The organism is Pseudoalteromonas sp. J2K-J031 (assembly GCF_058197095.2).
Window position 1 is genome coordinate 3,522,501 of sequence record NZ_CM200279.1, and the last position, 102,500, is coordinate 3,625,000.

Consider the following 102,500-nt stretch of genomic DNA (forward strand, 5'->3'; position numbering starts at 1 on the left):
TGCGGTATTAGCAGTCGTTTCCAACTGTTGTCCCCCACCTAAAGGCATGTTCCCAAGCATTACTCACCCGTCCGCCGCTCGCCACCTCAGGAGTAAACTCCCTTGTGCTGCCGCTCGACTTGCATGTGTTAGGCCTGCCGCCAGCGTTCAATCTGAGCCATGATCAAACTCTTCAATTAAAAGTTTTTTTGAACCTTGCGGTTCAGCTCAATGAATTCTGATTTTTGTTTCCACAATTCTTAATAAAAAGAGAAAGTGAAATCAAATTGACTGTATAGTCACTCAGTTACATTTGAGACTCTAAATTTTTTGCTTTATTCAAAACCTAAGTTTCGAACTAAGCTGTTAGAACTCAACCTGTACGAGTGCCCACACAGATGATTGCTTAAATTGTTAAAGAACGTTGCAGCGCCAACTCTAGGAGCTTGCTGCGAAGTGGAGCGCCATAATAAACGTTTCACTTTTCAAGTCAACACTTAATTTTAAATTTCTTTCAAAACCAAACTAAGTTTTATTTAACTCTCTGATTCGACTCTTGCCTCGCTAAGCGTTGCTGTCTGCCGTCTCAGTGGGGTCGCATTATAGGGCGGCGAACTTTTTTGGCAAGCGTTTTTTTGAGAAAAATGTAAAAATAGACATTATTGATTAATATTCACACCAAGCGGGCAATAAACGAACAAAAATAACGATTTCTTTATAAACCATTACTTTTAAGTAACTTTACTCAGGGTAATTCATCATTGTTTTTACGCTATATTTAACAACCAACTTATAAAAAAGCACTTAAAATACTGATTATAGTCTTAAACCCCTATAAAAATAAAAAAGGCCGCTTGCGCGACCTTTTATCGTAATTCGTTAGTATTCTAACTTATTACTTGATGATTTGTGCTACTACACCAGCACCTACTGTACGGCCACCCTCACGGATTGCGAAACGTAAGCCTTCGTTCATCGCGATTGGGCAGATTAATTCTACTGTCATCTTGATGTTGTCGCCTGGCATTACCATCTCTACGCCTTCTGGTAACTCTACGTTACCTGTTACGTCTGTTGTACGGAAGTAGAACTGTGGACGGTAACCTTTGAAGAATGGAGTGTGACGACCACCTTCGTTTTTGCTTAATACGTATACTTCTGATACGAATGTTGTGTGTGGTGTGATTGAACCTGGTTTTGCTAATACTTGACCACGTTCTACGTCTTCACGTTTAGTACCACGTAATAATGCACCAATGTTCTCACCAGCACGACCTTCGTCAAGCAACTTACGGAACATTTCTACACCAGTACAAGTAGTAATTACTGTATCTTTGATACCGATGATTGCTACTTCGTTACCTACGTTTACGATACCCGCTTCTACACGACCTGTTACTACTGTACCACGGCCTTGGATTGAGAATACGTCTTCGATAGGCATGATGAATGGCTTATCAATTGCACGCTCTGGCTCTGGAATGTACGAATCTAAAGCTGCTGCCAACTCAAGAATTTTCTCTTCCCATGCAGCATCGCCTTCTAACGCTCTTAATGCTGAACCTTGGATTAGTGGTAAATCATCACCTGGGAAATCGTACTCAGACAATAACTCACGTACTTCCATCTCTACTAATTCTAGTAACTCTTCATCATCAACCATGTCACATTTGTTCATGAATACGATGATGTAAGGTACGCCTACTTGGCGAGATAAAAGGATGTGCTCACGTGTTTGTGGCATTGGGCCGTCTGTCGCCGCTACTACTAAAATAGCGCCGTCCATTTGTGCAGCACCAGTGATCATGTTTTTAACATAGTCAGCATGGCCTGGGCAATCTACGTGTGCGTAGTGACGTGACGGTGTATCATACTCAACGTGTGAAGTATTGATTGTGATACCGCGCTCGCGCTCTTCTGGAGCGTTATCGATTGACGCGAAATCTTTTGCTTGACCACCGTAATGCTTCGCTAATACGTTTGTGATTGCTGCAGTTAGAGTTGTTTTACCGTGGTCAACGTGGCCGATTGTACCTACGTTTACGTGCGGTTTTGTACGTTGAAACTTTTCTTTTGCCATTTTTAAAAATTCCTATAAAGAAATTAAAGTCCGATCCAAACAGATCGGACCGAACTAAAATTGCTTAACAGCGCGAGCTGTAATTATTGCATCTGCGACATTTTTGCCGGCTTCGCTATATTTCAAAAATTCCATAGCGTATGAAGCTCGACCTTGTGTTGCTGAGCGGAGATCAGTTGCATAACCAAACATTTCAGATAATGGCACAAGTGCATTGATTTGTCTCAATCCACCAGGCGCATTTTCCATACCTTCGATTAAACCACGGCGACGATTTAGATCACCGACAACATCACCCATGTTGTCTTCAGGTGTAATTACTTCAACTTGCATAATTGGTTCAAGTAATACAGGGTTTGCATCAAGCGCTCCCTTCCTAAAGCCCATAGAACCTGCGATTTTGAATGCCAATTCATTTGAATCTACGTCATGGAATGAACCATCAAATAGCGTCACTTTGACACCCAACAAAGGGAACCCGGCCAATACGCCATTGCGCATTTGCTCTTGAATACCTTTATCTACCGCCGGTATATATTCTTTTGGTATAACGCCACCTACGACTGCGTTAACAAATTCGTAGGTTGGGGCTTCATCATCTTCAATTGAAAGTGGTTCGATTTTTAGCCATACATGACCAAATTGACCTCTGCCACCAGATTGGCGAATGAACTTGCCTTCAACTTCTACCGTGCCGCGGATAGTCTCACGGTATGCAACCTGAGGTTTACCAACATTACACGAGACGCTAAACTCACGTTTCATTCTATCTACAATGATATCTAAATGAAGCTCACCCATACCAGAGATGATGGTCTGACCCGATTCTGGATCAGTGCTAACCTTAAACGATGGATCTTCTGCAGCTAGTTTTCCTAGTGCAATAGCCATTTTTTCTTGGTCTGCAATTGTTCTTGGCTCTACAGCGACCGATATTACTGGCTCAGGGAAATCCATGCGCTCTAATGTAATAATGGCATCTGGTGAGCAAAGAGTATCACCTGTGGTCACGTCTTTAAGACCGATAGCAGCCGCGATGTCACCAGCGCGAACTTCTTTGATTTCTTCACGTGCATTGGCATGCATTTGAACGATACGACCCAGACGTTCACGTTTACCCTTAATAGGGTTATAAACAGCATCGCCTTGATTTACTACGCCCGAATACACTCGGAAGAAAGTCAGCGTACCAACAAATGGATCTGTGGCAATTTTAAAAGCAAGTGCAGAAAATGGAGCATCGTCTTGAGCCGGTCGGATCGCTTCAGTAACGTCATCTTCAAGAACACCTTGAATTTCTTTTACTTCAGTCGGCGATGGCATATAGTCGATAACTGCATCTAAAACTGCTTGAACACCTTTATTTTTGAACGCAGAACCACAAGTCATTGGTACTATTTCGCCCGCAAGCGTACGCTTACGAATAGCTAACTTGATTTCTTCTTCGCTTAACTCTTCACCTTCAAGGTATTTATCCATCAGTTCTTCAGTCGCTTCGGCAGCACTTTCAACTAAATGAGAGCGCCACTCTTCAGCTAAGTCCTGAAGTTCTGTGGGAATATCTTCATAAGTGAAGGTCATACCCTGGTCCTCTGGGTTCCAGTTTATGGCCTTCATCTTAATAAGATCGACAACCCCTTTGAAGTCTTCCTCTGCACCAATTGCAATTTGAATTGGCACAGGGTTAGCCCCTAGGCGAGATTTTATCTGCTCAACAACCATGAAGAAGTCGGCACCTGCGCGGTCCATCTTGTTTACGAAGATCATTCGAGGAACTTCGTATTTATCAGCTTGACGCCAAACCGTTTCGGTTTGCGGCTGAACACCAGATGAAGCACACAAAACAACGACAGCACCATCAAGCACGCGCAATGAACGCTCTACTTCAATTGTAAAGTCTACGTGTCCTGGAGTATCAATAATATTAATGCGATGATCCGGATATTGACCGTCCATCCCTTTCCAGAAACACGTGGTTGCAGCAGAAGTGATCGTGATACCACGCTCTTGCTCCTGCTCCATCCAGTCCATTGTCGCCGTACCGTTATGTACTTCACCAATCTTATGAGAAAGACCGGTATAGAATAGTACACGTTCAGTGGTAGTTGTTTTACCCGCGTCAACGTGGGCGCAAATACCAATATTACGGTAACGCTCAATTGGAGTTATACGTGCCATAATACCCTCTTAAAGACTAAAGGCAGATTACCAACGGTAGTGAGCGAATGCTTTATTCGCTTCAGCCATACGGTGAACGTCTTCACGTTTCTTAACCGCAGTGCCTTTGTTGTCTGACGCATCAAGCATTTCTTGAGCAAGACGAAGACCCATAGATTTTTCACCACGCTTACGCGCAGCATCTACGATCCAACGCATGCCTAATGCATTGCGACGAACTGGACGAACTTCAACTGGTACTTGGTATGTAGAACCACCAACACGGCGAGATTTAACTTCTACCGTTGGGCGTACATTATCAAGAGCAGCTTCAAAGATTTCTAGGTGCGACTTGCCTGATTTCTCAGCAGCCACGTCTAGCGCACCATATACGATTTTTTCAGCAGTTGATTTCTTGCCGTCTAACATTAAAACGTTAACGAATTTAGCAAGAAGTTCTGATCCGAACTTAGGATCAGGAAGAATTTTACGTTGACCTATAACGCGTCTTCTAGGCATTTTGAATCTCCGGTTTCTTCAGGTTCGCTTTTTTGAGCGACTCCCAAAACAATTATTTACAACTTTAAGTGCTTGGCCTTACTAAGAGATATCATTATTTCTTAGGACGTTTAGCACCGTATTTCGAGCGAGCTTGGCGACGAGCACTTACGCCAGCACAGTCTAATGCGCCGCGGATAGTGTGGAAGCGTACACCTGGTAAGTCTTTAACACGACCACCACGGATTAAGATAACGCTATGCTCTTGAAGATTGTGGCCTTCACCGCCGATATATGATGTTACTTCGAAACCATTCGTTAAACGAACACGAGCTACTTTACGTAATGCTGAGTTTGGTTTCTTTGGTGTAGTTGTATATACACGAGTACATACTCCACGCTTTTGCGGACAAGCTTTTAGCGCGGCAGAGTTGCTTTTTACAACCTTACTGCGACGTGGCTTGCGCACTAGCTGGTTGATAGTTGCCATTAAATAGCTCCTAGTTAATTAAAATCTACTGAAAAAAAAATCCGCCCTAAGTTTCTTTAGCGAAATATAGGGTGGCGGAATTTTAATGAGCAAAGTTTAACCTGTCAACCATAACAACACATATAGCAGTATTTAACTGCTATATGTGACCTTAATGTTAATTAAGTATCTTAATTGTTACCTGACAGGTCTGCGTTTAATGCGTCAGTTAATGCTTGAGTTGCCTCTTCTGCACTAACTGTTTGCTCTTCAACATTTGAAGCATTATCACGCTGTTTACGACGTTTGATACGCTCTTGATGATACGCAAAGCCGGTACCGGCTGGGATCAAACGACCCACGATTACGTTCTCTTTCAAGCCACGTAGCTCATCGCTCTTACCATTTACAGCAGCGTCAGTCAGGACTCGAGTTGTTTCCTGGAATGATGCAGCAGAAATGAAAGATTCTGTTGCTAGTGATGCTTTAGTGATACCCATTAGCTGAATTTCAAATTTCGCTGGGATTTTTCCTTCGGCTTCTAAGTGACGATTTGCAATGTTTACACGTGCAACCTCAACTTGTTCACCCGCTAAGAACTCACTATGACCACCATCAATGATTAAACATTTACGTAACATCTGACGAATAATCGTTTCGATGTGTTTATCATTGATTTTTACACCTTGTAAGCGGTAAACATCTTGTACTTCATTAACAATGTAATTTGCAACATCGGTTACGCCACGAAGACGTAAGATGTCATGTGGTGACTCAGGACCATCGGCAATAACTTCACCTTTAGACACTTGCTCACCTTCAAACACATTAAGAGTACGCCATTTAGGGATCATCTCTTCGTATGCATCACCTTCAGCAGGTGTAATTACTAGACGCTTTTTACCTTTGGTTTCTTTACCAAAACTAATGGCACCTGTAATTTCCGCAAGAATAGCTGGCTCTTTTGGACGACGAGCTTCAAACAAGTCGGCTACGCGAGGTAGACCACCCGTGATATCACGTGTTTTTGAACCTTCTTGAGGAATACGAGCTAATACATAACCAGCACTAACCGTTGCACCATCTGTTACTTCAATTGTAGTAAACGATGGTAAACGAGTTTCTTGTAAGCCTGTTTCTTCACTTTCGATAATTAACTTTGGCTCTTTAGCATTTACTTTAGAGAGGTCTTTAACAACAACACGTGTTAGACCAGTTAATTCATCAGTTTGCGCTTCAGTATTTGAGTCATCAATGTCGCTGAACGTCACTTTAGATACACGCTCAACCACGATTGGGTGACTGTGCGGATCCCAAGTTGCTACAACATCGCTACCCGCAACTGATGCACCATCTTGTACTGATAACACGGCACCATAAGGTACTTTATAACGCTCTTTTTCACGACCGTGATCATCAATAATAGTGATCTCAGTAGAACGTGAAGTGATAACAATTTTGCCATCAGAGTTTAATACGTATTTCGCATTATGAAGCTTTAATGTACCTTGATTCTTAACTTGTACGCTGTTTTCTGCAGACGCTCGAGATGCCGCACCACCGATGTGGAATGTACGCATCGTAAGCTGTGTACCTGGCTCACCGATTGATTGAGCTGCGATAACACCGACTGATTCACCCGCGTTAATTAAGTGACCACGTGCAAGGTCACGACCGTAACACTTAGCACATACACCAAAGTCGTTATCACATGTGATAACTGAACGTACACGTACTTCGTCAACTGAATTATCTTCTAACAGATCACACAGTTTTTCGTTAAGCATCACGTTACGCTCAACAAGTACTTCATTAGTACCTGGTTTTAAAATGTCTTCTGCAACTACACGACCTAATACACGCTCGCGTAATGGTTCAACAACATCACCACCTTCAATAAGTGGTTTCATTGTTAAGCCATCTTCAGTGCCACAATCGTCTTCGTTGATTACTAAATCTTGTGCAACGTCTACTAAACGACGAGTTAGGTAACCCGAGTTAGCTGTTTTAAGTGCTGTATCGGCAAGACCTTTACGCGCACCATGCGTTGAGATGAAGTACTGAAGTACGCTTAGACCTTCACGGAAGTTAGCTGTGATTGGTGTCTCGATGATTGAACCATCTGGACGCGCCATTAGACCACGCATACCAGCTAGCTGACGGATCTGAGCCGCACTACCACGTGCGCCTGAGTCAGCCATCATGAATACTGAGTTAAATGAATCTTGTAACTCTTCTTCGCCTTTAGCATTGATCACTGTATCTTTCGATAAGTTTTCCATCATCGCACGTGATAAATTTTCGTTTACACGTGACCAGATATCGATGACTTTATTGTATTTTTCACCAGCCGTAACAAGACCTGATTGGAATTGTTGGTTAATTTCAGATACTTCATCTTCTGCTGCTTTGATGATCTCAGCTTTCACTGGCGGGATAACCAAATCGTTAATACCGATTGATACACCTGACTTCATCGCATAATGGAAACCTGTGTACATCACTTGGTCAGCAAAGATAACTGTATCTTTAAGACCTAAACGACGATAACACTCATTTAATAAGCCAGAAATTTGCTTTTTACCCATGGCGCGGTTGATTAACTCAAACGGCATACCTTTTGGTAAAATCAACGATAAAATTGCACGGCCGACAGTCGTATCATAAATAGAGATACGGTCTTCAACATTACCATCTACATCTTTAATCGTTTCTGTAATACGGACTTTTACTTTTGCATGTAAAGCAGCATTATTTGTTCTGTATGCTTTTTCAGCTTCTTTAGGATCTTTAAATACTGTGCCTTCGCCTAAACCGTTTACACAGTCGCGAGTCATGTAATATAGACCTAAAACAACGTCTTGTGACGGAACAATAATCGGCTCACCATTTGCAGGTGATAGGATGTTATTGGTCGACATCATAAGAGCGCGAGCTTCAAGCTGTGCTTCTAACGTTAACGGTACGTGTACCGCCATTTGGTCACCGTCGAAGTCGGCATTATATGCCGCACATACTAATGGATGAAGGTGAATTGCTTTACCTTCGATTAGTACTGGTTCGAACGCTTGGATACCCAAACGGTGAAGTGTTGGAGCACGGTTAAGAAGTACTGGATGTTCACGGATAACTTCATCTAAGATATCCCACACTTCAGGTACTTCACGCTCAACCATTTTTTTAGCAGCTTTAATTGTCGTAGCCATGCCACGTAATTCTAACTTGCCATAGATAAATGGTTTAAATAACTCAAGTGCCATCTTCTTAGGAAGACCACACTGATGCAATTTAAGTGTTGGACCTACAGTGATTACCGAACGACCAGAATAATCTACACGCTTACCAAGTAAGTTCTGACGGAAACGACCTTGCTTACCTTTAATCATATCGGCAAGTGATTTTAATGGACGTTTGTTTGAACCTGTAATCGCGCGACCACGACGACCATTATCAAGAAGAGCATCAACCGCTTCTTGTAACATACGCTTTTCGTTACGTACAATAATGTCTGGTGCCGCTAAATCTAATAAACGCTTAAGACGGTTATTACGGTTAATTACACGACGGTAAAGATCATTTAGATCTGAAGTCGCGAAACGGCCGCCGTCTAATGGCACTAATGGACGTAAATCAGGTGGTAGTACCGGAAGTACAGTCATGATCATCCACTCAGGGTTATTACCTGATTGGTGGAAAGATTCCATTAATTTTAAACGCTTAGTGATCTTCTTACGTTTGGTTTCAGAGTTAATTGTTGGTAACTCTTCACGCATTTCAGCAATAAGTTGTGCTAAATCTAAGTCTGCAAGCAAATCTAAAACTGCTTCAGCACCCATTTTGGCTTCAAACTCGTCACCGTGCTCTTCAAGCGCATCTAGATATTCTTCTTCATTAAGAAGTTGACCACGCTCTAATGTTGTCATACCTGGCTCGGTCACAACAAAAGATTCGAAATAAAGCACACGTTCGATATCACGTAACGTCATATCAAGCATTAAACCAATACGAGACGGTAATGATTTAAGGAACCAAATATGCGCAACTGGGCTAGCCAATTCGATATGACCCATACGGTCACGACGCACTTTAGTCAGCGTAACTTCAACACCACACTTTTCACAAATCACACCACGGTGTTTAAGGCGTTTGTATTTGCCACATAAACACTCGTAATCTTTTACTGGGCCGAAAATACGGGCACAGAATAAGCCGTCACGCTCAGGCTTGAATGTACGGTAGTTGATTGTCTCAGGTTTCTTTACTTCACCGTATGACCATGAACGAACCATATCTGGCGAAGCAAGACCAATTCGAATCGCATCGAACTCTTCGGTCTTATTTTGCTGCTTCAGAAACTTAAGTAAGTCTTTCACCTTAGCTCTCCTGTCGGAGTTTAATCTTGGGGGCGAATTCGCCCCCCCATTCATTTAGTCCGCTAATTATGCAAAGTGCACACTAGTTCGACTTATATCTCTTCCAACTCGATGTTGATACCAAGTGAACGGATTTCTTTCAACAATACGTTGAATGATTCCGGCATACCTGGTTCCATCTGATGGTTACCGTCGACGATGTTTTTATACATCTTAGTACGACCGTTCACGTCATCAGACTTAACAGTTAGCATTTCTTGTAATGTGTAGGCTGCACCGTATGCTTCTAGGGCCCATACCTCCATCTCACCAAAACGTTGACCACCGAACTGAGCTTTACCACCCAACGGCTGTTGAGTTACTAAGCTGTAAGAACCAGTAGAACGCGCATGCATCTTGTCATCAACTAAGTGGTTAAGTTTTAACATGTACATGTAACCTACGGTTACTTGACGTTCAAACTTATCACCAGTACGGCCGTCGTATAACGTAACCTGACCACTGGTAGGGTAACCACCTAACTCAAGCATTTCTTTGATTTCGCTTTCTTTCGCGCCATCGAATGCAGGAGTAGCAATTGGAAGACCACCACGTAAATGGTGTGCTAAACGACGTACTTCATCATCACTGAACGTTGAGATATCAACTTTTTGACGACAATCACCTAAAGAGTATGCTTTTTGAATGAAGTCACGTAATTCGTGTAATTCACGCTGCTCTTTGATCATCTCTTCAATACGCTCACCGATACCACGTGCAGCAAGACCCATATGTGTTTCAAGGATCTGACCGATGTTCATACGTGATGGTACACCTAGTGGGTTAAGAACGATGTCTACCGTACGACCTTTGTCATCATATGGCATATCTTCTACTGGCACGATTGTCGAGATAACACCTTTGTTACCATGACGACCCGCCATTTTATCACCAGGTTGAATACGACGTTTAACGGCTAAATAAACTTTAACGATTTTTAATACACCAGGTGCTAAATCATCACCTTGGGTAATTTTACGACGTTTAACTTCAAACTTTTTATCGTATTCAGCTTTAAGTTCATCGTATTGCGCTGCAAGTTGCTCAAGTTCAGCTTGTTTTTCTTCATCGGCTAAGCTTTGCGTTAATACTTTTTCTGAAGATAAACCTAATAATTTTTCTTCATCAAAGCCTGCACCAACTAATAGCTGGCGAGCACGTGCAACTACACCCGCTTCTAGGATACGGAATTCTTCATTGAAGTCTTTTTTCGCTTCACGAAGTTGCATATCTTCGATTTCAAGTGCACGTTTGTCTTTTTCTACACCATCACGAGTAAAGACTTGAACATCGATAACCGTACCGGTTACAGAGTTTGGCACACGAAGTGAACTGTCTTTAACGTCTGATGCTTTTTCACCGAAAATAGCACGAAGTAATTTCTCTTCTGGCGTAAGCTGTGTTTCACCTTTAGGTGTCACTTTACCTACTAATATATCGCCGCCTTTTACTTCAGCACCGATATAAACAACACCAGATTCGTCCAACTTACCTAACGCAGATTCACCTACGTTTGGAATATCAGCTGTGATTTCTTCTGAACCTAATTTAGTGTCACGAGCAATACACTGAAGCTCTTGAATATGGATCGTTGTTAAACGATCTTCTTGAACAACACGCTCAGATAACAAGATAGAATCTTCGAAGTTATAACCATTCCATGGCATGAATGCCACGCGTAAATTTTGGCCTAACGCAAGATCACCTAAATCAGTTGATGGACCATCAGCTAATACATCGCCACGAGTAATCGGTTCACCTACCATGACGGTTGGTTTTTGATTAATACAGGTGTTTTGGTTAGAACGGGTGTATTTTGTTAAGTTATAAATGTCGATACCGGCTTCACCAGCAACACGCTCATTTTCATTAACGTTAACAACGATACGACTCGCATCCGCGTAAGTCACTTGACCACCACGTTTTGCAACAATCGTTACACCTGAATCTTTAGCTAAAGTCATTTCAATACCAGTACCTACTAACGGCTTATCAGCACGTAATGTTGGTACAGCTTGACGTTGCATGTTTGAACCCATTAATGCACGGTTAGCATCATCGTGTTCAAGGAATGGAATAAGTGCCGCCGCAACAGAAATTACCTGCTGTGGAGAAACGTCCATATATTGCATATCAGCTTTGCCCATAAAGGTAGATTCACCTTTAAAACGGCATGGGATCAATTCTTCTAAGAATTCATTTTGTTCATTTAAGTTTGCATTCGCCTGAGCGATTACAAAGCGACCTTCTTCGATTGCTGATAGATAATCAACATCGTCAGTCACTACACCATCAACAACTTTACGATATGGTGTCTCAAGGAAACCAAATTCGTTAGTACGTGCATAACACGATAAAGAGTTGATAAGACCGATGTTTGGCCCCTCAGGTGTTTCAATTGGACATACGCGACCATAGTGAGTTACGTGAACGTCACGTACTTCGAAGCCTGCACGCTCACGCGTTAAACCGCCCGGTCCTAATGCAGAAATACGACGCTTGTGCGTCACTTCTGATAACGGGTTGTTTTGGTCCATGAACTGAGATAACTGTGAAGAACCAAAGAATTCTTTTACAGCAGCAGAAATAGGTTTAGCATTGATTAAATCTTGTGGCATGATTGCATCAAGATCACCTAAGCTTAAACGCTCACGTACAGCACGTTCAACACGAACTAAGCCTACACGGAATTGGTTCTCAGCCATTTCACCAACAGAACGAATACGACGATTACCTAAGTGATCGATATCATCCACATCACCTTTACCGTTACGAATGTCGATTAACACTTTCATAACTGCAACGATGTCTTCTTTACTTAGTGTGCCGTCACCCGTACCTTCAGGGTTATCAACACGGCTATTAAACTTCATACGACCTACAGTCGATAAGTCATAACGCTCTTCAGTAAAGAATAAGTTTTGGAATAACGCTTCTGCAGCATCACGCGTTGGTGGCTCACCTGGGCGCATCATACGGTATACTTCAACTAACGCTTCTAAACGATTCGTTGTTGAGTCGATACGTAATGTATCAGACATGTATGCACCGCTATCTACGTCATTAATATAAAGCGTATCAATACGAGTGAATCCAGCTTTAACAAGCTCAGCCATTAACTCTAACGTTAATTCACCATTTGCTTCAGCTACAACTTCACCGCTATCTTCGCTAATATAATTGCGCGCAACAACACGACCAATAATATATTCGTGAGGCACTTCCAAGCTATTAACTTGCTGCTTCTCTAGCTGTTTAATATGGCGCGCAGTAATACGGCGACCCTTTTCAACAACTACTTCGCCCTCGTTGTCTTTGATTTCGAATTGTGCAACTTCACCACGTAAACGTGACGGCACTAATTCCATCATGACTTTACCATTAGCGATTTCAAATGCGGTTGTTTCAAAGAAGATTTTTAAAATTTCTTCATTTGAAAAATCTAACGCACGTAAAATGATACTCGCTGGTAATTTACGACGACGGTCAATACGTACGTATAAATTATCTTTCGCATCAAACTCAAAATCTAACCATGAACCACGGTAAGGAATAACGCGTGCATTATATAGCACCTTCCCAGATGAGTGAGTTTTACCGCGGTCGTTATCAAAGAATACACCAGGGCTACGGTGTAGCTGAGAAACGATTACACGCTCAGTACCATTGATTACAAAAGTACCGGTATCTGTCATGAGCGGAATTTCGCCCATGTAGACTTCTTGCTCTTTAATGTCTTTAACTGTGCCTGGTGCTTCTTTATCCATTAATACTAAGCGTAATTTAACGCGTAGTGGTGCTGAATAAGTGACACCGCGAATTTGACATTCCTTTACATCGAATACTGGCTCGCCAATACGATAGCTAACGTATTGCAGCTCAGAATTACCCGAGTAACTTTTAATAGGAAAAACGGAACGGAAAGCAGCTTCCAAGCCGTGATTGCCTTCAGCGTCCGGACTCAAGAATTTCTTGAACGATTCCAACTGTGTCGACAGTAGAAAAGGTATATCTAACACCTGTGGGCGTTTACCAAAATCCTTACGGATACGTTTCTTTTCAGAATAAGAGTAAGCCATGGGGTTCCTCAGCTTGCTGATCTTTGACCCTACCTGCTCCGTATTAGAGCAGACTAACTGGCAACTATGCCAAGAATTTGTACAACATTGTGAACTACAAAACACAAGAATATTTTATTAACTACACATAAAATATTTACTTTTATTCAGTAGTTTTTCTGCGCTATAGAATACAACACTCTACAGCGCAAAAAGGCCGGTGATTAAATAATCACCAGCCCTTACCTGAAAAAATCAGGCAGGTAACCTAGCAAATGCTAGATTACTTGATCTCAACTTTAGCACCAGCTTCTTCAAGCTCTTTCTTAAGTGCTTCAGCGTCAGCTTTAGAAACGCCTTCTTTAATTGGAGTTGGAGCAGCTTCAACTAAAGCTTTAGCTTCTTTAAGGCCTAAGCCTGTAGCAGCACGAACAGCTTTGATAGCACCAACTTTGTTAGCGCCAGCTTCAGCTAGGATAACGTCAAATTCAGTTTTCTCTTCAACAGCTTCAGCTGCAGCAGCAACAACAACACCAGCTGCTGCAGTAACACCGAATTTTTCTTCCATTGCTTGAACTAGTTCAACAACTTCCATTACAGACATAGCTGCAATCGCGTCAAGGATTTGGTCTTTAGTTACAGACATTTCAAATTTCCTAATTTATATGAATCTTATTTAAATAAGACTCTAAAAAATATATTACACCAATAAAAAACAATTGCTTATAAAATTAAGCAGCTTGCTCTTCTTTTTGTACACGTACTGCTTCAATTGTTTTACACAATTTGCCAGCAGACGCTTCTTTCATAGCGCTCATTAAGCGTGCAACTGCTTCGTCGTAAGTAGGTAGCTTAGCAAGCATCTCTACGTTAACAACTTGGCCATCAAAAGCGGCAACTTTAAGCTCAAATAATTTGTTTTTCTTTGCGAATTCAGAAAAAATACGCGCTGCAGCACCTGGGTGCTCAGAAGAAAATGCAATTAAGCTTGGACCAACTAATGACTCACTTAAACACTCAAAAGGAGTTCCTTCAACCGCACGCTTAGCAAGAGTGTTACGAACAACTCTCATCCAAACGCCAGCTTCACGAGCTTCTTTACGAAGTGCAGTGATTGCGCCAACAGTTACACCACGAGAATCTGCAACAACTGCAGATAGAGCACCTTTGGCAGCTTCTTGAACTTCAGCAACAATTGCTTTTTTGTCTTGAAGATTAATGGCCATGGGTGTTACTCCTGGTTCAAATTAGGGGTTACCCCCTGTTTACTCTACTTCAACTGAAAAAGTTGAAGATGCTTTTTACGGCGAGAGCCAGAAGATTAGGAAAAATCTATCTGGGGATTCACACCGTCTACGTAGGAAATTAAGTTTTCAATTAATTGAAAGCTCCTACGGTCTTGGACGGAAATCCAATTTATCGCATCAGCCAAAAGACCTATCGAAATTATGGATTTCAACCCGAATTTTTTATTTATTGAAGGTTCAAGTTCAACAAAAATGGTGCGAAATTATAGATTAATTTTTGCACCATGTAAACACTTTAAGCTACGTTTGCAGTTAAAGTTGCTTGATCAACAGCAACACCAGCGCCCATAGTCGTAGAAATGGTTACTTTCTTGATGAAAACACCTTTTGCTTGAGAAGGCTTTGCTTTCTTAAGCGCTACGAGTAATGCTTCAAGATTTTCTTGAATTTGGTTTGCTTCGAACGTCACTTTACCCAATGTAGTGTGGATAATGCCGTTCTTGTCATTACGGTAACGTACTTGACCTGCTTTCGCATTTTTAACTGCTTCAGCAACGTTAGGTGTTACAGTACCAGTTTTTGGATTTGGCATTAAACCACGTGGGCCTAAGATTTGACCTAGTTGACCAACAACACGCATAGCGTCTGGTGATGCAATTACTACGTCAAAGTTCATCTCGCCTTTTTTAACTAAATCAGCAAGATCTTCCATACCAACTAATTCTGCACCAGCAGCTTTAGCAGCTTCAGCGTTTGCACCTTGAGTGAAAACAGCTACGCGTACGTCACGACCTGTACCGTGTGGTAATACTGTAGCACCACGAACGTTTTGGTCTGATTTACGAGCATCGATACCAAGGTTAACAGCAACGTCAACACTTTCTACGAATTTAGCAGTTGCTAATTCTTTTAATAACGCTACAGCGTCATTAATTTCATATTCTTTAGTGCTATCAACTTTGTCACGGATAACACGCATACGTTTAGTAAGTTTAGCCATCTCTATTAACCCTCTACCACTAAGCCGATTGAACGCGCAGAACCTGCGATTGTACGAACACCCGCTTCAAGATCAGCAGCTGTTAAATCAGCTTGCTTAGCTTTAACGATGTCTTCAAGTTGAGCACGAGTTACTGTACCAACTTTAACTGTGTTTGCACGAGCAGAACCAGACTTGATACCAGCAGCCTTCTTAAGAAGGTAAGTTGCTGGAGGAGTTTTCATTTCGAAAGTGAATGAACGGTCGCCGTAAACAGAAATAACTACAGGAACTGGTGCACCTTTTTCCATAGACTCTGTACGTGCGTTAAACGCTTTACAGAATTCCATGATGTTAACACCACGTTGACCTAGAGCTGGACCTACTGGTGGGCTTGGGTTAGCCATACCAGCTGCTACTTGTAGCTTGATTAGAGCTTCAACTTTTTTAGCCATGATAAATACCTCATTAAGTGGGTCTTAGCCTTGTGCGCGCGAGGACGCGTACTCTAACGGCTTCCCATGTTTAAAATACAATTTACATTCAGTTGAACGTAAAAAGGCCGCTGATTATAAGTTAACCAGCGGCCTTTTTCAACTCTTTACAACGGAAAATTATTTTTCAGCTTCAACTTGGCCGAATTCTAATTCTACAGGTGTCGAGCGACCAAAAATAAGTACCGATACTTTTACGCGGCTTTTCTCATAATCCACTTCTTCAACAACACCTGTGAAGTCTACAAACGGACCATCAGTAACACGAACAACTTCGCCCGGCTCAAATAAGGTTGCTGGTTTTGGAGAATCAGCATTTTCTTGTAAGCGATTAAGAATACGATCCGCTTCTTTTGAGCTAATAGGTGCGGGGCGTTCTTTAGTACCACCAATAAACCCCATTACACGAGGAATGCTGTTCACTAAATGCCAGCTCGCGTCATTCATGTCCATTTGAACTAAAACATAACCTGGGAAGAATTTACGCTCTGATTTACGCTTTTGACCCGCGCGCATCTCAACAACTTCTTCAGTTGGCACTAAGATTTCACCAAAGAAATGCTCTAGGTTTTGAATTCTTATATGTTCAATAATGGTTTGCTGTACTCGCTTTTCAAAACCAGAAAATGCTTGAATTACATACCAGCGTAATTTTACTTCTTTATTCTCATCCGTCATGGGATTAGATCTCCAAGCCAGTTAAAAAGCCAACAATACGGAACAGTGCGCCATCTAATCCCCACAGGATTAATGCCATTACCACAGTTGCAATCATTACTATAAATGTTGTGTGCATGGTTTCTTGACGAGTTGGCCAAACAACCTTGCGGACTTCAATGCGAGCTTCTTTAGCAAAAGCAATAAAAGTGCGACCTTTTTCGGTTTGAGCTGCGGTAGCAAGTGCTACGCCAATGGCAGCTACTATTCCTACTGCACGTATCAATACAGATAACTCTTCAAACACAAAATTACCAACTACTGCTCCGCTTAATAATGCAAAGGTAACCAGCCATTTTAACGCATCCATCGAACTTGATGGTGTTTCAACATTGGTGCTCATAATTTTTTCACCTTAACTACAGACACAACAACCCCGTCTGTGACAGGGTTAATCCTTTCAATCTAAACTTAAGAACATGCTAACCGATAACACACTGTTAGCTTTAGACTGGTCTAAAATTGGCAGGGGCGGAGAGATTCGAACTCCCAACCGTCGGTTTTGGAGACCGCTGTTCTACCAATTGGAACTACGCCCCTGCAAAGTGGTTGTCATTATACTGACCATGACAACGAAAACAAGAGTAAATGCGGTTCAATCCACTATTTCTAGCCAAAGATAAGAATATAACTGAGGCAAAATCTGTTTTCTAAAAAACAAAAACCCAGAGCATGCTCTGGGTTTTTTACAACATTTAAGCTAAGTAAACTTAAGCTTTAGCTGCTTTAAGTGCTTTAACGTCAGCAATAACTTTCTCAGCAACGTTCGCAGGACATGGTAAGTAATGCGAGAATTCCATTGAGAACTGGCCACGGCCAGAAGTCATTGTACGTAAAGTACCGATGTAACCAAACATTTCTGATAATGGTACGTCAGCTTTGATACGGATACCTGTAGGTCCTGGCTCTTGATCTTTGATCATGCCACGACGACGGTTAAGGTCACCGATTACATCACCTACGTGATCTTCAGGTGTGAACACATCCACTTTCATGATTGGTTCAATTAACTGAGGAGCCGCTTTAGGGATTGATTGACGGAATGCGCCTTTAGCTGCGATTTCGAATGCGATTGCAGACGAGTCAACTGCGTGGAATCCACCGTCTGTTAGTTCAACTTCAACGTCAAGTACTGGGAAGCCGGCAAGTACACCAGTGCTCATCATTAACTTGAAGCCTTTCTCAACTGCTGGGAAGTATTCTTTCGGAACGTTACCACCAACAACAGAAGATTTGAATACATAACCCGTGCCAGGTGCGCCTGGACGAATGAAGTAATCAATCTTACCGAATTGACCTGAACCACCAGATTGTTTCTTATGCGTGTAGCTATCTTCGATTTCACGAGTGATAGTTTCACGGTAAGCAACTTGTGGCTGACCAACAATTAGCTCTACGCCATAAGTACGCTTAAGGATATCTACTTTGATATCTAAGTGTAACTCACCCATACCTTTAAGGATTGTTTCGCCTGAATCTTCATCAGTTTCAACACGGAAAGATGGATCTTCTGCAATCATTTTACCAATTGCGATACCCATTTTTTCTGAACCGTTTTTATCTTTCGGCTTAACAGCGATTGAAATTACAGGATCTGGGAAAACCATCGCCTCTAATGTACATTCGTGTTTCGGATCACATAATGTGTGACCTGTCTGAACGTTTTTCATGCCAACGATTGCAATGATATCACCCGCTTGCGCGCTTTCAATTTCATTACGGTCGTTCGCTTGCATTTCAACCATGCGGCCGATACGCTCAGTTTTACCTGTAGCAGAGTTAAGTACTGTATCGCCTTTGTTTAATTTACCAGCATAGATACGTACGAATGTTAATGCACCAAAACGGTCATCCATGATTTTGAATGCTAACGCTTTTAATGGAGCATTCGCATCTACGATAGCAAACTCACCTGTTGGCGCGCCTTCAGCATCAGTTAACGGTTGTGGCTCAACTTCTGTAGGGCTTGGTAAATAATCAACAACAGCATCAAGTAATATTTGCATGCCCTTGTTTTTAAATGCTGAACCACAGTAAGTTGGGAAGAATGCTAACTTACGAGTACCTGTACGGATACAACGCTTAAGGTCGTCAATCGAAGGTTCTTCACCTTCCATATATGCTTCTAATAAGTCGTCATCTTGCTCAACAGCAGTTTCAACTAGCATTTCACGATATTCTTCTACTAAGTCAACCATGTCCGCAGGAACATCTTCAACTTTGTAGTTTTCTGGAAGACCTGAGTCATCCCAAACGTATGCTTTACGTGTTAATAAATCTACAACACCTGTAAATTGATCTTCAATACCAATTGGTAATGTCATCACAAGTGCGTTAGCTGCAAGTACTTTCTTAACTTGACCAACTACGCGTAAAAAATCAGCACCCATACGGTCTAATTTATTTACGAAAATGATACGTGCTACTTCAGATTCATTCGCATAACGCCAGTTAGTTTCTGATTGAGGCTCTACACCGCCCGAACCACAGAATACACCGATACCACCGTCAAGTACTTTTAATGAACGGTAAACTTCAACTGTGAAGTCAACGTGTCCAGGTGTATCGATAACGTTAAAACGGTGATTATTCCAGAAGCAACTTACAGCAGCAGACTGAATTGTAATACCACGCTCAGCTTCCTGTACCATGAAGTCAGTTGTTGACTCACCGTCATGTACTTCACCGATCTTATGAATCATACCAGTAAGCTTCAAAATTCGTTCTGTCGTCGTTGTTTTACCAGCGTCAACGTGAGCGAAGATACCAATATTTCTATATTTTGATAAATCTGCCATTGTTTTACTCTATAAAAAAAATATATTCTGTGCCAGTATATCACACTGACGTTGAACATCATCAGATGTTTGTCGCAAAAAACAGCGGCATTATAAAGGTTATGTGATAAAAAATCACCAGTAATGATGATTTAGTAAATATATTTATTTACTTGCACAACCCAAGCCTCTGAATTTCCCCATACTCTTTTGTTTTAAAAATCTCAAATATTACGTTCTCAAGGTTCCTAAACTGTGCTTTATATTACGCACGACAAAAAGATAATATTAACTCTTAGCAATTGAAAAAGGCCGCTTGCGCGACCTTTTATCGTAATTCGTTAGTATTCTAACTTATTACTTGATGATTTGTGCTACTACACCAGCACCTACTGTACGGCCACCCTCACGGATTGCGAAACGTAAGCCTTCGTTCATCGCGATTGGGCAGATTAATTCTACTGTCATCTTGATGTTGTCGCCTGGCATTACCATCTCTACGCCTTCTGGTAACTCTACGTTACCTGTTACGTCTGTTGTACGGAAGTAGAACTGTGGACGGTAACCTTTGAAGAATGGAGTGTGACGACCACCTTCGTTTTTGCTTAATACGTATACTTCTGATACGAATGTTGTGTGTGGTGTGATTGAACCTGGTTTTGCTAATACTTGACCACGTTCTACGTCTTCACGTTTAGTACCACGTAATAATGCACCAATGTTCTCACCAGCACGACCTTCGTCAAGCAACTTACGGAACATTTCTACACCAGTACAAGTAGTAATTACTGTATCTTTGATACCGATGATTGCTACTTCGTTACCTACGTTTACGATACCCGCTTCTACACGACCTGTTACTACTGTACCACGGCCTTGGATTGAGAATACGTCTTCGATAGGCATGATGAATGGCTTATCAATTGCACGCTCTGGCTCTGGAATGTACGAATCTAAAGCTGCTGCCAACTCAAGAATTTTCTCTTCCCATGCAGCATCGCCTTCTAACGCTCTTAATGCTGAACCTTGGATTAGTGGTAAATCATCACCTGGGAAATCGTACTCAGACAATAACTCACGTACTTCCATCTCTACTAATTCTAGTAACTCTTCATCATCAACCATGTCACATTTGTTCATGAATACGATGATATAAGGTACGCCTACTTGGCGAGATAAAAGGATGTGCTCACGTGTTTGTGGCATTGGGCCGTCTGTCGCCGCTACTACTAAAATAGCGCCGTCCATTTGTGCAGCACCAGTGATCATGTTTTTAACATAGTCAGCATGGCCTGGGCAATCTACGTGTGCGTAGTGACGTGATGGTGTATCATACTCAACGTGTGAAGTATTGATTGTGATACCGCGCTCGCGCTCTTCTGGAGCGTTATCGATTGACGCGAAATCTTTTGCTTGACCACCGTAATGCTTCGCTAATACGTTTGTGATTGCTGCAGTTAGAGTTGTTTTACCGTGGTCAACGTGGCCGATTGTACCTACGTTTACGTGCGGTTTTGTACGTTGAAACTTTTCTTTTGCCATGACGGAACCTATAAGTTTTATTTCAGATTACGGATTAACGCTTACGGTGGTAAGCATATTCTTTCAATGAATATTTTTTATGACAACAAATAGGAAAGTATGAACGAAGGTGAAGAACTGGTGCTGATAGGCAGAGTCGAACTGCCGACCTCACCCTTACCAAGGGTGCGCTCTACCGACTGAGCTATATCAGCAAACACCAGAAACTGGAGCGGGCAGCGGGAATCGAACCCGCATCATCAGCTTGGAAGGCTGAGGTAATAGCCATTATACGATGCCCGCTTTAGGAACCTGTTCTTAACTACCTCAAGCCGTCAAGATAATAAGTGGTGGAGGGAGCTGGATTCGAACCAGCGAAGGCTGAGCCGTCAGATTTACAGTCTGATCCCTTTGGCCGCTCGGGAACCCCTCCACACAAATTCTTCTAAAGCGTACTTCTTATTTAAGCCCAAGAAGTATGGTGCCGACTATCCGAGTCGAACGGATGACCTACTGATTACAAGTCAGTTGCTCTACCAGCTGAGCTAAGTCGGCGTCGCTTATTACGGGGCGAGATATTAGAACAAGGACCTAAGCGATGCAACCATTAAATTAAAAAAAATGCATTTTTTTCATTTAACCGCACAAGTTTTACTCAAACCCCAACCTAAAGCCATCAAATTGATTGATTTTCATACCAAAACAGCAAGCCGATGAATAATAATTGTTTATTAAAATCACCAGAGTTAGATTCATTTTTTAACAGCTGACCATTGCCACCGGTAAATAAAACGCGACTAGTGTCATTAAATTTTGTTTTAGCTAATTCAACCGCACCTAAAGTACTTATAAAACAGCCATTTTTTAACGCTTGCGGGGTATTTGTGCCTAACTCGGTGGTATAAGGCGTGTTCAAATCAGTAAATACTTTTTCGGTGCGAGAAGTCACAGCATCAACCATTAAGTCTAACCCTGGTAAAATCCACCCACCAAGGTGGTGCTTGTCTTTTGACAATAAATCGATAGTAGTGGCTGTGCCAGAATCAACAATAATGACATTTTCATTTGGATGAAGCGACGCTGCGGCCAATACAGCAAGCCAACGGTCTATTCCTAGATTTTTCACTAGTGGATACGCACAGGTTATGCCTGCTATCGCACTGTCTACGCAAGCGCAAACGCACTTAACTTGATGATTATTTGCTTGAGCAAGTAAATCAATCAGTACTGGCGATTGTCGTACAGCGCTATATACAACAGCCGTGATTGTACTCCAATCGAGTTGGTTTAATTGCGATTGACTTAAAGGCAATAATTGCTGCTGATGGCTTAACATCGCTTTTAACGCAGTATTACCAACATCAATAAGTAGGATCATCGCTTACTTTCCTTAAAGATATTTCACCACCAAAGTAACTTTTTACCTCACCATTTTGGCGGATTTTAATGCCACCTTGCTGATCGATACCTTCACAAACCCCTTGCCAGCTGCGTTGACCAGTCATTAAGTTAACTCTTTGCCCCTGAAACGCATGCACTTGATTCCATTGCTGATGCATTTTATCTAATCCCGATTGTCTATACTGCGCTAAGCGCTTCTCTAAACAATCAGTTAGTAGTGCTACTAATTTGTTTTTATCCACATCACAACCGAGCAAGGTTAAATCTGTCCAAGCTTGGTCAATATTTGCTGAAGCTAACGCAGGCATTTTCAAATTTAAGCCAATGCCAATCACTAAATGACACGGCCCCTCAGGCTGACCGTCAAGCTCAACCAAGACTCCTGCCAATTTTTGCTCTTGCACTAAAATATCGTTTGGCCACTTTAGCTGCACATCAATTTTATATAAGGCCTTTAGTGCATCATATACCGCAAGACCAACCGCAATACTAACCCCCATTGCAGCCTGCAAACCATCATCAAGCAACCAGTAATAACTAAAATATAAGTTAGTTCCAAAAGGCGATTGCCATTGGCGACCACGCCGCCCTCGTCCAGCAGTTTGGCTTTCCGATACCACCACAGTACCAGATTTTGGAAACTGCCCACTTTGAATGCGCCGCATTAACTCTGAATTAGTTGAATCGATTACGGGAAATATTTCAAACTGAGCACTCCCGTTACTTTGGTCTTGGTAATGCTGCTTAATCCGCTTTTGATTGAGTAATTCAAAGGCGGTATTCAACTGGTAGCCTTTTCCCGTTACTTTAAAAATATCTAAACCCAACTCTTGCAGTGATTGAATGTGTTTCGCCACAGCAGCCCTACTGATCCCAAGCTGCATACCTAACCACTCACCAGATACGAATTCACCTTGCTGTAAATAATTCAAAATCGCGAGTTTATTACCTTTAAGTACTAACATGTTCAACCTCTATGGTGATTTCATGGCTATCGCCCATTAACCTCACTTCGTGTTGTAACTCAATTTTAAACTGCTGATACACTTTAGTTTGAATAGCTTTAATCATCGCTAGCACATCCTGACCTGTACTTTTACCATGATTAAGCAACACCAAAGCCTGTAAAGGGTTTACTTCAATTCCTGCAATCCGAAACCCTTTTAAATCACACTGTTCGATTAGCCAACCGGCAGCCACTTTAACGGTTTCACTATCTACGGGATAATAAACAAGTTCCGGAAACTGCGGTAAAAGGGTATTTAACTGACAACGCTCAATCACTGGATTTTTAAAAAAACTGCCAGCATTAGGAATTTTTTGAGGGTCTGGTAATTTACTACTTCGAGCGCTTATCACCTGCTCGCATATTTGCATAGCACTGGCATCACGTAGGTCTTTTAAAGGGCCGTAAGCACAATTTGGTTGCCACGCTTTTGTGAGTGCCAATCCAATTGCGGTGATAATAAATTTATCTTTTAAAGCATGTTTAAAAATCGAGTCTCGATACGCTAGTTGGCATTCGTTTGCGCTTAAACGCTCAAACTGCTTCGTTTCAAGATTAAATCCATCAACATACTGTAAAAAATCTTTTAACTCGACGCCATACGCGCCAATATTTTGCACAGGAGCCGCACCGCAGAGCCCGGGGATCAACGCCAGATTTTCAAGACCTGGCATGCTATTTTCTAGGGTAAAAAGAACGAGTTGATGCCAGTTTTCACCCGCTGATACATGAAGATGAAACGCTTCACTTGTTTCGTCAATTTCAATGCCTAAATTTGCAATCTGAAGTACCACACCTGAAAAATCCGAAAGAAACAATGTATTGCTGCCACCACCGATCACCACAAAAGGTTGAGTAAAATCAAAGTGCTGTAATTGCAGCGGATCAACAATTTTTATTAGGTTAGAAGCATATGCAGGCAGTGCAAATGTATGAAGAGATTGTAACGAAAGCAAAGGGGAGTTCTCTAAAGCAATAATTTGAATATCTTACCGCAAAGCCCAAGCTGTGGTATATAGTAGCGCCATTGTTCATTTCAACTCGTTCAAGGAACCCATGAAACTTAACGCTATTTTTGCTGCACTTTTACTAAGCCAATCGGCTGCGGTTGTTGCTCAAGACCAACACAGCTACGCCAACTTAGATCACGTTCATTCAACACATGTTTATCTCGATGTCGCCATTAACTTTGATAAAAAAGAACTTGAAGGTTTTATTGAGCACACCTTAAGCTGGCATAATAAACAAGCTAAAGAGCTTATATTAGATACTCGCGATCTTGAAATTGACAAAGTAATCTACAAAGGGGCTGATAATCTTTGGCATCCTGCAAAATTTACACTAGCCGCTCGAAATGATGTTAAAGGCAGCAAACTAACGATTAACTTAAAAGAACAAGCCAAGTTAGTGCGTGTGTATTACAACTCTTTACCACAAGCATCTGGCTTACAATGGCTAACACCAGAACAAACAGCCAGCAAAACCCAGCCTTTTGTGTACAGCCAATCACAAGCTATTCACGCTCGTAGCTGGATGCCGATTCAAGATACACCAGCAATGCGTGTTACCTATAATGCTCGCATTCAAACACCACTCGATGTGCGTGCGGTAATGAGTGCTGACAACAAAGATGCACAATTTAAAGATGGTGATTTCCACTTTGATATGCCACAAGCTATTCCACCTTATTTAATTGCATTTGGCGCTGGTAACCTTGATTACCAACAAATGTCGCATCAAACCGCCATTTATGCCGAACCAACAATTTTAGCGGCTGCCGTTGCTGAATTTGATGATACGCAAGCGATGATCGATAAAACCAATAAAATGTATGGCGAATACGCATGGGGCCGTTACGATTTACTGATGTTGCCACCGAGCTTCCCATTTGGCGGCATGGAAAACCCACGCTTATCATTTATCACCCCTACCGTTGTTGCGGGTGATAAAAGCTTAGTGAGCTTAATTGCACACGAGCTCGCTCATTCTTGGTCAGGTAATTTAGTCACCAATGCGACATGGGAAGATCTTTGGTTAAACGAAGGTTTTACCTCGTATGTTGAAAACCGCATTATGGAAGAAGTATTTGGCCGCGACCGCGCACTCATGGAGCAAGCATTAGAATCAGCGGGTTTGAAAAAACTACTGCCAACCTTGCCTAAAGGCGACACCATTTTAAATCTTAAATTAAATGGCCGCGATCCTGATGATGCGTTCAGCAGCGTGCCTTACATCAAAGGTCAACTGTTCTTAATTTACCTAGAACAACACTTTGGTCGTGAAAAATTTGATATTTTTGTTAAGCAATACTTTCATGATTTCTCATTTAAATCGTTAACAACAAAAGAATTTGTTACCTATTTAGAAAATAACTTAATCAATAAATACCCACATATCGTCAGCATGAATAAAGTAAACGAGTGGATTTATCAACCGGGTTTACCGGCTGATGCGCCTAATCCAGTTTCTGATACCTTCGATAAAGTAAATGCCAGTAGCCAAGCTTGGTTAGCAGGCAAAGCAACTCTTAGCAGCTTACCAACTAACCAATGGACTGTGCATGAGTGGCTACATTTTATCAATACTTTGCCACGCGACTTATCACTTGCACAAATGAGCGAACTTGATGGCGCATTTAAGCTCACTCAATCGGGCAATGCTGAAATCGCCTTTGCATGGTTTATGCTTGCAGTTGGCAATGGCTACAATGAAATTTACCCTGCTCTTGATAAGCATTTATCAGGCATTGGACGTCGTAAGCTCATTGTACCTTTGTATAAAACATTGATTGCACATGATAAAAAACAGTGGGCGAATGCGGTATATCAAAAAGCACGCAATACTTACCACCCATTAGCTCAAGGCACTATTGATGCATTATTTCAATAAGTGGTGCGAGTAACATAAAAAAGGCCGCTTGCGGCCTTTTTTATTACGATGTTAATTCACTGCTATTGAGGTTCAACGAGTATCACTGCTGGCTAATTTGTTTTAAAAATAATTTTTGCTGTTCAATGCTTGCTTGTTGCCACCAAAACTCCAACATATTTAAGGCGTTGGGCCCATTACTTTGCTGAGTATTTAACTTAGCCGCCAAAGGAAGGGGCTGACTAACGGCTTTAGAAGCTGCTGTCGAAACAGCATGTTCGACGTTATTCATAGCATGACTAGGTTTCATATCAAAAACAGCCAATGGCTGGTTCACGCCTTCTAATGTAAATTGCTTGGCACTAGAACTGACAAACGCTTTTGCCGCCGCCACAGAATCAGGTTTAGTGAACGTTAATTGAAGCGTCTTATCTGTATCGACTACTTCAATTGCTAACCAAAAAGGTTCTGACTCTACAATTTCGTGCTGATCGTAACCCACCTCAAATAAATCAAGGTATTTTAGTTTCACCCAGTTATTGCCTAAAGATAATGTCGCTTCATTTGCTGAGCCAAACCATGATTGCTCAATCTGCTGATCATTTACAGCCAATACAACCAGCTCATCTGGCGCTTTTAATATCGCAGCAAAAACGCTAATAGGCAAAAGGAGTGCACACATCAGTAACTTAATCATTTTATCTCCCGACTATTTTTTAAATACCTGCTATAACTTAGCTAATTTTTGCGCAAAACACCTTAATTGATTTTTAAACTACGACCAAAGTCTGGTAAAAGCGCTAAAGATGACTTATAAAATCACTTTTTTGTTTAACCTTAATGACTTATGATTTTGCTTCCCAATTTAATGGAGCGACCCTTGTGACAACAGAAACCATTTTTACGAAAATCATTAACCGAGAAATTCCAGCGACGATCGTTTACGAAGATGATGATACATTGGCGTTTAAAGACATAAACCCACAAGCGCCTTTTCACGTTCTGATTATTCCGAAAAAAGCAATTGCCACTATTAATGATATTATCGAGCAAGACCAACATATAATCGGTAAATTATATTGTGTTGCGGCCCACCTAGCCAAAGAGCACGGCTTTGATCAATCAGGTTATCGCGTCGTAATGAATTGCAATGACGACGGTGGCCAAACGGTTTATCACATTCATTTACATATGCTTGCTGGAAAAGCTATGGGTTGGCCACCATATACAGATAAAATGAAATGATCATACCCGCAGTATTAAAGTATGAAGTGAAAATTAAAAAGTAATACAAAATAATCACTTCATGTGTTAGGATTCTGCAACAATTGGCCTAATCAATGAGTTAGGTACAAATAGAATGACTTCGGCTAGGGCAATACCACAATGAAAAGTTCAGCATTTATTTTATTAGAGCAAAATCCAATCAATAATATTGGGCTTGATGTCTTATCACCTCTTTTAAAAACCCAAGGTATTGAAGTAACACATGGTGATGATCCCGCTGCGATCGCAGAACACACTAAACTGCTGTTTATAGAAGCCAGTGCCGAAAACGCATGGGAACAACTGCAAAATCATTTGCGTGCCATTACCGTTGATTGCGATATTATTTTATTTAATATTAACGAAAATACTGAGCTAGCTAATCGCGCATTATTAAGTGGGATCCGCGGTGTTTTTTATGCCACTGATAACGCCGATGTTGTAATGAAAGGCATTCGCTTATTACTCGATAATCAGCTTTGGTATCGCCGTAATATTATGTGTAATGCGCTCAGCCGTTTATTGCATTTTAATAAAGACAATATTTTACAACTCACCGATACTCTTGCTGAGCCTATCAGCCTCACCAAGCGTGAAAAAGCGATTATTGTTTTAATGAGTAAAGGCTGTAAAAACAAAGAAATAGCTGATGAATTAAGCATCAGCCCACATACTGTAAAAACGCATTTATACAGCGCATTTCGTAAAACTAAATGCCGCAACCGTATTGAGTTACTTTCTTGGGCACAGCAAAATATCCCAACAGAGCTTCGCTAAACTCAACATTGCATTCAAAACTAAAAAAGCCCTGAAGTGTCATCACTTCAGGGCTTTTTCTTTTAAAACTAGCAGCTAATATGCTTGTTAATACGTTGACCGAAAACGGCTATTGTATCGTTGGTTCAATCGTAATTTGATATAAACGCTCACTAGGTAATAAAGGCGTATTAGCACCATTTACATAATCATCAAATCCAATTCGATAAAAAGGCGAGAGTGGATGGCCAGATTGCCCCCCTGGCAAGGTTAAAATTGCATTTTCCTCAAGCCCCGGCTGAACAAACAAACGCTGCGACGCACCAAAACTTGTTTTTTGCACCGCAGGCATAAAACTATCACCAAACCCTGGGTGTAGCGGCATATCGAGTAAGTTGCTCAGCAACGGTATTTGCTTGCTAAAAGGATGCTGAATTTTAAGTTGATTTACATCGCCCCACTTGAGCACTTTTAAAGAGGCTTGTTTACTTTGACCATATTGCACTAACAACTCATCACGCATGTCATCATAAGCACTCAGCATAAACTCTTCCCACGCACTATATTTTTCAGGTAACCAACTGCTAGGCTGCGCTGCAATAAGTTGCCAAATAGAGGTCTCTAAGTTGTTTTTAATCGCGCTGAGCGACAGCTTTTCGTCGGTCAATTTATTTTCCAGCACAGCAAAAACGGTATCAATTAATCGACTGCGATAATAACGCACCAAGGTATAACCAACAGATTCAGGGCATGCACACGCTTGCCAGTTTTCAAGCTCAGCAATATCGAGTGCATAACGTTCTGGTTGTCGCTTTAGCGTTGTTAATAACAGTTCGTGCCAAGGTGTTAAAAAGCGCGCCTCGTTATCCAATTGAATGTTATAAAAATCACTTTCATTAAATTGTTGTTTCTCGTTCAACCGATCTCTAATTTGTACTGCCCGTGCACCGATGGCATAGCCGCCATCACCAAAACGCGCTAATTGGGAAGCCGAAATCACCCGAGAATTGCCCGTCCATAAACGTTGATTGTCAGGATTTAAAACAAAAGGAAGATCCTCTGCATCGTGCTGCCATAAATTTGAATACTCTTGCAAATCAATAGCCACATCACTTGGGTTAGTTCGCGCAGGAACAGCGCCGGTAGGCTGCCAAGCAGCATTGCCTTTACTATCAACCACGAGCATATTTTGCACCGGGATCCCCATCGTTTTAGCAACATCAATTGCTTGCGCTACAGTATGTACTTGCTCTAACTGCAATAACTCCATATCAACCGCATAATGTTGATGTGCAACCCAACTAAGGGCGTACCGCTCGCCATCAATTGTTTTAACTGGGCCAAACTCACTCATCTCAAGTTCGTAGATCTGCTTTGTACCATCAACAACATTCAATTGCTCAATTTCAATATGAGTTTGGTAATCTGAAGGGAGCTTGATCCAATCTGCTGTATCTAAATAACCATTGGTAAATCCCCATGCCACATGGCCGTTACTGCCGACAACAATCGCAGGCGCGCCCGGCAAACTGACGCCTGTAATTTGGTGTGACTGATTGTTTTCTTGATAATTTAATTGAGCACGATACCAAATCACCGGCACAGCAATAGATAAATGCATATCATCAGCCAGCATAGCATTGCCAGATTCTGTTAACTGTCCAGTCACCGCCCAATTATTACTCCCAATACCCAAAGGCTCGGCAATCGGCTGATAGGCTACGGTTTCATTTTGTTTTTTTATTAGCTGAGGTATTGGCGCTTCAGCTTGCACAATTTCACTGCCATCCAGCGCCGCTTGATAGCGGCTCGGCTGCGAAATAAACGCGAGCATTTCTTTACCAAACTGTCGCTCGATTTGGGTGAGCACTAAATCACGCTCAAAGTTACCGGCTTGTAAATCAAGATACATAGTGTAAATCACTAATAAACTATCAGCCGCCTGCCACGGCATACGCTCAGCACCAGTAAGAATATACTCAAAACTTGGATAACTCTGTGCCTGTGCTTCATTCACGCCAGCACTATAAGCGTTTAATATTTTTTGTTCTCGCGCCGGTAAAGTACTCAAAATTGCAGTAGCACGTTTGCGTAACTGGTGAAAACGCATGCTTTTATCCAAATTAATTGCCGCTGCACCAAATAACTCACTGAGTTCTCCCGCAGCATTACGGCGCAATAAATCCATTTGAAAAAAGCGATCTTGGCCATGTGCAAAGCCAAGTGCATAGGCTGCATCAACGCGATTTTTTGCTGTGATAACGGCGCTTCCGAGCGCATCCCGTTCAATTGAGACAGGCTCACTCACGGCCGCACTCTGCCCTTTGCCCGATAAACTCGGTAAACTCAGCGTTAAAACGCCATACACAACCGCAGTTGTGAGCAAGGCCAATAAAATTAAGCCAAATGTTAACCATTTAAAAAACCGCAGCATCACCACTCCCTTCCTGTTGTATATTTAATAATTTACGTAGCAATAACAGATACATAATTAACATTATCGCTTCATAAAACCAAACTAACACACTTTTACCTGATGTTAATACCAACAATTGATGATATTAAGATGACGAAAATTTAGGCCCTCAATAAAAGTTCGTCATACCACTCTTTCACATAAACAAAAAAGCATTCGCTTTTTAACAATTGGATTTCGCTATTAATTGCATCCCGTAATCGCCTCGTTTAGAGTGTAGATTCAACGCATTAAGAGGTAAAAAAGATGGAATTAATACTCACCCCTTTGCAGGCCCGCATTCTAGGTTGCATGCTCGAAAAAGAAGTCACCACGCCTGAGCAATATCCCATGTCAGTTAATAGCCTAACCAATGCTTGCAATCAAAAATCCAATCGAGAGCCAGTACTGTCATTAACTGAATATGAAGTACAAAACACCTTAGACGAACTCGCAACAAGTCGCTTAGTAACCAAAGAGGAAGGGTTTTCTGGACGGGTTGATAAATACACACACCGCTTTTGCAATACCGAATTTGGCAGCTTAAAATTCACTGCCCAGCAAAAAGCCATTGTGTGCGTCCTGTTATTACGTGGCCCCCAAACCCCTGGTGAATTAAGAACCAGAACGAATCGATTAGCTGAATTTTCCAACGTACAAGAAGTTGAAGAAACTCTGAATCACATGATAGAAGCTGGCTTTGTAGCAAAACACCCCCGCGAACCTGGCAAGCGAGAATCGCGATACAGTCAGCTATTTAGCGAACAAGCTCCAGCCATTGAATCAAATACACCTCAAGCATCAGCGCAAAGCGATGACATTTGCGCATTAAACTTAGAAATCGATGAACTTAAACAAGAAATAGCCGATTTAAAGCACCAAGTTGCAGAAATTAAACTCAGTTTGGGGCTTTAAATTTCACTCTCGAAACCAGATAATGCGCACTTAAATCGCGTTTAACACTATTAATAACCCGCTTAGGAGAGCCCATGCGAGCGCACATTTTAGCACAAATGAAAGTACTCCCTTCCATCGATCCTGTTTTTGAAATAAAACGCCGAGTTGACTTTATTAAAGCTAAATTGCTTGGCTCACACAGCCGTTCATTAGTGCTTGGCATTAGTGGTGGCGTTGACTCTTCAACCTGTGGTCGTTTGTGTCAATTGGCCGTTGATGAGCTCAACCAACAACATTCAACCGATAAATACCAATTTATTGCGATGCGCTTACCTTATGGCGTTCAAGCAGATGAAGCCGAAGCGCAATTAGCGGTTGATTTTATCCAACCGAGCCAACGCATCACCGTCAATATTAAAGCAGGCGCTGATGGCATTCACGCCCAAGCACTTGACGCAATGGCAAATGCAGGGCTTGCTCTGCCTGCACCAAGTAGCGTTGATTTTATTAAAGGAAATGTCAAAGCACGCCAGCGCATGGTAGCCCAATACGAAATCGCAGGCTTAACCGCAGGATTAGTTGTCGGTACCGACCATAGCGCAGAAAATCTCACTGGTTTCTATACCAAGTTTGGTGATGGTGCGTGTGATTTAGCGCCTTTATTTGGTTTATCAAAACGCCAAGTGCGCTTGTTAGCTAAAACTTTAGGCGCACCTGATTTATTAGTTAACAAAGTCCCGACGGCTGATCTTGAATGTGACAAACCGGGCCTTGCCGATGAAGACGCATTAGGAGTAAGTTATGAACAAATTGATGATTTTCTTGAAGGGAAACCGGTTGATGATGCAATTGCAGATAAGCTAATTAACATTTATCAGCGCACCGAGCATAAACGCCAACCTATCCCTACAATTTACGATTAAACAATCGGTTATCTCATTCATTTAACAACGCTTCATTCTGAAGCGTTGTTAAAGTCAAAAAACACACAAAAATTGCTCCAACCGAATATTCTTTAACTACACTCAGAATTAATGAGGGATTTAGCGATAGGGATTTTATTCGATGTTTTCCGATGACTCCGCGTGGAATATGAGCAATAAACTCAACAATACAATGAATCACTCTGCTGAGTGCTTACGTAAAGCAGTTCCTTTAATGGTGAAGTACAACATTGCCGTAACTCCACCTAATTACGCTTTATGGTACACCTTCGTGTCAGGTAAATTACCTGCACTCAACGAAAAATTAAACAACGCATTAAAAGCATATGGTACCTGCCCTCCAGCACTGTCCCGTGAACTATTTGAAGAATTTCTCTCAGAAAAAGATCTTGAACTTTACGATAATATTGCAAATGAACTTTCGAACTTAATCGGTAATGTGAATAACGATATTCATTATACTTTAGAGCAAACAATGGGGTTTTCTGAAGTGTTAACGTGCTGCAACTCAAGTCTCAGCGAAGTGCAACAAACTGACACCCTAACCGATTTGGTACTCGAAATGGTCGCCAAGTTAAGTGATGAAGCCAAAGCCATGCAACACACTACGTCACTATTTCAAACCAAACTGGCTTTAGCCCATACCGAAATATCTCGGTTACAAGCTGAACTTAAACAAACTAAACAAGATGCTACGCACGATGCATTAACTGGATTACTCAATCGAGGTTCGTTTGATGATGACATTACTCAGCTTTGTAGCAATACAAAAAGCAATACGTCACTGTATTTAACCTTTGTTGATATTGATAACTTCAAACAATTTAACGACGATTTTGGCCATCAAAAAGGCGATCAAGTGCTAAAAATCGTTGCCAAAATACTCAACAATAAATGTGATCAGTTAAATATTGCTTATCGATTTGGAGGCGAAGAGTTTTGTATTATCAGCCAAAATTGCCCTGAGAAAACCTGTATTGATTTTATAGAATCACTGCGCGTTGCAATTGAACGTTTAAGTGTGAAAGACAGCAAAACGGGTGCAAATCTGCGCAAAATTAGTGCATCGTTTGGTGTGGCACGTCACCAGCTACACGACTCACCGGCAGATTTAATTGAAAAAGCCGATCAGGCACTTTATTTAGCAAAACAATCAGGGCGTAATCGAGTCGAGATTTTTTTATCTGAGCCGAGAAAACATTAAAACACGCTGCAACATGGCCAAAAAATAAGATTAAATAATACGACTTAGTAATTCAAAAGCGGTAAAGCCGACTTCGAGTACAATTAAAAAGAGTAAAAAACTAAGTAACACTCCAGCTCTTACTTTTGCGCATACAAACGCCCCCAACGGCGCTCCAATGACTACAACAGGCACTGCCGCCCACAAAAATGCATTAATTTGCGGCGTAAAACTATCAAGTAAAAAAAGGTTGCACCCAGAACCCACTATTGATGTAACAGCCATAATAATGACCGATGTTGCAGTAGCTGCTTTTAATTCTTTTTTATAAAACAGCACTAATAACGCAAACACCATAATATCAGCGCCAGACCCAACGATCCCACTTGCGACGCCACCAATAAAGCCAACCAAAGTGATTAGGTATGGGCTGTGTAAATCAGGCTGCTCTTGAAAGTGTTTATGCGTAAAATGCAACCGTAATAAAGTAAACGAGAAAACGAGCAGAAATACGCTAAACACTGTTTTCGTTGCCAAACGAGGTAAATTTTCAGCGATAAAAAGTAAACTGATAATCACCCCTGGGATGGCTCCAAGCAGAGCAAACAAGGCCACTTGCTTAAAATAACGGATACCACAAAAAATAATGGTTAAGCTTGCAGCCGTCATACCAAAACTTTGGATTGCTAAGGAGAATACTTTGGCAGTGGCAGGTTCAACCCCTAATAATTTAGTCATCACAGGAAAGGCAACCGCTCCCCCCCCTAACGCCGTACCACCCGCAACAAACGATCCAAACATCATGGTAATTGCAATACTAAGTTGTGCGACAAAATTCGCCACTGCTGATTGCGGCCCTTGACCAATTATCCACACCAAATACACCAACAGAGTAAAGGCAAAAGGGATGATTTTAGGATTCGTTTTGGGATTGATAATTTTAAACACGTGAGCGCTACTACAAAAAGGTCAACGCTGTCATTATGCTTATTTTTAAAACAAATTCACCTACTTTTTATCAGCTTGCAACTAAACTGATCGCTTCCTTATTACAAAACGTAATGTTAGAACTTTGGGCATATACCTAATGAATTTCAAAGTGCTCGTAGGCGGCAAGCACCTGAATCCTCATGAGCATGATGTACTACGTGATTGAGGTGAAGGCGCGCAGCCAACACGCGAGTATCTTGAAAGACGACGGGTATAAACTAATTATTCATTTTGGTTTATAGTAATCAAATCGACGACAAAGAACTCTTATAAAACAATGCAATCACCCATTTTAATTACTGGTGCAGGTCAACGAATTGGCCTAGCCATTGCGCAACACTTTATAAAGCAAGCGCAGCCTTTAATCATCACCTATCGCACACGCCATGCGAGCATTGATGCACTTCAAAGCGCGGGGGTAGTTTGTATCCATGCTGATTTTTCTACTGATGAAGCCATCGCACACTTTGTTGAACAGTTAAAAAATACCACGCCGTCACTGCGTGCCATTATTCATAATGCATCAAGCTGGGACTGCGAAGCCAATAATCCAGATTACTCACAACTATTTGATAATATGATGCGCATTCACTGCAAAGTGCCTTATTTAATCAATTTGGCCTGTGAGTCGTTGTTACTTAATACCAACAGCCTTCACGGTGACATTATTCACTTAACCGATTATGTCGTTGAAAAAGGCAGCCCAAAACACATTGCGTATGCCGCAAGCAAAGCCGCGCTTGATAATTTATCAAAGTCATTTGCCGCCAAACTTGCACCGAAAGTAAAAGTAAATTCAATAGCGCCTTCATTGATTATTTTTAATGAACATGACAGCGCCGAATACCGCGAAAAAACCTTACAAAAATCAATTTTAGGCTTAGAGCCAGGTAGCCAAGAAATTGTAAATACGATTGAGCTACTCCTAAATAGCAACTACATCACAGGGCGAACCTTACCTGTTGATGGCGGCCGCCACCTTAAATAAAAAGAGCACATTATGCACGACGATCTAAAGAAAAGTTACCTACAAATTATTGAAAGCATTGGTGAAGACCCAACTCGTGAAGGCTTGCTCGACACCCCAAAACGCGCCGCTAAAGCGATGGAATATTTAACTAAAGGTTACAAAGAAACCTTAGAGCAAATTACCAACAACGCCGTATTTACCTCAGATGCTGATGACATGGTACTAGTGCAAGACATTGAGTTATATTCAATGTGTGAACACCACTTATTACCATTTGTAGGGCGCTGTCATATTGCTTACATTCCAAATGGCAAAGTATTAGGCTTGTCTAAATTTGCCCGCATTGTTGATATGTACGCACGCCGTTTTCAAATTCAAGAGCAGCTTACTCATCAAATCGCCAAAGCGGTTGAGGAAGTAACAGGTGCCAAAGGTGTCGGCGTGATTGTTGAAGCGAAACACATGTGCATGATGATGCGTGGTGTTGAAAAGCAAAACTCAAGTATGCGCACTTCTGTGATGCTTGGTAACTTCAGGCAAGATCCAAAAACACGTAATGAGTTTTTACAACTGGTGAAAAACTAAGGCCCGCCATGCAAAATGCCATTATTAATATCACCAACTTACGATTACGAACCTTTATTGGCTTTAATCAAGAGGAGCGTGACAAAAAGCAAGATGTAGTGATTAACATTGAAATTCACTATCCAGCCGATGTGGCTTGCCAATACGATGAAGTTGACCAAGCCCTAAACTATAAAGTAGTGACCAAAGCAGTGATTGAACTCGTCGAACATGGTCATTTTTTACTGTTAGAAAAGTTGGTTGCTGAAATTCTAGAAATTTGCCACCAGCACAGCAGTGTAACGTATGCCAAAGTCAGGGTTGATAAACCTCACGCGCTGCGTTTCGCAGATTCTGTGTCACTGACCTTATCGTGGCAAAAATAGTCCTATTACAACATAAAAGGAGCAGTTAACTGATTAACTGCTCAACCCCTATCACAGCCCCAATCACCACGGCATAGCGCAACGCTTTACCGATTGTTACCAAAAGCAAAAAGAGTTTAAAACGCACTTTCATCACTCCGGCCACAATGGTTAACGGATCGCCCACTATCGGTAGCCATGCCAGTAACAAACTATATGCGCCATATCGCTCAAATCGTAGCTGGGCTTTTTCGAGAGTAGGCTCATTGATTGGAAACCATTTTTTATCTTTAAAACGCAAACATTCTCGGCCAAGCCACCAATTCACACAACTACCCAATACGTTACCCACCGTTGCCGCGATAAAAAGTAGCCAAACGTTATAACCTTGAGTAACTAAGCCGCTTAGCAATACTTCTGACGCACTCGGTAATAGAGTGGCTGCAACAAAGGCAGTTAAAAATAACGAAAGATAGGCCATACAGACTTAAGCAAATAAAAAAATGAGTATACCAAATTGGCTTTTTATAAATGAAGATAATCATGATTTATTCACTCACCTAGCTGATATGCACTTAACGATTCGTTAAAACGTGCATAAAATGAATCAACTATACCCAATGTATTTCAAGATGCTCGAGGCGCCAAGCACCTGAATCCTCATGAGCATAGAGGTACTATGTGATTGAGGTGAAGGCGTGCGGCCAACACCCGAGCATCTTGAAAGGCGACGAGTATAGACAGCAATACAAAAAGCGCTGTAAGCTCTAAGTACTTATAAAAACAATAACAACAAGTGATATACGATGAAATCAATACTAATGCTTGTGGCAAGTTTAACCTTATTTGCTTGTAGCCAAACACCCAAAATACAACCCACCAGCAACCCAAAATATGAAACGTATATCGCAACTGGTGATGCATTTTACCAGCTTAACTTTACCAGTATTGCAGGCGAAGATATTAATCTTAGTACCATCCCTAAGCGTAAACTCATTGTCTATTTTGCTACTTGGTGTCACGACTCGCAGCGGGCCATGCACCAAATCATGGCATCGCCTTTAGCAAGCGACACCACCTTGCAAATTATCGGTATTGGCCGAGAAGAAAACGCAGCGAACCTTGCTAAATTTCAACAAGAATACCAACTGAATTTTCCACTGATCAGTGATGAAAACCGCAGTTATTACAATCAAGTCGCCAACTCTGGCATTCCTCGCTTAATTTTACTTGATAACAACAACAACGTGGTTAAAACCGTGATTGGCGAAGTACCCGACGTGATTAATCACCTTGTGTGGTAAGAGCTTAGAACCAAACCATTGAGGATGCGGCAGAGGCAACTGAAACCCAAAAAAGCGTGCAACCTCTGTGCCTGAAGCAAGCTAAGAAAACCCCAGATCCTCAAGATTGACGGGTAAGCACACCTTCAGGCATTACCCATAATAAGTCACATTGCTAAGCATTGTGATTAAATCAGTGTCAAATTGTGATACAAACGTGATAACTCCGTGAGCCTTTCTTGATAGTTGTTTTGCATACTTCGATGCATACCCACTTAAAAGGAAAACAACATGAAGGTCGCACCATTTTTAGCCCTAGGTTTTGCCGCACTAGCCAGCCAACAAGTACACGCAGCATCTCTCGATATCAAAATTACCAACCTAACCCAAGGAATATATTTCACCCCGCTACTGATTGCAGCTCACAGCGCTGATACGCATTTATTTATGCCGGGCATGACAGCATCAACCGAATTACAAGCAATGGCTGAGGGCGGCAACATTGCGGGTCTTGCCGGCATTATCGATACAATATCAGGTAATAAAGTAGAAAACCCTGCTGGTGGTTTACTCGCTCCAGCTCAATCAACCATGAGCATGCTTGAAACGAGCGATGCAAACCAATACCTTTCTATTACTGCAATGATGCTACCCACTAACGATGGTTTTGTTGGGCTCGATAGCTGGATGATCCCAACCATGCCCGGTAGTTACGAGATTTATTTAAATGCTTACGATGCAGGAACCGAAGCCAACAACGAGTTAATTATTGAAGGCTCTGGTGCACCAGGCATGCCCGGAATTCCAGCGGCACCAGGAATGGGCGCAGGCATGAATGGCACAGGCGTCACCAACAGTGAAAATAATCAGCATATTCACATTCATCGGGGCAATTTAGGCGATGATGATATGCAAGGTGGTAAAAGTGATTTAAGTAATACAGTGCACAGATGGCTAAACCCTGTTGCCAAAGTGACCATTACGGTTAAATAGGAGCTTACAAATGAATACGCTCAAAAAGTTATGCTTACCCATTTTGCTGATTGGCCTTTATGGCTGTGGTAGTGACGATAAAATGATGATGCCTGAAATGGTCACGCCACCACCTCCTCCAGCTATGACATATAGTTTTGCAGTATCAATAACAAACCTGACTCATGCTCAACCTTTATCGCCAATCGGCATTGCTCTGCACCAAACAGGGCAATTTTGGCAAGTTGGGGAAAGTGCCTCCACGGCGCTTGAACAAATGGCTGAAGCAGGTGACAACTCTGCGCTACTTATGCAAGAGATAGTGATGGGGTCAATCAGCGACTCAGCCCCCTTACTACCGGGTAATTTGGTCGAATTAGTAGTACAAAGCCAACAACTTGAAAACATAAAACTCAGTTTAGTTTCCATGATGGTGAATACGAATGATGGTTTCTCCGGTCTTAATGCCATAGATGTATCTCAGTTAGCAGTTGGTGATACGTTAAGCTTTAACTCAATGGCTTACGATGCAGGCACTGAAACCAATAGTGAAATGGCGGGTACCATACCCGGCCCAGCTGATGGTGGCGAAGGTTTTAACAGTGCACGTGATGGCAACTCAGTGGTCACACTCCACCCAGGTATTGTCGGCCAAGAGGATGGTTTAACACTCTCAGTCCTTAATAATGATCATAAATTTGATAATCCATTAATGGCTATCACCATAACTCGGATGCAATAAACGAGGAAAACGACTGTAAGTTATTGCTTGCAGTCGCTCACATTGGGTGACTTCCTCAGCGCATGTAAGGTGAGGAAGATGAGAGATCAGGTGTTAGTAGTAGAAGATGACCGCGATATCGCAAGGCTGGTACAAGTGCATTTAAATGAGTTATCCCTCGATAGTCATCATGTGGGCTGTGCAGAATCTGCCTTGCTTTATCTACAAAACCACTCTTGCGCCCTGATTTTGCTTGATATTATGCTGCCCAAAATGGACGGCTTAACCTTATGTCGCAAAATCAAAGATCAATCTCCCGAAACCAGCATTGTATTGCTCACATCGCGCTCATCCGATATGGATAGAGTGATTGGCCTTGAAATGGGAGCCGACGATTATATTTGTAAACCTTTTAATACTCGCGAGTTACAAGCCAGAGTCAAAGCACAACTGCGACACGTGCACTTGTTACGCAATAAACACCTTGCATCCGATATCGCTAAAATTTTAGAACTTGGCCCGTTAATAATAAATCAACAATCTCACGACGTATTCATCCATCAAGAGACACTCAACCTCACATCAACCGAATTTGATTTGCTCAACTTTTTTGCCTCTCACCCCAATCAAGTCTTTAGTCGCACTCAACTGCTCGACTCGGTTTGGGGTTATCAGCACAGTGGTTATGAACACACAGTTAACTCTCACATTAACCGACTGCGCACTAAATTAGAGCCTTTTCAGCTTGATAACCTAATCGAAACCGTATGGGGTGTCGGTTACAAACTCAATCCTAATACCTTCACCTGCATGAGTTAATATGATGTTTAATCGTTTTTCACTGTATCAAAAACTCGCCGCATCACTGTTTGTGATTTTTAGCGCCCTGATTGTACTTATCCTCAGCTGGAGCCAAACTCTTGAGCAAGTCTCACAGCATCAAGCACAGCAAAAACTTCACTTACAACTAGCAGAACACTTAGTCGCAGATAACCCCCTACTTAAAGAGGGTGTTTACGACTACAGCGCTCTTGAAAACCTATTTCACACCTTAATGTTATTAGGGCCGGCCTTTGAGTTTTATTTTGTTGATCCCAGTGGTGAAATTCTCACCTACTCAGCCCCTAAGGGCAAAGTGAAACGAAAAAACATTGACCTCGCTCCCTTGCTTTCTTTAATCGAGCACAATAATAAACTACCTATTTATGGCCAAGATCCTCGCAATTTAGATAGGCAAAAGATTTTTTCTGTCGCCCCTGTTTATAGCCATGAGCAACAACAGCAAAAGCACCTCCAAGGCTACCTCTATATTATTATTGGTGGTGAAGCCTACGACACCATTTTTAGCCGAATTAAAGCCAGCGGCTCCTTGACGCTGACCGCAATATGGTTTGCTGCGGGACTGGTATTGCTACTGCTATTATTGTTGGCACTATTTCGCACCTTTACCCAGCCAATTCAAACACTGGCTCATCAGTTAAAACAAATTGAAGCCGCCCAATTTGATTTAAGTGCGATTACACTCACGCCATGGCCAACTCACACCCACAACGAAATTCACCAGCTTGGTGGCAGCGTTAATCAAATGCTTGAACGAATTGATAACCAATTAAAACAATTAAAACAAAACGATGCCCAGCGCCGTGAACTATTAGCACATCTATCACATGATTTGCGAACTCCACTGTCGTCATTGCAAGGCTATTTAGAACTTTTAAATCAGGCCATGCCCAGTGATGCCTGCGCGCAACAAGCCGAATATTTGGCTGTCAGCCTTAATAACGCCAAACAACTTAAAAATTTAATTGATCAAATTTTTGAGCTTGCACACCTTGAATCAGGGCAAGTTGCCATCAATATCGAACGCTTTAACTTAGGTGAACTTATTTACGACTGCCTTGCCAAATTTGCCTTAAAAGCAGAACAAGCAGGCGTGATACTCACGGTTGAACCCCAGATTTGTGATTTTATGATATTAAGCGATATTGCCAAGCTTGAACGCGTACTGAGTAATTTAATCGACAATGCCCTGCGCCACACCCCATCGGGGGGCACCATCACTCTCAAAGTGGTCGCACAAGGCAAAAAAGTAAAACTACAAGTCTGTGATACCGGCAGCGGCATCAAAGCCGAAGAAATCGACTATATTTTTGACGCCCGCTATCGCGCTAGCAACGCACAAGGGTGCAAAAAGACCCATGGCGGCCTTGGTCTTGCAATTTGCAAACAATTAATGCAGTTATTGCATAGTGATATTCAGGTATATAGCCAATTAGGCGAAGGCACACGGTTTGAAATGATCTTAATAAAGAGCTAAAAACGAGCCTCACTAACGCTAGTGTTGCTCGTAATAGTCAAATTATTTATTTGTATTAATAATTACAATATTGTGATGGATCTGGCACTGGAAACTCGGGCAAATCACACCCTTCTAACATCAACGGTGCAGTTTCTAAAAATTCAAAACTATTATATTTTGAACTTATGGTAAATTTACTTGGATTTTGAATCTGTCTTGCAACGGTAGTTAAATTAAGCTTAAATCCATCCGCTATATTTTCATATGGCTTGGCCCATAAGCTAAACGTATTTGGCGCACTAAGTTTATAACTTGATCCCGCTTTAAACACTGCAAAGGTGCTGTTATAAGATTTTGCCCATTACTAGCCAAGGTCATACTCAGTATATTATTCTGAATTTCAGTTACATTGTAGATATTATTTATCTCAAACTCTCAAGCAGAAGCATCCATATTCGATAGCTGCAGCACCCATCCTTTAAAGAGTTCAGGCGCAAATAAGCCAAATAAATCAGATTGATTTTCAATTTCAACAGCGGCCCTCGCTTCTACCTCAACGTTACCTTTTTGTCCTTTAGCCGAAATCCAGAAGCTGTCGCTAAAATCAAAGGTAAAAGTACCAGTGTGACTCTATTTAAATTCATAAATTTTCATTAATTTAATTGAAATAACAACCAAGCAGTAGTTTAATTGGGTACGAGGTTCACTCACCACAATAACAATGCCAATAAAAAATATTACAATTTACCTTTCTATTGCTGTAATTCTGCAAGGGTGTGCATCCCTAGAAAAAGGGATAACTAAAAAGTTAACCAGCTCATATGTTGCAGTTCACTTATCGGGAAAGGGAGCCAAGTTTTTCGAAAAGAAAACAACCTGCATCGATAAGCAATGCATTAACTATTTGTATATAAAAGCAAATAGTGACCAAACAAGTTTAGATAAAATCGAAAGTCATCAGACTTCTATCACTATCGATATCGATAATGAAACATATCCTATTAGCTATAATGGGCTTGATGAATACCAAGCTTTTGGTGGAAAATATCAAGGAGCTGTATTCATTTTCCCTGGATTTGGCGCTGCGCATTCAACCATGTGGCTCTACGGACTTTGGCTGTCTGATAGCGGGTTTGATGTCATTATATTGCCTAGCGCCAGTCAAGTGAGTCCATTTAACTTTGGCTTAAATACCCTTCCTTTTGCCCAAGAGCTAGCTTTAGAATACAAACCTGTTTTAACAATTGGCGCCTCTTTAGGATTTATTGCAGCATTGGAGTTTTCACAGCAGTACACATCAAAAAAGCTTGTTGGACTTGTGCCAGTTCTTGATGCCGCACCAGAGCAACTCGCTGGGTATTTTTTGCAAACCAATTGGTTGCCTTGGTATTTAACTTGGTTAAACCAATCAAACTTAGCCAATCAAATAAATCAAATTGCGAGAGAGACACAGACTCTGAATATCTTAAATAACCATCAATCCAATGTTATGAAGAATTTAAATACCACACTATACATTAATTCTAGTAATGACACTGTATTAGACCAAATAAACACACTTCCCTCAGTGACAATTGATCACTCTCATCAATTAGTAAGTAGCTTACCATTTGAACCTGCACGCCATGCAATTAAAGACTACTTTGTTACGCACACCACCCAAATTAACGCGCTCATCAATAAATGATAACAAAAAGCCAACCTCATTTTCATCAGGTTGGCTTTTTAAAATCTAAATTTATAACGAATTTTACAGCTTATTTTGGCCTGCTAAATCAAGAAAGAACGCATACTCCAACGCGCGGTCTTTCAAGCCTTTAAAACGACCCGAGACCCCCCTTGACCCACTCCATATCTATTGAAAGTAGGTAACTTACAATCAAAGCAAATTATTTAAGGTCAACCAATCTATTAATCTAAGTGACATGTACTACATATTGGCAATGGGGCTGGCCCGAGACTCCAACCTCCAATGGTATTGGTATATCGGTAAAATTCGGACACCTGAACAGTATCGTTATTATCAACAAAATCGACAACAAACTTTTCTAACTGCCCAATACCAGCACCCGCAGCTATATTTGCAACCGTTATTCCAATAATAATATTATTTGAAAGATTAGTACCACAAGCGTCTTTACATGTAACTGTTATTCTAGTCATCTTTTCACCTATATCTTTATCCGCTTGGATAGAGTGGTGTGAAGATAATTTTTTGGCATTAATTATCGAACCATCTGCGATTCTTTCGGCCATGACATTTTCAAATTCTCTTAACACTTCTACAGGTAAGCCATAAAAGTTGGCTAAGCCTATTTTTTGTCCATTGATTAGTTCTGTTAGCTCTAATTCTGTCATATGTTCATAAGCATATTGACTTAAAGGAAGTAGATTAGGCTCTTTATCACCATAATACATAGACAAAAATTGATCGACGGCAAACTTCATCTTATTGGGTGTTACCTTGATTAACTGAGCACCTGTTGCAATATTTTCTTGGATTTGTGTTTCATTATGTGGGATATCTTCAGCTTGACTAAACGGCACTACAGAACAAAAAATCATAAAACTCAATATTTTTATACTATTTTTCACTTTAAATAACTCCTTGTAATTGGTTGCAAAAATGTAACAAAAAAAACCCATAACAGCGACAAAATAAAGTTAAAAATGAGATTTTTAAACAAGAATTCGACTGCAGCTATCAACAATAGTGTAACCCCAATACTGGATAATAAATCTACTATTCAGATCAAGGTTAATGCCTATTATTTCACTGCAATTAAAAAGTAACTTTTATTAAAGGTTTAAAGCTTATTTTGGCCAGCTAAATCAAGAAAAAAGGCATACTCTAACGCGCGGTCTTTCAAGCCTTTAAAACGACCTGATGCACCACCATGACCCGCTTCCATATCCACTTTAAACAACAGCTTGTTATCATTGGTTTTATAATCACGCAGTTTGGCAACCCATTTTGCCGGTTCAAAATATTGTACTTGCGAATCGTGTAAGCCGGTTGTCACCAGTAAGTTTGGATACGCTTGCGCTTTTACTTGGTCGTAAGGCGAGTATGACAGCATGTAATCGTAATACGTTTTATCATTCGGGTTACCCCATTCGTCGTATTCATTGGTGGTTAGTGGGATACTTTCGTCGAGCATAGTGGTGACCACATCCACAAATGGTACATGGGCTGCAACCCCTTTATACAACTCAGGCGCTTGGTTGATCACCGCCCCCATTAACAAACCACCCGCACTGCCGCCCGCTGCAAAAACATTCTCTTTATTACCATAGCCCTGAGCTGTCAGCGCTTTAGTGACATCAATAAAGTCATTAAAGGTGTTTTTCTTTGTTAGTTTTTTACCATCATCATACCAAGGGCGACCTAGCATTTGTGAGCCACGAATATGTGCAATGGCGTATACAAAACCACGGTCGAGTAAGCTTAAACGTGTGCTTGAAAAGCTCGGATCCATGGTAGAACCATATGAGCCATAACCATATTGATACAGTGGGTTGGTACCATCTTGTTTGAATTGATCTTTACGATAAACCAATGAAACGGGCACTTCTGCACCATCACGAGCTTTAATAAAAATACGCTCAGAGGCATAGTTATCAGCATTAAAATCACCCAGCACTGCTTGTTGTTTCAGCTGTACTTTTTTGCCAGAGGCTAAATCGATATCATAATGGGTGCCGGGTGTGGTCATGCTGGTGTAATACACTCGCAACGCGCTACTATCAAGCTCGCCGTTACCATACATGTAGACCGAAAATGCCGGATCATTAAATGAGAGAGTATGTTCTTGCTTGGTGCTTAAATCACGCACCTTAATGCTCGTTTGACCTTTTTCACGTTCTTGATACACCATGTGCTGATTAAATAGTTGCACACCTTCAAATTTCACATTAGCACGATGCGCAATCACCTCTTGCCACTTTGCTTTGTCACCTAACTCATCTTGATGCACTTTCATTAAGCGAAAATTCACCGCATCAAGGTTCGTGGTGATGTAATAATATTCACCTAGTTTTGATGCATCGTATTCTAGCCCTTTTTCACGCGGCACTAAGCGTTGTGGCATAGCTTTAGGGTTATTAGCATCAATGACCGACACACCTGATGACTCTGTGCTGCCATGATTAATAAAAATCACACTGCCATCTTTGCTTTTACCAATACCGGTATAATAGGTATTATCTGTTTCTTCATACACGAGCTGATCATCACTTTGTGGTGTGCCAAGCGTATGGCGATAGACTTGATAACCGAGCAACGTTTGCAAATCTTTTTTGATGTAATACACGGTTTTATTATCATTCGCCCACACAACATCCCCTTCAGTACCTTCAAGTACATCTGGTAACATCGTCTTTGAGGCTAAATCTTGAAATTTTACGCTGTAAACACGGCGGCTCACTTTATCTTCACCAAATGCCATTAACAGACCATTTGGACTGACATCTAAACCTGAGACTTGATAATAAGCATGATCTTTTGCCAATGCATTAACATCTAACAGTATCTCTTTATTGGCACCACTCATATCAGTACTGCGAACATAAATTGGGTATTCGTTATCTCCGCGCATTTCCGTTGAGTAAAAATACTGGCCTTTTTTCACAGGTACTGAGTCATCATTTTTTTCAATACGCGCTTTAAGCTCTTCAAATAATTCGGCTTGTAGTTTTTCGGTATGAGCTAATTGAACGTTGGTATAATCATTTTCTGCGGCTAGGTGAGCAAGGATCTCAGGGTTTTCACGGTTATCGTCACGCATCCAATAGTAGTTATCGATACGTTTATCACCATGAATTTCCATTTCATACGGTACTTTTTTAGCTACTGGCGCAAGAGAGACGGATGTTGCTACTGAGACAACCTCTGTAGTAGGAGAGGCTACTTGTAAGTTAGCCGGTTGCTCTGTGCAAGCACTCAGCACTCCAAGGGAAATTACACTGAGTAAAAAAGAGTATTTTTGAGCCATGATGATCATTATTCCTGTTATTTTTCATCTGAACAAACATCATAGAGCAGCAGTAAAAATCATACTATAGGCTGATGTAAATGGTTGTAAATTTTCTTTTAATTTTCCAATACGCAATAAAAAAGGCTCTGTATAAAACAGAGCCTTAAAATCAATAACATTTAACTATAAGCTAATTATTTTTGCTTTCTACGACGTAAGAATGCAAATGGTGCTGCAAGTAATACTAACCAACCCATAGAACCCGCTGATTTTTTATGAACAACTGGCGGCGGAGTAACCACTGGCTGCTCAGATGCTTCATCTAACTCATTTTTAAGCATAACAACAACTGTAGCCGCTTTAGAGGCATTACCTTGTTTATCAATCGCAATAACCTTCAGCGTAATTTCTTTATCACCTTTATCGTAATCCAAGAAATCAGTATCGGTTACTACAACTTGACCCATGTTATTAACACCCACGCCCTGAGTTGTTTGTGAATGCACATAGTACTCAACCACATCCAAATCAAGAGCAGCATCGGTAATAACTAACTGGCCAATCACTGTGCCATTTGCAGCAGTTTCTGATACTGTGAAACTTGCATCTTCAAGCATAGGCGCTGCAACACTTGGTAACGCAGCCAACTCGTCAGCCGTCACCATTTGAACAACATCTTGCAATGAGTCAGTGTTAAGGGCAAATGCACCGTCTGCTGAAATAATTGCTTTTTCACCAGGCGCTAAAGTATCAACCATGGTTGTGCCATCTGTTGTACTTAATAATTTTACCGTTGTTGGTGATGAGAATGGCGCTGTACCAGCTAAACTATCAGTCTCAGAATACACACCTAATTGGTAACTTGGATAACCTACTGACGCCATGATATTAATTGGGCTACCTAGTTGATCAGCCGTTAAACCAATTAAATCACTACATGCAGAGAATGTAACCGTATCAGAACCTGCTGAATGGTACATAGGGGTAACAAAAGACCAACGAATAGCACCATTAACAATTGGACCTGATACCGTACGGCTACGACCTGGGATCTCTGCGCTTCGGCCTACATCATTGTAATTAGCAAATGCATAGTCAAAGGTACCGTCGTTATCAATATCAAACAACATTTGAGTGCCCACTTGGCGTAAATGTGTTACAGCATCGCGCATTTTGATTGAAGCTGTAACGAGTACACCAGTTCTACACGCATTTAATGCAAGCGCATTAAACGTTGTTGCTAGAATATTGAAATCTTTATCGGCATCAACAACCCCTTTAGCAACAAGGTTCTCAGCAAGCGGTGTGACATCGTTAAAGCCTGTATTTTCGACTACCCACTGCACTTTATCATTGATGATTTCAGCACTTACACCCAGCGCGGTCGCGGCTTTTGGTAACACATGGTAAACAACATGTAAGTCATGGTCGCCATCTGTAGATGGGTCATCAAATACGATCGCACCATCAAACTCTGAACTGGTTAACGCAGGGCTACGAGCAGCTAGATCAGCAGCTGAGAATGGATTCTCTAATTCCCAAGCTGGTAATTTGGCAGGATCGATTGTTAATGTCACATCAAAATTCACAGACTTACCAGCAGGAATTGTTACTGATGATGGCATATCCCACATTAACGCACCGCTTTGTTCATCATTATTATAACGAGCCTCTGTACGTAAATTATACGTTTTCTCCATCTTAGAGAAGTTTTTAACAGTGACCGTTTTAGTCATTGAAGTAGTGCTAGTTAATACTTCTAAACCAAACGATAAAGCAGCTTGATTAGTATCGAATTCAGCATTATATACCCACGCAGCAACAGGTAGCTTAACTGCTTTTTCAACATCAACTAAACCAGCACCGATCATACTAATTGGCGCAAGCTCTGTTTGCGGATTGGCATCAATAGGATCATTAGTCACATTTAAGTTTGCAGCATTCATGATTGTTGCTTTTATTTCGAACGCATTACGCTCTGGTAACGCTTCGCGAACAAGTGCAACTGCACCAGCAGTCATTGGGCCTGAGAAAGAAGTCCCTGTTGCTGGAGCTAACTTATCTTGTGTGCCAGTATCGGCCACCATAATATCAGTACCAGGCGCTGTAATTTCAGGCTTCAACAAACCATCCATTGATGGGCCACGTGAAGAGAAACCAGCAACAGCACCAGCTGTTTTCTTAACTGCTGCTTCAAAGCTAAACATTGCTTTTTCACCAGCGCTAAGCTGTGCTTTTAGTAAGTTCGCATCATCTTGAGATAACGATACTGTGCGAATCGTCACGGCTTCAGCGCCAGGGCTTGCAGCCATACCCGGTGCAGCACCAGCACGATTATTAGCGATGATTACAAATGCAGCACCACGCTCTTGTGCATTGAGTGCCTTAACAGAGAAACCACACGTACCACGGTCAATCATCACCGCTTTACCTGTAAAGTCGGTATCAGCTGAAAAATCAACACACCCTTCTTGATTTTCACTCGGGTAAACAAGCTCAGCATCTTCATTAGTAAACTTAAAAGCACCTTCTGCACCAAAACTTGCAGTACCAAAACCTGTTTCAACGCCTGCAATCATTGCAGTACCAACAGTTGCTTCACCTGTTGGATGCGTCATTGCACCAACAGAAAGTGCATTAGGAGTTGTGCTTGGGCCGCCGATACGGAATGGATTATCACCATCATTACCAGCCGAAATAACCATGTTGACACCTAGGTCAACAGCACGTTGGATTAAATACTGAGTACCACCACCAGTATAAGTACCACCAAACTCTCCACCTAATGACATGTTGATCACATCAACGCGATCTGAGATATCACCATCACCATTAGGATCCATTGCAGCTTCTAATGCAGCAGCTTGCGCTGCACCAGGACAACCACCCCCACACACAGAATAAACGTACAATTCAACTTCAGGAGCAATACCGGTTACAGAATGTGATACTGACGTACCATGACTCGTAGGCGCGCTTGTAGGATCAGCAAATGCAGGATCGTTTTCAATTGGATCGGCATCATCGCGCATAAAGTCGTAACCGCCTTTCACTTGACCTTGTGGCCAAGCAACGCTTGTTGGGTCAGATTGAGCGCTTTCATAGGCTTCAACCGTACCCGCACCAGGAGCGCCAAATACTGCATGGGTATAATCAATACCGGTATCTAGTACCGCAACTTTTTGCGTTGCACCGGTGGCAATTGCACTACTAACAACAGGTGTTGCTTTGATATAGTCAGCCGACGCTGCAATATGTAATTCACTATCAAACATAGGCAGAACGCGCTCAACACGCGCATCTTTAGCGATTTCTTCTAGCGCTTTAGGTGTTGCTTCAACAATTAATGATGACGCTAACACTTTAGTACGACCAATCACCTTGGCATTAAAATCTAAATTCGATAATTCAAACGCCACTTCACGTTGAGCCATTTCAATGGCTGCTAAACTAGCAGAACCCTTTGAAGCGGTATAAGTGCCTTGAGTAAACATATCGACAGATGTCGTCGCTTTTAGCACGATCATGTGTGCTGAAGGAGCTTTAGTTTGTAAATCATTTAATGAAATTGCAGCTTCTGAGTACTGTTGAGTGGCAACAGTTGATTTTGCAACTTGCGTTTCTGCTGATACGTGTTGTGCCGTGATTAACACACCACTTACCGCTAATGCGATTGCAGATTTTTTGATAATTCCCTGAGACATAGTTACTCCGAACATTATTGTTAATTAGATGTTTTAGTTTGTAAACCGAAGGCCACTATATCGCTATTAGAAACATAAAAGCAACTAAATTAGCCCAGCGGGGCCGCCTAACAACATCGTTTTAACATTAAAATCAAGAGGGTGATTTGGCTGTGATTATTCGAGGATGTATCTAATCTGATAACTAATTGATTATAAAAATAAAGCTATCGTTATAAGGCATTACCCAGTTTGCACACTCAAGTTTAGAGTGATACATAAATACACTCATTTTTCACTGCACTTGTGGGCCCATTAACCAGATTCACCATAAAGCATGTAAGGTATTGAGCTAGCGTTGAAGTGGATTTAACCAATAAAAACGGTGATACTTTCTAAGCAATAAAAAAGCCCAAAGGCAATCAAACTACCTTTGAGCTTTATTTTAATAATAAAACAACGTTAGAAAGCTTGGTTTAAGTTCTCTAAACGCTCTAACTTGGCTGTTTTTACTAAACCTGAAGAAAGGATTTTTGCTTCAAGCTTTGTCAAATCAACTTGCTTTGCTGATTTTACAATCACAATGTCCACACCTAACTCTTTTACTATTGTGAGGTCTAACAGGTCTGCAAGTTCATTTAACTTTTCAGTTGTTTCTATCTGAACGGCAATATTACCCGTTACAACAGCTAAACCACCTGAAATGTTATTTCTTAATACATCACCGGCAAACAAACCACTGCGAGTTTCGGCGTTACCTGAAGCACTCACTAAAGCATATTCACCTTGGCTACCCAATACTTCTGATGGTGTCGCTAAAAATTCAGGAACTGCTTTCATTCCTTGCACTTTCTTATAACCATCAACCACAATGTCATCACTGCGCTTAAGGTCACTTGCTTTAAAACTAGGTAACGCAACCTGCGGTAATGGCTGTGCTTTTTGAGTTGGTAGCGCTAATTCTTCATGTGCTACTGCTTGAAAAGCAACGACATTCAATGCCAATGCACCCGTCAGTGTCATTATATGTTTAAACTTCATCATTTTATTCCTTACTCTACACGGCCAGTCACACGAACACCCCAACCTTCAAGTACTGAAGGCGCTTCATTAGGGAACACTACACTTAACTTACGCTCGTCATTTAGATAAACAACTTGAGCGGGATCAGCAGCATCAACAACTTTAACGGTCCATTCGCCTTTACTGTTTTCACCATAAAATGCATGAGATAAAAAGCTTACACTTGGGGTGTGTACAAAACCATTTAAAAAATAACGAGAACTTGCTACTGCAGGAGTTAAATTTGCTTGCCCTGAAGAAAGAAGTATCGCTTTAGTACCTGATGGAGAAGTCACTTCAATTGCTAAATCAGTCGCTGCTGATGATTGCATATCACCTGGAATTTGCTCGTGACTGTAATCAAAACGAGTTTCAGGGTTTGCAATGGTAAAGCTAAATTGCATCGCTTCAACCACCAATTCTGAATCAACCACCATGCTATGACTTGCACCTACAGCTGAATTATTAGGTACCGTTAATGCTAAAGGCTCACCTTGAGCTACAAATGCAGGTCCAGCTTCACCAATAACTACGTCAACCGCTTGGCCTGTAAAATACCAGTCACTTTGAACTTGTGGTGTAAGTGAAGTAAAACCTTTTGCCATTTTTACAGCCTCGCCCGCATTTACGCGACCTAAACCATAAAAGTTATTAAATTTATAACCAGCGGCATTTTCAACCCAACCTAAATGGGCAGTAAAATCACCATCTGATGTTGTACGCACAATCGGCGCATTATCTGGATCGGTTTGAGTGGCAGTTGATGCAAGTACATGTTTTATGTCACGCGCCGTAAGTGACGGATTAGCTTCCATAACAAGCGCTATCACACCTGAAGTATTTGGTGCGGCCGAAGAAGTACCATTCATACTATTAGTGTAATTACAGCTGGCATTAAGCGGATGGCCTGGGTAATCAAAAAAGTGATAACCAGCGACAAACCCTGAAGGTTGGCGATATAAACTTTCTAGATAGTTTAAGAGTGGAAAACCAGACGAACCATTAAGACACGTCATATTGTCTGTGGTAATCATTGCAGGTTCCCATTTGCCATCTTCACCTGCTGGAGCACTTAAAAACAAACCACTACCTGATGTCGAGTAACTTGTACGCTTACCATTAGCTTTTAATGCGCCCACTGTAATATGGTTTAAACTGCGATTAGCGGCTGATACATTCATATCAATACAGCCTAAACCTAACTCGTTAGTGCCAGAGTATTGACAAAAATCACCATCGTTATGGCGCCCTGACTCAAAATCATTACCAGACGCATTCACACTAATAGCGCCTTTGCCATTACGCAATACTGTAGTTGCATAACTCGTTAACTGATTGTCAATCTGATCATCAGGCAAAAATAACGCTGGGTTGTAACCATAACTACGGTTAAATAGCACTTCTTCACTTGATAAAATACCGCTACCCGGTAGGCCATTAATAATACTTTGTACTGTAAAACTATTTGGCACTTTTCCACTAATATAATTAATGCCTAACAACTGAGCATCGGGCGCAACGCCACGACCACCAATCCCATTCCAGCCTTCGGCGGCAATTAAACCAGCAACTGCTGTACCGTGGTCGCTAAAGTCACCAAATGACTTATAAATACCATCCGCAGGAACTGGTTTTGTTGGATCTGTTTGATCAAATGCACCAGGGTTTAAATTTAGTGAACGATATGGCAATACGTTATCATCTAAATCTTCATGACGAACCTCTAAACCAGAATCAACAACAACGGCAATGACCCCTTTACCTGTTACACCTTGCTGATAAGCTTGCGCAATATTCATATCAGCCCCAACACGCGTCAAGTTAGCATTAAAATACTCTAAACGAGTTTGCTTATATTGAGCGATTTCATCTTGCGTCGTTAAACCGTTTAGCTGAGCCATCACAGTTAAAAACTCATCACTACGAGCAAATGCACGCTGACCTGTATTACGTAAATGCCACTGCTCATTTGCTAATGGATCCGTTTCAACACCTGAAATATTAATTTGAGCTGAAGCTGACTTTCCATTTGCGGTAACGGTATAGTCAATCACTGCATCTTGGCCAGTTAATGATATGTAGGTGAAATCACGACCATCAAGCGTTAACGTTCCATGGCTAAAATGGAAAACACCATCAACGGCTGTTACTGCTTGGCCATTTTCAGCAAAGCTAAAACTTAACGCATCGCCATTTGAGTCAATTGCTTTTAATGAGTCAGTAACCGGCACCCAATGCTTTAATCGAGTTAATTCAACATTATTTGCACGCGGAGCAACATCTTTTACTACTGCTTTTTTATCATTATCGCTGCCACAACCTGACAGCGTTATTAGTATTGCTGCTGAAAGAGCAGACATTTTAAATAACGTGTGTTTCATAAATCCCCTAAGATTTTATTTTTGAACCTTAGCAAGGTACACAAGCGGACACTGACTTACAACACGCTATTTACAATCATTATCAATATACAATCTCTAGGATATTCATGAACTTTAACGATAATATTGCGACACTTTGATAAACTCGGCATAGTAGTCATTATTAACAGCGATGAAGACAATTAACACACATGAATAGCGAAGCTCTTAACATCCTCACTATGGCAAAATTAATCCAAACTGCCGTTGCACCTGTTTTTTTAATAACAGGGGTTGCTGCAATGCTTGGGGTATTATCAAATCGATTAGCACGCATTACCGATCGCGCTCGACAATTAGAAAAAAAAGTTCGCACCACCGATGATGAATCACTCAAAAAGTTACTCACTACCGAATTACGAGCCCTTTGGAAACGCGCACGCTGCATCCACATTTCATTTAGCTTAAGCGTGTTAAGCGCATTATTAGTGTGCACAGTCGTTATGGCGTTATTTGTGAGTCATTTAGTGGAAATAAACCTAAATATTACGATTGGTGTTAGCTTTGTGGGCGCCATGTTATTTCTGATTTTGGCAATGCTATCATTATTAGCTGAAGTATTTTTAGCGACACGCTCTATGCGCCGCGGCATGATTTTCACACATATAGATCTAGATAATTAACCATCCAATGCTTTACATGGTGATTTAAGCGTATTTAATTGCGCTCCAAGGCTGCATCAGGTAAAACTATTTTTATAAATAATTAGTTCAGGGGTGAACATGATGAAAAAAACACTTTTATTACTCAGCACATTATTAGCAACACCAGTAATGGCTAACACCGTTTTTGAAAAACCGGCCGATGCAATTGAATATCGCCAAGCTGCTTTTTCGATGATCCGTGTACAAATTAGCGACATGGGCGACATGCTCAAAGGCGCAGTGCCTTTTGAAGCTGAACGTTTTAAAATGCGTGCACGCAATGCAGCCGCTTTATCTAAAATGCCATGGGAAGCTTTTGCACCAGGAACAGATCAAGGCGAAACCAGTGCACTTGCTACTGTGTGGTCGCAAAACGATGAATTCATGAAAAAAGCGGTAGCGTTTCAAGACTACGCCGACAAACTTGCCGTTGCTGCTCAATCTGGCGATCAAGCCGTTATTGGCAAAGCATTTGGCGATTGGGCCAAAGGCTGTAAAGATTGTCACAAAACCTTTAAAGACTAAGCATTTCTCGCTTACCTCTTTGAATAAAAAAAGCGCTCAGCGCTTTTTTTATTCATTCTTCATTATCAAAAACTTAAACCTAAGTGCGACCTTGTCTTGTATGAATACCAAACCAACCGCTGTCAAACATACAAAATCAGCACGCCTAGTTAACCTGAGCTTTGGTTAGTTAAATAAAGAGATTAGCGACTCACGCCCCCACGTACTGAAAATAATGACTTGCAATACCAGCCAAATACCAAACGCAACCCAACCTGATTTAATTTGAGGTTGAACGCTTGCGCTTGCTTGAGTACGCCCTGTAAACATCGCTTTAACCAAAGGCTTACCACGCAACCGATAGATAATAATGGCTGAAATATGCAGCCCAATTGCAATCAATAACCCATCAAAAATTAGTCGGTGCAGGCTACTTGCAAGTTCAACCCACGCCGAGTCAACGGCTGCCACTAGCGGCCCCTCAACTAAAATATCATCAGTAGTCATTAAGCCAGACAAAGCTTGCGCTAAAATCAAACCAAAGAAGAGCACTACCATATAACTGCCAGCCGGATTATGACCCACCGTTTCTAATGGCCTCACTATTGATTGCCACACCGCTTTTGGCCCATGAAATAAACGACTTAGTTTTGCGGTATCACTGCCAAATACCCCCCAAATTAAGCGCGTTAACACCAAAGTTAACACACTAAACCCAGCCACAAAGTGCACCGACATCCACCCTTCTTCGCCACTAAAATAAAGCAGTGCAATTAAGCCTACTAGCGCCCAATGAAAAAAACGAATAAAGCCATCCCATACCTTAATCGGTTGTTTATTTTCTGTAATCATCTTTCAAATCTTCTAATTAAAACACTGTACTATGATGCCATGTATCATCGCGATGAACTAATCGAACACGATTAAACAGCTTATATTTTCGTCGTAATGAGTTATTTTATAGAAGCTTTGTTTGATAGCTTCGATATACTCGATACCTTTGCTCAAATAACCAAACCAGCTTCATTCAACCCTAAACATAAACAATAAAAGGAACTAAACATGAACAAAGCCCTGCAGAAAGGCTTTTGGGATATGTTACCCCTCAACTTGGCCGTGATCCCATGGGGAATTTTATGTGGATCTTTAGCGGTACAAAATGGCTTTACCCCATTAGAAACACAACTGATGTCATTGCTGGTGTTTGCAGGATCTGCCCAACTGGTTGCCATTGAGTTAATCAGCCAAAATACACCGCTTATCACCATATTGTTTACTACGTTTATTATCAGCTCGCGCCATTTTTTATATGGCTTAAGTATTCGTCATAAAATCATTGCCCAACCACTACGCTGGCGATTACCTATCAGTTTTGTATTAACCGATGAACTATTTGCTTTTTCACACCACCCCAAAGCGTATCAATCTAAAATCAGGCTAATTTATGCCCTCAGTGCCGGCTTTAGTTTTTATATCTGTTGGAATATCTGGACACTACTGGGCATTATTGCGGGCTCACTATTACCCGACCTAACAAATATGGGACTTGATTTTGCCATTGCGACAACATTTATTGCGTTAGTGATCCCAGGTATAAAAAACTGGCCTATTTTTATTACTGTCTGTACCGCTGGGGTGTTTGCGACTTGGTTTAAAGCGATTGGCTTTGAGTTGTGGCTAGTGGGCGCAGCACTACTTGCAATGAGTGCCGGTTATGCCAGTGAAAAATTAATACGCAAACGAAAGGAAATATAATGCTAACCACAATTATTTTAATGGCCTGCGTAACCTTCAGTAGCCGCTATTTATTTTTACACCATAAACTCCCTTTTTCTGTTGGGCCGAAGCTACAGCAATTTTTAAGTTATAGCGCACCCGCTGTGCTTACCGCGATTTGGGTGCCAATCGTGCTGCTAGAAAAAGGAGAATTGAAACTTGACTGGCATAACCCGTATATTCCCGCAGCACTTGTGGCTATCGCAGTTGCGGCTCGCACCAAGAATATTTATTTCACATCACTGGCAGGCTTGAGCATTTTTTACTTATTACGCTAATAAAAAGCCCACCACTGAATCGTGTTGGGCTTATAAAAAACTAACTTTCAGGATAACTTCGGATCACACCCTCTTGCATCGTAGAAGCGATAAGCTGACCTTGCTGATTAAAAAATTGCCCGCGCACTAAACCACGACCACCACTGGCTGATGGGCTATCAACAGCATACAAAATCCAATCATCCATTCGAAATTCACGATGAAACCACATCGCATGGTCAATTGTAGCGACTTGCATATTAGGCTGTAAAAATGACAAGCCATGAGGCTGCAATGCGGTAGGTAAAAACTCAAAATCAGAGGCATACGCCAATAAATATTTATGAACTCGCAAGTCATCAGGCATTTCACCATTGGCTTTAAACCACACATAACGCTCAGGATGAGTTACCTCTGGTTTAAATGGATTTTGAAAATTCACCGGACGCATCTCTATCGGTTTTTCACAAATAATTTTATTTCGAATACTTTCAGGGATTAAATGCGCATTTTCACGATAAAAATCCAATGATGACCGCAGCTGTTCTGGACCCGGTACATTAGGCATCGGCGCTTGATGAGTGACTCCCGGTTCATCACAATGAAAAGATGCGGTCATATAAAAGATAGGTTTACCGTATTGAATAGCGCTGACACGTCGAGTACTAAAGCTTTTGCCATCACGAATGGTTTCGACATCATATACGATAGGTTTAGTAACATCGCCTGGGCGTAAAAAATACGAATGAAGTGAATGCACCTTTCGCTCTTCAGGCACTGTTTCTTTAGCAGCAGATAAAGCCTGCCCCATAACTTGGCCACCAAACACAGCTTTAAATCCGAGGTCTTGGCTCGGTCCTCGATAAATACCTTGCTCAATGGTTTCTAATTTCAATAACGCGAGCAGATCATCTAATACTTGGCTCATTGCACATTCTTTCATAGGCTGACTCATGATAAAGTCACTATATCAACTTGCAGTAACATGCTGCCACTAAATTTAGTGAAAATACTCTATTTAAGGATCTCTTGTGGCTTATTGGCTGTTTAAAACCGAACCCGATGTTTTTTCTATTAATGACTTAGAGACCAAAAATATCGCCGATTGGGAAGGCGTGCGCAATTACCAAGCCCGCAACTTTTTACGTGATGGTGTTAAATTAGGTGATTTAGTGTTTATTTATCATTCAAGCTGCAAACAACCTGCAATTGTAGGCGTTGCCACTATCGTAAAAACAGCCCATACTGATCCAAGCCAATTTGACCTAAACAGCGAGTATTTTGATAAAAAATCCTCACCCGACTCTCCACGTTGGTTACAAGTGAGCGTTAAATTTGTTGAACAATTTAAACGCCCAATTTCGTTAACACAGTTAAAAGCTGACTCGAATCTCACTGATTTTGTCCTCACGCAAAAAGGCTGTCGTCTATCTGTTATGCCGGTGACTGACTCGCAATGGCTGCACATTATCAATACTTATAGCCAAACCGCTAATGTTAACTAAACTAACGAGAACAGCTTTTAAAAAATGATGAATTATGACAATAGAGCGGCGCATGAAGGAGCTAACAGATAACGAAAACTGGCCGTTGCTTTCAATGGCACAACAAGCATCAATTACCGAACTTTATCGTTATGGCTATAATCTGGCCTTTATTCGCATTACCATAAGCAATTCTCTGGCCTATTTAGTACTGGATGAACACTATATTACCGTTGATGCAGAAGGCGATATTAATACCAATCCACCTTGTGCTATAAGAAAATAAACTAGACAGCGCTGGTAGATAAAAATAAAATTAACCTTGAGTAACTAATTTGGGAAGAACATGTCTGTACTTTTAAAATCAGAAAATCAACAGTTTGATGATGAGCGTCGCTTAACTAACCCCGATCTTGAGGCTTTTTGGCACTTATTAACGTTAGCGCAAAAGCTAGCATTAAATAAACTCAATCAATATGGTTATCAACTTGCGTTTACACGCGCGTCAGATGGCACTCATTTAGCCATCGCTATTTGTGACAATGTAGTAGCAACCATTGATTACGAAGGCGAGGTGAACCTAAACCCAACATTAAAGATCCGTTAAGTTAGGTTCAATTATATTTAATTTTTACTTTGCTAATACCAACCACTCAACTTCAGTTGTTAATACGCGCTCAGCAGCAATGTAATGCAATACATCTCCTGCTTTTACACAATAATCCAGTGGTGGATTTAGTTCTAACTCATCACCAATCCTTGAGCGTGCAACACCCAATACGATTGCATTGTGACGATCTTTAAACACGTGGAATATTTTTGAGAAAACCAATTCAGCCACACCTTGAGGCACAACCAAACTAAATTGAGTATCCCCATATAGCGTTGAAAGTAACTCTTCATGCACACGACTTGAGCCAGGATCTTGCATTGCCCGCACCAGCATTTCAGCTGATTTAGAGCTGCTGCATTCAACATTGCCACAATGATCTCGCAGCATCTCAATTTTACTATCGTCATTAAAATACGCACTAATATGACAGTCCGCTTTTACTAACTTGCTAATACGTAACGAAGTTGTAAAAGTTTGGTCATCATCTTTACCGTCAACAATAATTTTATCGGCTTGCGCAATCGCAACGCGCTGCAATTGCTCAAGGTCGGTATAACTAATTAACTTAACAAAATCGACATGTGGGTTTGTGGCAAAAGGATGCTGAATATCATCTGTTACTGCAAGTAAAATTCGTCGTGCAACACGTTTATTATCAGCCAAAATATGCTCAATAATTTTACTTGTCCGTTTTTCATGCCATCCAAAAATAATGATATGGCCTATATAATGATTAAAACTATTTTCACCTGTCATAGAACGTTTTATTTTATCCGTAATTGTTTGACCTGTTTTACCCAGTAACACACCAAAAAGTGCCAAGCCAAAAGGTATCTGAACGATTGCCACAAACCACTTACCCAAATCAGTGCTTGGGCTTAAGTCACCATAACCGACTGTTGAAGTGGTGACAATGTAGTAATACAAATAATGATGAAGATCGACTAATTTTGCCTCTCCAGCCAAAAAAAGTACGCACCAAGTAAGTAACAAATGCGTAAACACTGCTGCAATAACAAAGGCCCAACTTACTTTTTCAATATGAACTCGAAATTCGAGTAATAACTTTTTAACTAATAAATTCATTTAACATTCCGACGACATCCATTTAATCATTTTACTTAATAGCTGCACCGAATTATGCCGCACAGATAAATGTACAACAAACTAAAAAACTCTTTAGCCACCTTAATGACAGGTATCAATTATGCAGCTAAACTCAAAAATGAACTGTCATAGTTCGTAAAGGGCAAACTTAGTGAAAACTAAGGACGCAAAGCTGTTGGTCTAAGGGATAATCCTATGATTGCAAAGCTGCCAACGATAACAGTATCGGGGGCCCTAGGCTGCTTCGTATGTACCTCCGAGTTCAAACACTTTATTTAAAAAATGATTGAGCAAGGCGAAGCAGCCTGATTTCTTACCTAATTCTCTACCCGCATTTTTGTTTCGTTAATATATTGTTCTATTTGCTGCTCTAATACAAACAAAGGAACAGAACCATTTTTTAATATTTGATTGTGAAATTCACGTACATCAAAATGCTCACCAAGCGCTAACTCAACCTGTTGACGCAACCGTTTTATGGTTAATTCACCCACCTTATAAGAGAGCGCCTGACCTGGCCAAGAAATATAACGATCCGTTTCTGTTTTAACGTTATGAAGCGACAAGGCGGTATTATCTTGCATATACGCCATCGCTTTCTCACGACTCCAACCATACATATGCATCCCGGTATCAACCACTAAGCGAGCTGCACGCCACATTTCATAAGTTAAGCGGCCAAAATTACTGTATGGATCTTGATAGAAACCAGCTTCAAGTCCTAGCCACTCTGAGTACAAGCCCCAGCCTTCACCAAACGCAGAAATATACGAGTCGCGACGGTAATCAGGTAAATGCGTTAACTCGCTGTTTAAAGATATTTGTAAATGATGGCCTGGCACAGCCTCATGTAAGGTCAACGCCTCCAATACATATAGCGGACGCTTATCCAAACCATAGGTATTAACCCAATAATAACCCGGCTGATCATCTCGATTTGGCCCAACATAACGCCCTGTAGTATATTTAGGAGCAATACTGTGTGGCACAGGCGCGACGCCATATGGAATACGCGGTAAATGATTAAATAATTTAGGTAATTGCGCATCCATTTTTTTCGCAATAAATGACGCTTCTTTTAATAACTCCTCAGGTGTTGTGGCATAAAACTGCGGATCCGTACGTAAAAAGTGAATAAAATCTGCGAACGAGCCATTAAAATTCACACTTTTGATTATCTCTTCCATTTCGTTGCGAATACGCGCCACCTCACTTAAACCTAATTGATGGATTTGCTCTACCGTCATATCGGTTGTCGTATAATATTTAGCCCGATTTGCATAAAAAGAAGCACCATTGGGCGTAGTTGAAATACCAATCTGCTCTCGAGCTGCTGGGTAATATTCATTGATAAAAAACTGATAGTATTGTTCTAAAGCAGGATTCACCTTCTCATGAATCACTTTTTTAGCTTGTAAACGAAATTCTGCAAACTCGTCAGCCGTTAAAACTAACGGTTGGTTTTTAAAAGGGCCATAAAATTCAGAAGCTTCAATATCATTATTAATAAGTGCAGCTATTGAACTTTCGTATCCTTGTAGCACCACTTTGGGTTGGGTTAAACCAGTCTTAATTCCCTCTCTCATCCAGTGCACATTCTCACTAAAATAGCGTGGAACATCTGCCAATCTTTTTAAATACAATTCAAAACCGGCTTTGGTTGAAAAATCAGAACGGGCAACCATAAAAGAGAGCTCGGAATGAAAACCAAATTCAGATGTGAGCGGCACATAATGAGCATTAAACTTGTATTCATCGATATTATTTTGAATTTGTGCTTTTAAAATAGCTAAGTTAATACGATTTTCAGAACTTAACGCCGCACTATCAAGCTGATCTAACTGCTGCATAAATGCTTCTCGTTGGGCATTTGTTTGAGCTAAAAACGCAGGTGATAAATCTGCCAGGTAATGACCATTAACTGCACCATTTTGCGCTAAAGGATCAATGCTTTTACGATAGGCAACAACTTGCTCTGCAAGCGTAGAAAATTGAGTATCGACAGATAGTTTTTGTGTGGTCACACAAGCGCTCAGAGCAACGGTGCATCCTAGAGCAATAAGTGACTGTTTTATTGTTTTTATCATAAATAAACCCTTCTTTAGTTACAAAGAGGCTACCTTAGCAGGCTCATCTTGCCAACCAATATACGGTTAACTGATTAACAATCCCATCATTACAATGCACATCATTTAATCACTTAATTACAGCTTGTAACAAAGTGAGTCAATATTTACCCACTTAAGTATGAATTTTAATGATTCTCGTTTAAAAGAGTTTCAAATCTTAGCAATTTGTTTTTTAATGCCTACAGACTCATAGATGGGGTCTGCATTTTCACGATAAGGACATTGCTATTTTTTAATATACCTCTATTTTTTCGCTCGGTGTTGATTATGAAGTACCATGATTCCATGGCCACAGCCCAAGACAAAATGACACAAGTTTGTCTCTTTTTAGAACAACATAAATTGGTGCCGATCCCAATCAATTATCATGTAGCCTATGCGTACATTTCTGAAAACCACCCTGCATTAAATCAAGCAATTAATAACTGTATTTCTCAAAAAACATCGCTTGATAATTTTTTAATTGAATCTTGGTATAACGAATACTTGTCATTCGACAGTAAAAGCCAAGACACCTTAATCACAGGTGTTGATAAAGTGGTGAAACAAATTAGCCACTCAACTTCAGACAGCCACCAAGCGGTCAATCAGTATCTGGCCCATTTAGACTCGAGCTTGGTCGGAATTAATGAAAACAACTTGCCAAAATCACGACAAATTATTTCATCGCTGATCGATGCAACGTATGAGTTAAAAAACCAACAACAAAAATTACAAGAAACGCTCTTACAAGCACAAGCTGAAACGGAGAAAACTCGGGGCGAATTAGATAAAATCAAAAAAATACGCTATACCGACCCTCTTACAGGTTTATATCATCAGGCCTATCTCAACCAACAAGTTACCGTGTGGCAAGAGCAACACCACTCACTGTGTGCAATTACCATTGATTTAGACCATTTTAATGAATTCAATCAAAAATATGGCCATTTAATTGGTGATATAGTCCTGAGTAAAGTAGCAAAAAAAGTTCAGTCATACGTTTTAGAAAGTGGGATCCCTGTACGTAACAAGGGTGAAGAGTTTTTAATTGTGTTACCCGATATAACGCAAGCAACAGCAAATGAAATTGCAGAAAAGATTCGTAATGGTATTGAAAAACTGAGATTTATTAGCTCCCGCAGTGGCAAACGCCTTCCTTCAATAACGGTTTCTGTCGGCATCGCACATTTATCAGCACAAAGTGACTTATCTGTACTCACATCGAATGCACATCACGCCATGCTAATTGCTAAAAAAAGAGGCCGCAATACCGTGGCTAATTTTTTAAATTAAAATTACTCATTGGGTGTGCAATTTGAAAGCCTTGCAACCCATCAACCCCCAATTGCCTAGCCCAATTTGATTCTTGTTCTGATTCAACTTGCTCACATACAACAATAATTCCCAAACTATGAGCGAGTTGAATAATGGTTTCTAAAAAAGACCAATTGGCTCGATCAGTACCCAAATCATGAATAAAACTACCATCAATTTTAATGATATCGACGTGCCATAACCGCAACATTTTTAGCGTATTTTCACCGACACCAAAATGATCGACCGCGACACGACTACCTAACAATTGCAATTTATGTACAATGGCCGCTGCATGCTGAATTTGCCCAAGCGAGTGTTCATCGAACTCCCATATTACCGAGCTAAAAAAATCAGCGTAAGAATGAGATAAATCAGTCAGCCAATTCATAAATTTTTCATCCAGCATGCTATAAGGTGACAAATTGATACTGACAGGAAGCAACAAATCATTTTTCAAATACGCAGCTTTTACCATTTCAATAATGCGCTTATCAAAATACTCGACACAATTAAACTTTTCAGCTTGTGATTGTAATAGCTTGGCAGGGATCTCTTGATCTTGAAATGTAAAAGCACTTAAAACCTCTGCAAACATGATATTTAACCTATCAGAGAGCATCACTTTTTGCTGACAAAAATTAAGCATACTTTCATCAATCACCTGCAATACAGCTTCTCGTGATTTTAATAACACACTCACTTGGCTCAACATGCTATTTTCAGGATTAAAATGATATAAATGCGGCTCTTTTTTGGCCATGCTAAGCGCATCATCAACCCGAATTAAAATCTCAGAAACAGATTGTTTTGATTTAAATACCGTTGCGCCTATTAATACCTGCTTTTTACGCTGGTAACGGTTTTGCAACTCAACAAATTCTAATGACAAATGCTTCACCAAATCAATGATATCATCTTGTAAAACGTCAGTTAGAATACAAGCAAATTCATATTCATTAACACGGTACAAATTTACATTGGCATCTTGGTGCAAAGTTAACTGACTTAAATGAATGATATCCTCCATAAATGCACGAGCAACCTGAAACCCCTCCTGCTGACGAATAGCATCAAATTGATTTAGGCGAATAAAAACAAGCGCCCCAGCATGGAGTTCGTTTTCAAACAGCACTTGGTTAAGCTGGGCAATAAACAACCGACGATTACCTAACTGAGTTAACTCATCCTTATAAAGGGATTTTTTTGCCAACTCTAATCGCTCGCTTAATTCGCACACCATCGCCTTTATTTGTTCCGTCATTTCATTATGAGCCAATACCAAGCTTTCAACTTCCTTGATACTTTTAACCGCTTTTAAAACAGGATAATGCTTATGGCTTACTGCTTTACTTTGCAATGCCAGTGCCGATAAAGGCTGAGTGACCGATTGAGCAAAGCGCTTAATATAAAACACCAACAGAATCAGCAATACCGAAAATACACCTACATAAAAAAGCATAAACGACATAAGAAATGGCATTAACTCTGAAGGTTGCAATTGAAGCGTCAAAACAAAACGCCCCCCCGCTTCACTGGTTAAAATAGTCCGTACAGGTAAACTCACGGGGTTTATTTGGTGAGTCAAAAAAGTAAGAGGCGCGCTTTCATTCTGCTTTTGATAATACTGGTAAATCAGCTCGTCGGTTGCCTCAACAGTCAGTGCCAACAATCTCAATGGTGCGGCTTTTGCTGTCTCGGTTAGCAATAATTTTAATTGCTCCTCCTCGAGTCTAGTCAACTGAGGCTCAACATTTAGAGCAATTAAGCGCAGCAATGATGCTGACTGCATAATACTTTGCTGTTCAGCTTGTTTTTTACCTTGAAAAATAACTGCCGACATTACTATGAATAACATGGCTAAAAAAATGAGAGTAAACAAACTCATCAAATGTCGCGCTAAACCCATACCATCTCCAGCCAATCAAAATAGAGAAATCTGACCCGTTTTTAATAGTTTAGACTCTCTGAATGTAAACGCATTAAAACACCCTCAATAAAGCAAAATTGCCATTATCCTGATTCAGTTATTGGTATTGTGTAGCTCAATCAAGTAAACTAGCCGCGCATGTAAACACAGAGAAAAGCCATGGAACAGAAGCAAAACAACACGACACATTTTGGTTATAAAACCGTTGATGCCGAGCAAAAAGCCAGCCTAGTGGCTGACGTTTTTCACTCTGTAGCAGCTAAATATGATGTGATGAACGATTTGATGTCTATGGGGATTCATCGTCTGTGGAAACGTCAAACTATTGCAAGTTCTGGTGTTCGAAAAGGTCACAAGGTACTCGACCTTGCCGGTGGAACGGGTGATTTAACAGCTAAATTCAGCCAAATTGTCAGTGAAACTGGGCAAGTTATTTTAGGCGATATTAACGATTCCATGCTCAAAGTTGGCCGAGAGAAACTACGTAATCTTGGTTTAGTCGGTAATATTGAATACGTGCAAATGAATGCCGAAGCCCTACCTTTTCCTGATAATACGTTTGATATCATCACCATTGCCTTTGGCTTACGAAATGTAACAGATAAAAGCAAAGCTCTTGCTTCTATGCATCGCGTATTAAAGCCGGGTGGTCGTTTATTGGTATTAGAGTTTTCAAAACCAAGTTCAGAGGCACTAGCTAAAGTATACGATTTTTATTCGTTTAATATTTTACCTACAATGGGAAAAGTCATTGCCAACGACAGCGAGTCATATCAATATCTGGCAGAATCAATTCGGATGCATCCAGATCAAGAAACGCTCAAAGAAATGATGAATGAAGTCGGTTTTGAGCAAACCACGTATCAAAACCTAACCGGTGGGATTGTCGCTTTACACCGAGGATTTAAATTCTAGGATTTTTATGCTGTCACAACTTCTTATTGCTTTAATAGAAAGCGCGGTTAACCAACTGTTTAAGTTATCACCTAACTTACACCAGATGCTATCAACCGCCAGGCAGCAAACCCTCTTAATATATATTCGTGATTGGCAGCAAGGCTTTTCTGTACTGTATACAGGGCAACAACTGATCATTTTAAGTACTGCTGAAACCGTTGCTGAATGCGTCATCAGCGCTGATATAGCGACCCTAGAACAATTAAAAGATCCCAGTAAAATCACACAACTCATTCGTGAAAACAAACTTGATTTAGAAGGTGATCTGCATTTAGCACAAACTTACAGCAAAGCGTTTTCTGAACTGAACATTGATTGGGAAGAACATTTATCTACTTATATCGGCGATGCGGCCAGCTTTCAACTCATAAAACAACTCAAAACCGCTGCACAAAACCGAGTGAATACGAACTCAAAACTCAGTGGTATCGTAAGTGCCCTTCTTCAAGACGAACTGCGCGTCGCGGTTCACCCGCTTGAATTAAATGAATTTAAACAACGCAACCGCGAGCTCAAAGCAGATTGCGCCCAATTAGAACAACGTATCAATGCATTGCTAAAATAGCATTCACAAGGATCTTTGCGTGCGAGTAGCCAGACTTTATAAAATCATTCACACCTTATTATTTTTTGGCTTAGACACCTTAGTTCCCAAAAAATGGCAACCTTGGTATTTCAAAGCCATACGACTTTGTTTTTTTTGGATCCGAAATAATCATACCGACACTCCCGCAGGACAAAAACTGCGTTTAGCACTCGAGCACCTAGGCCCTGTTTGGATTAAGTTTGGCCAAATGCTCTCAACACGACAAGATTTATTACCTGCCGACGTCGCCCAAGAGCTAGCATTACTGCAAGATAAAGTGCCGCCATTTGAAGGTGCACTTGCACAGCGCATTATTGAAACCGCCCTTGGCCTCAGTGATATTAGCGAATGCTTCAGCGATTTTGACTCCACACCACTGGCTTCAGCATCAATTGCTCAAGTTCATAGCGCAAAAATCACTCAAGCTGATGGTAACGTCGAAGAGATTGTCATTAAAGTGATACGCCCAGATATTGAACCTATCATTCATGCCGATTTATATCTGATGCAAGATTTGGCGAAACTAGCCAGCCGCTTTTTACCCGATGGCAAACGCCTGCGTCCTGTTGAAGTAATTAAAGAATACCGAAAAACCCTATTGGATGAACTTGATTTAATGCGCGAAGGCGCCAATGCGATTCAATTAAAGCGCAACTTCGAAAACTCAGAAGCACTTTATATCCCTTATATTTACAGCGATCTCAGTCGTAAAAATGTACTAGTGATGGAGCGGATTTATGGTATTCCAGTTTCCGATTTAGCCGCCTTAAAAGCGCAAGGCACTAACTTAGAACTGCTTGCTGAACGCGGTGTGCAAGTTTTCTTTACTCAAGTTTTTCGTGATAGCTTTTTCCATGCCGATATGCACCCAGGTAATATATTCGTCTCGTACAACACCCCACACAACCCACAATATATTGGGATTGACTGCGGCATTGTTGGCACGCTCAATAAAGAAGACAAACGCTACCTTGCCGAAAACTTTATCGCATTTTTTAATCGCGACTACCGCAAAGTAGCGCAATTACATGTCGATTCTGGCTGGGTGCCTGCCGAAACCAATGTCGAAGAATTTGAATTTGCGATTCGTACCGTCTGCGAGCCTATTTTTCAAAAGCCATTAGCTGAAATTTCATTTGGCCATGTCTTAGTTAATTTATTTAACACTGCACGACGCTTCAACATGCAAGTACAACCGCAGTTAGTCTTACTGCAAAAAACATTACTGTATGTCGAAGGACTTGGTCGCCAACTGTATCCACAACTCGACTTATGGAAAACAGCCAAACCCTTTTTAGAGCAATGGGTTAAAGATCAAGTAGGCCCAATGGCTGTACTTAAAAACCTTCAAGCTAATTTACCATTTTGGGGTGAAAAACTACCCGAACTACCTGATTTAATTTACAACAGTCTTAAAAATCAACACAAATATCAACATCAGCCACAGATCAATCATGATATTAAACTAAAACCTCTTTTGTTGGGCTTATTAGCATGCAGTAGTTTAGTTATTGCTAGCATTTTTTATGTCTCTGCGAATCAACCTTTTGCTATCGGCTGCTTTGCCTTTGCAGCAATTTGTTTTACCTGCGCGTGGAGCAAAGCAAAATAACAACTCAAAGCGCATAATCATCAGCATTATCGGCGTGAAAGCAGATGATTTTTACTGATTCGGGCGTATAATAAACAAAATTTTTTAGAGGACTAAGCAAATGGGTTTTGGCGGCATTAGCATTTGGCAATTAATTATTATATTAGCAATTATCGTTTTGCTATTTGGCACTAAAAAACTGCGAAATATTGGTGGTGATTTAGGCAATGCAGTGAAAGGATTTAAAAAAGCCGTGTCGGAAGACAACTCAGAGTCAGTCAGCCCTGACGCAAACGCAAACGCAAACGCAAACGCAAACGCAAACGCAAACAATCTGAGCCACAAAGAATCGGAAGTAAAGCCAAATACGACTAACACTAAAGAGCAAGATAAGGCCTAACTATGGGCTTTTGGGAGCTAGTTGTTATCTTTGTTGTTGGCCTAATTGTACTTGGGCCTGAGCGCTTACCTGTTGCGGTGCGCACCGTTGCGCGCTGGATAAAAAGCGTAAAACAGTTTGGTAATTCAGTGCAAGCTGAAATCAGTGAAGAATTACGGGTGCATGAACTGCATCAAAATCTAAAAAAAGCCGAAGAGCAAGGCATGAACAACTTGTCACCTGAGTTACAGCGCTCTATTGCAGAACTTAGCCAAGCAGCTCAATCCGTTACTCATAGTTTTAAACCTGTTGAACCACCTCCTGAACAAGATAAAAAAAATGACTAGCCAGCAGGCACATTCAGGCTTTATTAGCCACTTAGTTGAACTAAGAAACCGCTTAATGCGAGCCATGTTCGCAATTTTAATTATTTTCCTCAGTTTAGTTTACTTCGCCAACGATATTTATAGTTTTGTTGCCACGCCATTAATCGATCATTTACCTGCCAATGCCAGCATGATCGCAACCGATGTCACTGCACCATTTTTTGCACCTTTTAAACTCACTTTATTTGCCGCGCTATTTTTGGCTTTTCCTTTTGTGCTTCATCAGGTCTGGAGTTTTATTGCACCTGGTTTATATCAAAATGAAAAAAAGATGCTTATTCCTGTGCTCATTTCAAGCGTGCTGCTATTTTATAGCGGTATTGCCTTTAGTTATTTTGTAGTTTTTCCGATTATTTTAGGCTTTTTTACTAGTATTGGGCCTGATGTCATGACGTTAACTCCTGATATCAGTAGCTACCTTGATTTTGTACTTAAGTTATTTTTCGCCTTTGGCATAGCGTTTGAAATTCCTGTTTTCATTATGCTGTTATGCTGGAGCGGTATGACAACAACAGCAGATTTAAAGAATAAACGGCCTTATATTATTGTCGGCGCATTTGTATTGGCGATGTTTTTAACACCCCCAGATGTGTTATCACAAACCTTACTGGCTATTCCTATGTTAGCCTTATTTGAATTAGGCTTAGTTTTGGCTTCATTTTATTCAAAAAAACAATCAACAGAAGAAATGGAACAACAAGAATGAAAAATAAATTATTGGCACTACTATGCTTAAGTTCGTTTAGCGGCCTAGCGGCTGAAACGCAAACATTAGAACAATGCCTGACGATTGAAAATGACCTCCACCGCTTAATGTGTTACGACAAAGTAGCCAACAGTATCGTTAATCCAGAAAAAACAACGGTCACTGCCAGTGTCACCCTACGAACAGCGCCAGCTCCACAAGCAGATCCACAAGCAGTATTTGGCCTAGAGCACAAACAAGAAAATGAAACCGAAGAAACCGACACTTTAATTGCAATTATTAATACGGTAACTAGAGCACCGCGCGGCGAGTTAATTTTAACTTTAGATAACGACCAAGTGTGGCGACAAATAGGGACTGATGGCTTTCGTGTCAATGCAGGCCAAACGATCGTGATTTCTCGTGGCGCTTTCAACTCTTTCTTGTTAAAACTACAAGATGGCAATAAAAGCATTCGAGTTAAACGCGTTTCATAATGACGATGACATTAATAGATGCTGGAGTAAACCTCTGCAATGTACAATTTGATAAAGACCGTGATGCCGTTTTAGCGCGAGCAAAAGAAGCGAGCATTGCTAATTTATTATTAATTGGCACCGAGCTGACTCAAAGCGAGCGTGCACTTGCCGATGCAAATCGCTACGGTTTTTTTTCAACTGCGGGGATCCATCCTCATTATGCAGTTGATGCGCCAGAGCACTTTATTAGTGAACTCACTGCTCTCTTAGCACATCCAAATTGTAAAGCCGTTGGTGAATGCGGCTTAGATTATCATCGTGACTTTTCACCTCGTGATGTGCAACGTGAGGTTTTTGAAAAACAGCTAATACTTGCCAATGATCTGGATTTACCTGCTTACATGCATGAACGCGAAGCAAGCGACGACCTGTATCATTTAGTAAAAAAGCACAATACTTCGGGTGTAGTGCATTGCTTTACCGGCAACAAAGCGGCACTCACGCGTTATTTAGATTTGGGGCTCTATATTGGTATTACAGGCTGGGTATGTGACGAGCGCAGGGGTTTAGAACTTCAAGAGTTGATTCAATATATCCCAAACGATCGCTTACTGATTGAAACAGATGCGCCTTTTTTGATCCCTCGAAACATCACCCCAAAGCCAAAGTTACATCGAAATGAACCCGCTTATCTTCATTATATCTGCAAGATGATCGCACATTTAAAGCAGACTGATGTTGAAACCATAGCCAATCATACACGACACAATACAGAACGTTTATTTCGTTTATCCTTGAGGTAATGATGGCCAAATATTTGTGGTGCTTCTTCATTTTCACGCTTTTGAGTTTCTCATCTTTCGGTGATGACCAAATAGTAATTGGAGATGATTTTCAATCCCAAAAACCTATCGTATTTAATTATGTCATCAGCACACATCCTCTAGAGGAAATTCTGAACGATAGCGCAACTAAATGGGAAAGCTCGCAAGGTGGCAGCCTAAACCTTGGTGTTCAGCCACAACCTATCTGGGTCAAGTTTAGCCTTATTAATCAAACATCAGACAGTAAAAAGCTCTACTTATTACTTAATCACCCTTTACTCGATAGCGTGAGCTTTAATCAATATCACAATGGCACCCTCACTACATTTGCAGCAATCGGTGACCGCGAACCGTTACGAAATAGGCAAATAAAAGACGATTCTCTGGTATTTATGTTTGAACTGTCAGCACATGCTAAAGATGATTTTTATCTAAAAATTATCAGCCAAGGAAATATCAAACTCCCTATGAGTTTGTGGACACCTGAGCAACTCCTACAGCATAAAACCAAAAAGAACCTCATTACAGGCCTCTTTTTAGGCTTTTTATTAGCACTTGTTTTTAGCAATGGGTTACTTTTTATGCTTACCCGTAAATCTCGCTTTTTATTGGGGAGCCTTTACATTGCTTGCTTATGGATACTGATCACAGTTACATCAGGCTTAAGCTATCGCTATTTTTATGTTGATGTCATGTGGCTACATGAAAAAAATATTGCGCTGCTTTTCTTAACTGCAGCGATATTACTCAACATCGTCACTGAAAAATTATTGCAATTAGATGCAACCTTTAAATCATTCATTCGTGTGATGCGAATTACCTTTGTTGTCAGCACTCTCATTCTGCTTTGTATTCCATGGCTTAGTTATGCGACAGGTCTTCAAACTAGTTTATTTGCCACCTTTATGAACTTAACTATTTGCAGTGGTATAACGCTTTTCTTACTATTGAAAAAACACATCTACGCAAAATGGATATTTCTCTCACAACTGAGCTACCTAGTTGCGATTATTTTTAGTATTTTAATTTTTAATGGTAAAGATCATAATATTGTCCCGATGTCGACCTTGTTTATGAGCTCATTTTTTATAAGCAGCATGACGCTTTCATATTTGCTTATTTTGCAATTTATCGATCGCCGTGACTTAAAAATGCAGCGCCAACAAGCCTTGTTAGCAGAAGCAAAAATTAAAGATAATTTGCAACTTGAAACCATAAAAATTCAACAAGAGTTAGAAGAAGAGCTTGAAAGTCGCATTCAAGAACACACTTTTGAGCTGCAAATTACACTACAAGAATTAGAAGAAAAAAACCGCGAGCTCGAAGAAAAAAACACCTTAGACTCATTAACCGGCATTCGAAATCGCAGCTATTTCGATAAAAAACTCACAATGGAATTTCGCCGCTCACACCGAGAGCAAACACCTCTCGCTGTAATCATGATTGATATCGACTTTTTCAAAAAAATTAACGATACCTACGGACATTTAGCGGGGGATGATGCCATTCGGTTTGTTGCGCACACAATTCAAACAACCCTTAAACGCCCTTCGGATGAAGTCTGTCGCTACGGAGGTGAAGAATTTGCTGTTATTTTGCCAAATACTGACCCTGAGGGCGCTCTATTAGTCGCTGAAGCAATCCGTATACACATTGGCGAGGCCCAAGTTCATACCACTGCAGGTATTATTCGCATGACAATTAGCGCGGGTCTTTTTAGTGCGATTGCCGATAGAAATAATGAACCAAATCAATATACCGCCTTAGCAGATAAGGCATTATATCAAGCAAAACATGCTGGTCGTAATCAAGTCATTGTTTATGATGATGCAGCACCACGCGATTAAAAGTAGGAACTAACATGGCACAATCAGGTTTAGATTTATTCCCTTATACCCGCATGAGAAGAATGCGCAAAGATGATTTTTCTCGCCGTCTTATGAGTGAAAACCAACTTACCGTAAATGATTTAATTTATCCGGTTTTTGTTCTTGATGGTAATAATCGCAGAGAAGCGATTGATTCAATGCCAGGGATAGAGCGCCTATCAATCGATTTACTCGTTGAAGAAGCAAAATTGCTCGCCTCACTTGGCATCCCCGCTATGGCTATTTTCCCCGTTACACCAAGCGATAAAAAATCACTCTTAGCCGAAGAAGCTTATAATCCTGAAGGTTTAGCGCAGCGCACTGTACGAGCGATTAAAGAAGCGGTGCCTCAAATGGGCATTATTACCGACATCGCTTTAGATCCATTCACGACCCACGGCCAAGACGGTATTATTGATGAAGACAGTTACGTCATCAACGACACCACAATTGAAATATTAATTAAGCAAGCACTCTCACATGCACAAGCTGGTGCTGATGTTGTCGCGCCATCAGATATGATGGATGGTCGCATTGGTGCAATTCGCGATGCACTTGAAGAAGCCGGCTTTATTCACACACGTATCATGGCCTATTCCGCTAAATATGCGTCAAGTTACTATGGCCCATTTAGAGATGCTGTTGGCTCTGCGGGTAATTTAAAAGGGGCAGATAAAAAAACCTACCAGATGGATCCTGCTAATTCTAATGAAGCTTTACGTGAAGTTGCTCTGGACTTACAAGAAGGAGCCGACATGGTAATGGTAAAGCCTGGAATGCCTTATTTAGACATAGTGCGCCGTGTAAAGGATGAGTTTGCAGTACCTACGTTCGCTTATCAGGTCAGTGGGGAATATGCGATGCACATGGCTGCCATCAATAACGGCTGGCTTGCAGAGCGCCCATGTATTATGGAGTCGCTTCTTGCCTTTAAACGAGCAGGTGCGGATGGCATTTTAACTTATTTTGCAAAGCAAGTGGCTATTTGGTTAAACGAAAAACCATAACCAACCACGCACTTTTTGATTTTCTAAAAAACCGCGGATTAAACTGCGGTTTTTTATTGTAATAACTCGATGACAACAGCGCTGAGGGTAATTAAAACAACACACATTGTTGCACGTATTAACCACTTAGGTTCAATTTTTTTATGCCACCAAAAACTATAAAAAAAACGAACAAAATAGGTCGCTGTCATGCCAAACAAAGCAAAAATTAATAAATAAATAAACAGCACTGTTACCTCTAGATTACTTGCATAACTTATCCCGATTATTTTGAGCATAACAAGGATCTGCAAACAGGTATATGGCTAGATTAAATAGAAAAATAACAAGTGAAAAAATAAGATTGGTATGTTTTGGGATATTTTAAAATTTTCTTAGGTAAAAAAGATTACATTCAGTTGGTTGCGGGAGCCGGATTTGAACCGACGACCTTCGGGTTATGAGCCCGACGAGCTACCAGGCTGCTCCATCCCGCGCCTGAATGTGTTAAAGATATTTTAATTCTGCTTTAGCATCAGAATATACAGTAACCAAAGAATTGGTTGCGGGAGCCGGATTTGAACCGACGACCTTCGGGTTATGAGCCCGACGAGCTACCAGGCTGCTCCATCCCGCGCCTGTATGTGTTAAAGATATTTTAATTCTGCTTTAGCATCAGAATATACAGTAACCAAAAAATTGGTTGCGGGAGCCGGATTTGAACCGACGACCTTCGGGTTATGAGCCCGACGAGCTACCAGGCTGCTCCATCCCGCGCCTGTATGTTTAGTTTTTTCAACACGTTAGCACTGTAAAAACAATCTCTTTAAGAGTTAACTGGTAAACAACACAGCGTTGCTTTTTCGCTTACTTCCCGAGAGAGAGCGCCATAATATAGAAAAAATAAGATTATGCAAGTAATAATCTACAAAAGCCGTATAAAACCAACTTTTGTTATCTTTGATGGGGTTGAATCAAGCTTAACCAATCCCAGTCCGGATGCCCCATTACAATAAAATCTGGGTTCTCAGTACTCTCTCTTTGGTTATAAGTTAACGGTTGAAATTGTGCATCCATTAACGTGCCGCCCGCTTGCTCAACAATAACTTGAGATGCGCCCGTATCCCACTCACCTGTAGGTCCAATTCGCATAAAAAAATCTGCTAAACCTTCAGCAATCAAGCACGCTTTCAACGAGCAAGAGCCCAACGGAATGGTATCAAATTGTGTTGTTATATACTGGCTAACAACTTCTAATTTCTGTCTGCGACTGATAGCTAAAGTAAGTTTTTGAGGCTTTGCTACTTTAATTTGTCTATCTTGTCCATTTTCACGCTTAAAAGCACCATTTCCCTCAGAAGCAAAATAAGTAACCCCCTTGGTTGGCCAATGGATAATGCCCAATACTGGTTGATTATTTTCAATTAGCGCGATGTTCACCGCAAAATCACCACTTTTAAGAATAAACTCCCCTGTTCCATCCATAGGATCGAGTAACCAATAACGCTGCCAACTTTTGCGCTCATCGAGACTAGGAATACTGGTTTCTTCAGACATAATGGGGATTGAGGCATCTAAAGCGATCAATCCAGCCATTAACACATCATTGGCGGCTATATCGGCTTTTGTGACGGGGGTATGATCTAACTTCTCTTGCTGACCAATATCATCTTGGTCATAAATGGCTAAAATAGCTCGGCCTGCTTGCTCAGCTAAGGCAATGCAGGGTTCAAGTAAAGACAACATAATTATATTTCGCTTAGCTAAAAAATTGCTTAGTTAACATGAGTGCAGCGACACTGCGCGCTTCGGTAAAATCAGTTTGCTCAAGTAATAGCGCCCATTGCTCAAGAGGCCAAGGCACAACTTCTAACGGCTCAGGCTCATCGCCTTCAAGACGTTCGTCATACAGCTCCTCAGCGAGGATTAGGTGCATTTTAGCGTTAAAGTAACCCGGGGCTAGAGAGACTTCTTTGAGCACGGTCAATTGATGGGCACCTTTACCTACTTCTTCCATTAACTCGCGGTTAGCAGCTTCTAGGGGCGTTTCACCTGGATCAATCAACCCTTTGGGAAAGCCTAACTGATAATCGTGGGTGCCAGCACAGTATTCACGCACCAATAATAAATCACCTGAGGCCGTAATGGGTATAATCATGACAGCCCCACGCCCTGCACCTTTAATCTTTTCGTATTGCCGAGCCGCACCATTTGAAAAAACCAAGTCTAGCGCCTCAACAGTAAACAACTTACTTTTGGCAACAACTGAACTTGCCAAAATAGTTGGCAGTTGATGATCGTTTTTCTTTGCCATAACACATCTTTTGCTATGATGGAGAATAACTTAATCATAATAGCTTTATGGCTAAAAACCTATGTTAAATTGGCAACAAATCGATACCGTTTTACTCGACATGGATGGCACCTTACTTGATCTTCATTTTGATAATCATTTTTGGCTTGAATTAATCCCAGAAAAAATTGCTCAGCAACAGAATATTTCTTTTGAGCAAGCTAAAGCAATTTTGCTCAATAAATACCATAAAGTCGCTGGCCAAATAGAATGGTATTGCTTAGATTATTGGCAAAAAGAGCTTAATTTACCCATTGCAGCACTAAAACGAGAAATTCAACACCTCATAGCAATTCGTGAGGATGTACCTGATTTTTTAAACGCACTGCGTAAAGCGGGCAAAAAACTGATTTTATTAACCAACGCACATCCCGATAGCTTAAGCCTTAAAATTGAGCGCACTCAACTTGACGGCTATCTTGATGAATTAATTTCGACACATGAATTTGGGGTCAGCAAAGAGCACCAAGCACTTTGGCATCAATTGCACGCAAGGCTCAATTTTGATAAAACGCGCACTTTGTTTGTTGATGACAGCCTCACGATTTTAAAAGCAGCACAAGAGTTTGGTATTGGCCACCTGCTTGCAATTGCCAATCCGGACAGTAAATTGCAACCCATTAAAACGAATGAATTTTTAGCAATCACAGACTACCGCACCGTTTTACCAATAACTCAAGGCTCTTCGCGCGATTGATACCAATAAAAATGCCAGCAAACAATTGCTGGCATTTTAAGTTTAGCGCTAAGAATGAAGGGTAAAAATTAAGCGGGGTAACGTGCAACAAGCCCTTGATAGACTAATTTCGCAAAATCAGGGTGCTCAGTATCTAGAGACTTAACAACTTCAACTAAGTGTTCGTTATCTTCTTTGCCATTCCACACTTTAATGTAGCTACCGTCTTTATAACCATGATCTTGACGAAAAAAGTTAAGCGTGTTTTTACCCACATAACCTCGGTACAAATCATCTAAACTCATATCAATTTGCTGCATACAACCAGCAAAAGCAGCTGCATCAAAACGCTTTTCAACAACCGCAGCACCGGCGAGCAGCTCTAGAGTCTGTTTAAAATCATCGGCTGTTTTAACATCGTTTAATTCAGAAAATAACTGCTCAGCAAGTTGCTGGTAGCTGGTTTTACCATCAATTCTCATTGCGATGCCAAAGTGGAAAATGTCGACTAACTCTAAAATAACTTGTTCAGTATCTGGAGTTTGTTTTTTCCACCACTTCCAACCGTAATGATCAAGCATCTCTGCACATTCAACCCAAATTGCTCGATACCATTCAAAGCCTTGCTCAAACCACTCTGGATGAATTTTTTTATTCATCGCATTTTGCATTTCAAGCATGGTCGCTAATTTCGCAATATTTGCTGACATCGCTTATTCTCACCTTTAATTTTAAAACTCAATCATACGGAAAAACCCCTCTTTGAGCAAAGAGACGAATAAATTCAATGAAAGTTATTTTTCACTTTACCGCTCTTATAACAAACCCATTAAAAAAAGAGATCAAAATGAAATATCTACTCAGTGCTTTACTACTTTTTATGAGCCAAATAAGTGATGCGGCAAGTGCTTTTAATATCAAACCTTCAGCTGAATTAGTCACCCCCATTTTACCTGGGCTTACAATGCCTCATGCAGAACTGCTGACAAAGGAAGGGCTGAAAATTAATTTGAGCCAATTAATTGGGAATAAACCAACGGTATTAGTGATTTATCGAGGGGGATGGTGCCCATTTTGCAGTCGCCAATTAATGGGCTTACAGCAATTGGCGCCCCAATTGCAAAAGCTAGGCTTTCAAGTGCTTGCCGTTTCACCGGAGCAACCAAAAGAGCTGCAAAAGAATACTGAAAATACACACTATCAATTACTCTCTGATAGTGATTTAAGTTTTAGTCAAAGCCTAGGGTTAGCATTTTATCTTGATGATAAAACAGCACAGATTTATCGTAATAAATTAGGGGTAAATTTTGTTGGTATCGATGGTCAAGAAAAAGTAGCGCTTCCTGTACCGGCTATTTTTTTAGTCGATACACAAGGATTAGTGCATTTTCAATACACCAATCCAAATTATAAGGTCAGATTGAGTAATGATGTATTACTGAGCGCTGCAACGCAGATGATTAACGATTTAAAATAAATGAAAGAATTAAGATAAATCCCAAAACGGTTTATCTTAATTCAAAATCACATGGTTCATTAATAATATAACGTGCTGCGAATGTTTCACCGGTATTAAACTCAATGCGCATCGACGTTAAATCAAAGAGCGGATGGGGATATTGCGCCATCCATTGCATTGTAGCCTTACAAATGGCTTCTAACTTATGCAACCTAAAACTATCAACCACAACAACGGCTTGCTCACCTTCTAAAAAGCTGCGCTCGACATTTTCACTCCAATCGGTATTTTGAAAGTTTTGCGTTAAATAGAAGGTCAGGTCTCGATTATCAATTACCTCTTTCACTTCGGATGTCACACTTTGAGCTTTTTGAGCAAATTGTAATAATGATTGCTCTTGATCGACTTCAACTTGTCGCTCACCGGCAGCGCAGCTGCGAGTGGTATAACGTACATCACCCACAGCACTAATACATTTATTTAATTGTTTTTGAGCAAAGCTCATTGTGGGTAGCAACAACAAGAGCGCAAATAGATATTTCATTTTTATTCTCTACAATGCTTTAACACTATTTTGCTGTCAAAGTAACTTGATTGAGATCAAGTTTTGACAATTATTTTACAAATGCTACCGCAATTTATAGCAAGCAACAACTATAAAACCGAGACTTTCGGAACATATCGCTTACCAATATTTATTCTCATATCGATTATCATCAAATTAGCAAATGCAATGCCTTGGTATTGCTTGGCAACCTCATGTCATAAACCTAAATGAGCTTAGAGGATTTAAAGGTGGGTAGCTTGGCAGTTTAAGGGGGACCAATAACAAGATTAAAAGCGCCTGACTCTCTAAAATACTGTTGATACTGGTTGACTCTATTAAGAGCACAACCAGATAACGAGCACCAAGCTGGAGAAGCCCAAAACGCCGCCCTATACAATTAATTTTCTATAGCATCATCCAAATCTAAATCAAACGTTGGCATGCAATCAATATGAGGCGATACGAATACCTGCTCATCCTCAGTATTTAACAACACAGCAATCATTGGGCCATGATTAATTTGAAGTTCTGCATGATGCCCACTTTCAAGCATCACTTTAAAGTGCTCACTCACTGAGCTAAGCGCATAATTTTCAATATATAAACATGCACTTTCATCGACTGCAGGATTAATACACAACTCTGCTAATAATGCATCATCGAGCGTAATATCAATAATGAGATCTGGCTTTTCAAGATCTCGCTCAGCCAACTGTTCGTTTAAAAAAAATAAAGGAAGGCTCAACAAATTGCCAGCAACAAGTTCCATAGTAGTTTCCGATTTAAGAGGCTAAAACAAGATCATACCAAATCAATACTCATCCAGTAATTAATATCAGCACCTTGATTGCCTTGCACCACAGATTACCACGGTAAAATTTCACCGTTTGAATGCCAAAATGTACCCGTACTTTCTAATGTCAGCTCATCAATGCGTTTGACTAAACGCGAAGCAGCCTCTGCAGGGCTGATATCACCAGCAAAACCGACCATCTGAGTTTGGACAAAACCAGGATGTAAAATGGCTAACGCAACCCCTTGAGGTTTTAATTCATGGGCCATACTGACACTCGCTGCATTCAGCGCAGCTTTAGACATTCGATACCCAATGTAAGCACCTGAAGTATTGTCAGCAATTGATCCCATTCGACTCGTGATCATCGCAACTTTACTGCCCGATACCAAATTAGTCTGCAGTGCATGGGTAACTCGGATGGGGGCTAACGCATTCACTGAGAGTTGCGTTTCTATCGCCGAAAAATCCATGTTAGCCAAGCTCTCATTATGAAAAATACCGGCATTATTAATTAAAACATCTATTTTTTGACCCGCGAGTTTTACAGCTAACTGTGCAACATCACCGGCCTGACTCACGTCTATATTATCAATAACCTGTACTCTTAGCGCACTCAGCTCACTCGATGCTTGGCGTACCACCGCCGTAACTTGATAGCCTAATGTCAGATAATGCTGGCAAAAGCTCAAACCTATCCCTCTATTCGCACCGGTCACTACGACATGTTTACTCATACTTTTTCCTTATTAATTTTATGGCTCATATTACATGCGATCACTGACGAGGTATTTACCTGATAGATAAAACATAAAACCGACAACGCATTGAATTTACTTTCAAGATGAAATTTATATCTCTCTAACCAGAGATTTTAAAGGGTATCGAGACGGCTATTATTCATAACACCAACACTGTTTGCGTTGAAAATAGCCGCCTGAATTCTGATTATTAAGCCTGATTGGCCAGTTCAATAATCGAAAAAGCAGCACCTTGTGGATCTGTGATAACACTAAAACGCCCCACATCTGCGACATACGTAGGCGGGACACATATTACGGCGCCTAATTTCTGAGCCTTTGCTGCACTTTCGTCGCAATTTTCTACAGCAAAATAGGTCATCCAATGCGCAGGAATATCACGCCATTCTTCGGTCATTTCAAGCATACCAGCCACATTATCATCCCCCTGTTTAAACATCACGTAAGTCATATTTTCCATCGGGACGACTTCAATTTGCCAATCAAATAACTGGCAATAAAACGCTTGGCTCTTTGCTGAATTTTTACTCGCCAATTCATTCCAACACACAGTACCGGGCTCTTGTAACTTGCGAGCTCCCGGATGAGACACACCCTGCCACAGCGCAAAAACAGCACCGTCCGGCTCCACCAATAGTGCCATTCTACCTGCATCACCCACAGAATGTGGCCCATGCAGCAATTGAGCCCCCAAGGCTTGCGCTCTTACAACACATTCGTCTACATCCGCGACAGCAATGTAGCTAAGCCAATGGCTCGGTACATCAAGGTCTCGCCTGTTTGCTTCCATTTGATACATGGCAGCAATATCAACACCTTCTTTTTGCAGCATGGTGTAGTAAGTATTAGGGCCTATAGGCTGATCATCAAAACCCCAATCGAATAAGTCACAATAAAATTGCTTACCCTGTTGCCAATCGTGAGTACACAATTCTGACCAACAAAATGTACCTGCTTTATGTGAAGTGAAGTCTGCCATTGAAAGTGCTCCTTAAAGTTATCTGCTATTAACCTATAAGAAAACAAACAATATCGCCACCCTAAGGTGGCGATATTTATAGCGCTATACACTACAAAGCCGTTTTATTTAACTTTTAAACCAACTAGTAGCTTCATCAAGTTGATGCGCCTGTTCAGACACTTGTGAAGATGCGTGCGCATTTTGCTGTGAGTTATTCGCAAGTTCATCAGCATAATCACTGATCCTTACTATATTTTGGTTAATTTCTTGAGCTACCGTTGATTGCTGCTCAACAGCTACCGCAATCGTTGAAGTCATCTCAGAAACTTCATGAATGTCAGCAATAATATCGGTAAATGCAGCACCCGCTAATTGGGTTTGCTCTGCCGTGGTTAAGCCTTGCTGTTTACATTGATCAATACTGTTTACAATTGCTGATGTACTCGATTGCAGCTGGTTAATTATGTCGGTAATTTCAGATGTCGATTCTTGCGTTTTAACTGCAAGTGAGCGCACTTCATCGGCAACCACAGCAAATCCTCGCCCTTGCTCACCCGCTCGGGCCGCTTCAATCGCTGCATTAAGCGCAAGTAAATTGGTTTGCTCTGCAATGCCTTTAATAACTGTCATCACGGCACTAATGGCATTACTTTTATCTTGTAACAAATAAACTTGTTTAGATGAGTCAACTAATTGATTACTTAACTGAGTCATTTGCGTGATAGTTGCTTGTACTTGCACTTGACCGTTTTTCGCATTACTTGATACCGCATTAACACGTTTAGCAGTATTTTCAGCATTAATTGCTATATCATGTGCAACGGCTCCCATCTCAGTCACCGCACTGGCAACGGTTTCAACTTCCATTTTTTGCTTCACTAACTGCTTACCGCTTTGATCGACACTCACCGCAACGCGTGTCGATTCCGTTGTAACAACGTCCACTGCACTATGAATTGTCCTGATCACTGATAAAAACTTACCTAGCAACTCATTCACTGAATGAGCAAGCTGCCCAATCTCGTCATCACTATGTTTGCGGATTGTTAAACGCAGGTCGCCCGTAGCAGTCACTTTTGTAATATCATCAATGGCACTATCAATGCTTTGTGTAATAGAACGAATAATCACCATTAAAAAAATAAGCATTAACATAGCCATGGTAATACTTAAACTCCATTGCATTGTTTGCGCTTTTTCGTAGACTTGTTCTTGCAAAGTTTCCAACTCAGACACCAAACCTTCTAGCGAAACATCAAGGGTTTGCTGTGCTTGATTAAGTTCAAACCTAAGCCCACTGCCACTGACTTTATAGCCCAAGCGATTATAGTTATCCGCAGCTTGGTTAAATGCATCCAAATATTGATCTAAAATATATAACTCACTAATACCTTGAGTTGCTAAGTGCGCGCGTAATTTTTTGACATTATCAGCCACTTTATCGACATATTTATTATCGCCACGAATAATAAAATCTTTTTCACTGCGGCGAATTTGTAGCAACAAAACAAGAGCTTTATCATCCTGATTTTTATCAAGCAATGCTTCTAACTCATGTACTTTGCTTCTTAATTGACCGCGCAACCCTTGGTTTTGGTCAAAACCATACTGCTCCATCGTGCGATAAATATTGCTAAAGCTAGCAAAAAAATCATCGAATGCATCATCCACCAATTGGAATTTAGTTGACTTAAAATCGATATGTTCAACATTTTTTTGAAGGGTCTTACTCGCTTCGATCCCACGCTCAACGGTCACTTTCATCTTATTGAGATGAGCAGTCTCGGGTTCAGCTAAAAACGCAGCATCAACACGTAATGTATCCGATACCGCATTTTGAATATGGGCCAATTGCACTTTTGCATTCGCCAATATTTGCTTTTGATTGGCGATATAAAAATTCAAAAGTGACAAAGCCAGTAAAGATACTAAGGCGATGACAGCTAGAATTTGAAGTTTTCTTTTAATTGTTAACGAATTAAACATATACATCTCTCACTTGGTTAGCGCATCCATTTACAATTTATAGCTTCCATCTTACATTGATTTTATTTCGTTTAGTGACTACGCACCATATCGGCTTACCGTAACAAATCTTGAGCATTTTCAGAATTTTTTATTATTTTTCATATTATTAACCACCTATAAACATATTAAACGTATTCGCTTCATCTTACATTTTATGGTGTTGAACGAATGCTAATTGCCAATATCACAGCGCTTGATTAAGCTGAGTATTTACATAAAGTTGAATCACAATGAAAATTGCCTGTTTATCCTTTTGTGCTTTATCAATAAGCCAACTAGCGTTTGCTCAAGCTCCGTTAGTATCCATCACCCCCCAAGACCAATTTTTTTCAAACTTAACCGCATTATGCGGTAAAGCCTTTGAAGGTAAAGTCACCGAAGGCAATGCAAGCGATAGCGCATTTAGTAAAGAAAAACTCGTTATGCATGTGCGCAGCTGCACCAAAGATGAATTGCAGATCCCATTTCATGTGGGTGACAATGCATCGCGCACTTGGATCATCAAAAAAACCGGCTCTGGTTTGCAATTAAAACATGATCATCGCCAAAAAAATGGGGATGATGATAAATCGACGATGTACGGTGGCCATACAAATGATGCAGGCTGGGCACAAGCGCAATCTTTTCCTGCGGATCAATATTCTAAAGAACTCTTTGTTTCGTCAGGTATTCCACAGTCGGCTGGCAATACTTGGCATATGTATATTTACCCAGAAAAATTCACCTATCGTTTAACACGAGCAGGCCGGGAGTTTAGAGTCGACTTTGATTTAACTAACGCCATTACTCCACCAGCTGCACCTTGGGGCTATAAAGATTAGTTGCTCGGCTTTGGATAAAAAATTTACCAACGTATTGAGTAATCAATCAGCATCAAAGTGACTCTTGTTTAACCTGAGATAGATTTATTATTCAGTGCTGAGGTCACTTAGTTTAAAGAGATATAAAACAAACTAAATGCGCCAAATCAAACAATCTCACGTTTTTATGATTCGGTGCATGTTAGTGTTGCGGTTAAAGGTGGTTGATAAGAGCGAGGGTTTGTCGGCATCACTTTAAACTCTTGAATCCCTGAACGAAATACCAAACTAAATTGTGAGCTGCGACACAAAAGTGCCGCATGCCTCACTAAAAACACAGTTTGTTTTTCAAAATGATTATAACTATCGGCTTCTACCTCAAGTAAATAATGACTATCACTAAAACGAGTTTCTTTATAAAAAACTTTATGATCAAAATCATAAAGTCTCTCTGCTTTCACCTGTTCAGCAAGCAAATTGGCACTTATTGCTAACAGCAAAACGCTAAGCGTTTTAATTATCAAAACAATCCCCTAAAAGGAAAATCACCAAACTGTGGCTAGTTTAGTGACTTAAAAAGAAAATAAATACTGAAAATTAACTCGCACTGCCCACATCGAGCTTTTCAAACCAAGCTAAAAACTCTTTTACAGAATCACCTTTGAAAATCCGACCATGTTGAGGCGCCATAATCTCAATATCAAGTTCCTTTACGCGAGCAATCCAATTCATTTTTGCACGATTTGATGGCATCCAACGCTTATGAAAATATTCCATTTTTGGAATATGTTTAGCAAAGTCATCAACAAACATCGGGGCTTCAGCTGATTCGAGCGCCGCCCCAATATCGCCACTCATTAAAATCTTAGCTTCAGGATCATAAACATTAAAGTTACCCGACGAATGCAAATAGTGAGCTGGTATAAAGCGCAATGCCGTACTGCCTAGCATAAGCTCACCTCCTTCATCTTTAATTGGCATAAATTTAATATTCTCCATGCCAAAGTGCCTGATAAACCCCTCCCATAACCAAGGTGCATATAATTTAGCTTTAGGGATCGTTTTATCCCACAACCCCAAAGATGAAATGATATCGGGATCTTGATGAGAGGCAAAAAGAGTCGTTAATTTATCAAGCTCAATATGGCCTAATACACCAGCGAGCATCGGCGAAAACAATTCAATACCACCAGGATCTAATAACACAGATTCTTTTTCATTGACGATTAAATACTGATTGGTATCAATAATTTTTTCAGGCTTGGCTGGATCACGGCCAAACACCACCCACTTATGATGCTTACCCTGATAGAGAATACTTGATTTCATTTTATTATCCGTTGTAATTGAGACAAAGTATTAAGGTTGATTGTAATTGCTGTTTTGATGCGCAGCGCAGCCGAGGCGATATAATCTGATACCGATTCTAAGCTGTCGCAATATTCACCGGCTTGCGATGCCTCAACCCTTGAGGTCACGGCAATATACTCAGCAGCGCGCATTTGTTGACGAATTTCTTCAAACTGTGATGTGAGCGATTGCATTTCACTTCCCAAACGAGACCAAGCCTCTCTTAATTCAGTAATAGATTGGCGGCTTATTTGTTTTAACGTCGGTGAATTTCGATTATGAATAAGATGTGCACGTGCAACATGCTCTTTAAATTGAGAGGCACGTAATTGCTCTAAGGCCAATTTAAAAAGCAAGTGAGAATGATTGTGGATGTCTTGCGTCACTTTAATTGTACGGGCTGAAAATTCATCAATGAAATTAGTGATAGATTTAAACCCTAGCGCTGCCTGACCCGCCCTAATTGCTACAACACGGGCATTTTTTGCTGTTAAAGATAAGTTTTTAGCTTCCACCAAAATAACATCAAGTTGCGCAACAACGGTCGCAACAATAATGAAACAACTAATTTCTGGGTTTTGCTGTGCTCGAATTGCCATCTTTTTATCTAAAGAATGAAAACATAGTTCAAGCATAGAAAAGATTTTATATTTTGCCGAAAAATAATGACTTAGTTCAGAAAGTATTTTTTTAAATAAACTTACCTGACAGCAAATTCGAATCCTAAACCCAATATATTACATATGGTTTTAAGTGAATAATGAGCGCTCACCTGTTTTGCTCGCGCCCACCTTAAATTAAAGAAAATTAGGGTTAGTCTCTAAACCTGCCCAAACATTAAAAAGCTTTTGCTGTTTATCCGATATTTTTAATTGATAAGTTTTCTGCATGTAAAAATAAGCCTCTGCGATTTGTTTTCGCGATGCCAATGGCGGCTCAATCACACGCTGCTTAAAGTCAATTTTTACTTGGCATTGCCCATATTGATCGGCAGGTTGATTTAACATCCCAAAGCGGAAATTAGAGCGATCACCGTTAATTTCGCCTATTGTGGGCGCTAAATTATTAATATCCGCCTCCATCAAGCGAAACTTCTCACTGTGCTTTTTACAATGCGCTCGACCACCTTGCTGCCAGCATTGTAATTGATGGCCAAACTCCCAAGCGGGTACGATATGCTCCCATTCAATACGTGTTGCACGCACATTCGGTAAGCCCGACTTTGTAACGGGCCTTCGAGGCACATAACCACACGATTGTGTATCTGGTTTTAGTTCTTTACCCACCTTTTTAATTGCACAACCACAATACAAGGTTCTTGTCTCACTCGTTACTTGCTGTTTTAGTAACTTTTTTGCGGCATCAAAATTTGCCACTTCAGCCCAACTTTCAGGCAAAAACAATAGCAGAACAGCGGCTATTTTTATTTTATAAATCAATCAACTACAACTCAACACATTAAAAAACCACCTTTTGCAGGCAGTAAAAAGCATCCGAATGATTATTTTTTAAAATAAGCCATCAAACGCCGCTTTTTGTTACTCGCTCCTTGTAACAGCAATAAAAAACCACTGAGGCAAAACAGCACCGCAGCGGCTGAAAAACTAATTAATAAAGGATTATTAAAATTTTCACGTTCATCATAATCCATGATGTGCAACATCCAAAAAAAATCAAAAATCCGCCAAATTGTACTGCGAACTGTAATGAACTGCCCCGTGTCGGCATAAAAATACAAGGTCGTACTCATTAAGTCATCAAAAGATACTTGCCAAACACCGCGTTTAAACCCAACTTCTCTCGGTCCATTATCCAAATATTCACTGGCAATAAGCCGCCCATCGCCTAAATAATGTTGTAATGCCTTTTGGTGTATCTGCGCTTGTGTCGGCCTTGGCAATAAAGACCCACTGCTTGCATCAAAAACCAGCTCACCCTCACGGGTCTGAACCCGATAAATGGGTAAATTCAAATAAGCATCAAAATGAATACTCTCAACTTGAAACTCAGAAAGCTGCAAAAAATCCAAAGAAGCGCGATAATCTTGCTTTTTAAATGGATTATCTAATTTTTTTTGCGCTAAGTGTTTACCGTGCACTTTTTCAAGAGGAATAGCGCTCATAACCAAACCACCTAATAACCAAAAAAACACTTGAAGCACAAGGCAGTATCCTAGCCATTTATGGATTTTTCGGGTTGTTTTAAATAGCTTGAATTTCATATTTTATTATTCTTTGAGATTGGGTACGCCCAGACCGATCGTTCAACCAACTTGAGACTGAAACTTTATTTGCGTGCATGATTAACTGAAAAAAAATAAAAAACAAGTCGCAAAACTAGAGCTTGAGGTCGACATAGGTTAGAGTAAACGACTCAATTATAATAACTCTTTCACTGATAACGGCCGACATGTCTGAAATTCAATTTTTAAATGTGGATCTAGAACTCGAATCTAAGCACGATATTAGTGTCTTAGTTAATGACCTAAAAAAACACGTCACAGTATTACACCATCAATTTGATGAGTACCAACACGTTGCTCGATTTTGCGCCAAACTTGAAACCAGCACGCCAGACAAAACCATCAACCATTTGTGTGAACTTATTGAAGCATGTTCACGTGCAGGGCTAAAACAATGGTTAACGTGTTCAAAGCGTACATTTGATATTGGCTTTGAATCAGGTCATCAGCCTAAATGTTTTAACCAAGCATTACACGCTGACACATTATTACGCATTTCTGCTATTGGTGCGGGCATGGAAATTACTATTTACCCCATCACATCAAAATAACTTACCTCGCAGAATAAAATAAAAAACCTCCAAAACGGAGGTTTTTTATTATTGTTTTTTAATTTTCTTGCCAAATTAAGCCAACAAACTCAGGGTGGTCGATAAACGGATTGCGATTACCTTGGTGCTCAAACGCGGCATTATTACGATCGCGTTCTTGCTGGCTAACTGGATCTTGTTGGTGCCAGCGTAGCAGCATCGACAAATGCCAATTCTCAAACACTTGCGTACTGGTACCATTCAGAACCACATCGCTGTATGTGGTTATTTTTTCCCATGAACCAATCACATTTTCATAGCGTGTTGCCATGTAAAAATAAGCACGGGCCAAATCACCTTTAAACTCATCAATGGGTTCAAACACGGTGCCGCTATAACCAAGCCCAGCTACTGCCGCGCCTAACTTACTATTATTGCTAGAGGTAAAACTGGCATTAGCCACTTCACCATACGGATAATTACTGCGTTTTGAATTTACAAAACCGTCTGTAGCAAAGATATGATGGATATCAGAATGCATAGGCTCAGCAGTGCCGCCAAACCAGCTTTTAGGAAATGAATGCTCTCGATTATAACAATCGCCCTCGCCTGAATAGCTGCCACATTGATTGGTCACTTTAATGTAATTGTAACTCTCGTTCCCTGTAGGATTTTCTGAATAGATATCTAAAATCGAACCATCATTCTCATAGTAGGTATCGATTGCGTGATTTTCATAAAACGTCCAAATTGCGCTATAACCTTGCGAATTATGACCCGCTACAATGTTATAAAGCCCTGTTTTTAAATCATATCCCGTCAAACCTTCAACTGGAGTGTAATAGGTTTCTAAATTAGGCGGTGTGGTGCCGCCTCCGGTATCACCGCCGCCAGGCTGAGTTGCAGCAATAGTAAACTCTTTAGTCTCGGTTTTTGCAAATGTAGCGCCTGTAACCACTAAAATACCGGCAACTTTAATTTCATACGCGCCGTTACCGTAACTACAACAAATGCCATCACCGTACGCATCATTAATCGCAAATTGGTAAGTGCCAGCCGCTAAGCAATAATTTTTTGTGTAAGTTGTTGCATTGGTTAAATTAGTACCGGCATCAATGACCCCTGTAGAGCCTTGTAATTGCCAACTTGTTTCGCTCGCATAATTATCGGTGGTTAACACCAAATCAACTGATGTATTAGTGCAGCCTGGCTCTGGATCGACTGGAAGTTGAGTAATTGTTGAACTTGGCTGAAAATCATCAACATAAACAACTTCAGACCCATCAAACCCTGTAATATCATAAAAACGCAAACCCACTGATATTTGCTTTGTGGCAGTGGCGTTATAATTAAAGCTTACCTGTTGCCATTGACCTTTGTTATTTTCGTTTGAGTAACCTTGATAGCCATCAACATATAAACGCGCTTTAACACCACCTTCGGTATGATAAATCCAAGTAGAAAATTGGTATGATTGCCCAACAACAACATCGACCCATTGTAAAAAATCAGTTTCAGCTTGATTGCTCGTTGTCACAGTAACAGCGGCTGCACTATTGCCTTGCTTTACGATTGTGGATTCTTTTTGTACTTGTATGCCTGAATCTATGGTATCCCAACCAATTACACTACTTCCTTGCCAAGATTCAAAATCACCATTGGCGACCTCAGCCGCACTACTTGGCATTGCAAAACACGCAATAGCCAACATAGTTAATGTCATTTTTTTATTCATTTTCACCTGACAATCCTTAAAATTAATATTTAACGCCACATTCTTACGTAAATTCGCCTGAATGATACGCGCGCAATGTTAATTTAATACGACCGCGATTAACATAAAATAAACAAATTAAGTTATTGCCTCAATAATGACAAAGAAATCGTTATTCTCTTGATAAACAATATTTTTTCTAAAAAAACAGAAATTAAAACACCTTGCTTTGGCCAAAAAAACAACTGCGGTTGTTTTTAAACCATTTTTTTAAAAAATTACAGTTCCTCATTCCAAAAAAGAATAACAAAGCATTTTCTATTATTGTTTCTCTGACAGCGGCAGGAGTATTCTTCACACTCAGATTTGCCCTTTTTATAAAGCTGAATGTTCCAGTCATTCTCGGGCAGCATATTTATCATTTCTATGAGTGTTGGTGACATCATTCATAGAGAAATTCGGTTTCATGGGGTATAAAACATGTTGTTAAATCAACTTTCAGCGGCTGCAAGTCCACTGACACAAGAGCAAGTACAAAAACTGCAAGGTTTGGTCGCTGAACTAAACCCAATTCAACAAGCGTGGGTCAGTGGCTATTTGGCAGCAAACGCAAACTCTGCAGCTCTTGGTGGTTTAGCAACACCCGTAACGACTCAAGCAGCACAAGCCGCAACCCTAACAATTTTATATGGTTCACAAACAGGCAACGCCAAAGGTGTTGCGTCAAAACTTAAAGAACAAGCCCAAGCGCGTGGTTTCGCGGTTAATCTTGTGAACATGGCTGACTACAAAGCAAATAACCTGAAAAAAGAAAAGTTTATTACCATTGTTGTTTCAACATATGGCGAGGGTGAGCCGCCTGAAGATGCTGAAAACCTTCATGAATTTTTAGGCTCTAAAAAAGCACCTAAACTAGAGGGTGTAAAAGTTGCAGTTTTAGGTTTAGGCGATTCTAGCTATGAGTTTTTCTGCCAAACCGCTATCGACTTTGAAACACGCTTACAAAATCTAGGTGCAACAGCGATTGTGAGCCGTGCCGATTTAGATGTGGATTACGATACACTTGCTGCCGATTGGATTAATACCACTCTTGATGCATTTGAGCCTGATTTAAAAGCACAATCGAGCAGTTCAGCCCACGTTATTCCGATGAATACATTTGGCAGTACTGCAGCCGCAAGCCAATACACTAAACAAAACCCGTTTAGTGCAGAGCTTGCATTAGTACAAAAAATTACTGGCCGCGATTCAACAAAAGATGTACGTCATGTAGAAATTTCCCTTGAAGATTCAGGCATTACCTACACCGCAGGTGACTCTTTAGGTGTGTATTTTTTAAATGATGAAGTCTTAGTTGACGAATTATTAGCATTAACTGGTAACGATGCTGATACGCAAGTATCGGTTGGTGATGAAACCTTACCACTGCGCCAAGCTCTGATTGAAAAATTAGAACTTACTCAGTCTTACCCTGGGTTCGTAGAAAAATACGCTTTAGCAACCAACAATGCCGAGCTGTTAGCTTTAGCTGCCGACAAAGCAGCGATGCGTGAGTTTATCGAACCACGCCAAATTTTTGATATTGTGCGTCAATATCCAGCGGCTGTTGCAGCACAAACGCTTGCCGATTGTGCGCGCAAATTACAAGCGCGCTTGTATTCAATTGCATCAAGCCAATCTGAAGTAGAAGAAGAAGTTCACTTAACTGTAGGTGTTGTCGAATTTGAAGCGTTTGGCAGCCAACATTTAGGCGGTTGTTCAGGTTATCTAGCACACCGAGCTGAAGCAGGCTCTAAAGTAAAGGTATTTGTTGAGCACAATGATAATTTCCGCTTACCAACTAATGCTGATACACCGGTGATTATGGTTGGCCCAGGTACTGGCATTGCTCCTTTTCGTGCATTTTTACAAGAGCGCGACAGCCAAGGTGCTGCAGGTAAAAACTGGTTGTTTTTTGGTAACCCACACTTTACCCAAGACTTCTTATACCAAGTTGAAATTCAAGCTTACTTAAAGTCAGGCTTATTAACACATTGTGATGTCGCTTTTAGCCGCGATCAAGCCGAAAAAGTATACGTCCAAGACAAGTTACGTTTACAAGGTGCACAAGTATTTGCATGGCTTGAACAAGGCGCACATTTTTATATTTGTGGTGATGCTAACCGTATGGCGAAAGATGTTCACCAAGCTTTAATTGAAATTATCCAAACGCATGGCGGCCAAAGCGCAGAAGAAGCAGAGCAATACTTAAAATCTTTGCGCAGCGCGAATCGCTATCAGAAAGATGTGTACTAATTTGTATATATCACGCAACCGTCACTGTATTGAATTCTAGGAATAAAAATGAGCAAGCCAAATAGCAAGCAAGACCCAAATGCAAAATTTGCTGATAACGAACGCTTAAAAACGCAAAGTAACTTTTTACGCGGCACGATTGAACAAGATTTAAAAAATGAGATTACCGGTGGTTTCACCGCTGATAACTTCCAACTTATCCGCTTTCACGGCATGTACCAGCAAGATGACCGCGATATTCGTGCTGAACGTGCAAAACAAAAGTTAGAGCCGTTACATAATGTGATGCTACGTGCGCGTATGCCTGGCGGGATCATTACGCCAGCGCAGTGGTTAGCGATTGATGCTTTTGCTGAAGAAAGAACAAGTTATGGCAGCATCCGCTTAACAACCCGCCAAACGTTCCAGTTTCACGGTGTATTAAAGCCAAATATTAAAGATATGCACCAAATGCTTGATAGCGTTGGTATTGATTCAATTGCAACAGCGGGTGACGTAAACCGTAACGTACTGTGTACGACTAATCCTGTTGAGTCAGAACTACATCAAGAAGCTTATCAGTGGGCAATTAAAATATCTGAGCATTTGTTGCCGCACACTAAAGCGTATGCCGAAATTTGGTTAAATGGTGAAAAGTCAGAAACAACTGAAGAGCCAATTTTAGGTTCAACGTACTTACCACGTAAGTTCAAAACCACGGTCACCATTCCACCGAATAATGAAGTGGACGTACATGCGAACGACTTAAACTTTGTTGCTATTGCTGAAGATGGCAAATTAATTGGTTTTAACGTGTTAGTCGGTGGTGGTTTAGCAATGACCCACGGCGATACCGATACTTACCCGCGTAAGGCCGATGATTTTGGTTATATTCCTTTAGAACACACCCTAAAAATTGCAGAGCATGTTGTGTCTGTTCAACGTGATTGGGGTAACCGTGTAAATCGTAAAAATGCGAAAACGAAATACACCTTAGATACCTTTGGTTCAGATGAATTTAAAGCTGAAGTTGAAGCGCGTGCGGGCATACAGTTTGAAACAAGCCGCCCTTATGAGTTCACAACACGCGGCGACCGTATCGGCTGGGTTGAAGGGATTGATGGTAAATTCCACTTAACCTTATTCATCCAAAATGGTCGTATTTTAGATTACCCAAATCAGCCATTAAAAACAGGTTGTCGCAAAATTGCTGAAATTCACCAAGGTGATTTCCGCATGACAGCTAACCAAAACTTAATTGTTGCCGGCGTACCTGCGGATCAAAAAGCGATCATCGAGCAAATTGCTCGTGAACACGGATTAATTGATGACGGCCACACTGCTCAACGCTTCAATTCTATGGCATGTGTTGCTTTACCAACATGCCCACTTGCCATGGCTGAAGCTGAGCGTTATTTACCAAGCTTAATTGAAAAAGTAGAAGTATTACTGGCAAAACATAATGTTGCACAAGATAGCATTATTTTACGTGTTGTTGGCTGCCCAAATGGTTGTGGTCGCGCCATGCTGGCTGAAGTCGGTTTAGTTGGAAAGGGGCCTGGCAAATATAACTTCCATTTAGGTGGAAATTTAGCCGGTACTCGTATCCCTAAATTATACAAAGAAAACGTAGCAGAAGATGTGATTTTAGCAGAACTTGACCAACTGATTGGTCGCTGGGCTACTGAACGCCTTGATAATGAAGGATTTGGTGATTTCGTCATTCGTACTGGCGTAATTGCTGAAGTAAAAGTCAGTAAGACTGATTTTTACGCATAAAGCTAATTTGCAGTGTGCTTAGCACACTGCAAATATAAACTGGATTATGATATGAATACTTTCAAACAAATTTTAACGCTTGACTCGCAAAGCCAAACCGAACTATTGGCTGAAGCGAATGCGCTGCTTGCTGATAAAACAGCAGAGCAACGAGTCGCTTGGGCGCTTGAAAATCTCCCAGACACCCATTTTCTATCATCTAGTTTTGGCATCCAAGCGGCTGTTATGTTGCACTTACTTACAAGCCAAAAACCAGATATTCCTGTGGTTTTAACCGATACGGGTTACCTATTTCCTGAAACATATCAGTTTATTGACTCATTAACTGAACGCTTGAATTTGAATCTTAAAGTCTACCGTTCCATACATAGTCCAGCATGGCAAGAAGCCAAATATGGCAAGTTATGGGAGCAAGAGGGTGAAGGTTTAAAGCAATATAACTACTTAAATAAAGTAGAGCCAATGACGCGCGCATTAAAAGACCTTAACGCCGGTACTTGGTATAGTGGCTTGCGTCGTGGTCAATCATCAACCCGCGCTGATAAAAATATTGTTGAGCTAAGCCGTGGCACCGTAAAGTTTTATCCGATCATTGATTGGCATAACCGCGATGTCTACCAATACCTAACAAAACATGAATTACCATACCACCCACTTTGGGAGCATGGTTATGTGTCTATGGGCGATGTACACACAACTCGTAAACTCGAACCCGGAATGACAGAAGAAGAAACTCGTTTCTTTGGTCTAAACCGTGAATGTGGCTTACATATTGATGGCGACGGCATCTAACCTCGGCAATTACAGATCCATCATGAAACTTTTACGCAGCCCTAGGCTGCGTTTTTTTATTCACAATAAAATAATTGAAATAAATTTACTCAAACATTCATAAAAATATTAATTCCGCATTATCGCCCTTTAGATGCATGTACAAACTCTGATAACCAACCTCAATACTGGATAATAAATCACTCTCAGGCATTTATTTTTAATGCTAACTGCATTGGATTAAACTGCACGCCAATCCGCCTTGCTAACCTTTAAAATATCAAACTAGAGATAGATAACCTCAAGATTTATTGTTAATTCAATGCGCAGTTAAATCTCTTATACAGAACTCAGGTTAACTAAATTTTTATTATGAAGTGCACATAATCGGTATTAAACCTGTTTACTTTTTGTAAATTTATGTTAAAAAGTAACACATAAATCACAATAAATTGTTATTTTTTATTCTGATTTTAAAATTAGCGGCATATCAGTTTGTCATGCCGAGCGTAATAATAGCGTTGCCTATAGCACCTATTACTAAGGCAGCACAGGTTATGATGGAAAACATAAGAGATAACAACATGTCAGAGTTAACAATAAAAAATAATACCAACGTATCACGGCGCACCAAACTCAATCTAGCAATTACAGCAGCATTACTCGGTTTATGCCCTTTATTACTTTCAGCTGAAACAACTGCAGAAAATGACAACGATGTCAGCAAGACAAAAAAAGAAGAGCCTATCGAAGTCATTGAAGTTGAGGGGATCCGCGGCAGTATTTTTAGTGCGCAAAACTTAAAACGTTATGCTGATACAGTAAAAGATGTCATTACTGCATCTGATATCGGGGCACTGCCAGATAAATCAGTTACCGAAGCGCTACAGCGCGTACCAGGCGTTACGATTGAACGCTTTGCATCATCTGACGATCCAAAACATTATGCCGATGAAGGTACAGGTGTTTTAGTTCGTGGTTTAGATCGTGTGCGTTCAGAAGTAAATGGCCGAGACGCCTTTAGTGCAAATCCATCAGGTGGCTTAAGCTATGAAGACTTTCCAGCAGAATTGCTTGGAGCGGTAGAGGTGGTCAAAAACCAAACTGCCGACCTTATTTCTGGCGGAATTGCTGGCACGGTCAACCTTATTACACGAAAACCATTTGATACAACTGAGCGCTTAATTTCATTCAATGCAAAAGCGAACTATGGCGATTTTCGCGATGAAGTAACGCCTTCATTCTCTGCTTTATTTTCTGACAACTGGGAAACAAAAGCCGGTAAATTTGGTTTTTTAATCGCAGGTTCTCAATCAGAATACCAAACTCGAGGTGATGGTGTTGGCTTAGGCAACTTCCACTCTCGTGGTGATTCATTTATTCCAACAACCGATCAATGGGGCGGTATTATAGGTATTGATCCTAGCTCTCCCGTTGATGGCCCAGCACTTCCAGGTCAGCCAGCTGGCAGCGTGTGGCATGTACCAGTTGCTATTCACATGAGTACCGCTACCAATGACAGAAAACGCACTGGATTTACCACTTCTCTACAATGGGCCAATACAGATGAAACTATTGTAGCGACATTAGAGCACATTAATTCAAAAGCATCATTAGAGTGGAATGAACGCCAAATAGGGCAAGCAGCTCAAGGCTTTAAAGGATATATGGGGTCATCGCAAAATTGGAAAAATGATGCTGACAATGGCTTTCCTTTAACAACTGACGATGGGTTTGTTACATCAGGTATAGCGCTTGGTGTCAGCCCTGAAACACCATTCTTTTATCGTAGTCGCTGGAACTATAATGAAAATACCGTCAAAGACACTTCATTTAAAGTAACCATCAAACCAATCGACCGTTTAACCGTTAACTTAGATTATCAACATATTGATTCTGACAAAGCGGTTCAAAATTACAGCATGTCAGGTCAAACTCGTGGTAACCATGTTCACGTTGTATCGCCTTATTTTTTGGATATGCGCGGCTCACGCCCGACAGTTGAATTCCTCAGTGATAATATTTTAACGCCTGGCTACTCACCAAACGAAGATTGGAATGGCCCTGTCCCTAATCTTTTCCTTGGCAGCGGTATGGAGCAAGTTGAACATAACACAGCAAAAGCAGACAGTTTCAAGCTAGATTTCACTTATGAGTTAGATGGCACTTTTACGAACATTAAATCAGGTTTTTATACATCAGATAAAGACTTAACAGTTCGTGATACCGATTATGAAGGCTGGTCTGCCATCGGTACTCCTTGGGTTCAAGCTGATCGAAACGCAGCGTCTGCAGTTAACCGTCCAGAACTATTTGAACGTGTTGATTTTTCGGATTATTACAATGGCGATGTATTAAAAGGGGGGGTAAATAACTTTTTATTTCCACGCATGGAATTAGTGAAAAACTATGCCGATTCATTACGTCAAGGTTGTAAAGATGGCTGGCATAATGCAACAAATAGCGCAGCAAATAATGGGACTTGTTCTGGTACTTACGTGCCTTATACCGATAAACCAAACCGAGTTGAAGGTCCATATGCTGCTCATAACATCAGCTCAACTAACGAAAAACGAACCGAATTTTATGTCCGTGGTGACTTCGATTTCACACTTCAAGATATTCCGGTAGTCGGTAATGTTGGCTTGCGTTATGTGAATTACAAATTAAAGTCGACGGGTGCTTTAGTGCAGCCTACAGAAATCAAACGTGGCGAACCAAATTCATCTCTCAACGCTGTGATGCAACAACCACAATATAAACGCTATTACGATTTTGCCACTGGTGAATCTGAACTCAGTACGGTCAATGGGACTGATTACAACACAATTCTACCAAGCTTGAACTTAAGCTTTGGCGTGTCTGATGATGTAGTCGTTCGGTTTGGCGCATCTAAAGCGTTGTATTATCCAAGCTTGGTTGATGCTCGCAATATAAGTATTATTAACTTAGATTATACTCGTCGCCTACAAACACCCGGGGCCGATTATGATGAAACCAATAATCCTGTAGTGGGTATTGATGATATCGAGCTCACCGCACTCTCTGGTAATCCTTACTTAAAACCAGAGTCAGCTATTAATACAGATTTAACAACAGAGTGGTATTTTGCACCTGCTGGGTATATCACATTTGGCCTATTCCATAAAAAATTAGACAATATCATTCGTAATAAATCTTTTGATTTAGATGTTGCTTACAATGGTGAGAACTATGATATATCAGCATATGGACCCGCCAATACGGGTTCAGGAACAATTAAAGGAGCGGAGTTTTCTTATTCGCAATTCTACGACATGCTGCCCGGCGCATGGAGTGGCCTGGGGATGCAATTTAACTACACTTACATTGCTCAAAATGGCTTAGAAGATCCTAATGATGTCTCAAAGGGTACGTTAGGTTTTGATGAAAATGGCAACCCTATTGCCGATAACCGCAATACCTTCCGCGTATTTAGTGGCTTACCACTGCAGGGCTACTCAGATCAAAACCTTAATATTATCGGTATGTATGAATATGAAGATATATCATTTCGCCTCGCTTATACTTGGCGTTCAGAGTACCTTCTCACACTGCGTGAATCAGAAGAGTTTGTACCTGCTTATGCAGAAGCTTCAGGCATGATGGATGCTAGCCTTTATTACACGATTAATAAAAGCTGGAAAATAGGAATTGAAGGAAGTAACCTGCTTGCGACTGAAACCAAAACAAAATATCAATTGGATCAATCTGGCACTCAAACACAGGCACTTAGTTTCACTACTGATCGCCGCTTTGCACTTAGTGTCAGAGCCGTTTTCTAAAGCTTTAGTCTGGAATATAAATTAATACCAACGCGTAATAGTCCTATTACGCGTTTTTTATTACCCCTAATTCATGACATTAATATTCTCAGAGTTAATTGAATAACATCCATACAGAATAATAAATCCTTCTCAGGAAGTTGCTTTCAAGCTTAAATAAGCTCTATTTCACAGGTAAAAGGTAAGCTATTAGCGACAGTCCAAGTTGTTAACCTTAAAAATCTTTAGTTAGCGCAGCATAACCATGAAATGTATTTATCCGAAATAAGAAGATGAGGAACAAAACCGAAGGAATAGGCTAACCATTAACATGCCCTAAAAAATGTCTTTATTATCTGCTTTTTTAAATAAAAACATACAATGTAATTTAAAAATGTAACTTAACTCTGATAATTTAAAACGCACATAGCAAAAAACCCGCTGCATTGCTGCAACGGGTTTCTCTTATTAGGAGCCTGGCGATGTCCTACTCTCACATGGGTAACCCCACACTACCATCGGCGCTGTTTCGTTTCACTACTGAGTTCGGAATGGGATCAGGTGGGTCCAAAACGCTATTGTCACCAAGCAAAATTTTGTCTGGAACAAAATTTAACGCACTTTAGTGCGGCCCGTTAGGGTCAACGCCATGGAAGGTGTTGATAAATTCAGAACCATAAATTCGGAAGGCTGATATTCAATTTGTCTACTTCAGTGCTATCTAACTTCTTGCTATTCATCAGTGCTTCATACAAACCACTTTGGCGTTGTATGGTTAAGCCTCACGGGTAATTAGTATTGGTTAGCTTAACGCCTCACAGCGCTTCCACACCCAACCTATCAACGTTGTAGTCTCCAACGGCCCTTCAGAGAGCTTATAGCTCTAGTGAGAACTCATCTCGAGGCTCGCTTCGCGCTTAGATGCTTTCAGCGCTTATCGATTCCGAACGTAGCTACCGGGCAGTGCCATTGGCATGACAACCCGAACACCAGCGGTTCGTTCACTCCGGTCCTCTCGTACTAGGAGCAACCCCTCTCAATTCTCAAACGCCCACGGCAGATAGGGACCGAACTGTCTCACGACGTTCTAAACCCAGCTCGCGTACCACTTTAAATGGCGAACAGCCATACCCTTGGGACCGACTTCAGCCCCAGGATGTGATGAGCCGACATCGAGGTGCCAAACACCGCCGTCGATATGAACTCTTGGGCGGTATCAGCCTGTTATCCCCGGAGTACCTTTTATCCGTTGAGCGATGGCCCTTCCATTCAGAACCACCGGATCACTATGACCTACTTTCGTACCTGCTCGACTTGTCCGTCTCGCAGTTAAGCTTGCTTCTACCATTACACTAACCGTACGATGTCCGACCGTACTTAGCAAACCTTCGTGCTCCTCCGTTACTCTTTAGGAGGAGACCGCCCCAGTCAAACTACCCACCAGGCACTGTCCGCAATCCCGATTAGGGACCTACGTTAGAACATCAAAACTACAAGGGTGGTATTTCAAGGACGACTCCACAAGAACTAGCGTTCCTGCTTCTAAGTCTCCCACCTATCCTACACATGTAGGTTCAATGTTCAGTGCCAAGCTATAGTAAAGGTTCACGGGGTCTTTCCGTCTAGCCGCGGGTATACGGCATCTTCACCGCAAATTCAATTTCACTGAGTCTCGGGTGGAGACAGCGTGGCCATGATTACGCCATTCGTGCAGGTCGGAACTTACCCGACAAGGAATTTCGCTACCTTAGGACCGTTATAGTTACGGCCGCCGTTTACCGGGGCTTCGATCAAGAGCTTCGCGTTGCCGCTAACCCCATCAATTAACCTTCCGGCACCGGGCAGGCGTCACACCGTATACGTCATCTTGCGATTTTGCACAGTGCTGTGTTTTTAATAAACAGTTCCAGCCACCTGGTTACTGTGACTGCCAACAGCTCCGGGAGCAAGTCCCTTCACCGTCAGCAGCGTACCTTCTCCCGAAGTTACGGTACTATTTTGCCTAGTTCCTTCACCCGAGTTCTCTCAAGCGCCTTAGTATTCTCTACCTGACCACCTGTGTCGGTTTGGGGTACGATTCCACATGAACTGAAGCTTAGAGGATTTTCCTGGAAGTATGGCATCAACAACTTCACTACCGTAGTAGCTCGTCTCGTATCTCAGTCTTAAGGAAACCCGGATTTACCTAAGTCTCCAACCTACTTACTTTCACATGGACAACCAACGCCATGCCTGCCTAGCCTGCTCCGTCTCCCCATCGCATTCATGTCGAGTACGGGAATATTAACCCGTTTCCCATCGACTACGCGTTTCCGCCTCGCCTTAGGGGTCGACTCACCCTACCCTGATTAACATGGGATAGGAACCCTTGGTCTTCCGGCGTGGGAGTTTTTCACTCCCATTATCGTTACTTATGTCAGCATTCGCACTTCTGATACCTCCAGCAACCCTCTCGAATCACCTTCAACGGCTTACAGAACGCTCCCCTACCCCGCATACAAAGTACGCAGGCGCATCTTCGGTGGTATGTTTAGCCCCGTTACATCTTCCGCGCAGACCGACTCGACCAGTGAGCTATTACGCTTTCTTTAAAGGATGGCTGCTTCTAAGCCAACCTCCTGGCTGTCTGGGCCTTTCCACATCGTTTCCCACTTAACATACACTTTGGGACCTTAGATGGCGCTCTGGGTTGTTTCCCTCTTCACGACGGACGTTAGCACCCGCCGTGTG

General features: G+C 41.0%; 88 protein-coding genes, 8 tRNA genes, 3 rRNA genes and 1 riboswitch (2 of these 100 cut by a window edge). Of the genes, 41 read left to right on the forward strand and 58 right to left on the reverse strand.

Annotated features, from left to right (window positions below; all coding sequences use genetic code 11):
* The 23 genes from AC3KZC_RS16075 to murB form a co-directional block, all read right to left on the reverse strand.
* Nucleotides 1-179: ribosomal RNA gene (locus AC3KZC_RS16075) — 16S ribosomal RNA — on the reverse strand; it reaches 1,363 nt to the left of the window's first position.
* Between the two features lie 695 nt (nucleotides 180-874).
* Nucleotides 875-2,059 carry an elongation factor Tu gene (gene tuf / locus AC3KZC_RS16080; protein WP_518525902.1) on the reverse strand — a complete coding sequence of 395 codons (1,185 nt, stop codon included), beginning with the start codon at nucleotides 2,057-2,059 and terminating at the stop codon, nucleotides 875-877.
* A gap of 54 nt (nucleotides 2,060-2,113) precedes the next feature.
* Entirely contained in the window at nucleotides 2,114-4,237 is a 2,124-nt protein-coding gene (fusA, locus tag AC3KZC_RS16085) for an elongation factor G (RefSeq protein WP_490580385.1), read from the reverse strand.
* A 27-nt stretch (nucleotides 4,238-4,264) separates the two neighbouring features.
* On the reverse strand, nucleotides 4,265-4,735 hold the full coding sequence (rpsG, locus tag AC3KZC_RS16090) for a 30S ribosomal protein S7 (RefSeq protein WP_009840795.1): 471 nt from the start codon (nucleotides 4,733-4,735) through the stop codon (nucleotides 4,265-4,267).
* Nucleotides 4,736-4,829: 94 nt separating this feature from the next.
* Nucleotides 4,830-5,204 (reverse strand): 30S ribosomal protein S12, encoded by a 375-nt coding sequence (rpsL, locus tag AC3KZC_RS16095; RefSeq protein ID WP_490580384.1) that lies wholly within the window; start codon nucleotides 5,202-5,204, stop codon nucleotides 4,830-4,832.
* Between the two features lie 170 nt (nucleotides 5,205-5,374).
* Nucleotides 5,375-9,556 carry a DNA-directed RNA polymerase subunit beta' gene (rpoC, locus tag AC3KZC_RS16100; protein WP_490580383.1) on the reverse strand — a complete coding sequence of 1,394 codons (4,182 nt, stop codon included), beginning with the start codon at nucleotides 9,554-9,556 and terminating at the stop codon, nucleotides 5,375-5,377.
* Between the two features lie 92 nt (nucleotides 9,557-9,648).
* A complete protein-coding gene (gene rpoB / locus AC3KZC_RS16105) occupies nucleotides 9,649-13,674 on the reverse strand; it encodes a DNA-directed RNA polymerase subunit beta (RefSeq protein ID WP_490580382.1) in 4,026 nt (1,341 codons plus the stop codon).
* A gap of 262 nt (nucleotides 13,675-13,936) precedes the next feature.
* Nucleotides 13,937-14,299: a 50S ribosomal protein L7/L12 gene (gene rplL / locus AC3KZC_RS16110; RefSeq protein WP_009840791.1), complete on the reverse strand. Its 363-nt coding sequence runs from the start codon at nucleotides 14,297-14,299 to the stop codon at nucleotides 13,937-13,939.
* An 85-nt stretch (nucleotides 14,300-14,384) separates the two neighbouring features.
* Nucleotides 14,385-14,879, reverse strand: a complete 495-nt coding sequence (gene rplJ, locus AC3KZC_RS16115) for a 50S ribosomal protein L10 (RefSeq protein WP_490580381.1) — start codon at nucleotides 14,877-14,879, stop codon at nucleotides 14,385-14,387.
* Between the two features lie 316 nt (nucleotides 14,880-15,195).
* The gene (gene rplA, locus AC3KZC_RS16120; protein WP_490580380.1) at nucleotides 15,196-15,900 is read right to left on the reverse strand and encodes a 50S ribosomal protein L1; all 705 of its coding nucleotides are present in this window, start codon (nucleotides 15,898-15,900) and stop codon (nucleotides 15,196-15,198) included.
* A gap of 5 nt (nucleotides 15,901-15,905) precedes the next feature.
* Nucleotides 15,906-16,334, reverse strand: coding sequence for a 50S ribosomal protein L11 (rplK, locus tag AC3KZC_RS16125; protein WP_490580379.1), 429 nt, complete (start codon nucleotides 16,332-16,334; stop codon nucleotides 15,906-15,908).
* Between the two features lie 159 nt (nucleotides 16,335-16,493).
* The gene (gene nusG / locus AC3KZC_RS16130) at nucleotides 16,494-17,051 is read right to left on the reverse strand and encodes a transcription termination/antitermination protein NusG (protein ID WP_490580378.1); all 558 of its coding nucleotides are present in this window, start codon (nucleotides 17,049-17,051) and stop codon (nucleotides 16,494-16,496) included.
* 4 nt (nucleotides 17,052-17,055) lie between these two features.
* Entirely contained in the window at nucleotides 17,056-17,433 is a 378-nt protein-coding gene (gene secE / locus AC3KZC_RS16135) for a preprotein translocase subunit SecE (RefSeq protein ID WP_490580377.1), read from the reverse strand.
* A gap of 120 nt (nucleotides 17,434-17,553) precedes the next feature.
* Nucleotides 17,554-17,630: transfer RNA gene (locus AC3KZC_RS16140), tRNA-Trp, on the reverse strand.
* Nucleotides 17,631-17,800: 170 nt separating this feature from the next.
* A complete protein-coding gene (gene fusA, locus AC3KZC_RS16145) occupies nucleotides 17,801-19,888 on the reverse strand; it encodes an elongation factor G (RefSeq protein WP_490580376.1) in 2,088 nt (695 codons plus the stop codon).
* Nucleotides 19,889-20,224: 336 nt separating this feature from the next.
* A complete protein-coding gene (gene tuf, locus AC3KZC_RS16150) occupies nucleotides 20,225-21,409 on the reverse strand; it encodes an elongation factor Tu (RefSeq protein WP_518525902.1) in 1,185 nt (394 codons plus the stop codon).
* A 118-nt stretch (nucleotides 21,410-21,527) separates the two neighbouring features.
* Nucleotides 21,528-21,603, reverse strand: a tRNA-Thr gene (locus AC3KZC_RS16155).
* A 13-nt stretch (nucleotides 21,604-21,616) separates the two neighbouring features.
* Nucleotides 21,617-21,691 (reverse strand) — tRNA-Gly (locus AC3KZC_RS16160).
* 45 nt (nucleotides 21,692-21,736) lie between these two features.
* Nucleotides 21,737-21,821, reverse strand: a tRNA-Tyr gene (locus AC3KZC_RS16165).
* A 46-nt stretch (nucleotides 21,822-21,867) separates the two neighbouring features.
* Nucleotides 21,868-21,943 (reverse strand) — tRNA-Thr (locus AC3KZC_RS16170).
* A 121-nt stretch (nucleotides 21,944-22,064) separates the two neighbouring features.
* On the reverse strand, nucleotides 22,065-22,766 hold the full coding sequence (locus AC3KZC_RS16175) for a type III pantothenate kinase (RefSeq protein ID WP_490579984.1): 702 nt from the start codon (nucleotides 22,764-22,766) through the stop codon (nucleotides 22,065-22,067).
* Nucleotides 22,750-23,754 (reverse strand): bifunctional biotin--[acetyl-CoA-carboxylase] ligase/biotin operon repressor BirA, encoded by a 1,005-nt coding sequence (birA, locus tag AC3KZC_RS16180; protein WP_490579983.1) that lies wholly within the window; start codon nucleotides 23,752-23,754, stop codon nucleotides 22,750-22,752. Before birA ends, AC3KZC_RS16175 begins: the two co-directional genes overlap by 17 nt.
* On the reverse strand, nucleotides 23,741-24,751 hold the full coding sequence (gene murB / locus AC3KZC_RS16185) for a UDP-N-acetylmuramate dehydrogenase (RefSeq protein ID WP_490579982.1): 1,011 nt from the start codon (nucleotides 24,749-24,751) through the stop codon (nucleotides 23,741-23,743). Before murB ends, birA begins: the two co-directional genes overlap by 14 nt.
* Before the next feature lie 100 nt (nucleotides 24,752-24,851).
* Between murB and AC3KZC_RS16190 the strand changes: the two genes are divergently transcribed.
* A complete protein-coding gene (locus AC3KZC_RS16190) occupies nucleotides 24,852-26,684 on the forward strand; it encodes a M1 family metallopeptidase (RefSeq protein ID WP_490579981.1) in 1,833 nt (610 codons plus the stop codon).
* 82 nt (nucleotides 26,685-26,766) lie between these two features.
* Here AC3KZC_RS16190 and AC3KZC_RS16195 read toward each other — a convergent pair whose 3' ends face one another.
* Complete coding sequence (locus AC3KZC_RS16195) at nucleotides 26,767-27,360, reverse strand: DUF2057 family protein (RefSeq protein WP_490579980.1); 594 nt, start codon at nucleotides 27,358-27,360, stop codon at nucleotides 26,767-26,769.
* A gap of 185 nt (nucleotides 27,361-27,545) precedes the next feature.
* Here AC3KZC_RS16195 and AC3KZC_RS16200 point away from each other — a divergent pair, with 185 nt between their 5' ends.
* Together AC3KZC_RS16200 and AC3KZC_RS16205 are read left to right on the forward strand one after the other, a co-directional pair.
* Nucleotides 27,546-27,908, forward strand: coding sequence for a histidine triad nucleotide-binding protein (locus AC3KZC_RS16200; protein ID WP_490579979.1), 363 nt, complete (start codon nucleotides 27,546-27,548; stop codon nucleotides 27,906-27,908).
* A 141-nt stretch (nucleotides 27,909-28,049) separates the two neighbouring features.
* A complete protein-coding gene (locus AC3KZC_RS16205; RefSeq protein WP_490579978.1) occupies nucleotides 28,050-28,706 on the forward strand; it encodes a helix-turn-helix transcriptional regulator in 657 nt (218 codons plus the stop codon).
* A gap of 109 nt (nucleotides 28,707-28,815) precedes the next feature.
* Here the strand turns inward: AC3KZC_RS16205 and AC3KZC_RS16210 are convergent, their stop codons facing one another.
* Nucleotides 28,816-31,119 (reverse strand): penicillin acylase family protein, encoded by a 2,304-nt coding sequence (locus AC3KZC_RS16210; protein ID WP_490579977.1) that lies wholly within the window; start codon nucleotides 31,117-31,119, stop codon nucleotides 28,816-28,818.
* A 288-nt stretch (nucleotides 31,120-31,407) separates the two neighbouring features.
* Here AC3KZC_RS16210 and AC3KZC_RS16215 point away from each other — a divergent pair, with 288 nt between their 5' ends.
* The 3 genes from AC3KZC_RS16215 (at nucleotide 31,408) to AC3KZC_RS16225 (ending at nucleotide 34,185) form a co-directional block, all read left to right on the forward strand.
* A complete protein-coding gene (locus tag AC3KZC_RS16215) occupies nucleotides 31,408-32,055 on the forward strand; it encodes a YceH family protein (protein ID WP_490579976.1) in 648 nt (215 codons plus the stop codon).
* 74 nt (nucleotides 32,056-32,129) lie between these two features.
* The gene (gene nadE / locus AC3KZC_RS16220; RefSeq protein ID WP_490579975.1) at nucleotides 32,130-32,960 is read left to right on the forward strand and encodes an NAD(+) synthase; all 831 of its coding nucleotides are present in this window, start codon (nucleotides 32,130-32,132) and stop codon (nucleotides 32,958-32,960) included.
* A gap of 142 nt (nucleotides 32,961-33,102) precedes the next feature.
* Entirely contained in the window at nucleotides 33,103-34,185 is a 1,083-nt protein-coding gene (locus AC3KZC_RS16225) for a GGDEF domain-containing protein (protein ID WP_490579974.1), read from the forward strand.
* A 30-nt stretch (nucleotides 34,186-34,215) separates the two neighbouring features.
* Here AC3KZC_RS16225 and AC3KZC_RS16230 read toward each other — a convergent pair whose 3' ends face one another.
* Nucleotides 34,216-35,112: a sulfite exporter TauE/SafE family protein gene (locus AC3KZC_RS16230; protein WP_490579973.1), complete on the reverse strand. Its 897-nt coding sequence runs from the start codon at nucleotides 35,110-35,112 to the stop codon at nucleotides 34,216-34,218.
* Nucleotides 35,113-35,431: 319 nt separating this feature from the next.
* Here AC3KZC_RS16230 and folM point away from each other — a divergent pair, with 319 nt between their 5' ends.
* From folM to folX, 3 genes are read left to right on the forward strand one after another with little or no spacing between them, the layout of a single operon-like run.
* Entirely contained in the window at nucleotides 35,432-36,142 is a 711-nt protein-coding gene (gene folM, locus AC3KZC_RS16235; protein ID WP_490579972.1) for a dihydromonapterin reductase, read from the forward strand.
* 12 nt (nucleotides 36,143-36,154) lie between these two features.
* The gene (folE, locus tag AC3KZC_RS16240) at nucleotides 36,155-36,709 is read left to right on the forward strand and encodes a GTP cyclohydrolase I FolE (protein ID WP_490579971.1); all 555 of its coding nucleotides are present in this window, start codon (nucleotides 36,155-36,157) and stop codon (nucleotides 36,707-36,709) included.
* An 8-nt stretch (nucleotides 36,710-36,717) separates the two neighbouring features.
* Complete coding sequence (folX, locus tag AC3KZC_RS16245; protein ID WP_490579970.1) at nucleotides 36,718-37,074, forward strand: dihydroneopterin triphosphate 2'-epimerase; 357 nt, start codon at nucleotides 36,718-36,720, stop codon at nucleotides 37,072-37,074.
* 25 nt (nucleotides 37,075-37,099) lie between these two features.
* Here folX and AC3KZC_RS16250 read toward each other — a convergent pair whose 3' ends face one another.
* The gene (locus AC3KZC_RS16250; RefSeq protein WP_490579969.1) at nucleotides 37,100-37,534 is read right to left on the reverse strand and encodes a YqaA family protein; all 435 of its coding nucleotides are present in this window, start codon (nucleotides 37,532-37,534) and stop codon (nucleotides 37,100-37,102) included.
* Nucleotides 37,535-37,859: 325 nt separating this feature from the next.
* Here AC3KZC_RS16250 and AC3KZC_RS16255 point away from each other — a divergent pair, with 325 nt between their 5' ends.
* The 5 genes from AC3KZC_RS16255 (at nucleotide 37,860) to AC3KZC_RS16275 (ending at nucleotide 42,346) form a co-directional block, all read left to right on the forward strand.
* Entirely contained in the window at nucleotides 37,860-38,357 is a 498-nt protein-coding gene (locus AC3KZC_RS16255) for a TlpA family protein disulfide reductase (RefSeq protein ID WP_490579968.1), read from the forward strand.
* A 270-nt stretch (nucleotides 38,358-38,627) separates the two neighbouring features.
* Nucleotides 38,628-39,329 (forward strand): spondin domain-containing protein, encoded by a 702-nt coding sequence (locus tag AC3KZC_RS16260; RefSeq protein ID WP_490579967.1) that lies wholly within the window; start codon nucleotides 38,628-38,630, stop codon nucleotides 39,327-39,329.
* Nucleotides 39,330-39,339: 10 nt separating this feature from the next.
* Nucleotides 39,340-40,050: a spondin domain-containing protein gene (locus AC3KZC_RS16265; RefSeq protein WP_490579966.1), complete on the forward strand. Its 711-nt coding sequence runs from the start codon at nucleotides 39,340-39,342 to the stop codon at nucleotides 40,048-40,050.
* Between the two features lie 78 nt (nucleotides 40,051-40,128).
* Nucleotides 40,129-40,848 carry a winged helix-turn-helix domain-containing protein gene (locus AC3KZC_RS16270; protein ID WP_490579965.1) on the forward strand — a complete coding sequence of 240 codons (720 nt, stop codon included), beginning with the start codon at nucleotides 40,129-40,131 and terminating at the stop codon, nucleotides 40,846-40,848.
* Nucleotide 40,849: 1 nt separating this feature from the next.
* Entirely contained in the window at nucleotides 40,850-42,346 is a 1,497-nt protein-coding gene (locus AC3KZC_RS16275) for a sensor histidine kinase (RefSeq protein WP_490579964.1), read from the forward strand.
* A 55-nt stretch (nucleotides 42,347-42,401) separates the two neighbouring features.
* On the opposite strand, the gene AC3KZC_RS16280 is transcribed toward AC3KZC_RS16275, so the two are convergent.
* Nucleotides 42,402-42,659: a hypothetical protein gene (locus AC3KZC_RS16280; RefSeq protein ID WP_490579963.1), complete on the reverse strand. Its 258-nt coding sequence runs from the start codon at nucleotides 42,657-42,659 to the stop codon at nucleotides 42,402-42,404.
* A 390-nt stretch (nucleotides 42,660-43,049) separates the two neighbouring features.
* On the opposite strand from AC3KZC_RS16280, the gene AC3KZC_RS16285 reads away from it, so the two are divergent.
* Nucleotides 43,050-44,015 (forward strand): hypothetical protein, encoded by a 966-nt coding sequence (locus AC3KZC_RS16285; RefSeq protein WP_490579962.1) that lies wholly within the window; start codon nucleotides 43,050-43,052, stop codon nucleotides 44,013-44,015.
* 224 nt (nucleotides 44,016-44,239) lie between these two features.
* Here AC3KZC_RS16285 and AC3KZC_RS16290 read toward each other — a convergent pair whose 3' ends face one another.
* The 5 genes from AC3KZC_RS16290 to AC3KZC_RS16310 form a co-directional block, all read right to left on the reverse strand.
* Nucleotides 44,240-44,923 (reverse strand): hypothetical protein, encoded by a 684-nt coding sequence (locus AC3KZC_RS16290; protein WP_490579961.1) that lies wholly within the window; start codon nucleotides 44,921-44,923, stop codon nucleotides 44,240-44,242.
* 212 nt (nucleotides 44,924-45,135) lie between these two features.
* Nucleotides 45,136-47,331 carry a S9 family peptidase gene (locus tag AC3KZC_RS16295; RefSeq protein ID WP_490579960.1) on the reverse strand — a complete coding sequence of 732 codons (2,196 nt, stop codon included), beginning with the start codon at nucleotides 47,329-47,331 and terminating at the stop codon, nucleotides 45,136-45,138.
* A gap of 167 nt (nucleotides 47,332-47,498) precedes the next feature.
* Nucleotides 47,499-51,008, reverse strand: a complete 3,510-nt coding sequence (locus AC3KZC_RS16300; RefSeq protein WP_490579959.1) for a S8 family serine peptidase — start codon at nucleotides 51,006-51,008, stop codon at nucleotides 47,499-47,501.
* Between the two features lie 441 nt (nucleotides 51,009-51,449).
* Entirely contained in the window at nucleotides 51,450-52,031 is a 582-nt protein-coding gene (locus tag AC3KZC_RS16305; protein ID WP_490579958.1) for a serine protease external chaperone, read from the reverse strand.
* Between the two features lie 8 nt (nucleotides 52,032-52,039).
* Nucleotides 52,040-54,430: a S8 family serine peptidase gene (locus tag AC3KZC_RS16310; protein ID WP_490579957.1), complete on the reverse strand. Its 2,391-nt coding sequence runs from the start codon at nucleotides 54,428-54,430 to the stop codon at nucleotides 52,040-52,042.
* A gap of 191 nt (nucleotides 54,431-54,621) precedes the next feature.
* Here AC3KZC_RS16310 and AC3KZC_RS16315 point away from each other — a divergent pair, with 191 nt between their 5' ends.
* Both AC3KZC_RS16315 and AC3KZC_RS16320 read left to right on the forward strand, forming a co-directional pair.
* The gene (locus tag AC3KZC_RS16315; protein WP_490579956.1) at nucleotides 54,622-55,092 is read left to right on the forward strand and encodes a DUF2721 domain-containing protein; all 471 of its coding nucleotides are present in this window, start codon (nucleotides 54,622-54,624) and stop codon (nucleotides 55,090-55,092) included.
* A 102-nt stretch (nucleotides 55,093-55,194) separates the two neighbouring features.
* Nucleotides 55,195-55,638 (forward strand): c-type cytochrome, encoded by a 444-nt coding sequence (locus tag AC3KZC_RS16320; protein ID WP_490579986.1) that lies wholly within the window; start codon nucleotides 55,195-55,197, stop codon nucleotides 55,636-55,638.
* A 165-nt stretch (nucleotides 55,639-55,803) separates the two neighbouring features.
* Here the strand turns inward: AC3KZC_RS16320 and AC3KZC_RS16325 are convergent, their stop codons facing one another.
* Nucleotides 55,804-56,469, reverse strand: a complete 666-nt coding sequence (locus tag AC3KZC_RS16325) for a cytochrome b/b6 domain-containing protein (protein ID WP_490579955.1) — start codon at nucleotides 56,467-56,469, stop codon at nucleotides 55,804-55,806.
* Nucleotides 56,470-56,679: 210 nt separating this feature from the next.
* On the opposite strand from AC3KZC_RS16325, the gene AC3KZC_RS16330 reads away from it, so the two are divergent.
* Together AC3KZC_RS16330 and AC3KZC_RS16335 are read left to right on the forward strand one after the other, a co-directional pair.
* Nucleotides 56,680-57,372 (forward strand): AzlC family ABC transporter permease, encoded by a 693-nt coding sequence (locus AC3KZC_RS16330; protein ID WP_490579954.1) that lies wholly within the window; start codon nucleotides 56,680-56,682, stop codon nucleotides 57,370-57,372.
* Nucleotides 57,372-57,671 carry a branched-chain amino acid transport AzlD family protein gene (locus AC3KZC_RS16335; RefSeq protein WP_490579953.1) on the forward strand — a complete coding sequence of 100 codons (300 nt, stop codon included), beginning with the start codon at nucleotides 57,372-57,374 and terminating at the stop codon, nucleotides 57,669-57,671. The genes AC3KZC_RS16330 and AC3KZC_RS16335 overlap by 1 nt, the downstream gene beginning before the upstream one ends.
* A 40-nt stretch (nucleotides 57,672-57,711) precedes the next feature.
* Here the strand turns inward: AC3KZC_RS16335 and tesB are convergent, their stop codons facing one another.
* A complete protein-coding gene (gene tesB, locus AC3KZC_RS16340) occupies nucleotides 57,712-58,578 on the reverse strand; it encodes an acyl-CoA thioesterase II (protein WP_490579952.1) in 867 nt (288 codons plus the stop codon).
* Between the two features lie 103 nt (nucleotides 58,579-58,681).
* Here tesB and AC3KZC_RS16345 point away from each other — a divergent pair, with 103 nt between their 5' ends.
* Genes AC3KZC_RS16345 through AC3KZC_RS16355 form a run of 3 tightly spaced genes read left to right on the forward strand, consistent with a single transcriptional unit; the run spans nucleotide 58,682 to nucleotide 59,741 of the window.
* Nucleotides 58,682-59,155 (forward strand): EVE domain-containing protein, encoded by a 474-nt coding sequence (locus AC3KZC_RS16345; protein WP_490579951.1) that lies wholly within the window; start codon nucleotides 58,682-58,684, stop codon nucleotides 59,153-59,155.
* Between the two features lie 52 nt (nucleotides 59,156-59,207).
* On the forward strand, nucleotides 59,208-59,420 hold the full coding sequence (locus AC3KZC_RS16350; RefSeq protein ID WP_490579950.1) for a hypothetical protein: 213 nt from the start codon (nucleotides 59,208-59,210) through the stop codon (nucleotides 59,418-59,420).
* Nucleotides 59,421-59,480: 60 nt separating this feature from the next.
* Entirely contained in the window at nucleotides 59,481-59,741 is a 261-nt protein-coding gene (locus AC3KZC_RS16355) for a hypothetical protein (protein WP_490579949.1), read from the forward strand.
* A gap of 24 nt (nucleotides 59,742-59,765) precedes the next feature.
* Here the strand turns inward: AC3KZC_RS16355 and AC3KZC_RS16360 are convergent, their stop codons facing one another.
* Both AC3KZC_RS16360 and AC3KZC_RS16365 read right to left on the reverse strand, forming a co-directional pair.
* A complete protein-coding gene (locus AC3KZC_RS16360; protein ID WP_490579948.1) occupies nucleotides 59,766-60,833 on the reverse strand; it encodes a potassium channel family protein in 1,068 nt (355 codons plus the stop codon).
* 152 nt (nucleotides 60,834-60,985) lie between these two features.
* A riboswitch (cyclic di-GMP riboswitch) is annotated at nucleotides 60,986-61,069 on the forward strand.
* A gap of 102 nt (nucleotides 61,070-61,171) precedes the next feature.
* On the reverse strand, nucleotides 61,172-62,941 hold the full coding sequence (locus AC3KZC_RS16365) for a DUF885 domain-containing protein (protein WP_490579947.1): 1,770 nt from the start codon (nucleotides 62,939-62,941) through the stop codon (nucleotides 61,172-61,174).
* Between the two features lie 309 nt (nucleotides 62,942-63,250).
* On the opposite strand from AC3KZC_RS16365, the gene AC3KZC_RS16370 reads away from it, so the two are divergent.
* Nucleotides 63,251-64,258, forward strand: a complete 1,008-nt coding sequence (locus AC3KZC_RS16370; protein ID WP_490579946.1) for a GGDEF domain-containing protein — start codon at nucleotides 63,251-63,253, stop codon at nucleotides 64,256-64,258.
* On the opposite strand, the gene AC3KZC_RS16375 is transcribed toward AC3KZC_RS16370, so the two are convergent.
* Nucleotides 64,242-66,188, reverse strand: coding sequence for an EAL domain-containing protein (locus tag AC3KZC_RS16375; protein WP_490579945.1), 1,947 nt, complete (start codon nucleotides 66,186-66,188; stop codon nucleotides 64,242-64,244). The two genes, AC3KZC_RS16370 and AC3KZC_RS16375, sit on opposite strands and share 17 nt — an antisense overlap.
* A gap of 180 nt (nucleotides 66,189-66,368) precedes the next feature.
* Here AC3KZC_RS16375 and ubiE point away from each other — a divergent pair, with 180 nt between their 5' ends.
* The 10 genes from ubiE (at nucleotide 66,369) to hemB (ending at nucleotide 74,971) form a co-directional block, all read left to right on the forward strand.
* On the forward strand, nucleotides 66,369-67,124 hold the full coding sequence (gene ubiE, locus AC3KZC_RS16380; protein WP_490579944.1) for a bifunctional demethylmenaquinone methyltransferase/2-methoxy-6-polyprenyl-1,4-benzoquinol methylase UbiE: 756 nt from the start codon (nucleotides 66,369-66,371) through the stop codon (nucleotides 67,122-67,124).
* Nucleotides 67,125-67,131: 7 nt separating this feature from the next.
* A complete protein-coding gene (locus AC3KZC_RS16385) occupies nucleotides 67,132-67,731 on the forward strand; it encodes a ubiquinone biosynthesis accessory factor UbiJ (RefSeq protein ID WP_490579943.1) in 600 nt (199 codons plus the stop codon).
* 19 nt (nucleotides 67,732-67,750) lie between these two features.
* Nucleotides 67,751-69,364: a ubiquinone biosynthesis regulatory protein kinase UbiB gene (gene ubiB, locus AC3KZC_RS16390; protein WP_490579942.1), complete on the forward strand. Its 1,614-nt coding sequence runs from the start codon at nucleotides 67,751-67,753 to the stop codon at nucleotides 69,362-69,364.
* Between the two features lie 100 nt (nucleotides 69,365-69,464).
* Nucleotides 69,465-69,743 carry a Sec-independent protein translocase subunit TatA gene (gene tatA, locus AC3KZC_RS16395; protein WP_490579941.1) on the forward strand — a complete coding sequence of 93 codons (279 nt, stop codon included), beginning with the start codon at nucleotides 69,465-69,467 and terminating at the stop codon, nucleotides 69,741-69,743.
* Nucleotides 69,744-69,745: 2 nt separating this feature from the next.
* Nucleotides 69,746-70,069 carry a Sec-independent protein translocase protein TatB gene (gene tatB / locus AC3KZC_RS16400; protein ID WP_490579940.1) on the forward strand — a complete coding sequence of 108 codons (324 nt, stop codon included), beginning with the start codon at nucleotides 69,746-69,748 and terminating at the stop codon, nucleotides 70,067-70,069.
* Nucleotides 70,062-70,814 carry a twin-arginine translocase subunit TatC gene (gene tatC, locus AC3KZC_RS16405; protein WP_490579939.1) on the forward strand — a complete coding sequence of 251 codons (753 nt, stop codon included), beginning with the start codon at nucleotides 70,062-70,064 and terminating at the stop codon, nucleotides 70,812-70,814. The genes tatB and tatC overlap by 8 nt, the downstream gene beginning before the upstream one ends.
* Complete coding sequence (locus AC3KZC_RS16410; RefSeq protein WP_490579938.1) at nucleotides 70,811-71,290, forward strand: hypothetical protein; 480 nt, start codon at nucleotides 70,811-70,813, stop codon at nucleotides 71,288-71,290. Before tatC ends, AC3KZC_RS16410 begins: the two co-directional genes overlap by 4 nt.
* Entirely contained in the window at nucleotides 71,290-72,075 is a 786-nt protein-coding gene (locus AC3KZC_RS16415; protein ID WP_490579937.1) for a TatD family hydrolase, read from the forward strand. The genes AC3KZC_RS16410 and AC3KZC_RS16415 overlap by 1 nt, the downstream gene beginning before the upstream one ends.
* A gap of 2 nt (nucleotides 72,076-72,077) precedes the next feature.
* Nucleotides 72,078-73,943, forward strand: coding sequence for a sensor domain-containing diguanylate cyclase (locus AC3KZC_RS16420; RefSeq protein ID WP_490579936.1), 1,866 nt, complete (start codon nucleotides 72,078-72,080; stop codon nucleotides 73,941-73,943).
* 14 nt (nucleotides 73,944-73,957) lie between these two features.
* A complete protein-coding gene (gene hemB / locus AC3KZC_RS16425) occupies nucleotides 73,958-74,971 on the forward strand; it encodes a porphobilinogen synthase (protein WP_490579935.1) in 1,014 nt (337 codons plus the stop codon).
* Nucleotides 74,972-75,024: 53 nt separating this feature from the next.
* On the opposite strand, the gene AC3KZC_RS16430 is transcribed toward hemB, so the two are convergent.
* From AC3KZC_RS16430 to nudE, 6 genes are all read right to left on the reverse strand, one after another.
* Nucleotides 75,025-75,249 (reverse strand): hypothetical protein, encoded by a 225-nt coding sequence (locus AC3KZC_RS16430; protein ID WP_490579934.1) that lies wholly within the window; start codon nucleotides 75,247-75,249, stop codon nucleotides 75,025-75,027.
* A gap of 121 nt (nucleotides 75,250-75,370) precedes the next feature.
* A tRNA-Met gene (locus AC3KZC_RS16435) sits at nucleotides 75,371-75,447 on the reverse strand.
* 63 nt (nucleotides 75,448-75,510) lie between these two features.
* Nucleotides 75,511-75,587 (reverse strand) — tRNA-Met (locus AC3KZC_RS16440).
* A gap of 63 nt (nucleotides 75,588-75,650) precedes the next feature.
* Nucleotides 75,651-75,727 (reverse strand) — tRNA-Met (locus tag AC3KZC_RS16445).
* Between the two features lie 177 nt (nucleotides 75,728-75,904).
* The gene (gene cysQ, locus AC3KZC_RS16450) at nucleotides 75,905-76,696 is read right to left on the reverse strand and encodes a 3'(2'),5'-bisphosphate nucleotidase CysQ (protein ID WP_490580312.1); all 792 of its coding nucleotides are present in this window, start codon (nucleotides 76,694-76,696) and stop codon (nucleotides 75,905-75,907) included.
* A gap of 13 nt (nucleotides 76,697-76,709) precedes the next feature.
* The gene (gene nudE / locus AC3KZC_RS16455; RefSeq protein ID WP_490580313.1) at nucleotides 76,710-77,264 is read right to left on the reverse strand and encodes an ADP compounds hydrolase NudE; all 555 of its coding nucleotides are present in this window, start codon (nucleotides 77,262-77,264) and stop codon (nucleotides 76,710-76,712) included.
* Between the two features lie 61 nt (nucleotides 77,265-77,325).
* On the opposite strand from nudE, the gene yrfG reads away from it, so the two are divergent.
* On the forward strand, nucleotides 77,326-78,000 hold the full coding sequence (gene yrfG, locus AC3KZC_RS16460; RefSeq protein ID WP_490580314.1) for a GMP/IMP nucleotidase: 675 nt from the start codon (nucleotides 77,326-77,328) through the stop codon (nucleotides 77,998-78,000).
* A 68-nt stretch (nucleotides 78,001-78,068) separates the two neighbouring features.
* On the opposite strand, the gene AC3KZC_RS16465 is transcribed toward yrfG, so the two are convergent.
* Entirely contained in the window at nucleotides 78,069-78,689 is a 621-nt protein-coding gene (locus tag AC3KZC_RS16465) for a dUTP diphosphatase (protein ID WP_490580315.1), read from the reverse strand.
* Between the two features lie 137 nt (nucleotides 78,690-78,826).
* On the opposite strand from AC3KZC_RS16465, the gene AC3KZC_RS16470 reads away from it, so the two are divergent.
* Nucleotides 78,827-79,456, forward strand: coding sequence for a peroxiredoxin-like family protein (locus AC3KZC_RS16470; protein WP_490580316.1), 630 nt, complete (start codon nucleotides 78,827-78,829; stop codon nucleotides 79,454-79,456).
* Between the two features lie 31 nt (nucleotides 79,457-79,487).
* On the opposite strand, the gene AC3KZC_RS16475 is transcribed toward AC3KZC_RS16470, so the two are convergent.
* From AC3KZC_RS16475 to AC3KZC_RS16495, 5 genes are all read right to left on the reverse strand, one after another.
* Entirely contained in the window at nucleotides 79,488-79,982 is a 495-nt protein-coding gene (locus tag AC3KZC_RS16475; RefSeq protein WP_490580317.1) for a hypothetical protein, read from the reverse strand.
* Between the two features lie 400 nt (nucleotides 79,983-80,382).
* On the reverse strand, nucleotides 80,383-80,754 hold the full coding sequence (locus AC3KZC_RS16480) for a hypothetical protein (protein ID WP_490580318.1): 372 nt from the start codon (nucleotides 80,752-80,754) through the stop codon (nucleotides 80,383-80,385).
* Between the two features lie 95 nt (nucleotides 80,755-80,849).
* Nucleotides 80,850-81,515: an SDR family oxidoreductase gene (locus AC3KZC_RS16485; RefSeq protein ID WP_490580319.1), complete on the reverse strand. Its 666-nt coding sequence runs from the start codon at nucleotides 81,513-81,515 to the stop codon at nucleotides 80,850-80,852.
* A 214-nt stretch (nucleotides 81,516-81,729) separates the two neighbouring features.
* The gene (locus AC3KZC_RS16490; protein WP_490580320.1) at nucleotides 81,730-82,518 is read right to left on the reverse strand and encodes a VOC family protein; all 789 of its coding nucleotides are present in this window, start codon (nucleotides 82,516-82,518) and stop codon (nucleotides 81,730-81,732) included.
* A gap of 108 nt (nucleotides 82,519-82,626) precedes the next feature.
* A complete protein-coding gene (locus AC3KZC_RS16495; protein WP_490580321.1) occupies nucleotides 82,627-84,486 on the reverse strand; it encodes a methyl-accepting chemotaxis protein in 1,860 nt (619 codons plus the stop codon).
* Nucleotides 84,487-84,758: 272 nt separating this feature from the next.
* On the opposite strand from AC3KZC_RS16495, the gene AC3KZC_RS16500 reads away from it, so the two are divergent.
* Nucleotides 84,759-85,349 (forward strand): hypothetical protein, encoded by a 591-nt coding sequence (locus AC3KZC_RS16500; RefSeq protein WP_490580322.1) that lies wholly within the window; start codon nucleotides 84,759-84,761, stop codon nucleotides 85,347-85,349.
* A 164-nt stretch (nucleotides 85,350-85,513) separates the two neighbouring features.
* Here AC3KZC_RS16500 and AC3KZC_RS16505 read toward each other — a convergent pair whose 3' ends face one another.
* From AC3KZC_RS16505 to AC3KZC_RS16525, 5 genes are all read right to left on the reverse strand, one after another.
* Complete coding sequence (locus AC3KZC_RS16505; RefSeq protein ID WP_490580323.1) at nucleotides 85,514-85,852, reverse strand: hypothetical protein; 339 nt, start codon at nucleotides 85,850-85,852, stop codon at nucleotides 85,514-85,516.
* Between the two features lie 73 nt (nucleotides 85,853-85,925).
* On the reverse strand, nucleotides 85,926-86,657 hold the full coding sequence (locus AC3KZC_RS16510) for an oxygen-binding di-iron domain-containing protein (RefSeq protein ID WP_490580324.1): 732 nt from the start codon (nucleotides 86,655-86,657) through the stop codon (nucleotides 85,926-85,928).
* Nucleotides 86,654-87,277: a chemotaxis protein gene (locus tag AC3KZC_RS16515; protein ID WP_490580325.1), complete on the reverse strand. Its 624-nt coding sequence runs from the start codon at nucleotides 87,275-87,277 to the stop codon at nucleotides 86,654-86,656. The genes AC3KZC_RS16510 and AC3KZC_RS16515 overlap by 4 nt, the downstream gene beginning before the upstream one ends.
* 198 nt (nucleotides 87,278-87,475) lie before the next feature.
* Nucleotides 87,476-88,105 carry an endonuclease gene (locus AC3KZC_RS16520; protein WP_490580333.1) on the reverse strand — a complete coding sequence of 210 codons (630 nt, stop codon included), beginning with the start codon at nucleotides 88,103-88,105 and terminating at the stop codon, nucleotides 87,476-87,478.
* Nucleotides 88,106-88,179: 74 nt separating this feature from the next.
* The gene (locus AC3KZC_RS16525; RefSeq protein ID WP_490580326.1) at nucleotides 88,180-88,899 is read right to left on the reverse strand and encodes a hypothetical protein; all 720 of its coding nucleotides are present in this window, start codon (nucleotides 88,897-88,899) and stop codon (nucleotides 88,180-88,182) included.
* A gap of 188 nt (nucleotides 88,900-89,087) precedes the next feature.
* Between AC3KZC_RS16525 and AC3KZC_RS16530 the strand changes: the two genes are divergently transcribed.
* Nucleotides 89,088-89,471, forward strand: a complete 384-nt coding sequence (locus AC3KZC_RS16530) for a hypothetical protein (RefSeq protein WP_490580327.1) — start codon at nucleotides 89,088-89,090, stop codon at nucleotides 89,469-89,471.
* A gap of 58 nt (nucleotides 89,472-89,529) precedes the next feature.
* On the opposite strand, the gene AC3KZC_RS16535 is transcribed toward AC3KZC_RS16530, so the two are convergent.
* On the reverse strand, nucleotides 89,530-91,185 hold the full coding sequence (locus AC3KZC_RS16535) for an HNH endonuclease signature motif containing protein (RefSeq protein ID WP_490580328.1): 1,656 nt from the start codon (nucleotides 91,183-91,185) through the stop codon (nucleotides 89,530-89,532).
* Nucleotides 91,186-91,644: 459 nt separating this feature from the next.
* Between AC3KZC_RS16535 and AC3KZC_RS16540 the strand changes: the two genes are divergently transcribed.
* From AC3KZC_RS16540 to AC3KZC_RS16555, 4 genes are all read left to right on the forward strand, one after another.
* A complete protein-coding gene (locus AC3KZC_RS16540) occupies nucleotides 91,645-93,459 on the forward strand; it encodes an assimilatory sulfite reductase (NADPH) flavoprotein subunit (RefSeq protein ID WP_490580329.1) in 1,815 nt (604 codons plus the stop codon).
* 48 nt (nucleotides 93,460-93,507) lie between these two features.
* Nucleotides 93,508-95,217 carry an assimilatory sulfite reductase (NADPH) hemoprotein subunit gene (gene cysI, locus AC3KZC_RS16545; protein WP_490580330.1) on the forward strand — a complete coding sequence of 570 codons (1,710 nt, stop codon included), beginning with the start codon at nucleotides 93,508-93,510 and terminating at the stop codon, nucleotides 95,215-95,217.
* Nucleotides 95,218-95,268: 51 nt separating this feature from the next.
* The gene (locus tag AC3KZC_RS16550) at nucleotides 95,269-96,009 is read left to right on the forward strand and encodes a phosphoadenylyl-sulfate reductase (RefSeq protein ID WP_490580331.1); all 741 of its coding nucleotides are present in this window, start codon (nucleotides 95,269-95,271) and stop codon (nucleotides 96,007-96,009) included.
* A gap of 563 nt (nucleotides 96,010-96,572) precedes the next feature.
* A complete protein-coding gene (locus tag AC3KZC_RS16555; protein WP_490580332.1) occupies nucleotides 96,573-99,791 on the forward strand; it encodes a TonB-dependent receptor in 3,219 nt (1,072 codons plus the stop codon).
* A 453-nt stretch (nucleotides 99,792-100,244) separates the two neighbouring features.
* Here the strand turns inward: AC3KZC_RS16555 and rrf are convergent.
* Nucleotides 100,245-100,359: ribosomal RNA gene (gene rrf, locus AC3KZC_RS16560) — 5S ribosomal RNA — on the reverse strand.
* Nucleotides 100,360-100,541: 182 nt separating this feature from the next.
* Nucleotides 100,542-102,500 (reverse strand): 23S ribosomal RNA (locus AC3KZC_RS16565) (it continues 928 nt past the right edge of the window).

What these genes read in the sequence shown, in the direction of transcription:
- AC3KZC_RS16475 (WP_490580317.1), bottom strand. Translation starts at nt 79,982, where the DNA reads ATGAAATATCTATTTGCGCTCTTGTTGTTGCTACCCACAATGAGCTTT.
- nudE (WP_490580313.1), bottom strand. Translation starts at nt 77,264, where the DNA reads ATGGCAAAGAAAAACGATCATCAACTGCCAACTATTTTGGCAAGTTCA.
- cysQ (WP_490580312.1), bottom strand. Translation starts at nt 76,696, where the DNA reads ATGTTGTCTTTACTTGAACCCTGCATTGCCTTAGCTGAGCAAGCAGGC.
- AC3KZC_RS16385 (WP_490579943.1), top strand. Translation starts at nt 67,132, where the DNA reads ATGCTGTCACAACTTCTTATTGCTTTAATAGAAAGCGCGGTTAACCAA.
- AC3KZC_RS16540 (WP_490580329.1), top strand. Translation starts at nt 91,645, where the DNA reads ATGTTGTTAAATCAACTTTCAGCGGCTGCAAGTCCACTGACACAAGAG.
- rplL (WP_009840791.1), bottom strand. Translation starts at nt 14,299, where the DNA reads ATGTCTGTAACTAAAGACCAAATCCTTGACGCGATTGCAGCTATGTCT.
- AC3KZC_RS16315 (WP_490579956.1), top strand. Translation starts at nt 54,622, where the DNA reads ATGAATAGCGAAGCTCTTAACATCCTCACTATGGCAAAATTAATCCAA.
- rplA (WP_490580380.1), bottom strand. Translation starts at nt 15,900, where the DNA reads ATGGCTAAACTTACTAAACGTATGCGTGTTATCCGTGACAAAGTTGAT.
- nusG (WP_490580378.1), bottom strand. Translation starts at nt 17,051, where the DNA reads ATGACGGATGAGAATAAAGAAGTAAAATTACGCTGGTATGTAATTCAA.
- AC3KZC_RS16410 (WP_490579938.1), top strand. Translation starts at nt 70,811, where the DNA reads ATGAAAAATAAATTATTGGCACTACTATGCTTAAGTTCGTTTAGCGGC.
- AC3KZC_RS16430 (WP_490579934.1), bottom strand. Translation starts at nt 75,249, where the DNA reads ATGCTCAAAATAATCGGGATAAGTTATGCAAGTAATCTAGAGGTAACA.
- AC3KZC_RS16420 (WP_490579936.1), top strand. Translation starts at nt 72,078, where the DNA reads ATGGCCAAATATTTGTGGTGCTTCTTCATTTTCACGCTTTTGAGTTTC.
- AC3KZC_RS16535 (WP_490580328.1), bottom strand. Translation starts at nt 91,185, where the DNA reads ATGAATAAAAAAATGACATTAACTATGTTGGCTATTGCGTGTTTTGCA.
- AC3KZC_RS16275 (WP_490579964.1), top strand. Translation starts at nt 40,850, where the DNA reads ATGATGTTTAATCGTTTTTCACTGTATCAAAAACTCGCCGCATCACTG.
- tatC (WP_490579939.1), top strand. Translation starts at nt 70,062, where the DNA reads ATGACTAGCCAGCAGGCACATTCAGGCTTTATTAGCCACTTAGTTGAA.
- AC3KZC_RS16260 (WP_490579967.1), top strand. Translation starts at nt 38,628, where the DNA reads ATGAAGGTCGCACCATTTTTAGCCCTAGGTTTTGCCGCACTAGCCAGC.
- AC3KZC_RS16325 (WP_490579955.1), bottom strand. Translation starts at nt 56,469, where the DNA reads ATGATTACAGAAAATAAACAACCGATTAAGGTATGGGATGGCTTTATT.
- AC3KZC_RS16500 (WP_490580322.1), top strand. Translation starts at nt 84,759, where the DNA reads ATGAAAATTGCCTGTTTATCCTTTTGTGCTTTATCAATAAGCCAACTA.
- AC3KZC_RS16370 (WP_490579946.1), top strand. Translation starts at nt 63,251, where the DNA reads ATGAAGTACCATGATTCCATGGCCACAGCCCAAGACAAAATGACACAA.
- AC3KZC_RS16330 (WP_490579954.1), top strand. Translation starts at nt 56,680, where the DNA reads ATGAACAAAGCCCTGCAGAAAGGCTTTTGGGATATGTTACCCCTCAAC.
- hemB (WP_490579935.1), top strand. Translation starts at nt 73,958, where the DNA reads ATGGCACAATCAGGTTTAGATTTATTCCCTTATACCCGCATGAGAAGA.
- AC3KZC_RS16480 (WP_490580318.1), bottom strand. Translation starts at nt 80,754, where the DNA reads ATGGAACTTGTTGCTGGCAATTTGTTGAGCCTTCCTTTATTTTTTTTA.
- AC3KZC_RS16210 (WP_490579977.1), bottom strand. Translation starts at nt 31,119, where the DNA reads ATGCTGCGGTTTTTTAAATGGTTAACATTTGGCTTAATTTTATTGGCC.
- AC3KZC_RS16205 (WP_490579978.1), top strand. Translation starts at nt 28,050, where the DNA reads ATGAAAAGTTCAGCATTTATTTTATTAGAGCAAAATCCAATCAATAAT.
- AC3KZC_RS16225 (WP_490579974.1), top strand. Translation starts at nt 33,103, where the DNA reads ATGTTTTCCGATGACTCCGCGTGGAATATGAGCAATAAACTCAACAAT.
- AC3KZC_RS16550 (WP_490580331.1), top strand. Translation starts at nt 95,269, where the DNA reads ATGAATACTTTCAAACAAATTTTAACGCTTGACTCGCAAAGCCAAACC.
- rpsL (WP_490580384.1), bottom strand. Translation starts at nt 5,204, where the DNA reads ATGGCAACTATCAACCAGCTAGTGCGCAAGCCACGTCGCAGTAAGGTT.
- cysI (WP_490580330.1), top strand. Translation starts at nt 93,508, where the DNA reads ATGAGCAAGCCAAATAGCAAGCAAGACCCAAATGCAAAATTTGCTGAT.
- AC3KZC_RS16195 (WP_490579980.1), bottom strand. Translation starts at nt 27,360, where the DNA reads ATGATTAAGTTACTGATGTGTGCACTCCTTTTGCCTATTAGCGTTTTT.
- tuf (WP_518525902.1), bottom strand. Translation starts at nt 2,059, where the DNA reads ATGGCAAAAGAAAAGTTTCAACGTACAAAACCGCACGTAAACGTAGGT.
- ubiE (WP_490579944.1), top strand. Translation starts at nt 66,369, where the DNA reads ATGGAACAGAAGCAAAACAACACGACACATTTTGGTTATAAAACCGTT.
- AC3KZC_RS16365 (WP_490579947.1), bottom strand. Translation starts at nt 62,941, where the DNA reads ATGATAAAAACAATAAAACAGTCACTTATTGCTCTAGGATGCACCGTT.
- rplJ (WP_490580381.1), bottom strand. Translation starts at nt 14,879, where the DNA reads ATGGCCATTAATCTTCAAGACAAAAAAGCAATTGTTGCTGAAGTTCAA.
- AC3KZC_RS16485 (WP_490580319.1), bottom strand. Translation starts at nt 81,515, where the DNA reads ATGAGTAAACATGTCGTAGTGACCGGTGCGAATAGAGGGATAGGTTTG.
- rpoB (WP_490580382.1), bottom strand. Translation starts at nt 13,674, where the DNA reads ATGGCTTACTCTTATTCTGAAAAGAAACGTATCCGTAAGGATTTTGGT.
- AC3KZC_RS16465 (WP_490580315.1), bottom strand. Translation starts at nt 78,689, where the DNA reads ATGTCAGCAAATATTGCGAAATTAGCGACCATGCTTGAAATGCAAAAT.
- AC3KZC_RS16360 (WP_490579948.1), bottom strand. Translation starts at nt 60,833, where the DNA reads ATGAATTTATTAGTTAAAAAGTTATTACTCGAATTTCGAGTTCATATT.
- fusA (WP_490580385.1), bottom strand. Translation starts at nt 4,237, where the DNA reads ATGGCACGTATAACTCCAATTGAGCGTTACCGTAATATTGGTATTTGC.
- AC3KZC_RS16305 (WP_490579958.1), bottom strand. Translation starts at nt 52,031, where the DNA reads ATGATGAAGTTTAAACATATAATGACACTGACGGGTGCATTGGCATTG.
- fusA (WP_490580376.1), bottom strand. Translation starts at nt 19,888, where the DNA reads ATGGCAGATTTATCAAAATATAGAAATATTGGTATCTTCGCTCACGTT.
- folE (WP_490579971.1), top strand. Translation starts at nt 36,155, where the DNA reads ATGCACGACGATCTAAAGAAAAGTTACCTACAAATTATTGAAAGCATT.
- AC3KZC_RS16515 (WP_490580325.1), bottom strand. Translation starts at nt 87,277, where the DNA reads ATGGCAATTCGAGCACAGCAAAACCCAGAAATTAGTTGTTTCATTATT.
- folX (WP_490579970.1), top strand. Translation starts at nt 36,718, where the DNA reads ATGCAAAATGCCATTATTAATATCACCAACTTACGATTACGAACCTTT.
- AC3KZC_RS16415 (WP_490579937.1), top strand. Translation starts at nt 71,290, where the DNA reads ATGACGATGACATTAATAGATGCTGGAGTAAACCTCTGCAATGTACAA.
- AC3KZC_RS16335 (WP_490579953.1), top strand. Translation starts at nt 57,372, where the DNA reads ATGCTAACCACAATTATTTTAATGGCCTGCGTAACCTTCAGTAGCCGC.
- AC3KZC_RS16525 (WP_490580326.1), bottom strand. Translation starts at nt 88,899, where the DNA reads ATGAAATTCAAGCTATTTAAAACAACCCGAAAAATCCATAAATGGCTA.
- AC3KZC_RS16175 (WP_490579984.1), bottom strand. Translation starts at nt 22,766, where the DNA reads ATGATCCTACTTATTGATGTTGGTAATACTGCGTTAAAAGCGATGTTA.
- AC3KZC_RS16300 (WP_490579959.1), bottom strand. Translation starts at nt 51,008, where the DNA reads ATGTCTCAGGGAATTATCAAAAAATCTGCAATCGCATTAGCGGTAAGT.
- birA (WP_490579983.1), bottom strand. Translation starts at nt 23,754, where the DNA reads ATGTTAGTACTTAAAGGTAATAAACTCGCGATTTTGAATTATTTACAG.
- AC3KZC_RS16375 (WP_490579945.1), bottom strand. Translation starts at nt 66,188, where the DNA reads ATGGGTTTAGCGCGACATTTGATGAGTTTGTTTACTCTCATTTTTTTA.
- secE (WP_490580377.1), bottom strand. Translation starts at nt 17,433, where the DNA reads ATGAGCACCAATGTTGAAACACCATCAAGTTCGATGGATGCGTTAAAA.
- rpsG (WP_009840795.1), bottom strand. Translation starts at nt 4,735, where the DNA reads ATGCCTAGAAGACGCGTTATAGGTCAACGTAAAATTCTTCCTGATCCT.
- AC3KZC_RS16355 (WP_490579949.1), top strand. Translation starts at nt 59,481, where the DNA reads ATGTCTGTACTTTTAAAATCAGAAAATCAACAGTTTGATGATGAGCGT.
- AC3KZC_RS16250 (WP_490579969.1), bottom strand. Translation starts at nt 37,534, where the DNA reads ATGGCCTATCTTTCGTTATTTTTAACTGCCTTTGTTGCAGCCACTCTA.
- AC3KZC_RS16310 (WP_490579957.1), bottom strand. Translation starts at nt 54,430, where the DNA reads ATGAAACACACGTTATTTAAAATGTCTGCTCTTTCAGCAGCAATACTA.
- AC3KZC_RS16530 (WP_490580327.1), top strand. Translation starts at nt 89,088, where the DNA reads ATGTCTGAAATTCAATTTTTAAATGTGGATCTAGAACTCGAATCTAAG.
- AC3KZC_RS16285 (WP_490579962.1), top strand. Translation starts at nt 43,050, where the DNA reads ATGCCAATAAAAAATATTACAATTTACCTTTCTATTGCTGTAATTCTG.
- rplK (WP_490580379.1), bottom strand. Translation starts at nt 16,334, where the DNA reads ATGGCTAAAAAAGTTGAAGCTCTAATCAAGCTACAAGTAGCAGCTGGT.
- tatA (WP_490579941.1), top strand. Translation starts at nt 69,465, where the DNA reads ATGGGTTTTGGCGGCATTAGCATTTGGCAATTAATTATTATATTAGCA.
- AC3KZC_RS16495 (WP_490580321.1), bottom strand. Translation starts at nt 84,486, where the DNA reads ATGTTTAATTCGTTAACAATTAAAAGAAAACTTCAAATTCTAGCTGTC.
- AC3KZC_RS16215 (WP_490579976.1), top strand. Translation starts at nt 31,408, where the DNA reads ATGGAATTAATACTCACCCCTTTGCAGGCCCGCATTCTAGGTTGCATG.
- AC3KZC_RS16490 (WP_490580320.1), bottom strand. Translation starts at nt 82,518, where the DNA reads ATGGCAGACTTCACTTCACATAAAGCAGGTACATTTTGTTGGTCAGAA.
- AC3KZC_RS16555 (WP_490580332.1), top strand. Translation starts at nt 96,573, where the DNA reads ATGTCAGAGTTAACAATAAAAAATAATACCAACGTATCACGGCGCACC.
- AC3KZC_RS16265 (WP_490579966.1), top strand. Translation starts at nt 39,340, where the DNA reads ATGAATACGCTCAAAAAGTTATGCTTACCCATTTTGCTGATTGGCCTT.
- folM (WP_490579972.1), top strand. Translation starts at nt 35,432, where the DNA reads ATGCAATCACCCATTTTAATTACTGGTGCAGGTCAACGAATTGGCCTA.
- yrfG (WP_490580314.1), top strand. Translation starts at nt 77,326, where the DNA reads ATGTTAAATTGGCAACAAATCGATACCGTTTTACTCGACATGGATGGC.
- tuf (WP_518525902.1), bottom strand. Translation starts at nt 21,409, where the DNA reads ATGGCAAAAGAAAAGTTTCAACGTACAAAACCGCACGTAAACGTAGGT.
- nadE (WP_490579975.1), top strand. Translation starts at nt 32,130, where the DNA reads ATGCGAGCGCACATTTTAGCACAAATGAAAGTACTCCCTTCCATCGAT.
- AC3KZC_RS16470 (WP_490580316.1), top strand. Translation starts at nt 78,827, where the DNA reads ATGAAATATCTACTCAGTGCTTTACTACTTTTTATGAGCCAAATAAGT.
- AC3KZC_RS16255 (WP_490579968.1), top strand. Translation starts at nt 37,860, where the DNA reads ATGAAATCAATACTAATGCTTGTGGCAAGTTTAACCTTATTTGCTTGT.
- AC3KZC_RS16295 (WP_490579960.1), bottom strand. Translation starts at nt 47,331, where the DNA reads ATGATCATCATGGCTCAAAAATACTCTTTTTTACTCAGTGTAATTTCC.
- AC3KZC_RS16270 (WP_490579965.1), top strand. Translation starts at nt 40,129, where the DNA reads ATGAGAGATCAGGTGTTAGTAGTAGAAGATGACCGCGATATCGCAAGG.
- AC3KZC_RS16320 (WP_490579986.1), top strand. Translation starts at nt 55,195, where the DNA reads ATGAAAAAAACACTTTTATTACTCAGCACATTATTAGCAACACCAGTA.
- tatB (WP_490579940.1), top strand. Translation starts at nt 69,746, where the DNA reads ATGGGCTTTTGGGAGCTAGTTGTTATCTTTGTTGTTGGCCTAATTGTA.
- AC3KZC_RS16350 (WP_490579950.1), top strand. Translation starts at nt 59,208, where the DNA reads ATGAAGGAGCTAACAGATAACGAAAACTGGCCGTTGCTTTCAATGGCA.
- AC3KZC_RS16510 (WP_490580324.1), bottom strand. Translation starts at nt 86,657, where the DNA reads ATGAAATCAAGTATTCTCTATCAGGGTAAGCATCATAAGTGGGTGGTG.
- AC3KZC_RS16190 (WP_490579981.1), top strand. Translation starts at nt 24,852, where the DNA reads ATGAAACTTAACGCTATTTTTGCTGCACTTTTACTAAGCCAATCGGCT.
- tesB (WP_490579952.1), bottom strand. Translation starts at nt 58,578, where the DNA reads ATGAGCCAAGTATTAGATGATCTGCTCGCGTTATTGAAATTAGAAACC.